This window comes from Micromonospora sp. WMMA1949, assembly GCF_027460145.1.
Classification (GTDB): Bacteria; Actinomycetota; Actinomycetes; order Mycobacteriales; family Micromonosporaceae; genus Micromonospora.
Genome location: NZ_JAPZBG010000001.1, coordinates 1,086,966 through 1,201,236 on the forward strand (window position 1 = coordinate 1,086,966; position 114,271 = coordinate 1,201,236).

General features: G+C 73.6%; 105 protein-coding genes, 2 pseudogenes and 1 riboswitch (2 of these 108 only partly in view). Of the genes and pseudogenes, 35 read left to right on the top strand and 72 right to left on the bottom strand.

Annotated features, from left to right (window positions below):
* Positions 1-1,018 carry the 3' portion of an NAD-dependent malic enzyme gene (locus O7607_RS04805; protein ID WP_262013573.1) on the top strand. 455 nt of this gene lie to the left of the window's left edge, so only the last 1,018 of its 1,473 coding nucleotides appear in the window; its start codon lies off the left edge, out of view; its stop codon occupies positions 1,016-1,018.
* A gap of 174 nt (positions 1,019-1,192) precedes the next feature.
* Here O7607_RS04805 and dapF read toward each other — a convergent pair whose 3' ends face one another.
* The 3 genes from dapF to O7607_RS04820 are packed head-to-tail and all read right to left on the bottom strand — an operon-like array spanning position 1,193 to position 3,676.
* Positions 1,193-2,047: a diaminopimelate epimerase gene (gene dapF / locus O7607_RS04810; protein ID WP_269701251.1), complete on the bottom strand. Its 855-nt coding sequence runs from the start codon at positions 2,045-2,047 to the stop codon at positions 1,193-1,195.
* 7 nt (positions 2,048-2,054) lie between these two features.
* Positions 2,055-3,074: a tRNA (adenosine(37)-N6)-dimethylallyltransferase MiaA gene (gene miaA / locus O7607_RS04815; RefSeq protein WP_269701252.1), complete on the bottom strand. Its 1,020-nt coding sequence runs from the start codon at positions 3,072-3,074 to the stop codon at positions 2,055-2,057.
* Positions 2,957-3,676, bottom strand: a complete 720-nt coding sequence (locus O7607_RS04820) for a hypothetical protein (RefSeq protein WP_269701253.1) — start codon at positions 3,674-3,676, stop codon at positions 2,957-2,959. Before O7607_RS04820 ends, miaA begins: the two co-directional genes overlap by 118 nt.
* Before the next feature lie 203 nt (positions 3,677-3,879).
* On the opposite strand from O7607_RS04820, the gene O7607_RS04825 reads away from it, so the two are divergent.
* Both O7607_RS04825 and O7607_RS04830 read left to right on the top strand, forming a co-directional pair.
* Positions 3,880-5,088: a DUF349 domain-containing protein gene (locus O7607_RS04825; RefSeq protein ID WP_269701254.1), complete on the top strand. Its 1,209-nt coding sequence runs from the start codon at positions 3,880-3,882 to the stop codon at positions 5,086-5,088.
* Between the two features lie 332 nt (positions 5,089-5,420).
* The gene (locus O7607_RS04830; protein ID WP_269701255.1) at positions 5,421-7,043 is read left to right on the top strand and encodes a cellulase family glycosylhydrolase; all 1,623 of its coding nucleotides are present in this window, start codon (positions 5,421-5,423) and stop codon (positions 7,041-7,043) included.
* A 90-nt stretch (positions 7,044-7,133) separates the two neighbouring features.
* Here O7607_RS04830 and miaB read toward each other — a convergent pair whose 3' ends face one another.
* Positions 7,134-8,633 carry a tRNA (N6-isopentenyl adenosine(37)-C2)-methylthiotransferase MiaB gene (miaB, locus tag O7607_RS04835; RefSeq protein ID WP_269701257.1) on the bottom strand — a complete coding sequence of 500 codons (1,500 nt, stop codon included), beginning with the start codon at positions 8,631-8,633 and terminating at the stop codon, positions 7,134-7,136.
* A gap of 52 nt (positions 8,634-8,685) precedes the next feature.
* Here miaB and O7607_RS04840 point away from each other — a divergent pair, with 52 nt between their 5' ends.
* A complete protein-coding gene (locus O7607_RS04840) occupies positions 8,686-8,913 on the top strand; it encodes a DUF2277 family protein (RefSeq protein WP_269701258.1) in 228 nt (75 codons plus the stop codon).
* A 78-nt stretch (positions 8,914-8,991) separates the two neighbouring features.
* Here the strand turns inward: O7607_RS04840 and O7607_RS04845 are convergent, their stop codons facing one another.
* On the bottom strand, positions 8,992-9,471 hold the full coding sequence (locus tag O7607_RS04845) for a hypothetical protein (RefSeq protein WP_269701260.1): 480 nt from the start codon (positions 9,469-9,471) through the stop codon (positions 8,992-8,994).
* Positions 9,472-9,683: 212 nt separating this feature from the next.
* Entirely contained in the window at positions 9,684-10,673 is a 990-nt protein-coding gene (selD, locus tag O7607_RS04850; protein WP_269701262.1) for a selenide, water dikinase SelD, read from the bottom strand.
* Between the two features lie 199 nt (positions 10,674-10,872).
* Between selD and O7607_RS04855 the strand changes: the two genes are divergently transcribed.
* From O7607_RS04855 to O7607_RS04870, 4 genes are all read left to right on the top strand, one after another.
* A complete protein-coding gene (locus O7607_RS04855; protein WP_269701264.1) occupies positions 10,873-11,628 on the top strand; it encodes an amino acid ABC transporter ATP-binding protein in 756 nt (251 codons plus the stop codon).
* 50 nt (positions 11,629-11,678) lie between these two features.
* The gene (locus O7607_RS04860) at positions 11,679-12,614 is read left to right on the top strand and encodes a glutamate ABC transporter substrate-binding protein (protein ID WP_269701266.1); all 936 of its coding nucleotides are present in this window, start codon (positions 11,679-11,681) and stop codon (positions 12,612-12,614) included.
* Positions 12,615-12,693: 79 nt separating this feature from the next.
* Positions 12,694-13,350, top strand: coding sequence for an amino acid ABC transporter permease (locus O7607_RS04865; RefSeq protein ID WP_194802967.1), 657 nt, complete (start codon positions 12,694-12,696; stop codon positions 13,348-13,350).
* The gene (locus O7607_RS04870) at positions 13,347-14,222 is read left to right on the top strand and encodes an amino acid ABC transporter permease (protein WP_269701268.1); all 876 of its coding nucleotides are present in this window, start codon (positions 13,347-13,349) and stop codon (positions 14,220-14,222) included. The genes O7607_RS04865 and O7607_RS04870 overlap by 4 nt, the downstream gene beginning before the upstream one ends.
* Positions 14,223-14,298: 76 nt before the next feature.
* Here O7607_RS04870 and rny read toward each other — a convergent pair whose 3' ends face one another.
* The 8 genes and pseudogenes from rny to O7607_RS04910 form a co-directional block, all read right to left on the bottom strand.
* Complete coding sequence (rny, locus tag O7607_RS04875) at positions 14,299-16,065, bottom strand: ribonuclease Y (protein ID WP_269701270.1); 1,767 nt, start codon at positions 16,063-16,065, stop codon at positions 14,299-14,301.
* Between the two features lie 791 nt (positions 16,066-16,856).
* Positions 16,857-17,561 carry a 3-keto-5-aminohexanoate cleavage protein gene (locus tag O7607_RS04880; protein ID WP_269701272.1) on the bottom strand — a complete coding sequence of 235 codons (705 nt, stop codon included), beginning with the start codon at positions 17,559-17,561 and terminating at the stop codon, positions 16,857-16,859.
* Between the two features lie 51 nt (positions 17,562-17,612).
* A complete protein-coding gene (locus O7607_RS04885; RefSeq protein ID WP_269701274.1) occupies positions 17,613-18,305 on the bottom strand; it encodes a regulatory protein RecX in 693 nt (230 codons plus the stop codon).
* Between the two features lie 11 nt (positions 18,306-18,316).
* On the bottom strand, positions 18,317-19,366 hold the full coding sequence (gene recA, locus O7607_RS04890) for a recombinase RecA (protein ID WP_013284729.1): 1,050 nt from the start codon (positions 19,364-19,366) through the stop codon (positions 18,317-18,319).
* 185 nt (positions 19,367-19,551) lie between these two features.
* Entirely contained in the window at positions 19,552-19,752 is a 201-nt protein-coding gene (locus O7607_RS04895; protein WP_030504158.1) for a DUF3046 domain-containing protein, read from the bottom strand.
* Positions 19,743-21,055, bottom strand: a pseudogene (locus tag O7607_RS04900) (MFS transporter). The gene O7607_RS04895 and the pseudogene O7607_RS04900 overlap by 10 nt, the downstream one beginning before the upstream one ends.
* A 68-nt stretch (positions 21,056-21,123) precedes the next feature.
* Positions 21,124-22,266, bottom strand: a complete 1,143-nt coding sequence (locus tag O7607_RS04905; RefSeq protein WP_269701279.1) for an acyl-CoA dehydrogenase family protein — start codon at positions 22,264-22,266, stop codon at positions 21,124-21,126.
* A gap of 20 nt (positions 22,267-22,286) precedes the next feature.
* Positions 22,287-22,847: a hypothetical protein gene (locus tag O7607_RS04910; RefSeq protein ID WP_269701281.1), complete on the bottom strand. Its 561-nt coding sequence runs from the start codon at positions 22,845-22,847 to the stop codon at positions 22,287-22,289.
* Positions 22,848-22,883: 36 nt separating this feature from the next.
* Here O7607_RS04910 and O7607_RS04915 point away from each other — a divergent pair, with 36 nt between their 5' ends.
* Complete coding sequence (locus tag O7607_RS04915) at positions 22,884-23,534, top strand: 4a-hydroxytetrahydrobiopterin dehydratase (RefSeq protein WP_269701283.1); 651 nt, start codon at positions 22,884-22,886, stop codon at positions 23,532-23,534.
* Between the two features lies 1 nt (position 23,535).
* Here the strand turns inward: O7607_RS04915 and O7607_RS04920 are convergent, their stop codons facing one another.
* Positions 23,536-24,234 (bottom strand): UdgX family uracil-DNA binding protein, encoded by a 699-nt coding sequence (locus tag O7607_RS04920; protein WP_269701284.1) that lies wholly within the window; start codon positions 24,232-24,234, stop codon positions 23,536-23,538.
* Between the two features lie 80 nt (positions 24,235-24,314).
* Positions 24,315-25,652 carry an aminotransferase class I/II-fold pyridoxal phosphate-dependent enzyme gene (locus O7607_RS04925; RefSeq protein WP_269701285.1) on the bottom strand — a complete coding sequence of 446 codons (1,338 nt, stop codon included), beginning with the start codon at positions 25,650-25,652 and terminating at the stop codon, positions 24,315-24,317.
* Between the two features lie 38 nt (positions 25,653-25,690).
* Between O7607_RS04925 and O7607_RS04930 the strand changes: the two genes are divergently transcribed.
* Positions 25,691-26,938, top strand: a complete 1,248-nt coding sequence (locus O7607_RS04930; protein WP_269701286.1) for a bifunctional pyridoxamine 5'-phosphate oxidase family protein/GNAT family N-acetyltransferase — start codon at positions 25,691-25,693, stop codon at positions 26,936-26,938.
* A complete protein-coding gene (gene leuE, locus O7607_RS04935) occupies positions 26,935-27,597 on the top strand; it encodes a leucine efflux protein LeuE (RefSeq protein ID WP_269701287.1) in 663 nt (220 codons plus the stop codon). Before O7607_RS04930 ends, leuE begins: the two co-directional genes overlap by 4 nt.
* A 75-nt stretch (positions 27,598-27,672) precedes the next feature.
* Here the strand turns inward: leuE and O7607_RS04940 are convergent, their stop codons facing one another.
* The 10 genes from O7607_RS04940 to O7607_RS04985 all read right to left on the bottom strand — a co-directional run bounded on the left by O7607_RS04940 (position 27,673) and on the right by O7607_RS04985 (position 38,001).
* Positions 27,673-28,602, bottom strand: a complete 930-nt coding sequence (locus tag O7607_RS04940; protein ID WP_269701288.1) for a sporulation protein — start codon at positions 28,600-28,602, stop codon at positions 27,673-27,675.
* 148 nt (positions 28,603-28,750) lie between these two features.
* Positions 28,751-29,815, bottom strand: a complete 1,065-nt coding sequence (locus tag O7607_RS04945) for a hemolysin family protein (protein ID WP_269701291.1) — start codon at positions 29,813-29,815, stop codon at positions 28,751-28,753.
* Positions 29,812-31,167 carry a hemolysin family protein gene (locus O7607_RS04950; protein ID WP_269701292.1) on the bottom strand — a complete coding sequence of 452 codons (1,356 nt, stop codon included), beginning with the start codon at positions 31,165-31,167 and terminating at the stop codon, positions 29,812-29,814. Before O7607_RS04950 ends, O7607_RS04945 begins: the two co-directional genes overlap by 4 nt.
* A gap of 163 nt (positions 31,168-31,330) precedes the next feature.
* Positions 31,331-31,666: a monovalent cation/H(+) antiporter subunit G gene (gene mnhG, locus O7607_RS04955; RefSeq protein WP_269701293.1), complete on the bottom strand. Its 336-nt coding sequence runs from the start codon at positions 31,664-31,666 to the stop codon at positions 31,331-31,333.
* Entirely contained in the window at positions 31,663-31,926 is a 264-nt protein-coding gene (locus O7607_RS04960) for a monovalent cation/H+ antiporter complex subunit F (protein ID WP_120571077.1), read from the bottom strand. Before O7607_RS04960 ends, mnhG begins: the two co-directional genes overlap by 4 nt.
* On the bottom strand, positions 31,923-32,573 hold the full coding sequence (locus tag O7607_RS04965) for a Na+/H+ antiporter subunit E (protein WP_269701295.1): 651 nt from the start codon (positions 32,571-32,573) through the stop codon (positions 31,923-31,925). Before O7607_RS04965 ends, O7607_RS04960 begins: the two co-directional genes overlap by 4 nt.
* Complete coding sequence (locus O7607_RS04970; RefSeq protein ID WP_269701297.1) at positions 32,570-34,075, bottom strand: Na+/H+ antiporter subunit D; 1,506 nt, start codon at positions 34,073-34,075, stop codon at positions 32,570-32,572. Before O7607_RS04970 ends, O7607_RS04965 begins: the two co-directional genes overlap by 4 nt.
* A 55-nt stretch (positions 34,076-34,130) precedes the next feature.
* Positions 34,131-34,613: a Na(+)/H(+) antiporter subunit C gene (locus O7607_RS04975; RefSeq protein WP_269701299.1), complete on the bottom strand. Its 483-nt coding sequence runs from the start codon at positions 34,611-34,613 to the stop codon at positions 34,131-34,133.
* Entirely contained in the window at positions 34,610-37,444 is a 2,835-nt protein-coding gene (locus tag O7607_RS04980) for a Na+/H+ antiporter subunit A (protein WP_269701300.1), read from the bottom strand. The genes O7607_RS04975 and O7607_RS04980 overlap by 4 nt, the downstream gene beginning before the upstream one ends.
* Before the next feature lie 233 nt (positions 37,445-37,677).
* Entirely contained in the window at positions 37,678-38,001 is a 324-nt protein-coding gene (locus tag O7607_RS04985; RefSeq protein WP_269701301.1) for a hypothetical protein, read from the bottom strand.
* A 190-nt stretch (positions 38,002-38,191) separates the two neighbouring features.
* Here O7607_RS04985 and O7607_RS04990 point away from each other — a divergent pair, with 190 nt between their 5' ends.
* From O7607_RS04990 to O7607_RS05000, 3 genes are read left to right on the top strand one after another with little or no spacing between them, the layout of a single operon-like run.
* Entirely contained in the window at positions 38,192-42,967 is a 4,776-nt protein-coding gene (locus tag O7607_RS04990; protein WP_442929518.1) for an Lhr family helicase, read from the top strand.
* Positions 42,968-43,007: 40 nt separating this feature from the next.
* Positions 43,008-43,511 (top strand): GNAT family N-acetyltransferase, encoded by a 504-nt coding sequence (locus tag O7607_RS04995; protein ID WP_269701302.1) that lies wholly within the window; start codon positions 43,008-43,010, stop codon positions 43,509-43,511.
* A complete protein-coding gene (locus tag O7607_RS05000) occupies positions 43,508-44,368 on the top strand; it encodes an SAM hydrolase/SAM-dependent halogenase family protein (protein ID WP_269701303.1) in 861 nt (286 codons plus the stop codon). Before O7607_RS04995 ends, O7607_RS05000 begins: the two co-directional genes overlap by 4 nt.
* A 152-nt stretch (positions 44,369-44,520) precedes the next feature.
* Here the strand turns inward: O7607_RS05000 and O7607_RS05005 are convergent, their stop codons facing one another.
* Entirely contained in the window at positions 44,521-45,768 is a 1,248-nt protein-coding gene (locus tag O7607_RS05005; protein WP_269701304.1) for a hypothetical protein, read from the bottom strand.
* A 108-nt stretch (positions 45,769-45,876) separates the two neighbouring features.
* Here O7607_RS05005 and O7607_RS05010 point away from each other — a divergent pair, with 108 nt between their 5' ends.
* Together O7607_RS05010 and O7607_RS05015 are read left to right on the top strand one after the other, a co-directional pair.
* A complete protein-coding gene (locus O7607_RS05010; protein WP_269701306.1) occupies positions 45,877-46,698 on the top strand; it encodes a DNA-formamidopyrimidine glycosylase family protein in 822 nt (273 codons plus the stop codon).
* A gap of 130 nt (positions 46,699-46,828) precedes the next feature.
* Entirely contained in the window at positions 46,829-50,476 is a 3,648-nt protein-coding gene (locus tag O7607_RS05015; protein ID WP_269701307.1) for a fibronectin type III domain-containing protein, read from the top strand.
* Between the two features lie 432 nt (positions 50,477-50,908).
* On the opposite strand, the gene pspM is transcribed toward O7607_RS05015, so the two are convergent.
* From pspM to O7607_RS05050, 7 genes are all read right to left on the bottom strand, one after another.
* Entirely contained in the window at positions 50,909-51,670 is a 762-nt protein-coding gene (pspM, locus tag O7607_RS05020; RefSeq protein ID WP_269701308.1) for a phage shock envelope stress response protein PspM, read from the bottom strand.
* A gap of 16 nt (positions 51,671-51,686) precedes the next feature.
* Positions 51,687-52,538, bottom strand: a complete 852-nt coding sequence (locus O7607_RS05025) for a PspA/IM30 family protein (protein ID WP_269701309.1) — start codon at positions 52,536-52,538, stop codon at positions 51,687-51,689.
* Between the two features lie 127 nt (positions 52,539-52,665).
* Positions 52,666-53,115, bottom strand: a complete 450-nt coding sequence (locus O7607_RS05030) for a helix-turn-helix domain-containing protein (RefSeq protein ID WP_269701311.1) — start codon at positions 53,113-53,115, stop codon at positions 52,666-52,668.
* 200 nt (positions 53,116-53,315) lie between these two features.
* Positions 53,316-53,861 carry a CinA family protein gene (locus tag O7607_RS05035; RefSeq protein ID WP_269701312.1) on the bottom strand — a complete coding sequence of 182 codons (546 nt, stop codon included), beginning with the start codon at positions 53,859-53,861 and terminating at the stop codon, positions 53,316-53,318.
* A 71-nt stretch (positions 53,862-53,932) separates the two neighbouring features.
* Positions 53,933-54,514, bottom strand: coding sequence for a CDP-diacylglycerol--glycerol-3-phosphate 3-phosphatidyltransferase (gene pgsA / locus O7607_RS05040; protein ID WP_269701314.1), 582 nt, complete (start codon positions 54,512-54,514; stop codon positions 53,933-53,935).
* Positions 54,515-54,561: 47 nt separating this feature from the next.
* A complete protein-coding gene (gene rimO, locus O7607_RS05045; RefSeq protein WP_269701316.1) occupies positions 54,562-56,064 on the bottom strand; it encodes a 30S ribosomal protein S12 methylthiotransferase RimO in 1,503 nt (500 codons plus the stop codon).
* A 49-nt stretch (positions 56,065-56,113) separates the two neighbouring features.
* Positions 56,114-57,037, bottom strand: coding sequence for an ornithine cyclodeaminase family protein (locus tag O7607_RS05050; RefSeq protein ID WP_269701318.1), 924 nt, complete (start codon positions 57,035-57,037; stop codon positions 56,114-56,116).
* Positions 57,038-57,133: 96 nt separating this feature from the next.
* Positions 57,134-57,199: riboswitch (guanidine-III (ykkC-III) riboswitch) on the top strand.
* Positions 57,200-57,258: 59 nt separating this feature from the next.
* Between O7607_RS05050 and O7607_RS05055 the strand changes: the two genes are divergently transcribed.
* Both O7607_RS05055 and O7607_RS05060 read left to right on the top strand, forming a co-directional pair.
* Positions 57,259-57,573, top strand: coding sequence for a DMT family transporter (locus O7607_RS05055; protein WP_091419776.1), 315 nt, complete (start codon positions 57,259-57,261; stop codon positions 57,571-57,573).
* 84 nt (positions 57,574-57,657) lie between these two features.
* Positions 57,658-57,900 (top strand): hypothetical protein, encoded by a 243-nt coding sequence (locus O7607_RS05060; protein ID WP_013474454.1) that lies wholly within the window; start codon positions 57,658-57,660, stop codon positions 57,898-57,900.
* 63 nt (positions 57,901-57,963) lie between these two features.
* Here the strand turns inward: O7607_RS05060 and O7607_RS05065 are convergent, their stop codons facing one another.
* Positions 57,964-60,420, bottom strand: a complete 2,457-nt coding sequence (locus tag O7607_RS05065; RefSeq protein ID WP_269701320.1) for an FtsK/SpoIIIE family DNA translocase — start codon at positions 60,418-60,420, stop codon at positions 57,964-57,966.
* Positions 60,421-60,533: 113 nt separating this feature from the next.
* Between O7607_RS05065 and O7607_RS05070 the strand changes: the two genes are divergently transcribed.
* Both O7607_RS05070 and O7607_RS05075 read left to right on the top strand, forming a co-directional pair.
* Positions 60,534-61,013, top strand: coding sequence for a YbjN domain-containing protein (locus O7607_RS05070; RefSeq protein ID WP_269701322.1), 480 nt, complete (start codon positions 60,534-60,536; stop codon positions 61,011-61,013).
* On the top strand, positions 61,010-62,653 hold the full coding sequence (locus O7607_RS05075; protein WP_269701324.1) for a YbjN domain-containing protein: 1,644 nt from the start codon (positions 61,010-61,012) through the stop codon (positions 62,651-62,653). Before O7607_RS05070 ends, O7607_RS05075 begins: the two co-directional genes overlap by 4 nt.
* A gap of 98 nt (positions 62,654-62,751) precedes the next feature.
* Here O7607_RS05075 and O7607_RS05080 read toward each other — a convergent pair whose 3' ends face one another.
* The 6 genes from O7607_RS05080 to O7607_RS05105 all read right to left on the bottom strand — a co-directional run bounded on the left by O7607_RS05080 (position 62,752) and on the right by O7607_RS05105 (position 69,902).
* Positions 62,752-64,302, bottom strand: a complete 1,551-nt coding sequence (locus O7607_RS05080; protein ID WP_269701326.1) for a S1 family peptidase — start codon at positions 64,300-64,302, stop codon at positions 62,752-62,754.
* 174 nt (positions 64,303-64,476) lie between these two features.
* Complete coding sequence (locus O7607_RS05085; protein WP_269701327.1) at positions 64,477-66,165, bottom strand: ribonuclease J; 1,689 nt, start codon at positions 66,163-66,165, stop codon at positions 64,477-64,479.
* 51 nt (positions 66,166-66,216) lie between these two features.
* Entirely contained in the window at positions 66,217-67,143 is a 927-nt protein-coding gene (dapA, locus tag O7607_RS05090) for a 4-hydroxy-tetrahydrodipicolinate synthase (protein WP_269701328.1), read from the bottom strand.
* A gap of 52 nt (positions 67,144-67,195) precedes the next feature.
* A complete protein-coding gene (gene thyX / locus O7607_RS05095; protein WP_026268015.1) occupies positions 67,196-67,933 on the bottom strand; it encodes an FAD-dependent thymidylate synthase in 738 nt (245 codons plus the stop codon).
* A 72-nt stretch (positions 67,934-68,005) separates the two neighbouring features.
* Complete coding sequence (locus O7607_RS05100; protein WP_269701330.1) at positions 68,006-68,689, bottom strand: DUF2752 domain-containing protein; 684 nt, start codon at positions 68,687-68,689, stop codon at positions 68,006-68,008.
* Positions 68,679-69,902: a winged helix-turn-helix domain-containing protein gene (locus tag O7607_RS05105; RefSeq protein WP_269701332.1), complete on the bottom strand. Its 1,224-nt coding sequence runs from the start codon at positions 69,900-69,902 to the stop codon at positions 68,679-68,681. The genes O7607_RS05100 and O7607_RS05105 overlap by 11 nt, the downstream gene beginning before the upstream one ends.
* A 79-nt stretch (positions 69,903-69,981) precedes the next feature.
* Here O7607_RS05105 and O7607_RS05110 point away from each other — a divergent pair, with 79 nt between their 5' ends.
* On the top strand, positions 69,982-70,527 hold the full coding sequence (locus tag O7607_RS05110; RefSeq protein WP_269701334.1) for a GNAT family N-acetyltransferase: 546 nt from the start codon (positions 69,982-69,984) through the stop codon (positions 70,525-70,527).
* Here the strand turns inward: O7607_RS05110 and O7607_RS05115 are convergent.
* Positions 70,432-71,736, bottom strand: coding sequence for a glycosyltransferase family 87 protein (locus O7607_RS05115; RefSeq protein WP_269701335.1), 1,305 nt, complete (start codon positions 71,734-71,736; stop codon positions 70,432-70,434). The two genes, O7607_RS05110 and O7607_RS05115, sit on opposite strands and share 96 nt — an antisense overlap.
* 35 nt (positions 71,737-71,771) lie before the next feature.
* Between O7607_RS05115 and O7607_RS05120 the strand changes: the two genes are divergently transcribed.
* Complete coding sequence (locus O7607_RS05120) at positions 71,772-72,365, top strand: GNAT family N-acetyltransferase (protein ID WP_269701337.1); 594 nt, start codon at positions 71,772-71,774, stop codon at positions 72,363-72,365.
* Positions 72,366-72,449: 84 nt separating this feature from the next.
* Here O7607_RS05120 and O7607_RS05125 read toward each other — a convergent pair whose 3' ends face one another.
* From O7607_RS05125 to truB, 7 genes are all read right to left on the bottom strand, one after another.
* On the bottom strand, positions 72,450-72,917 hold the full coding sequence (locus O7607_RS05125; RefSeq protein ID WP_269701340.1) for a GNAT family N-acetyltransferase: 468 nt from the start codon (positions 72,915-72,917) through the stop codon (positions 72,450-72,452).
* A 20-nt stretch (positions 72,918-72,937) separates the two neighbouring features.
* On the bottom strand, positions 72,938-73,699 hold the full coding sequence (gene dapB / locus O7607_RS05130; protein WP_269701343.1) for a 4-hydroxy-tetrahydrodipicolinate reductase: 762 nt from the start codon (positions 73,697-73,699) through the stop codon (positions 72,938-72,940).
* Between the two features lie 54 nt (positions 73,700-73,753).
* Positions 73,754-75,121 (bottom strand): M16 family metallopeptidase, encoded by a 1,368-nt coding sequence (locus O7607_RS05135; RefSeq protein WP_269701346.1) that lies wholly within the window; start codon positions 75,119-75,121, stop codon positions 73,754-73,756.
* Positions 75,122-75,241: 120 nt separating this feature from the next.
* The gene (locus O7607_RS05140; protein WP_269701349.1) at positions 75,242-77,596 is read right to left on the bottom strand and encodes a polyribonucleotide nucleotidyltransferase; all 2,355 of its coding nucleotides are present in this window, start codon (positions 77,594-77,596) and stop codon (positions 75,242-75,244) included.
* Positions 77,597-77,816: 220 nt separating this feature from the next.
* On the bottom strand, positions 77,817-78,086 hold the full coding sequence (gene rpsO, locus O7607_RS05145; protein ID WP_013284678.1) for a 30S ribosomal protein S15: 270 nt from the start codon (positions 78,084-78,086) through the stop codon (positions 77,817-77,819).
* 182 nt (positions 78,087-78,268) lie between these two features.
* Entirely contained in the window at positions 78,269-79,195 is a 927-nt protein-coding gene (locus O7607_RS05150; RefSeq protein ID WP_269701352.1) for a bifunctional riboflavin kinase/FAD synthetase, read from the bottom strand.
* Between the two features lie 32 nt (positions 79,196-79,227).
* The gene (gene truB, locus O7607_RS05155) at positions 79,228-80,112 is read right to left on the bottom strand and encodes a tRNA pseudouridine(55) synthase TruB (RefSeq protein ID WP_269701355.1); all 885 of its coding nucleotides are present in this window, start codon (positions 80,110-80,112) and stop codon (positions 79,228-79,230) included.
* Between the two features lie 108 nt (positions 80,113-80,220).
* On the opposite strand from truB, the gene O7607_RS05160 reads away from it, so the two are divergent.
* The 3 genes from O7607_RS05160 to O7607_RS05170 all read left to right on the top strand — a co-directional run bounded on the left by O7607_RS05160 (position 80,221) and on the right by O7607_RS05170 (position 82,577).
* Entirely contained in the window at positions 80,221-81,216 is a 996-nt protein-coding gene (locus O7607_RS05160; protein WP_269701356.1) for a hypothetical protein, read from the top strand.
* A 41-nt stretch (positions 81,217-81,257) separates the two neighbouring features.
* Entirely contained in the window at positions 81,258-81,551 is a 294-nt protein-coding gene (locus O7607_RS05165; RefSeq protein ID WP_269701357.1) for a hypothetical protein, read from the top strand.
* Between the two features lie 84 nt (positions 81,552-81,635).
* Positions 81,636-82,577, top strand: a complete 942-nt coding sequence (locus O7607_RS05170; RefSeq protein ID WP_269701359.1) for a hypothetical protein — start codon at positions 81,636-81,638, stop codon at positions 82,575-82,577.
* Between the two features lie 6 nt (positions 82,578-82,583).
* Here O7607_RS05170 and O7607_RS05175 read toward each other — a convergent pair whose 3' ends face one another.
* From O7607_RS05175 to rimP, 12 genes and pseudogenes are all read right to left on the bottom strand, one after another.
* A complete protein-coding gene (locus O7607_RS05175; protein ID WP_269701361.1) occupies positions 82,584-83,903 on the bottom strand; it encodes an MATE family efflux transporter in 1,320 nt (439 codons plus the stop codon).
* A gap of 47 nt (positions 83,904-83,950) precedes the next feature.
* Positions 83,951-84,460, bottom strand: a complete 510-nt coding sequence (locus tag O7607_RS05180) for an adenylate kinase (RefSeq protein ID WP_269701363.1) — start codon at positions 84,458-84,460, stop codon at positions 83,951-83,953.
* Between the two features lie 534 nt (positions 84,461-84,994).
* Complete coding sequence (locus O7607_RS05185; RefSeq protein ID WP_175438725.1) at positions 84,995-85,204, bottom strand: DUF6186 family protein; 210 nt, start codon at positions 85,202-85,204, stop codon at positions 84,995-84,997.
* The gene (locus O7607_RS05190) at positions 85,204-85,611 is read right to left on the bottom strand and encodes a hypothetical protein (protein WP_269701365.1); all 408 of its coding nucleotides are present in this window, start codon (positions 85,609-85,611) and stop codon (positions 85,204-85,206) included. The genes O7607_RS05185 and O7607_RS05190 overlap by 1 nt, the downstream gene beginning before the upstream one ends.
* 143 nt (positions 85,612-85,754) lie before the next feature.
* Positions 85,755-86,771: a DHH family phosphoesterase gene (locus O7607_RS05195; protein WP_269701366.1), complete on the bottom strand. Its 1,017-nt coding sequence runs from the start codon at positions 86,769-86,771 to the stop codon at positions 85,755-85,757.
* The gene (rbfA, locus tag O7607_RS05200; RefSeq protein ID WP_269701367.1) at positions 86,768-87,268 is read right to left on the bottom strand and encodes a 30S ribosome-binding factor RbfA; all 501 of its coding nucleotides are present in this window, start codon (positions 87,266-87,268) and stop codon (positions 86,768-86,770) included. Before rbfA ends, O7607_RS05195 begins: the two co-directional genes overlap by 4 nt.
* Positions 87,269-87,449: 181 nt before the next feature.
* Positions 87,450-87,743 (bottom strand): DUF503 domain-containing protein, encoded by a 294-nt coding sequence (locus O7607_RS05205; protein WP_013284668.1) that lies wholly within the window; start codon positions 87,741-87,743, stop codon positions 87,450-87,452.
* A 41-nt stretch (positions 87,744-87,784) separates the two neighbouring features.
* Positions 87,785-88,828, bottom strand: coding sequence for a TRM11 family SAM-dependent methyltransferase (locus tag O7607_RS05210; RefSeq protein WP_269701368.1), 1,044 nt, complete (start codon positions 88,826-88,828; stop codon positions 87,785-87,787).
* 82 nt (positions 88,829-88,910) lie between these two features.
* Complete coding sequence (infB, locus tag O7607_RS05215) at positions 88,911-91,925, bottom strand: translation initiation factor IF-2 (RefSeq protein WP_269701370.1); 3,015 nt, start codon at positions 91,923-91,925, stop codon at positions 88,911-88,913.
* Between the two features lie 93 nt (positions 91,926-92,018).
* A pseudogene (locus O7607_RS05220) lies at positions 92,019-92,355 on the bottom strand (YlxR family protein).
* Between the two features lie 15 nt (positions 92,356-92,370).
* Positions 92,371-93,414: a transcription termination factor NusA gene (gene nusA, locus O7607_RS05225; protein WP_269701372.1), complete on the bottom strand. Its 1,044-nt coding sequence runs from the start codon at positions 93,412-93,414 to the stop codon at positions 92,371-92,373.
* Positions 93,411-94,061 (bottom strand): ribosome maturation factor RimP, encoded by a 651-nt coding sequence (rimP, locus tag O7607_RS05230; RefSeq protein WP_269701374.1) that lies wholly within the window; start codon positions 94,059-94,061, stop codon positions 93,411-93,413. Before rimP ends, nusA begins: the two co-directional genes overlap by 4 nt.
* A gap of 263 nt (positions 94,062-94,324) precedes the next feature.
* On the opposite strand from rimP, the gene O7607_RS05235 reads away from it, so the two are divergent.
* The 6 genes from O7607_RS05235 to O7607_RS05260 all read left to right on the top strand — a co-directional run bounded on the left by O7607_RS05235 (position 94,325) and on the right by O7607_RS05260 (position 99,812).
* Complete coding sequence (locus O7607_RS05235) at positions 94,325-94,774, top strand: hypothetical protein (protein ID WP_269706897.1); 450 nt, start codon at positions 94,325-94,327, stop codon at positions 94,772-94,774.
* A complete protein-coding gene (locus O7607_RS05240) occupies positions 94,771-95,214 on the top strand; it encodes a ferritin-like domain-containing protein (protein WP_269701376.1) in 444 nt (147 codons plus the stop codon). The genes O7607_RS05235 and O7607_RS05240 overlap by 4 nt, the downstream gene beginning before the upstream one ends.
* Positions 95,215-95,283: 69 nt before the next feature.
* Positions 95,284-95,865: a PadR family transcriptional regulator gene (locus tag O7607_RS05245; RefSeq protein ID WP_013284661.1), complete on the top strand. Its 582-nt coding sequence runs from the start codon at positions 95,284-95,286 to the stop codon at positions 95,863-95,865.
* A gap of 19 nt (positions 95,866-95,884) precedes the next feature.
* Positions 95,885-96,616, top strand: a complete 732-nt coding sequence (locus tag O7607_RS05250; protein WP_269701378.1) for an ABC transporter ATP-binding protein — start codon at positions 95,885-95,887, stop codon at positions 96,614-96,616.
* Positions 96,613-99,294, top strand: coding sequence for an ABC transporter permease (locus O7607_RS05255; protein WP_269701379.1), 2,682 nt, complete (start codon positions 96,613-96,615; stop codon positions 99,292-99,294). The genes O7607_RS05250 and O7607_RS05255 overlap by 4 nt, the downstream gene beginning before the upstream one ends.
* Positions 99,295-99,344: 50 nt before the next feature.
* On the top strand, positions 99,345-99,812 hold the full coding sequence (locus O7607_RS05260; protein ID WP_269701380.1) for a nitroreductase/quinone reductase family protein: 468 nt from the start codon (positions 99,345-99,347) through the stop codon (positions 99,810-99,812).
* 8 nt (positions 99,813-99,820) lie between these two features.
* On the opposite strand, the gene O7607_RS05265 is transcribed toward O7607_RS05260, so the two are convergent.
* Together O7607_RS05265 and O7607_RS05270 are read right to left on the bottom strand one after the other, a co-directional pair.
* Positions 99,821-100,075 (bottom strand): hypothetical protein, encoded by a 255-nt coding sequence (locus O7607_RS05265; protein WP_013284657.1) that lies wholly within the window; start codon positions 100,073-100,075, stop codon positions 99,821-99,823.
* Complete coding sequence (locus O7607_RS05270; RefSeq protein ID WP_269701381.1) at positions 100,072-100,386, bottom strand: DivIVA domain-containing protein; 315 nt, start codon at positions 100,384-100,386, stop codon at positions 100,072-100,074. The genes O7607_RS05265 and O7607_RS05270 overlap by 4 nt, the downstream gene beginning before the upstream one ends.
* Before the next feature lie 214 nt (positions 100,387-100,600).
* Here O7607_RS05270 and O7607_RS05275 point away from each other — a divergent pair, with 214 nt between their 5' ends.
* Together O7607_RS05275 and O7607_RS05280 are read left to right on the top strand one after the other, a co-directional pair.
* Positions 100,601-101,815 carry a helix-turn-helix domain-containing protein gene (locus O7607_RS05275; protein WP_269701382.1) on the top strand — a complete coding sequence of 405 codons (1,215 nt, stop codon included), beginning with the start codon at positions 100,601-100,603 and terminating at the stop codon, positions 101,813-101,815.
* Positions 101,816-101,862: 47 nt separating this feature from the next.
* Positions 101,863-102,393 carry a GNAT family N-acetyltransferase gene (locus O7607_RS05280; protein WP_269701383.1) on the top strand — a complete coding sequence of 177 codons (531 nt, stop codon included), beginning with the start codon at positions 101,863-101,865 and terminating at the stop codon, positions 102,391-102,393.
* Positions 102,394-102,412: 19 nt separating this feature from the next.
* On the opposite strand, the gene O7607_RS05285 is transcribed toward O7607_RS05280, so the two are convergent.
* Positions 102,413-102,682 carry a type II toxin-antitoxin system prevent-host-death family antitoxin gene (locus O7607_RS05285; protein WP_269701385.1) on the bottom strand — a complete coding sequence of 90 codons (270 nt, stop codon included), beginning with the start codon at positions 102,680-102,682 and terminating at the stop codon, positions 102,413-102,415.
* A 117-nt stretch (positions 102,683-102,799) separates the two neighbouring features.
* Between O7607_RS05285 and O7607_RS05290 the strand changes: the two genes are divergently transcribed.
* Positions 102,800-103,477, top strand: coding sequence for a nucleotidyltransferase domain-containing protein (locus tag O7607_RS05290; protein WP_442929462.1), 678 nt, complete (start codon positions 102,800-102,802; stop codon positions 103,475-103,477).
* A gap of 19 nt (positions 103,478-103,496) precedes the next feature.
* Here the strand turns inward: O7607_RS05290 and O7607_RS05295 are convergent, their stop codons facing one another.
* Positions 103,497-104,213 (bottom strand): VIT1/CCC1 transporter family protein, encoded by a 717-nt coding sequence (locus O7607_RS05295; protein WP_194799779.1) that lies wholly within the window; start codon positions 104,211-104,213, stop codon positions 103,497-103,499.
* Positions 104,210-105,067: a type I methionyl aminopeptidase gene (gene map, locus O7607_RS05300; RefSeq protein ID WP_269701386.1), complete on the bottom strand. Its 858-nt coding sequence runs from the start codon at positions 105,065-105,067 to the stop codon at positions 104,210-104,212. The genes O7607_RS05295 and map overlap by 4 nt, the downstream gene beginning before the upstream one ends.
* Before the next feature lie 94 nt (positions 105,068-105,161).
* On the opposite strand from map, the gene O7607_RS05305 reads away from it, so the two are divergent.
* Positions 105,162-105,476, top strand: a complete 315-nt coding sequence (locus O7607_RS05305; protein WP_269701387.1) for an STAS domain-containing protein — start codon at positions 105,162-105,164, stop codon at positions 105,474-105,476.
* A 20-nt stretch (positions 105,477-105,496) separates the two neighbouring features.
* On the opposite strand, the gene O7607_RS05310 is transcribed toward O7607_RS05305, so the two are convergent.
* From O7607_RS05310 to O7607_RS05335, 6 genes are all read right to left on the bottom strand, one after another.
* Complete coding sequence (locus O7607_RS05310) at positions 105,497-106,744, bottom strand: FUSC family protein (protein ID WP_269701388.1); 1,248 nt, start codon at positions 106,742-106,744, stop codon at positions 105,497-105,499.
* A 54-nt stretch (positions 106,745-106,798) separates the two neighbouring features.
* Positions 106,799-110,467 (bottom strand): SpoIIE family protein phosphatase, encoded by a 3,669-nt coding sequence (locus O7607_RS05315; RefSeq protein ID WP_269701390.1) that lies wholly within the window; start codon positions 110,465-110,467, stop codon positions 106,799-106,801.
* Between the two features lie 206 nt (positions 110,468-110,673).
* Positions 110,674-111,393 (bottom strand): gamma-glutamyl-gamma-aminobutyrate hydrolase family protein, encoded by a 720-nt coding sequence (locus O7607_RS05320; RefSeq protein WP_269701392.1) that lies wholly within the window; start codon positions 111,391-111,393, stop codon positions 110,674-110,676.
* A gap of 11 nt (positions 111,394-111,404) precedes the next feature.
* Positions 111,405-112,172 carry a 3-oxoacyl-ACP reductase gene (locus tag O7607_RS05325; protein WP_216932547.1) on the bottom strand — a complete coding sequence of 256 codons (768 nt, stop codon included), beginning with the start codon at positions 112,170-112,172 and terminating at the stop codon, positions 111,405-111,407.
* Between the two features lie 5 nt (positions 112,173-112,177).
* The gene (locus O7607_RS05330) at positions 112,178-113,533 is read right to left on the bottom strand and encodes an aldehyde dehydrogenase family protein (protein ID WP_269701394.1); all 1,356 of its coding nucleotides are present in this window, start codon (positions 113,531-113,533) and stop codon (positions 112,178-112,180) included.
* Between the two features lie 201 nt (positions 113,534-113,734).
* A protein-coding gene (locus O7607_RS05335; RefSeq protein ID WP_269701396.1) for a glutamine synthetase family protein crosses the window boundary here: on the bottom strand, positions 113,735-114,271 show its end. It continues 828 nt past the right edge of the window; the window shows 537 of its 1,365 coding nt (coding positions 829-1,365); the start codon falls outside the window, past its right edge; it ends in the stop codon at positions 113,735-113,737.

Here is a 114,271-nt window from a genome sequence, read left to right on the forward strand (position 1 = left end):
GGTGCTCGGCCTGGGCAACCTCGGCCCGGCCGCGTCGCTGCCGGTGATGGAGGGCAAGGCCGCGCTGTTCAAGCGCTTCGGCGGGGTGGACGCCTGGCCGGTCGTGCTGGACACCCAGGACACCGACGAGATCGTGGCGATCGTCAAGGCGATCGCGCCCGCGTACGGCGGCATCAACCTGGAGGACATCGCCGCGCCGCGCTGCTTCGAGATCGAGGCCCGGCTGCGCGAGGCGCTGGACATCCCGGTCTTCCACGACGACCAGCACGGCACCGCGATCTGCGTGCTGGCCGCGCTGACGAACGCGCTGCGCGTCGTGGGCAAGCAGCTCGCGGACGTCCGGGTCGTGGTCTCCGGCGCCGGCGCGGCCGGCACCGCGATCATGAAGCTGCTGCTGCGCCAGGGCGTGGGCGACATCATCGCGTACGACCGCCAGGGCGCCCTGCACCGCGGCCTGCCGGACCTCAACCCGGCCTGGCAGTGGCTGGCCGAGAACACCAACAAGGAGAACTACTCCGGTGACCTGGCCGGGGCGGTACGCGGCGCGGACGTGTTCATCGGTGTGAGCGCGCCGAACCTGCTCACCGGCGAGGACGTCGCCCAGATGGCGAAGGACTCGATCGTCTTCGCGCTGGCGAACCCCGACCCGGAGGTGGACCCGCGGGAGGCGCGCAAGTACGCCGCCGTGGTCGCCACCGGACGCTCGGACCAGCCGAACCAGATCAACAACGTGCTCGCCTTCCCCGGCGTGTTCCGCGGCATGCTCGACGCGCACGCCGAGGAGTTCACCGAGGAGATGGCGCTCGCCGCCGCCCGGGCCATCGCGGACGTGGTGGGCGAGGACAAGATCAACCCGACGGTGATCGTGCCGAGCGTGTTCGACTCCCGCGTCGCACCGGCGGTGGCCGCCGCGGTGCGGGCCGCCGCCCAGAACCCGGCCGCCACGCCGGCGCCCGCGGCCGACCCGGGCCCGGCCGACCTGCCCGAGATCGCCGCCAACGCCAGCGCCACCCCCTGACCCGCTCCGCGCCGACCTCGCGCCGGGCCTCGCGCGCGAGATCTTGGAAGGATATGGCCCTCATAGGGGCCGAAATCTTCCAAGATCTCGTGCATGCCTTCGGCAAGCCGTTCGCGCCGTTGACCAAGGAGTTTGCGTCCCCTGGGGGCCAGAAATCCGCCGCAAACTCCTTGATCAACCGTGAAGGTCGCCCAGGGCGGACGGGGTCAGGGTGCCTGTGGCCACCAGGACGGCGGGGCCGGACAGCCAGCAGGAGTCGGCCGTCACGGTGACCGTCAGACGCCCGCCGGGCACGTCCACAGTCACCGTGCCGCTGTCCAGGCCGCCGTCGCGCAACGCCACCGCGGCCACCGCGCACGCGCCCGTGCCGCAGGAGAGCGTCTCGGCCGAGCCGCGCTCGTACACCCGCATCAGCACGTGCCCGTCGGTGCCGTCGACCGGCTCGCCCGGCGTGGTGAACTCGACGTTCACCCCGGCCGGGAAGATCCCGGCATCCACCCCGGGCGCGCGGGTGAGGTCGAGCGCGGTCAGCTCCAGCGCGGCGGGCAGCGCGCACACCAGGTGCGGGTTGCCGACGTCCACCGCGGTGCCGGGCAGCGTCAGCCCGCCGAGCGTGGCGGTCGCCGTGTCGTACAGCCGGGGGCGGCGCATCTCGACCGCCACGTCCGCGCCCTCGACCCGGGCGCGCACCAGGCCGGCGCGGGTCGCGATCGGCAGCGTCCCGCCCGACGGGGCGGCCAGCGACCGGTCCAGCAGGTAGCGCACGAACACCCGGGCCCCGTTGCCGCACATCTCGGCGAACGAGCCGTCGGAGTTCCAGTAGTCCATGAACCACTCGGCCTCACCCGCGAGGGCGACGCCCTCGGGGTGCTTAGCGGCCCGTACGACGCGCAGCACGCCGTCGCCGCCGAGCCCGCGTCGCCTGTCGCAGAGCGCGGCGACCAGGCCGGGTGTCAGGTCGAGGGTGCCGTCCGGGTCGGGCAGGATGACGAAGTCGTTGCCGGTGCCGTGACCCTTGGTGAACTCCACGCTCCCATCATGGCCGATGCTCGGCGACCACCCGCAGGGCAGTGTCGAGAAACGCGGGCGACGCCGAGTCCAGCCAGTGCACGCGCGGGTCACGCCGGAACCAGGAGCGCTGCCGGCGCACGAACCGGCGGGTGGCGCGGATCGTCTCCTCGTACGCTTCGACCTCGGTCAGCTCCCCGGCCAGGAACCGCAGCACCTGCTGGTAGCCGAGCGCCCGGCTCGCCGTCCGCCCCTCGGGCAGTCCTTCGCCGACCAGCGCCCGCACCTCGTCGACCAGGCCGTCGGCCCACATCCGGTCCACCCGCAGCGCGATCCGCTCGTCCAGCGCGGCGGTGTCCAGGTCCACGCCGAGCTGCACCGACGGGTAGTACGGCGTGGGCGACGGCAGCGACGCGGTGAACGGCGCGCCGGTCAGCTCGATCACCTCCAGCGCCCGCACGATCCGCCGCCCGTTCGTGGGCAGGATGCTCGCCGCCGCGCCCGGGTCGGCCTCGGCCAGCCGCGCGTGCAGCGGCAGGGGGCCGACCGCCGCGAGTTCCGCCTCCAGCCGCTCCCGCAGCGCCGGGTCGGTGCCGGGGAACTCGAACTGTTCCAGCACCGCCCGCACGTACAGCCCGGAGCCGCCGACGAGCAGCGGCACCCGTCCCCGGGCCAGGATGTCGTCGACCGCCGCGCGGGCCAGCGTCTGGTACTCGGCGACGCTGGCCGGCTCGGTCACCGGCCAGATGTCCAGCAGGTGATGCGGCACGCCCTCGCGTTCGGCCGGCGTGAGCTTGGCGGTGCCGATGTCCATGCCCCGGTAGAGCTGCATCGAGTCGGCGTTCACCACCTCGCCGCCGAGCGCGTGGGCCAGCGCGATGCTCAGCGCCGACTTCCCGGCCGCTGTCGGCCCGACCACGGCGACGACCCTCACGCCCGCTCCCAGTTCGCCACGAAGTAGGCAACGCCGTAGGGGGCGCGGTGGTAGCTCAGCTCGCCGCGCCAGTCGCCGCCCGCCGCGCCGACCGCGCCGGCCAGCACCTGCCACGGCGCCCGCCCGGCGACCCTCAGCTCCGCCGACAGCTCCGGGTCCAGGCCGAGCAGGGCGTCGGCGTCCGCACCGGCCAGGGCAACCGCAACCCCTTCGTCGTACGCCTCGGCGCGCGGGTCGTCGTACCCCGGCGCCTTGACGCCCCGGCAGGCGGACCCGTCACCGAGCACGAGCAGCGCGACCCGCGGGTCGTCGTCGAGGATCAGGCTCGCGCCGAACGCCTCGCACTGCGCCGGCGTGGCGTCGTGCGCCACCGACCGGGCCAGCCGGGGCAGCTCGGTGCCGGAGCGGTTCAGCAGCCACGCGCCGACGGTCAGGCTCAGCGGCAGGCGGTCCCCGCCCGCGCAGTTGACCTTCCAGAGCCGCACGCGCCGGTCCAGCCCGTACGGGCGAAGCGAACCGTGCTCGGCGGAGTTGAACCGGACGGTCTCCGGCCCTCCGCCGACGAGCAGGATCGCCTCGGGCTCGGCGGCGAGCAGCCGGGCGACAGCGGCGTCGGCGGCGGCGCGCAGGTCGTCCAGCTCGGGCGCGGCGGCGCCGGCCAGCTCGGGCACGATAAGCGGCGGGTGGGGGCAGACGGCGGCGGCAACCAGTGGCACGCCCCAAACCTATCGGGATCTCCCGGTGCGTCCCCGCGCCGATCCGGTCATCGAGGGCGTACAACACCGTATGGTCACGGTCGGCGACAGGCGCTCGACACGGACGGGGGCGGACCTGTGACAATGCCGGGAGAAAGTTTGCTGCGCCGTGGCGGCGAACGAGGGGGCTGTCCCCTCGGCGCCGGGAGAACGAGGATGGGCACATGAGCGACTGGACTGCCTTCGGACGGGTCGACGAGGACGGCACCGTCTACGTCAAGACCGCCGAGGGCGAGCGGGTGGTCGGATCCTGGCAGGCAGGGGCACCGGAGGAAGGGCTCGCCCACTTCGCCCGGCGCTACGCCGACCTGGTGACCGAGGTCGATCTGACCGAGGCCCGGCTCAACTCGGGCGCGGCTGACGCCGGCCACTCCCTGACCACGATCCGCCGGATCCGTGGGTCGCTGGCCGAGGCGCACGTCGTCGGCGACATCGACGCCCTTGCCGCCCGCCTGGACAAGCTGGCCACCGTCGCCGAGGAGAAGGCCGGCGAGGCCAAGGCGGCCCGCGAGGCCGCCCGGGGCGAGGCGCTGGCGCGCAAGACCGCCCTCGTCGAGGAGGCCGAGAAGCTGGCCGCCGAGTCGACCGGCTGGAAGACCGCCGGTGACCGCCTCAAGGAGATCCTCGACGAGTGGAAGACCATCCGCGGCGTCGACAAGAAGACCGACGGTGAGCTGTGGAAGCGGTTCGCCGCCGCGCGGGACGGCTTCACCCGCCGCCGGGGCGCCCACTTCGCCTCCCTCGACCAGCAGCGCAAGCAGGCGCAGACGGTCAAGGAGGAACTGGTCGCCGAGGCGGAGAAGCTCAAGGACTCCACCGACTGGGGCGTCACCGCCGGTCAGCTCAAGGACCTGATGGCCCAGTGGAAGGCCGCGCCGCGCGCCGCCAAGGAGGCCGAGCAGAAGCTCTGGGAACGGTTCCGCGCCGCGCAGGACGAGTTCTTCACCCGCCGCAGCGAGGTCTTCTCCGCGCGGGACAACGAGCAGCGCGCCAACCTGGAGCGCAAGCAGGCGCTGCTGGCCGAGGCCGAGGCGCTCGACGTCGACGGCGACCCGAAGGGCGCCCAGGCGAAGCTGCGGGAGATCCAGGCGCAGTGGCACGAGGCCGGCCGGGTCCCCCGCGAGGCCGCCGCCGGGCTGGAGCGCCGGCTGCGGGCCGTGGACGACAAGGTCCGCGAGGTGATGGACTCGGCGTGGCGGCGCACCACCAAGGAGGACAACCCGCTGCTGGCGCAGATGCGCGCCCAGGTCGCCGAGGCCGAGGACCGGCTGGCCCGGGCCCAGGCCGCCGGTGACGCCCGCCGGATCAAGGAGGCCGAGCAGGCGCTCGCCTCGAAGCGGCAGTTCCTCCAGCTCGCCGAGCAGGCCGGCTGACGCGGCAACCCCCGGCCGGGCAGGCCGGCGGACGGACACATCAGGTGAGCCCCCGGCCCTGTGGGCCGGGGGCTCACCTGCGTCCGGACCAGGGTTGACGCATCGAGGCAGGCTGATCAGAATGAGCGGCGGAGCCAGGTTCAGGCACCGGCACGAGGGCACCGACGGCTGATCTCGCCGTCGACGATCGCCGGTGCGACATCTCGCGGGTGGCCGTCCACACGACACGGCCCGGCGCGCGCTGCGCGCGTACTCGATGACGAGCGGGACGTGCCTCCTGGTCCTGCCGCCCGCGGCGCCCGTGCGGCGCGGGCATCCGAAGTGGAGCTTCCATGCACCGACGCACCGCCCTCGGCGGCGCCCTGACGGCGCTCGCCACCGCAGCGGCCGGCGTGCTCGTCGCCGCCGCCGTCTCCACCGCACCGGCCGCCGCGGCGGCCGGTGGCACCGGCACCGGTTACCTGCACACCAGCGGCAACAAGATCGTCGACAGTACGGGCGCGACCGTCCGGCTGACCGGCATCAACTGGTTCGGGATGGAGACCGACAACAAGACGTTCCACGGTCTCTGGTCGAGCAACCCGTGGCGCTCCCAGCTCGACACCATGGCCCGGCTGGGCTACAACACGCTGCGCATCCCGTACTCGAACGACGCCCTCAAGGCCGGCGCGACCGCCACCGGCATCAACGACTTCGTCAACCCGGACCTGATCGGGCTGTCCCCGCTGCAGATCCTCGACAAGGTCATCGACTACGCGGGCAGTAAGGGGATGCGGGTCATCCTGGATCGGCACCGGCCGACGTCGGCCGGTCAGTCGCCGCTCTGGTACACCTCGACGGTCTCCGAGGCGACCTGGATCAACGACTGGAAGATGCTGGCCCAGCGGTACGCCGGCAACACCACGGTGATCGGCGCGGACCTGCACAACGAGCCGCACGCCGAGGGCACCAACCCGGCCGCCACCGGCGCCTGCTGGGGCTGCGGCGACACCGCCCGGGACTGGCGGCTGGCCGCCGAGCGGGCCGGCAACGCGATCCTCGGCGTGCAGCCGAACTGGCTGATCTTCGTGGAGGGGGTGAGCTGCCCGAGCGGCGGCCTGTCGAACGTCTGGGACAACGACCCCAGCAACGACGAGGACTGCGGCTGGTGGGGCGGCAACCTGTCCAAGGCCGGGCAGTTCCCGGTGCGGCTGAACGTGGCGAACCGGCTGGTCTACTCGCCGCACGAGTACGCCACGTCGGTCTACCGGCAGGCCTGGTTCGACGACCCGTCGTACCCGGCGAACATGCCGGCCATCTGGGACAAGTACTGGGGCTACCTCTACAAGCAGAACATCGCGCCGATCATGATGGGCGAGTTCGGCACCACGCTCCAGGACTCCAAGGACAAGATCTGGCTGCAGAATCTGATGGCGTACACCGGCACCGGCGTGAACGGCATGTCGTTCACGTACTGGTCGTGGAACCCGAACTCGGGTGACACCGGCGGCATCGCCAACGACGACTGGACCACGATCAACCAGCCGAAGCAGGACATCCTCACGCCGTACCTGATCCCGCCGACCGGTGGTGGCGGCACCACCAGCCCGTCACCGACCGGCACGCCGAACACCTCGCCGGCGCCGACCACCCCGCCGCCCCCGGTCACCGGTGGCTGCACCGCCACCTACAAGCAGATCAACTCCTGGGCGGGTGGCTTCCAGGGCGAGCTGACCGTCAAGAACACCGGCACCGCCGCGGTGAACCCGTGGTCGGCCACCTGGACCTGGCCGTCCGGAGTGACCCTCGCCAGCGGCTGGAACGCCACCGTCACGCAGTCCGGCACCACTGTGACGGCGGCCGGGCCGGCCTGGGCGTCGTCGCTGGCGCCGGGCGCGTCGGTCACCGTCGGCTTCACCGCCAACGGCACCGCCGCCACCCCCGCCACGGTCAAGCTCAACGGCACCGCCTGCTGATGTAAGGAAGGGCCCCTTATTAACGCCTGCGGTAGAGGAAGGCCCCCTTTTAACACCGAGTGTTAAAAGGGGGCCCTTCCTTACGGGCGGTCAGTGGGCGGCGCAGCCGCCTACCGGGGCGGGTGCGGCAGCCGGTGCGCCGATCGTCGGCAGGCCGAGCAGCACCCCCGGGGTACGCGGAACCTGTCCCGCCTCGGCCGCGTCCCCGGCCCGGGTACGCCGGTGGGCCAGCGGCGCACCGTCGGCGTTGAGGTGGTGCGGGGCGGCGTACGTGACGACTGTGTGCACGATGTCGCCGGGGCGGATCTGCCCGGCCAGCTCACCTGTGGCGAAGTGCACGAGCCGGCCGTCGCGGGCCCGGCCCGACATCCGGCCGGTGCGCTCGTCCTTGCGGCCCTCGCCGACCGCCACCAGCACCTCGACGGTCTCGCCGACCAGCTTCTTGTTCTCCGCCCAGGTGATCTCCTCGACGCAGGCGATCAGCCGCTCGTAGCGCTCCTGCACGACCTGCTTGGGCAGCTGCCCGTCCATGGTCGCGGCCGGGGTGCCGGGGCGCTTGGAGTACTGGAAGGTGAACGCCGACGAGAATCGTGCCTCCCGGACCACGTCCAGCGTGCGGGCGAAGTCGGCCTCGGTCTCGCCGGGGAAGCCGACGATGATGTCGGTGGTGATCGCCGCGTCCGGCATGGCCGCCCGGACCTTTTCGATGATCCCCAGGTATCGCTCCGACCGGTACGAGCGGCGCATCGCCCGCAGTACGTCGTCCGAGCCGGACTGCAACGGCATGTGCAGCGAGTGGCAGACGTTCGGCGTCTCGGCCATCGCGGCGATCACGTCGTCGGTGAAGTCCTTCGGGTGCGGGCTGGTGAACCGCACCCGCTCCAGCCCGTCGATGTCGCCGCAGGCGCGCAGCAGCTTGCCGAACGCGTACCGGTCGCCGAACTCGACGCCGTAGGAGTTGACGTTCTGCCCGAGCAGCGTCACCTCCAGCACGCCGGAGTCGGCCAGCGCGCGGACCTCGGCGAGGATGTCGCCGGGGCGGCGGTCCTTCTCCTTGCCGCGCAGGGAGGGCACGATGCAGAACGTGCAGGTGTTGTTGCAGCCGACGGAGATCGAGACCCACCCGGCGTACGTCGACTCGCGCCGGGTCGGCAGCGTGGAGGGGAAGACCTCCAGCGACTCCAGGATCTCGACCTCGGCCGCGGCGTTGTGCCGCGCCCGGTCCAGCATCGCCGGCAGCGAACCGATGTTGTGCGTGCCGAAGACGACGTCCACCCAGGGCGCCTTGCGGACGATGTCGCCGCGGTCCTTCTGGGCCAGGCAGCCGCCGACAGCGATCTGCATGCCGGGATGCTTGGCCTTCACGGGGCGCAGATGACCCAGGTTGCCGTAGAGCCGGTTGTCGGCGTTCTCCCGGACCGCGCAGGTGTTGAACACCACCACGTCGGGCTGCTCGTCGGCCTCGGCGGCGCGCACGTAACCGGCGTCCTCGAGGAGGCCGGAGATGCGCTCGGAGTCGTGCACGTTCATCTGGCAGCCGTACGTACGCACCTGGTAGGTGCGCGGGCTGCCCGCGGCTGCGGTAGTCATGACCCGCACAGCGTATCCGGGTGGAGCCGGTCGTATCGAACGAGGAGGAGCCGTGTGCCGCAGCATCAAGACCCTGCGTGAGCCGTACGTCCCGGTGGTCACCGAGGAGGACATCCGCGCCGCCGCGTTGCAGTACGTCCGGAAGATCTCCGGATTCCGTACCCCGGCGGCGCACAACGCCGCCGCGTTCGACGCCGCGGTGGACGCCGTGGCCGCCGCCACCGCGACGCTGCTCGAGCAGCTCGTGGTGCGGGGGCAGCAGCCGGCGGCCCGGGGCTGAGCCCGGGGCCGCCACCGCTCGCCGCCGGTGGGGGCACGGCGGCGAGCACCGGTCACGGGCGCCCGCCGGCGCCCGCGCTCAGGCGGCGGCGAGCGCCGGGGCGACCGTGTCCGGCGCCCAGCGCGACCGGTGGCACTGCGACCAGCCCCGGCAGCGCGCGTCGGCGACCGTGCAGAGCCGGTGGTGGCTGAGCACCTCGCCGTCGTCGGTGTCGGCCACGTCGAAGTGCACCGGCCGGATCGTGCCGTCCGGCGCGACCAGCAGGTGCCGCCCGGCGTCCAGCGTGTCGTCGCGCATCAGGCAGTTGCGGCCCAGCAGCCGGGCCAGCGCCGCGAGGGCGGGCAGCTCGGGCAGGCCGTCGGGCACGCCGTAACAGTCGACCACCGTGCCGTACAGCCCGGGCGCCTCCCACACGTCGCAGACCACCGCGTACGCGGGGAGCCGCATCGGGTCGGCGACGGCCATGGGCATCACCACCCGGCCGAGTGCCTCGGCCAGTGCCGGGTAGACCTCTACCGGCGCGCCGCCGTCGATTCTCCAGTTCCACAGCTCGGTCATGCCGCCTCCTCGCTGCGCTCGTTCCACCGGCCTCCGGATCGGGCCTTAAAGACGATGGTGGGGTGCATTTGACCTCAGCCGGGCGCAAGTTACCGGTCTGTGACCATTCCGGGCAAAATTCCCTCGGGCGACGTTGCCCAGAGTAGCTGGAAGATGACAGTTTATCGGGTACGGTGCCGCGCCGGCGGCCCAGCCGCGCCGCGAATCGCAGCTCAGCGCACCCGGATCAGGTGCTCCGAAGCCGGCAGCAGCTCACCGATCACCGTGCCGCCCGGCACCTCACCGGCGACCAGCAGTCCGCCGGAGGTCTGCGCGTCGGCGAGCAGCAGCCGCTCCCCCTCGTCGGCGCCGCCGAAGTCGGTCCACGGGGTGACCCACTCCAGGTTGCGCCGGGTGCCACCGCTGACGTACCCGTCGCGCATCGCCTCCCGCGCACCGGGCAGGTACGGCACCGCCGCCGCGTCGATCGCCACCGTCAGGCGGCTCGCCCGGGCCAGCTTCGAGGCGTGCCCGAGCAGTCCGAAACCGGTCACGTCGGTGCCGCAGCGGATGCCCGCGGCCACCGCCGCGCGGGCCGCGTCCCGGTTGAGCCGGGCCATCGACTCGACCGCCTCGGGAAAGCGCTGCCCGGTCTGCTTGTGCCGGGTGTTGAGCACGCCCACGCCGAGCGGCTTGGTCAGCGACAGCGGCAGTCCGGCCCGCCCGGCGTCGAGCGTGATCAGCTCCTCCGGCCGGACCACACCGGTGACCGCCAGGCCGTACTTCGGGCCGTCGTCGTCCACGCTGTGCCCGCCGGCCAGGTGACAGTTCGCCTCCCGGGCCACGTCCAGACCGCCGCGCAGAACCTCGCGGGCCATCTCCGGCGGCAGCACACCGCGCGGCCAGCAGAGCAGGTTGAGCGCGACGAGCGGGGTGCCGCCCATCGCGTACACGTCGGAGAGCGCGTTGGCGGCGGCGATGCGCCCCCAGTCGTAGGCGTCGTCGACCACCGGGGTGAAGAAGTCGGCGGTGCTCACCAGACCCGTACGCTCGTCCAGCCGGACCACCGCGGCGTCGTCGCCGTTCTCCAGGCCGACCAGCAGGTCGGCCGAACCGCCGGTGGCGCCGAGCCCGGCGACCATCGCCTCCAGTTCGCCGGGCGGGATCTTGCAGGCGCAGCCGCCACCGCGGGCGTAGTCGGTCAGCCGGATCGCGTCGGTCATCGCCTCATGATCTCCGGCCTGCGGCTTCGGCGCCAGTCGGCCCACCCGGACGGTGACGAAATTCGGACGGGCCGGTACGCCGGTGACCGGTGTTACCGCTCCGTGACCAACTGAGTTGCGTTCCGCCATGTCACCCCGCCTACAGTTGCCCAACCGGGGGTCGACCGACCCCCGAATTCCGCCATGGACGACAGGGACGGTGGACGACGTGACGACGGGCGACCCGCTGATCGTGCTCGACGGGGTCAACAAGTGGTTCGGGCCGCTGCACGTGCTCGACGACGTGTCCCTCTCCGTCGGCCGGGGCGAGGTGGTCGTCGTGATCGGCCCGTCCGGCTCCGGCAAGTCGACGCTGTGCCGCACCATCAACCGGCTGGAGCCCATCGACAAGGGCACCATCACGTTCGACGGGCAGCCGCTGCCGGCCGAGGGCAAGCCCCTGGCCAAGCTGCGCAGCGAGGTCGGCATGGTGTTCCAGTCGTTCAACCTCTTCGCGCACAAGACCATCCTGGAGAACGTCACGCTGGGGCCGGTCAAGGTCCGCAGGGAGAAGCCGGCCGCCGCCCGTGAGCGTGGCCTGGCCCTGCTGGACCGTGTCGGCATCGCCAACCAGGCGGACAAGTACCCGGCGCAGCTCTCCGGCGGCCAGCAGCAGCGGGCGGCGATCGCCCGCGCGCTGGCCATGCAGCCCAAGGCGATGCTGTTCGACGAGCCGACGAGCGCGCTGGACCCGGAGATGGTCGGCGAGGTGCTCGACGTGATGACGTCGCTGGCCCGTGAGGGCATGACCATGGTCGTGGTCACCCACGAGATGGGCTTCGCCCGGCACGCGGCCAACCGGGTCATCTTCATGGCCGACGGCAAGCTGGTCGAGGACGCGCCGCCGGCCGAGTTCTTCGCGAACCCGCGCAGCGAGCGGGCCAAGGACTTCCTCTCCAAGATCCTCACCCACTGAGCGCCCGTAGTGGAGTCGTCCCGTCGACTCCGTCGAAGAAGGAGATGAATATGCGTTACAAGCGCGTGGCGGCGATGGCCATGATGGCCTCGCTCGCCCTGACCGCGGCCGCCTGTGGCAAGGAGGGGGACCCCGCCCCCAGCGGCGGCGGCAACGCCAGCGGTGGGGCGCAGGGCGACAGCTGCAGCAGCTCGGGCGTGACCTTCACCCCCAAGACGGACGCCAACGTCGCTGGCAGCCCGGCCTTCGAGAAGATCAAGTCGGCCGGCAAGGTCGTCATCGGCGTCAAGTTCGACCAGCCGAACCTCGGCTACAAGGACGCTCAGGGCAAGCGCTGCGGCTTCGACATCGAGATCGCTCAGTACGTCGCCAGCACGCTCGGCGTGGACCCGGCGAAGATCGAGTACAAGGAGATCGCGTCCGCCAACCGCGAGACCGCGATCAAGGGTGGCGAGATCGACTACTACGTCGGCACCTACTCGATCACGGACAAGCGCAAGAACGACGTCTCCTTCGCCGGCCCGTACTTCGTCGCCGGCCAGGACCTGCTGGTTCGCAAGGACGAGTCGTCGATCACCGGCAAGGACACGCTCAAGGGCAAGAAGGTCTGCTCGGCCACCGGCTCCACGCCGATCCAGAAGATCCGCGACGAGGGCCTGACCGAGGGCGAGAACATCGTCGAGTTCAAGACCTACTCCGAGTGCGTCTCGCAGCTGCTCGACAAGAAGGTCGACGCGGTGACCACCGACGACGCCATCCTCAAGGGCTACGCCGCGCAGAACCCGGACGAGCTCAAGGTCGTCGGCCAGCCGTTCAGCACCGAGAAGTACGGCATCGGCCTGCCCAAGGACGACAAGGCCCTGCGTGACTACGTGAACGACCAGATCGAGGCGTCGTTCACCGACGGCACCTGGAAGAAGATCTACGACGGCACGCTCGGCAAGTCCGGCTCGCCGGCCACCCCGCCGCAGCTCGAGCGGTACTGACGGTCCGCACCGACGTCGGACCGGGCGGGGAGGTCCTTCCTCCCCGCCCGGTCCCGTCTGGAGAGAGTGAGAGCGAGGTATGGGCGAGTTCTTCCGCGTCCTGACGGACAACGCGAGCCTGTTCCGCGAGGGGTTCTTCAACACCGTCAAGCTGTTCCTGATCGCCGGCGTCGGCAGTCTCGTCCTCGGCATGCTGCTCGGCGCGATGCGGGTGTCCCCGGTGCCCGCGCTGCGGGCGTTCGGCGCCACCTACGTCAACCTGGTACGCAACACTCCCCTGACGCTGGTGTTCGCGTTCCTCGTCTTCGCGGTGCCGAAGCTGGACGTCAACATCGACTACTTCAACAGCGCCTGCATCGCGCTGATCGCGTACACCTCGGCGTTCATCTGCGAGGTGGTCCGCTCCGGCGTGAACACCGTCGCCACCGGCCAGGCCGAGGCGGCCCGCGCGCTGGGCATGACGTTCGCCCAGGTGCTGACGCTGATCGTGCTGCCGCAGGCGCTGCGGGCCATGGTCCCGCCCATGATGAGCGTGCTCATCGCCATGTTGAAGAACACCACGATCGCTGCCGGCTTCTCCGTGCTGGAAGCAGGCGCCATCCCGGCGTACATGTCGGAACGGGGTGAGCCGCAGTTCATCGTGCTCACCTGGATCGTCATCGGCTTCCTGATCCTGATCATCCCGCTGGTGGTGCTCCAGCGGATCCTCGAGCGCAAGTGGGCGGTGGCCCGATGAGCAGCAGCAGCGTCCTCTACGACATCCCCGGCCCCAAGGCCCGGATGCGCAACCGGATCCTCGGCATCGTCTCGATCGCGGCGATCGTCGCGCTGATCGCGTTCGTGGTCTACAAGTTCAACCAGACCGGCCAGTTCGAGGCCCGCAAGTGGGAACAGTTCCAGTACGCGGCCGTGCAGCGGGAGCTGCTGAACGGCCTCTGGGCCACGCTGAAGGTCGCCGCCGTCGCCACCGTGCTGGCGCTGCTGTTCGGCGCGTTCTTCGCCAGCGCCCGGCTCAGCGACAAGGTGCTGTTCCGCGCTCCCGCCACATTCGTGGTGGAGCTGTTCCGCGCCATCCCGCTGCTGATCCTGATCTTCTTCGGCTACTACGTGCCGCTGCAGTACGGCTGGCCGATCGACAAGTTCTGGGCGCTGGTCATCGGGTTGACGCTGTACAACGGCTCGGTGCTGGCGGAGATCTTCCGCGCCGGCATCAACGCCGTGCCGTACGGGCAGTCCGAGGGCGCGTACGCGATCGGCATGCGCAAGAACCAGGTGCTCCGGCTGATCCTGCTGCCGCAGGCGTTCCGGTCGATGCTCCCGGCGATCGTGAGCCAGCTCGTCGTCCTGCTCAAGGACACCGCGCTCGGCTTCATCATCACGTACCCGGAGCTGCTCTTCGTGGGCAAGCAGATCGGCGGCCGGCTGGCGTTCGGCCTGCCGTACGTGCCGACGTACCTGATCGTCGCGGCCATCTACATCAGCATCTGCGGCCTGCTGTCGGTGCTGGCCTGGTGGTTGCAGAAGCGGCTGACCCGGCTGCCGCGCACCGCGGCCAAGCCGGTGGTGTCCACGCAGACCGACGGTGGCACCGGCGCCACGCCGCTGTGAGCTGACGGCGTCCGACGGACACGCAACGGGCGGGTGGGGAGATCCCCACCCGCCCGTTCTCCGTTGTCCGCGCCGGTCAGCGGGCGATCTCGGTGACCCGCGACTCGCGCACCACTGTGACCCGGATCTGACCCGGATAGGTCAGCTCCTCCTCGATCTGCTTGGCCACGTCCCGGGCCAGCACCGCCGCGCCGATGTCGTCCACGTCGTCCGGCTTGACCATCACCCGGATCTCCCGGCCCGCCTGCATGGCGAAGACCTTCTCCACGCCCAGCTTGCCGGCCGCGATCTCCTCGATCCGCTCCAACCGCTTGACGTACGCCTCGAGGCTCTCCCGCCGCGCGCCCGGCCGCCCGCCCGAGCAGGCGTCAGACGCCTGGGTGAGCACCGCCTCGATGGTCTGCGGCGGCACCTCGTTGTGGTGCGCCTCGATGGCGTGCACCACGTCCTCGCTCTCGCCGTACTTGCGGGCCACGTCCGCGCCGATGATCGCGTGACTGCCCTCCACCTCGTGGGTGAGCGCCTTGCCGATGTCGTGCAGGAACGCGCACCGCTTGATCGTCGGCACGTCCAGCCGCAGCTCGGCGGCCATCACCCCGGCGATGTGCGCGCTCTCCACCAGGTGCTTGAGGACGTTCTGCCCGTACGACGTGCGGTAGCGCAACCGGCCCAGCAGCGTGACCAGCTCCGGGTGGATCTCGGTGATGCCGACCTCGACCAGCGCGTCCTCCGCGGCCCGCAGGCACAGCTCCTCCACCTCCTGCCGGGCCAGGTCGTAGACCTCCTCGATCCGGTGCGGGTGGATCCGGCCGTCGAGCACCAGCTTCTCCAGCGTGACCCGGCCGACCTCGCGGCGTACCGGGTCGAAGCAGGACAGCAGCACCGCCTCGGGGGTGTCGTCGATGATCAGGTTGACGCCGGTGACCGACTCGAAGGCGCGGATGTTGCGCCCCTCCCGGCCGATGATGCGTCCCTTCATCTCGTCTCCGGGCAGGTGCAGCACGCTGACCACGCTCTCCGCGGTCTGCTCGCTGGCGACCCGCTGGATCGCGTCCACCACGATGTTGCGGGCGCGCTGCTCGGCGCTGCCCCGAGCGTCCGCCTCGATCTCCCGGACCAGCAGCGCGGCCTCCCGCTTGGCCTGCCCCTCGATCGACTCGACCAGCTCGGCACGGGCCGCGTCGGCGGTCAGCCCGGCCACCCGCTCCAGCTCCCGGCGGCGCTGCTCCTCCACCTCGGTCAGCTTCCGCTCGCGCTCGGCCAGGGCGGCCTCCCGGGCAGCCAGCGCCGCGGTGGCGGCGGTGAGCTGCCGCTCCCGCTCGGCCAGCCGCTCCACCTCCTCGGTGTGCAGCCGCTCCCGCTCGTCCATCCGGGCGGCGCGACGTTCCACCTCGGCCGCCTGCTCCCGGGTGGTGGCGGCCAGCACCGCCACCTCGCGCTCGCCGCTGCGCCGCGCGGCGGTACGCAGCTGCTCGGCGTCCGCCTCGGCCTGCTTGTGCGCGCGCTCCAGCACCGTGTCGGCCTCAGCGCGGGCGTCGTCGAGCACCCGCCGCGCCTCCGCCCGGGCGGACTTCGCCTCCGCCTTCGCGGCGGCCGCCTCGGCCCGGGCCGCGGAGGCGGCGGACTTCGCCACGTCGATGGTGCTGTTCACCTCGTCGGCGGCCGTCCGCAATGCCGCAAGGGACTGCTCCTGCCGGTCCTTCTCCGCGATGAACGCCGGGTCCTCCGGCGCGGGTGCCAGGCTGAGCCGCTTGAGGGTACGCACGCCGAACAGCACGGCGCCGACGACCACCACGACGAGCAGCAGCACGACCACGAGGAGGACGACGTCGAAGGCGCTCATCGAGCCGCTCCGCACCGGTACGCGGACGCGCTTGCCCGCCGCACTCCGGCGACCCGGCGGGCGTCGCCGTTCCGCCCCGCTCCGCCGGCCCGCCCCGCTCCGCCGTTCCGCCCGGCGGCGGCCCGTCGGGGCTTCGTCGCCGGGCTGTCGCCCACCGATGAGGGGTCGGGGCCGTGTGGCAGACCGCCGCTGAACCTGTGCCGCCCTGCCATGGCCGCCTCCCCGTGAACGTCGGCGCCGCAGGACACGCGCGAAGGACACGCGCCTGCGGCTTCTGGACGCCCGACCGGAGCGGCTGGCTGTGGGCAGCTTTCCGTCGGCAGTGTCCCGTGCGGGGCACCGCTGACGGCCGGTTGCAGTTGTCGGAGGCTCCGGTGGCTCCGGAGCGCCCGTCAAGGGCCGGTGTAGCTGGCCAAAGTGATGCTGTTCTGTTACGAGATCTATGTTGTGCGCTTAGCCTGCGCTGGTCGGGCAAAGTGAGCCTGTATGGCGAGGCTAGGTCGCGAGGGGCCGTTCGGTCAAGGAGTCATGATCAAACCACCCGGACGGAGAGAAGTTACGGCGTCACTCACTGGTGATCAGATGCCGGACAGGCCAGGACAAACCCCGCCCCTCGGTGCCGCTCCCGACCTGCTCACGCCCCCTCCCCCATCGACGCCGCCCGCCCTCTCCCCGCACGATCATGAGGTTGACGGGCTCGATCATGAAGTTGGCCTGGACAAACCGGATGGGAAATGCCGTCAACTTCATGGTCAACGGGGCTGGAGTGGGCGGGACCGGGGCCGGGTGGGTCAGGGGGTGGCGGCGGTTAGGGCTGTGGTTACCAGGGTGGCGTTATCGGGGGCCTGGGTGCCGTCGGGCAGCAGCAGCGTGTCCTCCAGGCCGATGCGGGTGTGCAGGCCCCGCCGGACCGCCTCGGCGTACACCGGCCAGGTGGCCGGCCCCTCCCCGTGCAGCAGCACCGGTGGGCACTCTCCGGGCAGCGCGGCGAGGATCGCCGCGGCGTCGGCGAGTGCCGTCGTGACCTGCTCGGCCATGCACTCGACGAGAACCCGCCCGGTGGGCGCGGACCAGCGGCGCCAGGCGTCGACAGCAGCCAGGGTCCACAGGCCCGCCTCGACCATCACGCCGCGCTCGTGCAGTGCGGCGGCGACCTCGGCCGCCCCCGGTTCGTGGGCGTTGACCGAGGCGAAGTCGGGCAGCACCGTCCAGGCGCGGACGGCGGCGATCCGCTCGGCCGGGTCGGGAACGATCCAGGCGCCGGTGCTCACGCCGACCGGCAGGCCGGGACGGGCGGCCCGGACGGCGGTGACCGCCGCGGCGATCACCGCCGGGTCGAGTGACTCGGCGCCGGTGTCGTCGCGCGGGTGCACGTGCACCGCCGCCACCCCGGCGGCCGCGCAGCGTACGGCGTCAGCCGCCAGTTCGGCCGCGGTGAGCGGCACCGCGGGGTGCTCGTCGCGGCGTCGTGTGCCGTTGAGACACGCCTTCAGCACGGTGGTGCGCCTCTCCTCGGGACGGCAGCCGCGACGAGCGCTGCCGGTCGGTCAGTCGAGCCGGCGGGAGTCGAGATCCTGCTCGGCGTCGGCCATCGCGTCGGCGTCGATGTGCTCGGCGAACTCGGCCGCCTCGGCGCTCTGCGCGGCCAGCGCGTCCTTCACCGCCCGGATCGCCACCCCGGCCGGGTAGCCCTTGCGTGCCAGCATGCCGACCAGTCGGCGGAACACCGCGTCCGGCTCGCCCCGCGCGCTGCGCAGTTTGCGCTCCACCAGGGCGCGGGCGGTCTCCGCCTCGGTCTCCTCGTCCAGCCCGTCCAGGGCCGCGCCGGCCACCTCGCCGTCGACGCCGCGCTGACGCAGCTCGTTGGCGAGCGCCCGCCGGGCCAGCCCACGGCCGTTGTGCCGGCTGCTCACCCAGGCGCGGGCGAAGGCCGCGTCGTCGACGATGCCCACCTCGTCGTAGCGGTCGAGGACCTGTTCGGCGACCTCCTCGGAGATGCCCCGGCGGGCCAGCGCACCGGCCAGCTCGGCCCGGGTGCGCGGGCGGACCGCGAGCTGCCGCAGGCAGATCTCCCGGGCCAGCTCGGCCTCGTCGCGCGGCGGAGCCGGAGCCTCCCCTGCATCGGGCTCCGCCGCGCGATCACGGCGCCCCCGGCGAGGCCGGGGCGTACCTGTGGCGTCGCCCGTACGGGGTGGACCGGCATCCCAGCCCCGGCCCGTACGGGCGCGTCGTCCTGCCACGGATCAGCGGATCAGAAGTCGACCGGCGGCAGTTCCGGGCCACCGGCTGCGTCGCCCGCACCACCGGTGCCGACGCCGAGCTTCTCCAGGATCTTCTTCTCGATCTCGGCCGCGACGTCCGGGTTCTCGCGGAGGAACTCGCGGGCCTTCTCCTTGCCCTGACCGAGCTGGTCGCCGTCGTAGGTGTACCAGGCGCCGGACTTGCGGATGATCGCCTGCTCCACGCCGACGTCGATCAGCGAGCCCTCGCGGGAGATGCCCTTGCCGTACATGATGTCGAACTCGGCCTGCTTGAACGGCGCGGCGACCTTGTTCTTCACGACCTTGACCCGGGTGCGGTTACCGACCACGTCGGTGCCGTCCTTGAGGCTCTCGATGCGGCGCACGTCGAGCCGGACCGAGGCGTAGAACTTCAGCGCCCGGCCACCGGTGGTGGTCTCCGGACTGCCGAACATCACGCCGATCTTCTCGCGGAGCTGGTTGATGAAGATCGCGGTCGTGCCGGTGTTGTTGAGCACGCCGGTGATCTTCCGCAGCGCCTGGCTCATCAGCCGGGCCTGGAGACCGACGTGGCTGTCGCCCATCTCGCCCTCGATCTCGGCGCGCGGCACCAGGGCCGCCACCGAGTCGATGACGATGATGTCGATCGCGCCGGAGCGGACCAGCATGTCGGCGATCTCCAGCGCCTGCTCGCCGGTGTCCGGCTGGGAGACCAGCAGGGCGTCGGTGTCGACGCCGAGTGCCCGCGCGTACTCCGGGTCGAGCGCGTGCTCCGCGTCGATGAACGCGGCGATGCCGCCGGCGCGCTGGGCGTTCGCGACCGCGTGCAGCGCGACGGTGGTCTTACCGCTGGACTCCGGACCGTAGATCTCGACCACCCGGCCGCGGGGCAGACCGCCCACGCCGAGCGCCACGTCGAGCGCGATGGAGCCGGTCGGGATGACAGCCGTCTGCACGACGGGCCGCTCCCCCAGCCGCATCACCGAACCCTTGCCGAATTGCTTGTCGATCTGAGCGAGAGCAAGGTCGAGCGCCTTCTCCCGGTCAGGCCCTGCTGCCATCGTTGCCACCCCTGCCTTCGCCGGCGTCTTTCCTGAGCTTCGCGTCACGCGGGACACGCTAGGCGCTGGGTCCGACAGAAAACCAGCCGACGGGCCGTGAGCTGTGGACGAGCACCCCGCTGTGGACAATAGCCGAACAGGTGTACGACTGGGCAAGCGACACGCGGGATCGATGAAAAGGCTGCTCAGCGTAGTCGGGCGGGCACCCGGTCCGGGTACGCGGCCACCACGGCACGCCACACCACGTGCGTTTGCTCACCGGCCGCAAGCGCCTGCTCGATGGTCCGCCCACCGAGCTGGGACAGCACCTGGTCCCTGGCGATGCTGGCCGCGTAGCCGGGCCCGAACGCCTCCTCCAGCCGCGTCCAGAAGTCGGTCAGCCGCACGTGTTCAGTCCTCCTCGTCGAGTGGCGCCGCGCCGGGACGGCGCAGCGCCAGCGCCACCAGCGGCACCACCGCGATCGCCGCCAGCAGGGTGAGCGTCGGGTACCCCACGGCCCGCATGACGAACCCGCTCGCCGCTGCCGCGCCCGCTCCGGCCAGCCCCATGAGCAGGTCGGACAGGCCCTGCACACCGGGCCGGTCGGCGGTCGGCACCGACTCCGACAGCAGCGTCGAGCCCGCCACCATCGTGCCCGACCAGCCCAGCCCGAGCAGCGTCAGCCCCACCGACAGCAGCGGTGTGCTGTGCCCTGCGGTGCCGGAGACCGCGCACGCGGCCAGCAGCAGGGCCACCCCGCCGAGGATCACCGGCCGCCGGCCGAACCGGTCGGTGAGCCAGCCCACCACCGGCGACAGCGCGTACATGCCGGCGATGTGCAGGCTCAGCACCAGGCCGACCACGGGAAGCACGTCCGCGTCGGAGTGCCACTCGCCGAGGTGCACCGGGGTCATCGACATGACAGCGACCATCACCAGGTGCCCCACCGCGACCGCGGCGATGCCGAGGCGGGCGGCCGGCCGCCCGCGTACCGTGCGCCACGCGGCGACCATGCCACCGCGGCGGGTGACCGCCGGTGCGGCGCCCGGTGCCGGCTCGGCCGCCGTCAGCCGGCGCGCGGTGAGCAGCGGATCCGGCCGGAGCAGGACCAGGAGTACGACGGCGGTGAGCGTGAACGCGACGGCGCTGAAGGCGAACGGGCCGGCCAGCGCCGGCAGGCCCCAGCCCCGGGTGGTGTCGTCGGCGAGCGCGGCGAAGTTCGGCGCGGCCACCGCGCCGATGGTGGTGGCCCACACGACCAGCGAGAGCTGCCGCCCCCGGCGCTGCGGCTCGGCCAGGTCCACCGCCGTGTAGCGGGCCTGGAGGTTGGCCGCCGTGCCGCCGCCGAACAGCAGCATGCCGACGAAGAGCAACGGCACCAGGCGCGTCGCGGTGGCGACCACCACCAGCACGCCGCCGACCGCGCCGACCGCGTACGCGAGGACCAGCCCCGGCCGCCGGCCACGCGCGGCCATGAGCCGGGTGACCGGGATGGCGAGCAGCGCGGCGCCGACCACCCCGGCGCTCTGCGCCAGCCCGGCCAGGGCGGTGCCGGCCACCCGGGCGGCGAGCAGCGCGCCGACCGAGATGCCGATGGTGACGCCGATGCCGCCGATGATCTGGGTGAGGAACAGCAGCCGGACGGTACGCCGCTGGATGCCGGCGACGTCGGGCCGAGGCGGGGCCGGCGCGGTCAGGTCGGTGGACATGCGCGCTCCTGGTGGGGACGGGTGCCCCATCCTCCCGCACCGGCCCGCCCGGTAGGCACCCGGTTTCGCTACAGGCCGAGGCCCCGGCCGATGATCTCCTTCATGATCTCGGTGGTGCCGCCGTAGATGGTCTGCACCCGGCTGTCCAGCCACGCCTTCGCCACCGGGTACTCCGCCATGAAGCCGTAGCCGCCGTGCAGCTGCACGCACCGGTCGGCGACCTTGGTCTGCAGCTCGGTGGTCCACCACTTGGCCTTCGCCGCGTCGGTCACCGAGAGGCGGCCCGCGTTGAACTCGGCGATGCAGTGGTTGACGAACGTCCGCGCGATGGTGACCTCGGTGTCCAGCTCGGCCAGCAGGAACCGGTTGTGCTGGAACCGGCCGATCGGCCGCCCGAACGCCTCGCGGGAGCGGGCGTACTCGATGGTGAGCGCGAGCAGCTTCTCGCAGGCCGCCACCGCGGCGACGGCGATGCTCAGCCGTTCCCGGGGCAGGTTGGCCATCAGGTGGTAGAAGCCGTGGTTCTCGGTGCCGATCAGGTTCTCCGCCGGCACCCGGCAGTCGTCGAAGAACAGCTCGGCGGTGTCGTTGGCCTTCAGGCCGACCTTGGCGAGCCGGCGGCCCCGGCTGAAGCCCGGCGTGCCGCTCTCCACCACGACCAGGCTCACCCCGTGGGCGCCCTGGTCCGGCGCGGTCTTGACCACCACGACCACGAGGTCGGCCATCTCACCGTTGGTGATGAACGTCTTCTGCCCGTTGAGGACCAGGCTGTCGCCGTCGCGCACCGCGCTGGTGCGGATGCCCGCCAGGTCGCTGCCCGCGCCTGGCTCGCTCATCGCGATCGCGGTGACCAGGTCGCCGGAGCAGAAGCCCGGCAACCACCGCTTGCGCTGGTCGCCGGTGGTCAGCTCGGTCAGGTACGGCGCGACCACGTCGTTGTGCAGGCCGAACCCGAGACCCGAGCACCCGGACGCGACGATCTCCTCGTCCAGCACCGCGTTGAACCGGAAGTCGTGCTGCCCGCCGCCGCCGTACTCCGGGTCCACGTCCGGGCCGAGCAGCCCGGCCGCGCCGGCAGCCCGCCAGACCTCCCGGTCGACGATCCCGTCGGCCTCCCAGCGTTCGTGGTGCGGCACCGCCTCCCGGGCGAGGAACCGGCGGCACAGGTCGCGGAACTCGTCGTGGACGGGCTCGTAGAGATGCTGCTCCATGGCGGCAAGTCTGGCACCGCTCAGCCGCCCCGGACAGGGGCGAGCGCCGCTCGCAGCCGGCGCTCCCGCCTCAGGGTGCGGACGGCGACGCCCAGCACCACGACCAGGACCACGCCGAATCCGATCGCGGCACCCCACCAGCCCGTTCGAACGGCGAGCACGGCCAGCCCTCCCAGCTCGACCGCACCCACGGCGGCACCGAGCAACGCTCCCCGACGCACCCCGGGCAGGTAGTCCGTGAGCGCCGCGCGCCCCGCCTCGTCGGCGGGCGGGTCGCCCTGACGCAGCGCGGCCTCGGTACGCCGCCAGGCGGCAGCCCGCTCCCGCTCGGCGGCTCGTGGCGCTCGGCCCCACCGGTTCAGCGTGAACAGGAGGAACACGCCCCAGATCACCCCGGAGATCCCCGCCTCGACCACCGCGCGCAGCCAGGACCCGCGCCACTCCTCCCAGATCCGCATCGGCAGCCAGCCCAGGGTGGCGCACACCATGGCGAGGACGTACGGCCCGGGCGCACCGAGCCGGACCGGAGTCGTGCGGCGCAGAGCGTTCGGCATGCCGGGCCGGTACCCCTGCTCGACCACCGTCAATCCCCTGTCGACCGGGCCTACGATGGCCGGATGAGCACACTCACGGGGAAACAGGTCGCCGAGGCCGGGCTGGACGGGTGGACGTACCTGCTGGGGGCGTTGCAGACGCGCATCCATACCCCCGATTTCGCGGCCGGGCTGGCGCTGGTGGCCGCGGTGGGCGCGGAGGCCGAGCGGGTCGATCATCATCCTGATCTTGACCTGCGCTACACCCATGTGGACGTCCGGCTGTGGTCGCACGACGCGGGCGGCGTCACCCAGCGTGACCTGCGGCTGGCCCGGTTCATCTCGGCGCTGGCCGCCGACGCCGGGCTGACCCTGTCGGCGGCCGGGCTGGCCCGCCTGGAACTCGCGCTGGACACCCCGGAGCACGCCGCGGTGCTGCCGTTCTGGCGGGCGGTCCTGGCCTGGCAGTCACCGGGCGGTCCGGACGACGACGAGGTACGCGACCCGGACGGCGTGCTGCCCACCGTCTGGTTCCAGCGCTCCGGGAGGGACGAGCCCCGGCAGCGGTGGCATCCGGACGTGTGGGTCGACCCGGCCGAGGTGGAGGCGCGCATCGCCGCCGCACTGGCGGCGGGCGGGACGCTCGTCAGCGACGCGGAGGCGCCGAGCTTCTGGGTGCTCGCCGACCCGGACGGCAACCGGGTCTGCCTCTGCACCTGGCAGCAGCGCTCCTGACTCAGCGCAGGGCCTTGGCGGCCACCTTCAGGTCGGCGACCAGGCCCTCGTACGCGACGTCCTGGTTGTCGGCGCGCAGCACCGCCGACGGGTGGATGGTGGCGAGCAGCCGGGCCGCCGGGGCGTCGGCGACCGCGCCCGTCCGGTCCACCGGCACGCGCTCGAAGTCCTCCGGGTGCTGTGCGGCGGCGGGCCAGGGCAGCAGCTCACCGCGCTGCTTCGTCACCCGGAAGCTCGGGCCGAGCAGTGCCTTGGCGGCTGTCGCGCCGAGCACCACCACGATCTCCGGACGCAGCCGGGCGAACTCGGCGACCAGCCAGGGCCGGCAGGCGGTGACGTGCACGCGGTCCGGGGTCTGGTGGATGCGCCGTTTGCCGCGCAGCTCGAACCGGAAGTGCTTCACCGCGTTGGTCAGGTAGATCTGGGCGGGGTCGAGCGCCGCGTCGTCGACGGCCTTGCGCAGCAGCCGCCCGGCCGGGCCGACGAACGGCAGTCCCTTCTGGTCCTCGATGTCGCCCGGCTGCTCGCCGACGAAGACCAAGCGGGCGTGTTCGTCACCGCGCCCGAAGACGGTCTGGGTGGCGTCCCGGTACAGCTCGCAGCCCCGGCAGCTGGTCGCCGCGGCGCACAGTTCGTCGATGGTGTCCGCCGACGGCGGGATGAACTCCTGCGCTCCGGGTGCGCTCTCGGTCTCGGCCATGCCGATCGTTCTACCCCGTCCGGCGGCGCGCACGCGAGCGGCCCGCCGCGCTGCCGTGAGGTGTTAAGAAGGGGCCCTTCCTATACCGAATGCGTTAACAGGGGGCCCTTCCTTCCAGCAGCCAGGGCGTCGGCGAGCGCGGGGATGTCCGCCTCGTCCAGCGCGCTCACCGAGACGCGCACGGCGGGTGCGGCGGCGATCCGGTACAGGCCGCCGGGGGCGAGCGACCACCCGGCGTCGCGCAGCGTCGTGATCGCCACCGTCTCGTCGGGCACCGGCACCCAGACGTTGATCCCGGTACGCCCGTGCGCGGTCGTCCCGCGCGCGGCGAGCGCGGCCACCAGCCCGTCGCGCCGCCGGTCGTAGCTGTCCGCCGCGCGCCCCACCAGCTCGGCGGTCGCCGGGTCACGCCAGAGCGACACGACCAGCCGTTGCAGCACTGTGGAGACCCAGCCGGCGCCGACCTGGGCCCGTCCGGCCACCCGCGCCACCGTGGCCTCGTCGCCGGCCAGCACCGCGAGCCGCAGGTCGGGCCCGTAGGGCTTGCTCACCGACCGGACGAAGGCCCACGCCGGTGTCGCCCCGGCGAGCGGGTGCAGGGGTACGCGGGCCAGCTCGGCGGCGTGGTCGTCCTCGATCAGCAGCAGGTCGGCCCGGCCGGCGAGCAGCGTCCGCAGCGCGTCGGCCCGGTCGGCGGAGACGGCCGCGCCGGTCGGGTTCTGCGCCCGGCTGGTCACCACCAGCGCTCGAACCCCGGCGGCGAGCGCCGCCCGGACTCCGCCGACGGTGGGGCCCTCGTCGTCCACCGGCACCCCGACGGTACGCAGCCCGAGCGCGGCGATCAGGTCGAGCAGGTTGGCCCAGCCCGGGTCCTCAACCGCCACCGCGTCGCCGGGGCGCAGGTGGGCGGCGAGCAGCCGTTCGATGCCGTCGAGCGCGCCGCCGGTGACGGTGAGCTCGCCGGCCGGCACCCCGTCCGCCGCGAGCCGCTCACGGGCCAGGGCGGCCAGGTCCGGCAGCACGGCGTCGGTCGCGTACCCGCCGGGGGGTCCGATCTCGGCGGCGACCGCGGCCAGGTGCGGCCCGAGCGGGGGCAGCAGCCGGGGGTCGGGCTGGCCGGTGGAGAGGTCGCGGCCACCGGCGAGCGCCGGGGGCAGCAGCGCGGCGCGGCGGGCGGCGACCGGCGGGCGGGGGCGGACCCGGGTGCCGTGCCGGCCGGCGGTGGCGACCAGGCCGCGTTGGCGCAGTTCCTGGTACGCCTTCGACACGGTGGCCGGGCTGACGCCCAGCTCGGCGGCGAGCGCGCGGACCGCGGGCAGGAGGTCACCCGGGGCGAGGTCACCGGTGCGGACGCCGGATTCGACGCTTGCCGAAATCGCCGCCGAGGTGGAGCCGGTGATCTGATAATGTGCTGCCACAGTTCGGAGATTGTACTAGAACGAAGGTGGGATGTCACGTGTACGCCCCGACCGAACGCACCACCGCCACCCGCACCCGCGACCGGATGAACTACGACCGGGCCACCGCCCACGCGCTGCTCGACGAGGCGTACCACTGCGCGCTGTCGTTCACCGTGAACGGCGAGCCGCGCGTCCTGCCGACCCTGCACGTCCGCATCGGCGAGACGCTCTACCTGCACGGGTCCACCGGCAGCCGGCCACTGCTGGCCGCCCGGGGCGAGGCCGGGCTGAGGGTCTGCGTCGCCGTCACCCACCTCGACGGGCTGGTCTACGCCCGCTCCCAGTTCCACCACAGCGCCAACTACCGGTCCGTGGTGGCCCACGGCACCGCCCGGCTGGTCGAGGATGCCGGCGAGAAGGCCGCGGTGATGACCGCGCTGGTGGAGAAGGTGGCCGCCGGCCGGTCCGCCGACAGCCGCCCGCCGAACCGGCGCGAACTGGCCGAGACGGCCGTGCTGGCGCTGCCGCTGCGGGAGGTGTCGGTACGGCTGCGCACCGGCGGCGTCAACGACGAGCCGGCCGACGAGACGCTGCCGTACTGGGCCGGTGTGGTGCCGCTGCGCCTCACGCCGGGCCGCCCCGAACCCGCTCCCGGGGTGAACGCGCCGGTGCCGGCGTACCTGCGGGCGGCCCGCTCGCCGTGGCACGAGCCGGCGGTGCTGCGCGGCGAGCACGTCGTCCTGGAACCGCTCGACCCCGCCCACGCCGACGAGCTGTACGCCGCGACCGCCGACCCGGAGGTGTGGCGGCACCTGGGCGGTACGCAGCCCGCCGACGCCGCCGAGATGCGCGACGTGGTCGCCACGTACCTGGACGCGCAGGAGCGCGGCGAACAGGTGTGCTGGGTGCAGCGCTGCGCCGTCACCGGCGCGGTGATCGGCACGACCTCCTACTACGAGATCGACCCGGTCCGCCGGTCGGTGGCGATCGGCTACACCTGGCTGGGCCGCCCGTGGTGGCGTACCGGCGTCAACACCGAGGCGAAGCTGCTGCTGCTGGGCCGGGCCTTCGACGACCTGGACGCGGTACGCGTCGTGTGGCACACCGACATCCGCAACGACCGCTCGCAGCGGGCGATCGAACGGCTCGGCGCGAGCCGGGAGGGCGTGCTGCGGCAGCACCGGCAGCGCGCCGACGGCTCCTGGCGGGACACCGTCCAGTACTCGATGCTCGCGCAGGAGTGGCCGAACGCACAGGTCAGCCTGCGGGAAAGGCTTCGCCCGGCGGCACCCGCGGCGTCATGATGTCCGGCGTGCTGGGGATCACCGACATCTGGACGTACGTGCTGGGCACCGTGGCGATCGTGCTGCTGCCCGGCCCGAACTCGATCTTCGTGCTGGCCACCGCCGCCCGCCGGGGCGTGGCCACCGGTTACCGGGCCGCCGCCGGGGTGTTCGTCGGCGACGCGGTGCTGATGGTGCTCTCCGCCGCCGGGGTGGCCTCGCTGCTCCAGGCGTATCCCCCGCTCTACCTGGTGATCAAGTACGCCGGCGCGGCGTACCTCGGGTATCTGGGGCTGGCCATGCTGCGCGGCGCGTGGCGGCGCTGGCGCGACCGCAACGACCCGGCCACGCCGCGCCTGATCGACGAGGTGGAGCCGGCGGACCAGCGGGAGCCGTTCCGGCGGGCGCTGGTGATCAGCCTGCTCAACCCGAAGGCGATCCTGTTCTTCGTCTCGTTCTTCATCCAGTTCGTCGACCCCGGGTACGCGTGGCCGGCGCTGTCGTTCCTGCTGCTCGGGTTGATCGCCCAGGTCGCCAGCGCGCTCTACCTGACCGTGCTGATCTTCACCGGCACGTACCTGGCGGCGCAGTTCCGGCAGCGCCGGCGGCTCGCCGCGAGCGGCACCACGGCGGTGGCGGTGCTGTTCCTCGGCTTCAGCCTCAAGCTCGCCGCCGGCTGAGCGGGTAAGGAAGGGCCCCTTCTTAACGCCTCCGGTAGAGGAGGGGCCCCTTCTTAACAACGCACACGCACGCGCTCACGTCCCGTCGCCGCCTCCGCCACCACCGCCGATGCCCGCGCCGCCGGCCGTACCCCCGAGCCCGTAACCGGGCGCGACCGGCCGGTCGGGCGGGCGGCTGACGTGTGCCGACTCGCGGATCGTGGCCGACCAGTCGGCGTGCGCGGCGGCGGCCGCGTGCCTGTCGATGGCGTGCCGCAGCCAGCCGTCCACGGTGGCCACCCAGTCCCGCTGGTCGGCCCCGGCGTGCCACACGCGGAACCGGCTGATGCTCTGGTGGGTGATCCCGGCCAGGGAGAGCCGCCGGTCCACCCAGAGCAGCACCTCCATGCCGGCCGAGTCGGTCAGCATGATCACTTCGAGTTCGGTCATCGGGCCGGCGTAGAGCGGCGCGGCCCAGAACCCGTACCACTGCTGGAACGGCAACGTCTGCTCCACCCCCGGCAGCCGTCCCTCGCGCAGCCCGGCCTGCCGGATCGCGAAGCCGAGCGTGTCCAGCGCGGCGAGCACGTGCTCCTGGGTGGGCAGCGGGTGAATCAGCACCGGCACCATCGCGCCCTGGTCCACCTCCGGGTCCACCGACACCTCGGTGCGCAGCCCGGTACGCAGGCTCAGCAACGGCACCCCGCCGTACGTGGTCACCGGTGACTCCCAGGGCAGCGGCACGGCGAAGTCGACGGCCCGCCGCCGTCCGGCCGGCACCACGAACCGTCCCGCGATCGTCCACGTCCGGAACTGCACCAGGCGGCGCGGCGCCTCCGGGTCCTCCGGCTCGACCTGGGTGACCAGCCCGAGCCGGATGTGCCGGACCGGGACGTCCGAGCCGCCGGCGGCGAGCGTCACCCGGCCCGGCAGACGCAGCCCCGGCCGGGTGCTCGGGTTGGGCACCGTGGTGCTCACCGACAGCCCGGTCCAGGCGGAGTCCCTGGACACGCCGGTCAACCGCATGCCGGGGCTTTCCCGCTGCCGGACCGGCCATGCCCGCCCGCACCGGTGGCCGGCCCACCGGACCGGACACCGGCACCGGCCGCCGGAAACGACGCCGGCCCGGCGCGGTGGGGACTCCACCTCGCCGGGCCGGCCGGGATCACGACGGTCAGCGCATCCGGCGGCCTCGCGGCACCGGGTCGGTCTCGTCGTCGAACTCGCCGATGACCTCCTCCAGGAGGTCCTCCAGCGCGACGAACCCGATCGGCCGGGTCGGCCCGCCACCGTTGCTCACCAGCGCCAGCTGCGCCTGCTGCGCCCGCATGGCGGCCACCGCCTCGGTCACCGACGCCTCGGCCGGCAGCGTGAAGGCGTTGGTCATCAGCTCCTCCGCGGTCGCCGGGCGGCCGGTGGTGACGGCACGCACCGCCTCGCGTACGTGCACCAGGCCGCACACCTCGCCGCCGGTGTCGACGACGGCGAGCCGGGACCGGCCGCTGTCGCGGGAGACGTACTCGATCCGCTCGGCGGTCTCGCCCCGGCCCACCGTGACGATCCGGTCGAACGGCTCCATCACCTGCGCGACGGTGGTGCCCTGCAGCTCCAGCATGCTGGTCAGCAGCTGGTGCTGCTCGGCACCGAGCAGCCCGTGTTCCCGGGACTGCTCCAGCAGGATGCGCAGCTCGTCCGGGCCGTGCACCTGGGCGAGCTGGTCCTGCTGCTGCACCCCGAACAGGCGCAGCATCGCGTTCGCCAGCCCGTTGAGCAGGGACAGCACCGGCCGGGCGATCCGGGCGAACGCCCGGAACGGCAGCGCCAGCAGCACCGCCGAACGCTCCGCGTCGGTGATCGCCCACGACTTCGGGGCCATCTCGCCGACCACCAGGTGCAGGAATGTCACCAGCGACAGCGCGAACACCAGCGCGATCACGTGACTGACCGCCGCCGGCAGGCCGACCGCGTGCAGCAGCGGGCTGAGCAGGTGCTCGATGGCCGGTTCGGCCAGCGCGCCCAGACCCAGGGTGCACAGCGTGATGCCGAGCTGTGCGCCGGCCAGCATCAGGCTCAGCTCGCGGACGCCGTCCAGCGCCGCGCGGGCCGCCCGGCCGCCACCGGCAGCCGCCTGTTCGAGGCGGTACCGCTTGGACGCGACGAGCGCGAACTCGGCGGCCACGAAGAACCCGTTGAGTGCCAGCAGCACCACGGAGAAGAACAACGCGAACCCGGGGCTCATGCGGAACCCTCCCCGGTCACGTCGGCGGTGGGCCGCAGCCGCACCGAGTCGGCCACGTGCCGGTCCACCGCCAGCACCTCGACCAGCACCCGCGGGCCGCCGGCCGGCTCGTCGCCGTCCGTGGCGACCGGGATCTCCAGCCGGTCACCGACCTCGGGCACCCGGCCCAGCTCCCGCATCACCAGACCGGAGAGCGTGTCGTACTCGGGCGCCTCGGGCAGCTCGATGCCGGTGCTGTCGGCGACCTCGTCGATGCGCCAGCGCGCCGGGACCACCCAGGAGCCGTCCTCCTGCCGGGCCGCGGCCCGGTCCGGTGGGTCGTCCTCGTCGCGGATCGGCCCGACCAGCTCCTCGGCGAGGTCCTCCAGCGTGATCACGCCGGCGAAGCCGCCGTACTCGTCGACCACGCAGGCGAGCTGCCGGTGCCCGGACCGCAGGCGGTCCAGCACCGTCGGCAGCGGCAACGTCTCGGGCACCAGCAACGGGGGTACGGCCACCGCGCCGACACGGGTCGTCGCGCGCTCCGCCGGGGGCACCCCGAGCACGTCGGCGATGCCGACCACACCGACCAGGTCGTCGACGCCCTCGGCGCCGCTCACCGGGAACCGGGAGTGGCCGGTGTCGAGCAGCTCGACGATCCGGCTGACCGGCTCGTCGGCCCGGATGGTGTGCACGTCGACGCGCGGCACCATCGCCTCCCCGGCGGTCAGCTCCCGGAAGTCCAGACCCCGGTCCAGCAGGTCGGACATCTCGGCGTCGAGGTGCCCCTCCTCCCGGGACTCGGCGATGATCTGTTCCAGGTCCTGCGGGGTGGCGCCGCTGGGCAGCTCCTCGATCGGCTCGATGCCGATGCGGCGGAGCAGCCGTACGGCGGCCCGGTCGAAGAGCGTGATCAGCGGACCGGCGATCTTCAGATACATCAGGGTGGACCGGGCCAGCGCCCGGGCGAGCGGTTCGGCCCGCGCGATGGCCAGGTTCTTCGGGGCCAGCTCACCCAGGACCATCTGCACGACGGTGGCGATGACCAGTGCGAGCGCCACCGACAGCGGCAGCGTGACCCCGCTGGACAGCCCGGCCAGGCCGAGCAGGTCGGCCAGCCCGGCGCCGAGGAACGGCTCGGCGACGTAACCGACGAGCAGGGCGGTCACGGTGATGCCGAGCTGGGCGCCGGACAGCATGAAGGAGAGCCGCCCGGTCACCTCCAGGGCCCGGGCCGCGGCACGGTCGCCACCGTCGGCGAGCTGCTTGAGCTTGCCACGGTCCACGGCGACGTAGCCGAACTCCTGGGCCACGAAGTAACCGGTGGCGGCGGTGAGGACGGTGATGAGAAGGAGACCGACGAGGATCAACACGGGAGGTTCAGTGCTCCCGGGGTCGTCGGGGAGGGAATTCGCCGGGTATTACCCGGCCGGCTACTGCTGCCCTCCGGGGCAGGAGAGTCGATCATGCGACCCATTTTATCGGTACCCGCTGGACGTTCGCTGAGGGTGCCGGGAAGCCTCCCGCACGTCCGGTTCAGCGTCCGGCCAGCTCGTCGACGTCCAGCAGCGTCCGGTCGACCCGCCCGGAACGGTACGCCGCCCGGCCGATCATCTGCGCGGCCACCGGCGCGGTGGAGAGCTGGAAGATCGCCACCAGAACCAGCATGCCCAGATCCGAGGGGGTACGCAGACGCAGCGCCAGCCCGGCCAGGAGCAGCAGGACGCCGAGCACCTGCGGCTTGGTGGCCGCGTGCATCCGGTCCAGCACGTCCGGGAAGCGCACCAGCCCGATGCCGGCCACCAGGGCCAGCACCGCACCGGCCAGCAGAAGAAATCCGCCCACCCAGTCCGCCAGGGCGGCCGCACTCATGACTCGGCCCGGACCGCGAAGCGCACCAGCGACACCGACCCGATGAAGCCGAGCAGGGAGAGCACCACCAGGACGGGCAGCGTGGTGGCGTGCCGGTTGACGGCGGCCTCCGCCCCAACCGCGGCGAGCATCGCCGACAGCAGCAGGTCGGCGCCGACGACCCGGTCGAGCAGGGACGGGCCGCGGTAGATCCGGGCCAGGGCGAGCAGCGCGGTGGCCGAGAGCAGCACGGTCAACGCGACGGCGAGCAGGACTGTCACGGGTGGTTCCTCCGTTCCACGGGGTCGAGGTCGAGCCGGCGTACCTCGTCGGGAGATCCGATGGCGCGCACGATGCGCCGTTCGACGGCGAGCACGCGCTCGCGGCTGTCGCTGATGTCCTCGGGACCGCGCACGTCGAGCAGGTGCACGTAGAGCACGCCCTCGGCCCGGTCGACGTCGAGGATCAGCGTGCCCGGCACCAGCGAGATCACCTCGGCGGTGAGCGCCAGGTTGAGGTCGGTGCGCACGCGCAGCGGCACCGCGATGATCGCGCCGCGCGGGCGGTAGCCGAAGCGCAGCGCCACCGCGGCCACGTGCACGCTGGCGCTGACCAGCTCCGCGACGAACGTGGCAGCGAAGACCAGCAGCGCGCGGGGGCGGACCCGGCCACCGAACGTGACCGGCGGCAGCGGGAAGAACAGCAGCACCGCCACGCCGACCAGCAGGCCGGCGAGCAGGTTGCCCCAGGACACGTCGCCCCACAGCAGCATCCAGGCCACGACGAGCCAGCCGAGCGCGACCGCCTGGTCCCGCCGCCGCCCGCCCCGGCCGACGGTCGGCGCGGGCGCGTCGACGGCGGGCGCCGCCCGGGGTACGCCCGCGGGCTCCCCGGTCGCGCCCCCGCCCGGGGGCAGGTCGTCGGTCACGGCACGTCCCGGGGCAGGACCGCCCGCACGTACGGGGTGCGCTCCCGCAGGTCGGTCGCCGCGTCCGCGGTGACCTGGAACAGCGGCCCGGCCAGCAGCGTGAACAGCACGCCCAGCGCCACCAGGGCGGTGGTCGCGCCGACCATCATCCCCGGCAGCCGGGCCGGCGGGGTGGCGGTGGCCAGCCGGGGCTCCCGCCAGAACGCGATGTTCCACACCCGGGAGGCCGCGTAGAGGGTGAGCAGGCTGGTGAGCGTGCCGGCCGCGACCAGCACGGCGGGCAGCGTGCCACCGGCCGCCACGCCCGCCTGGAGCAGGCCGAGCTTGCCGAGGAAGCCGGAGAACGGCGGAATGCCGGCGAGGTTCATCGCCGGGACGAAGAACAGCACGCCCAGCATCGGGGCGATCCGCGCCAGCCCGCCGATGCGGCGCAGGTCGGTGCTGCCCGCGCGTTCCTCGACCAGGCCGGCGACCAGGAACAGCGTGGTCTGGATGGTGATGTGGTGCACCACGTAGAAGATCGCCCCGGACAGGCCGGCGACACTGCTCAGCGCCACCCCGAAGATCATGTAGCCGATGTGGCTGACCAGCGTGAAGGAGAGCAGCCGCTTCAGGTCCGACTGGGCGACCGCGCCGAGGATGCCGATCACCATGGTCAGCCCGGCCACCACCATGAGCAGCGTGGCGACCTGACCGCCGGGGAACAGCAGCGTCTCGGTGCGGATGATCGCGTACACGCCGACCTTGGTGAGCAGGCCGGCGAAGACCGCCGTCACCGGTGCGGGCGCGGTCGGGTAGCTGTCCGGCAGCCACGCCGACAGCGGGAACACCGCCGCCTTGATCCCGAACGCGAGCAGCAGCGTCAGTTGCAGGGTCAGGCGTACGCCCGACGGCAGCGCGTCCAGCCGGCCGGCGAGCTGCGCCATGTTCAGCGTGCCGGTGGCCGCGTACACCAGCCCGACGGCGGACAGGAACAGCAGCGACGACAGGATGCTGACCACCACGTACGTCGAGCCGGTGCGCAACCGCACCTCGGTCCCGCCCAGCGTGATCAGCACGAAGCTCGCGGCCAGCAGGATCTCGAAGCCGACGAAGAGGTTGAACAGGTCCCCGGCCAGGAAGGCGTTCGTGACGCCGGCGGTCAGCACCAGGTACGTGGGGTGGAAAATGCTCACCGGCGCGGTCTCCCCGGTCTCCCCCCGGCCCTGGCCGATCGAGTAGAGCAGCACGCACAGCGTCACCGCCGAGGAGACCAGCACCATCAGCGCCGCCAGCTGGTCCGCCACCAGCACGATGCCCACCGGCGCCGGCCAGCCGCCCACCTGCACCACCACCGGCCCGGTCCGGTACGCCTCGATCAGCAGCACCGCCGCCACCACCAGGACGCTGGACAGGCACAGCACGCTCGTCGACCGCTGCAGGCGGGGGCGGCCGGACAGGAGAAGGGTGAGCGCCGCGCCGAGCAGCGGCACCACCACCGGCAGCGGCACGAGCGCGCTCACCGCAACGTCTCCGTTCGCGACTGCGGGGCTCGCAAACCCGGCTCACTCCTCGCACTCATTGGGCCCCACCGTCCCGGTGCAGCCGCCGACGAGCCGGCCCCGGATCCACCTGCTCCGGGTCGTCGTCCGGGCCCTCGCCGCCGAGGTCCGCCGTGGACACCTCGTTGCTCTCGGCGAGCCGGACGATCTGCCGGTCCTCCAGATCGTCCTGCACCTCGTCGTCGCCGCTGGTGTACCAGCTGCGGTAGGCGACGGCGAGCAGGAACGCGGTCAGCCCGAACGTGATCACCACGGCGGTGAGCACCATGGCCTGCGGCAACGCGTCGCTCATCTCGCCCTGCGACGTGGAGCCCACGAGCGGGGCGGCACCGGACCGCCCGCCCAGCAGGATGAGCAGGTTCACGCCGTTGCCGAGCAGGATGACGCCGAGCAGGATCCGGGTCAGGCTGCGTTCCAGCAACAGCGTGACACCGGCGGCGACGAGCACTCCGACCGCCAGCACCAGCACCATCGTCGGCGCCGCCGCACCCCTTGTCATGAAGGACTCTCCCGCTGGACGACCAGCCCTCGCCCAGCCTCGCCCGCGGCCTCCACGTGCCGGTCCACCTCCGCGCCCAGGCTGCGCAGGATGTCCAGCACCAGCCCGACCACCACCAGGTAGACGCCGATGTCGAAGAACAGCGACGTGACCAGGTAGAAGTCGCCGACCGCCGGCAGCCACAGATTGACCTTCACGCTCTGGAGCACCTCGCCGGTCAGCGCCAGGCCGACCACGCCGCTGCCCACCGAGATGCCCAGACCCGCGCCGAGCACCGTGCCGGCCCCGACCGGCGCCGCCTCGGCCAGCTCGTACCGGCCGCCGGCCAGGTACCGCAGGGCCAGCGCGAGGCCGGCGACCAGCCCGCCGGCGAAGCCGCCGCCGGGGGCGTTGTGCCCGGAGAAGAGGAGGAACAGCGAGAAGATCAGGACGGTGTGGAAGATCAGCCGGGTGACCACCTCGAACACGATCGAGCGCCGCCGCTCCGGCAGCGTCTGCCCGCCGCGCAGCCACACCGTGCGCCGGTCGCCGGCGCGCAGCGCGGCCGGTGGGGGACGGCGGGGACGCGGCCCGGTGCGGGAACGCTCGTAGATCAGGCTGGCCACGCCGGTCGCGGTGACCACGAGCACCGAGAGCTCCCCCATCGTGTCCCAGGCCCGGATGTCGACGAGCGTCACGTTCACGACGTTGCGGCCGTACCCCTCGAGCAAGGCCAGGTCCGGGAAGTCGGCGGAGATCGACGGCGCCCGCCGCGCCCCGGCCGCGACCAGTGCCAGACCGGCCATCACCACCCCGGCGGCGATCCCGATGCCGCGCCGCACCCAGCGGCTGCGGCGCAGCGGCCGCGCCGAGAAGCGCTCCGGCAGCCGCCGCAGCACCAGCACGAACACGGCGATCGTCGCGGTCTCCACCAGGAACTGGGTGAGCGCCACGTCCGGCGCGCCGTAGAGGACGAACATCATCGCGGTGCCGTAGCCGGTCACGCCGACCAGCAGCATCGCGGTGAGCCGCCGCCGTGCGCCGACCGCGAGCAGCGCGGCGACCGCGATCACCACGCAGACCACGAGCTGGGCCGGGTTGTCCCAGGGCGCCAGGTCGACCCGCCACGGCGCGGTCGCGATCATCGCCCCGCCGGGTACGAACACCAGCGCGAGCAGCACGGTGCCGAGGTACTGCGGCAGCGACCCGCGCTGGGTGGCGCCGGTGACCTCGATGGCGAGCCGGTCGAAGCCGTGCGTCACCCACTCGTACCCCTGGTTGCCGCTCACCGGCGAGCGCAGCCGGGCCAGCGCGGGGGCCAGCGGACCACGGACCAGGTGCAGCACCACACCGCCGGCCAGCACGAGGGCGGACAGGCCGAGCGCCGCCGTCGGCCCGTGCCAGAGCGCCAGGTGCTCCTCGACCGGCCCGAACAGCTCCGCGTACGGCTCGACCAGACCGCTCAGCCACCCGGCGGCCGGACCGGCGGCGAGCCCGGCCACGGCGAGCAGCGCCGGGGGTACGAGCATCGCGGCGGGCGGCCGGGCCATCTCCGTGTCCGGCACCCCGGGCCGGGTGACGAACGCGCCCCAGAGGAACCGGATGCTGTACGCGACGGTGAGCGCGCTGCCGGCCACCAGTACGACGAGGACCAGCGGATCGCCGGTGAACGCGGCGAGCGCCGCCTCCTTCCCGACGAATCCGAGCAGCGGCGGCACCCCGGCCATCGAGGCGGCGGCCAGCGTGGCGACGGTGGCCAGCACCGGCGCGGCCCGTCCCACCCCGGACAGTTCCCGCAGGTCACGGGTGCCGGCCTCGTGGTCGAGGATGCCGACGACCAGGAACAGCGCCGCCTTGAACAGGGCGTGCGCCGCCAGCATCGCCACACCGGCCAGCGCCGCCTTCGGTGTGCCCGCGCCGAACACCACGGTGAGCAGGCCGAGCTGGCTGACCGTCCCGTACGCCAGCAGCAGCTTCAGGTCGGTCTGGCGCAGCGCCGCCCACCCGCCGATGACGAGCGTGACCAGGCCGGCGACCACGGTGACCGGCCGCCATCCGCCGACCGGGGCGAGCACCGGGCCGAGCAGTCCGATGAGGAAGATGCCGGCCTTCACCATCGCCGCCGCGTGCAGGTACGCGCTCACCGGCGTCGGTGCGGCCATCGCCACCGGCAGCCAGGCGTTGAACGGGAACACCGCCGACTTCGCCAGGGCCCCGGCGAGGATGAGCAGCACCGCCACGGTCAGGTACCCGCCGCCGGGCAGCGGCGCCGCCGCCACCGCCGACCATCGGTAGCCCCCGGCGTGGTGGCCGAGCAGCAGGAACCCGACGAGCATGGCCAGCCCGCCCAGCGTGGTGACCGTCAGCGCCTGCGCGGCGGCCCACCGGCTGGACCGGCGCTCGGTGCTGTGCCCGATGAGCAGGTAGGAGAAGACGGTGGTCAGTTCCCAGAAGACGTAGAGCAGCAGCAGGTCGTCGGAGACGACGAGGCCGAGCATGGCTCCGGCGAAGGCGACCATGACGGCGGCGAACCGGGCCAGCCCGGCCGACCCGGGCGGGAAGTAGCGGGCGGAGTAGACGAGCACCAGCGCGCCGACGCCGCCGACGAGCAGCAGCATCAGCCAGGACAGCGTGGTGAGCCGCAGCGCCACGTCGAACTGGAGCTGCGGGATCCAGGGGTACGTCTCGACCACCGCGCCGCCGTCGCGTACCGCCCCGGTCTGCGCCGCCGCCCAGACCGCCGTGGCGGCCGGGGCGAGCGCGAGCAGCAGGCAGGCACGCGGGCCCCACCGGCGGACCAGCAGCGGGGCGAGCAGCGCCGCCACCAGGTGCACGATCAGCAGGACGAGCACGCGTACTCCCGGTCGAGGTGACAGCGCGCGAACACGCTGGTGTCACAACCGATCACACGCCACAGAGGCACCGAACCGGGCCGTTTTCCCCAAAACCCACCCTTACCTCCCCCCGCCCACCGACCCCGTCCCCGGTGATCAAGGAGTTCGCGTCCGGGAGCGCGCCGGATTCCGCCGCGAACCCCTTGATCACCGGGGTGGCGGGAGAGGGCGGAGCGGGTGGGAGGGGACGGTCAGGGGGCCGGGTTGGGGGTGGCCAGCTGGCGGGCGGCGCGGTCGACGGCACGCTGGGCGGCGGCCAGGGAGCGCAGCGGCAGCCGGGCGTCGCGGCTCTCGCGGCGCTGGACGAAGTAGTGCACAGCGGCCCGGACCCGGGCGCGGTCGGCGGCGCTGGACCGGGCGGTCGCCAGGATCATCTCGCGCAGCCGTGCGGCCAGTTCCTCGGCCAGCTCAAGGTCGGGACCGTGCAGCCCGGCGCGGAGCGCGGCCAGGCGACTGTCGACCTTGCGGATGAGCACGTCGGTTCCGGAGCCCAGACCTCGGTCCTCGACGGTCATCCACGCCTCCACCCCACGCCGCATCGCGAGTGAAGTTACTTTATGTTGCAGCCCACAAGCAAGCAGTTAAGTAAGACTTAACGGAATAATCGCCCATTCCATTCTTGGACTGCTGCGGGCGGGACGGAACGGTCCGGCGACGGGCCCGGATGTCACACCCGCGCGGCAGGATGGGTGCGTGGCGGACGAGGTGACCCCGTCCGTCCGGCCAGACGGGTCGGGCGGGTCGGGCAGGTCAGGCGGTGTCCTGGCGGAGTTCGGCGCGGCGACCCGGGAGTGGTTCACCGCGGCGTTCGCCGCACCCACCCCGGCCCAGGAGGGCGCCTGGCGCACGGTGGCCGCCGCCCGCAACGCGCTCGTCGTCGCGCCGACCGGCTCCGGCAAGACCCTCGCCGCGTTCCTCTGGTCGCTCGACCGACTCGCCAAGGAGCCGCCGTCGGCCGATCCCCGGCGCCGCTGCCGGGTGCTCTACGTCAGCCCGCTCAAGGCGCTCGCCGTCGACGTGGAACGCAACCTGCGCGCCCCGCTCACCGGCATCCGGCAGGCCGCCGCCCGGCTCGGCCTGGTCCCGCCGGACATCACCGTCGGGATGCGGACCGGCGACACCCCGGCCGACGAGCGCCGGGCCTTCGCCCGCACCCCGCCGGACATCCTCATCACCACGCCCGAGTCGCTGTTCCTGCTGCTCACCTCCGCCGCCCGCGACTCGCTGCGCGGCGTCGACACGGTGATCGTGGACGAGGTGCACGCGGTCGCCGGCACCAAGCGCGGCGCCCACCTGGCGCTGTCCCTGGAACGGCTGGACGCGCTGCTGGAGCGGCCCGCCCAGAGGATCGGGCTGTCCGCCACCGTCCGGCCGATCGACGTGTGCGCCCGCTTCCTCGGCGGCGCCCGCCCGGTCGACGTGGTGCAGCCACCGTCGAACAAGACCATCGAGGTCAGCGTCCAGGTTCCGGTGGAGGACATGACGCGCCTCGACGAGCAGGAGCCACCCGAGGACGACCTGGGCGGCCTCACACCCCGCCGCCCCTCGATCTGGCCGGCGGTCGAGGAACGCGTGTTGGCGCTGATCCGGGCGCACCGGTCCACGATCGTGTTCACCAACTCCCGGCGCAGCGCCGAACGGCTCTGCGCCCGCCTCAACGAGCTGGCCGCCGAGGAGATCGAGGTGGCGTCCTGCCCGGAGGGCGGTCGCGTGGCCCGGGGCGGGGAGCCGGTGCGCGTATCCGATCTGCTGCCCGGCGCCGACGGCCCGCCGGCCGGCGACGAGGCCGGGCTCGACGACGCCGACGGGTTCGGCCCGGTGGCCGGCGGCGGGCCGGCCGACGGCAGCCGGGCCCGGCGCGGGGCGGAGGCGTTCGGCGGGCCGGTGGGGCCGGTGCGCGCGCCTCGGCAGCCCGCGGAGGTGATGGCGCAGTCCGGCGCGGCGGCCGGGGCGCCGGCGGTGATCGCGCGGGCGCACCACGGCAGCGTCTCCCGGGAGGAGCGCAAGCAGATCGAGGAGGCGCTCAAGTCCGGCCGGCTGCCCGCCGTGGTCGCCACGTCCAGCCTGGAGCTGGGCATCGACATGGGCGCCGTCGACCTGGTGGTGCAGATCGAGGCGCCGCCGAGCGTGGCGGCCGGGCTGCAGCGGGTGGGTCGCGCCGGGCACCAGGTCGGCGCGGTCTCGCGCGGTGTCGTCTTCCCCAAGCACCGGGGCGACCTGCTCTCCTGCACGGTGGTGGCCGAGCGGATGGGAGCCGGGGCGATCGAGGAGCTGCACTACCCGCGCAACCCGCTCGACGTGCTGGCCCAGCAGATCGTCGCGATGGTGGCGCTGGAGCCGTGGCGGCTCGGCGACCTCGCCGTGCTGGTCCGCCGCGCGGCGCCGTTCGCGGAGCTGCCCGACTCGGCGCTGCACGCGGTGCTCGACATGCTCTCCGGCCGCTACCCGTCCACCGCGTTCGCCGAACTGCGGCCCCGTCTGGTCTGGGACCGCGCCACCGACGTCCTGACCGGCCGCCCCGGCGCTCAGCGGCTCGCCGTGACCAGCGGCGGCACCATCCCCGACCGGGGTCTGTTCGGCGTGTTCCTGGCCGGCGCGGAGCGGGCCGCGCGGGTCGGTGAGCTGGACGAGGAGATGGTCTACGAGTCCCGGGTGGGTGACGTGTTCCTGCTCGGCTCGTCGTCCTGGCGGATCGAGGAGATCACCCCCGACCGGGTGCTGGTCTCCCCCGCACCCGGGCAGGCGGCCCGGATGCCGTTCTGGAAGGGCGACCAGCTCGGCCGCCCGGTCGAGCTGGGGCGGGCGATCGGCGCCCGGGTCCGGGCGCTGCTGCGGCAGTCCGACACCGACGCGGTGGCGGCGCTGCGAGCCGGCGGGCTCGACGACTGGGCTGCCGGCAACCTGATGACCTACCTGCGCGAGCAGAAGGCGGCCACCCGGTCGCTGCCGGACGACCGGACGGTGGTGGTCGAGCGGTTCCGCGACGAGCTGGGTGACTGGCGGCTCGCCGTGCACTCTGTGCTCGGCGCCCGGGTCAACGGGCCGTGGGCGCTGGCCATCGGCCGCCGGCTGGCCGAGCGGTACGGCGTGGACGCGCAGGTCATGCCCTCCGACGACGGCATCGTGGTGCGCCTGCCGGACACCGCCGACACGCCGCCCGGCGCCGACGTGGTGGTCTTCGAGCCGGACGAAATCGCCCAGCTCGTCGAGGAGTCGGTGGGCACGTCCGCGCTGTTCGCGTCCCGGTTCCGGGAGTGCGCGGCCCGGTCGCTGCTGCTGCCCCGGCGTGACCCCAGGCGGCGGCAGCCGCTGTGGCAGCAACGCCAGCGCGCCGCACAGCTGCTCGACGTGGCCCGCGAATACGCCGACTTCCCGGTCACGCTGGAGGCCGCCCGCGAGTGCCTCCAGGACGTCTTCGACCAGCCCGCGCTGGCCGGGTTGATGCGCGACCTGGCCGCCCGCAAGGTACGCCTGGTCGAGGTGGAGTCCGAGCGCCCGTCGCCGTTCGCCAGGTCGCTGCTGTTCGGGTACGTCGGCGCGTTCCTCTACGAGGGCGACGCCCCGCTGGCCGAGCGGCGGGCCGCCGCGCTGGCGCTCGACTCCGGCCTGCTCGGCGAACTGCTCGGCCGGGTCGACCTGCGGGAACTGCTCGACCCGGAGGTGCTCGCCGAGACGGCACGCCAACTGCGCTGGCTCACCGATCAGCGGCGGCCCCGCGACCCGGAGGACGTGGTCGAGCTGCTGCGCGTGGTCGGTGACCTGAGCGGCGCCGAGCTGGCCGAGCGGGGCGTGCCGGAGTCCTGGGCCGACGAGCTGGCGGCGGCCCGGCGGGTCCTGCGGGTCCGCATCGCCGGCGAGGACCGCTGGGTGGTCGTCGAGGACGCCGCCCGGCTGCGCGACGCGCTCGGCGTGGCGCTGCCCGTCGGGGTCGCGGAGGCGTACCTCGCGCCGGTGGCCGATCCGCTCACCGACCTGGTCGCCCGGTACGCCCGCACGCACGGCCCGTTCGCGGCGGCCACCTGCGCGGCCCGGTTCGGGCTGGGCGTGTTCGTGGTCGAGCAGGCGCTGCGGCGGCTCGCCGCCACCGGGCGTGTGGTCTCCGGCGAGTTCGCGCCGGACAGCGTGGGCACCCAGTGGTGCGACGCCGAGGTGCTGCGCCTGCTGCGCCGCCGCTCGCTGGCGGCCCTGCGGCGCGAGATCGAGCCGGTGCCGCCGCGCGCGCTCGCCACGTTCCTGCCCCGCTGGCAGCACGTCGGCTCGTCGGCCCGGGGCGTCGAGGCCGTCGCCGCCGCCGTCGAGCAGTTGCAGGGCACGAGCGTGCCGGCGTCCGCGCTGGAACGCCTGGTGCTGCCCGCCCGGGTCGCCGACTACTCCCCCGCCCAGCTCGACGAGCTGTGCGCCAGCGGCGAGGTGGTGTGGGCCGGCGCGGGCGCGATCTCCGGCGGCGACGGGTGGGTGACCCTCGCGTACGCCGACGTCGCGCCGCTGCTGCTTCCGCCGCCGGACGAGGCACTGACGCTGACCCCGCTGCACGAGTCGGTGCTCGACGCGCTCGCGGACGGGCAGGCGCTGTTCTTCCGCTCGCTCTCCGACCGGGTCGGCGCCACCGACGACGCCGCCCTGTCGGGCGTGGTGTGGGACCTGGTGTGGGCCGGTCACCTCACCAACGACACGCTCGCCCCGCTGCGGGCCGCGCTCGGCGCGGGCGGGGCGCACCGGTCCCGGCCGTCGGCGCCGCGCACCCGCTACCGCCGTCCGGGCCGGGTGGCGCTGCCCAGCCGGGGTGGTCCGCCCACCATGGCCGGTCGCTGGTCGCGGTTGCCCGAACGCGACATCGACCCCACCCGCCGGGCCACCACCCTGGCCGACCTGCTGCTGGAACGGCACGGCGTGGTGACCCGGGGCGCGGTCGTGGCCGAGCAGGTCACCGGCGGGTTCGCCGGGGTCTACCCGGTGCTGTCCGCGATGGAGGAACGCGGGGCGGCCCGGCGCGGCTACTTCGTCGAAGGGCTCGGCGCGGCGCAGTTCGCGGTGCCGGGCGCGGTGGACCGCATCCGCGCGCTCGCTGACGAGTCCCAGGGCCGGGGCGGGCCGACGGTGGTGCTCGCGGCCACCGATCCGGCGAACCCGTACGGCGCCGCGCTGCCCTGGCCGGAACGCGTGGTCGACTCGGGCGACGGCGCGGCACCGGCCACCGGGCACCGGGCCGGGCGCAAGGCGGGCGCCCTGGTCGTGCTCGTCGGCGGCGACCTCGTGCTCTACGTCGAGCGGGGCGGCCGGACGATCCTGTCCTTCACCGACGACACCGACACGCTCGGCGCGGCCGGCAAGGCACTCGCCGACGCGGTGCACTCCGGTGCGCTCGGCGCGATCTCGGTGGAACGCGCCGACGGCGAGGCCGTGCACGCGTCCCCGCTGCGTGACGCGCTCACCGCCGCCGGGTTCCGCGCCACCCCGCGTGGCCTGCGCCTGCGCGGCTGACCGCCCGGAGTGCCGGGGAGCGGGAACGTAGGGTGTGCCGGTGGCCTCGATCCGGGTACGGCAGGCGCGCGACGACGACCGCGACGCGCTGACGGCGCTGCACGAACGGGAGTGGGGCGGCCCGATCGTGGTGGTCCACGACACCCGCTACGACCTGCGTGACCTGCCCGCGCTGGTGGCGGTCGACGACAGCGGCGGGTTCGCCGGGGCGCTGGGGTACCGGGTCGACGCCGACGGGCTGGAGGTGGTGAGCCTGGCCGCGTCGGCACCGGGCAACGGCGCGGGCACCGCCCTGCTGGCCGCCGCCGACGAGGCGGCCCGGGCGGCCGGGGCGGACCGGATCTGGCTGGTCACCACCAACGACAACCTGGGTGCGCTGCGCTTCTACCAGCGCCGAGGGCTGCGCATCGTCGCGGTGGACGCGGGCGCCGTGGACCGGGCCCGCGCGGTCAAGCCGACCATCCCGCAGGTCGGTGCGGACGGGATCCCGCTGCACGACGAGCTGCGCCTGGCCCGGCACCTGAGGGTGGCGGACCAGCGATGAGCGGCCCGGACGAACGCGCCCAGGCCGCCGCCGACCGGGGCCGCACGACACCGGACGGCACGCGGCCGGCGGCCGGCGGTCCGCCCTGTGTCTCGCTGACCACCGACTACGGGCTCTCCGACGGGTTCGTGGCGGCGTGCCACGGAGTGCTGGCCCGGCTCGCCCCGGCCGTCCGGGTGATCGACGTGACGCACCTGATCCCACCGGCCGACGTCCACCGGGGCGCGGCGGTGCTCGCGCAGACAGTGCCGTGCCTGCCGTGGGGCGTGCACGTGGCGGTGGTCGACCCGGGTGTCGGCACGACGCGGCGCGGGATCGCGCTCGCCGCGCCCGGCGGACTGCTCGTGGGGCCGGACAACGGGCTGCTGATCCCGGCCGCTGAGGCGCTCGGCGGGGTGACCGACGCGGTGGAGCTGACCAACCCGGACTGGCTCGGCCCGGTCGTCTCCCGCACGTTCCACGGGCGGGACGTGTTCGCGCCGGTGGCCGCCCGGCTGGCACTCGGCGCACCACTGGCCGAGGCGGGACCGGCGGTGGACCCGGGCATGCTGGTCCGGCTGCCGGAGCCGGTGGTACGCGCCGAGCCCGGCGGCCTCACCGCCGAGGTGCTGACCGTCGACCACTTCGGCAACGTCCAGCTCGCCGCGCCGGGCGCGCTGCTCGACGGCCTGCCGTCCCGGGTCCTGGTGAACGGGCACGAAGCGGTCCACGGCCGCACGTTCGGCGACGCCGAACCCGGCACCCTGGTGGTCTACGTCGACTCGGCCGGCCTGGTCGCCGTGGCGGTGAACACCGGCCGAGCAGCCGACACCCTACGCACCACCCCAGGCACCCTAATCACCCTCACCACCCCCTAACCCCCACCCCACCCCCGCCCCGCCCCGCCCCGCCCCGCCCCCGCGATCTTGCAGTTTCTGCCCCGACACAAGGGATAAATGCCTCACGGGAAGGGCCGAAACTGCAAGATCAACGGGGGCAGGGTCGGGGGTCGGCGCGGGAGGGCGAGGGGTCAGCAGCGGGGGACGGTGCCGCCGTAGATCGACGACAGGTACGCGTGGCTGACGTAGTTGCCGCCGACCAGGCGGTACCACCTCGTCGTGGTGCGGTACGTGCCGGCGATCCGCTGCCCGGTCACGTAGCACTGCACCGGCACGTGGGCGTACGTGGCGGCCAGCCCCCGGCTCGCGTACGAGGTGCCCGCCCCGGCGCGCAGGTTCAACGGCCCGGAGCCGACCACGGCCCGCGCCCCGCCACCGGTCCACAACAGTGTCACGTCCACCCACGCGTTGTCGGTGAGCCGCAGCCCGTCCCAGAACGTCCCGTCGGCCAGGTCCAGCCCGGCCGGGTTGCGCACGGTACGGCCGAACTGGTCGCGCCCGCCGTTGTAGCCGTTCTGGTACGCCGCCTGCGCCTCCGGCAAGCCGCGCGGCAGGTCCTTCCAGTTCTCCCTGACCGACGCCGGGTTCCACCAGTCGTCGCGGGTGTTCCACGGGCCGACGTCCCAGACCGGGGCGTACTCGCAGCGGCTGCCGCTCGTCGTGCAGACCTTGACCGTGTAGTCGCCGGTGTTGCGCGGCGACAGGCCGCGCCGGGTGGGCAGCGCCGCGAAGTGGTCCCGGGTACGCACCGTGTGCCCGTTGGCGGTGGTGCCGCCGACCAGGCCGATCCGGGTCGCGTACACCCGGTACGTGAGGGCGGCGGCCGGCTGGACCGCCGTGGTGGCGACCCGGTCGGCGGCCAGGGTCAGGCCGGTGACGGTGGCCTCCGAGGCGGCGTCGCTGGTGGTCAGCACGACGCGTGCCTGCACCCGGCTGACCGGTGCGTCGAAGACCGCCTCGGTGGCGTCACGCCACTCGGTCCAGCCGCGGCCACGCCAGCCGCGTACCTGGGCCACCGCCGTACCCCCGTCGCCGGTGCGAGCGGCGAACTGTGCGCGTACCCGGGTCGCGGGTCGGTCGAGGGTGCGCGGCGCGGAGAGCAGGATGCCCTCGGCGACCGGTCCGCCGACGGCGGCCGGGCGGGTGCGGGCGGTGGGACGGGGGTCGGCCAGGCGCAGGCGGCCGGACCGCCAGGCGACGTTGACGTCGTCGCCGCCGGCGACGGCGAGGTCGACGGACCAGCGTTCGGGGCCGGGCGCGGTGGCGCGGGACGGCACGGCGGGTGGGGGCGCGGCCGGCGCGGGCGTGCCGGGCAGTCCGGCGGCCACGGTGAGCAGGGCGGTCAGGGCGACGACGGTACGACGTCGTGTATGTGCCATTGGCATCTCCTCAGAACCCCCTGATCGTGGCGTTTCCGCAGATCAAGTGGAACCTCAGTACAAATAGCGACACATGCGAATTCTGCTCGGCCGGGGGACAATGGCCGGGTGCCCGAAGGCGACACCGTCTGGAACACCGCGCGCGTCCTGCAACGCGCGCTGGCCGGGGCCCGGCTCACCGGGTCCGACTTCCGCGTGCCGCAGCTCGCCACCACCGACCTGACCGGCTGGACCGTGCGCGAGTCGGCGAGCCGCGGCAAGCACCTGCTGCTGCGCCTGACCGGCACCGACGCCAGCCGGTGGACGCTGCACTCGCACCTGCGGATGGACGGCGCCTGGCGGGCGTACGCCCCGGGTGAGCGCTGGAGCGGACGGCCGGCGCACCTGATCCGGGTGGTGCTGCGCTCCCCTGCCGCGGTCGCTGTCGGCTACCACCTGCACGAGCTGGCGCTGGTGCCGACCGCCGAGGAGGATTCGCTCGTCGGCCACCTCGGCCCGGACCTGCTCGGCCCGGACTGGGACGCGGACGAGGCGGTCCGCCGGCTCGCCGCCGACCCGGAGCGCACGATCGGCGAGGCGTTGCTCGACCAGCGCAACCTGGCCGGGGTGGGCAACCTCTACAAGTGCGAGGTGCTGTTCCTGCGCGGCGTGTCGCCGTGGACGCCGGTCGGTGCGGTGCCGGACCTACCCGGCACCGTCGCGCTGGCCCAGCGGCTGCTCGCGGCCAACCGGGGCCGCTGGACGCAGAGCACCACGGGGGTGCTGCACCGGGGCGGGACGAGCTACGTCTACGGCCGCCGGGCCCAGCCGTGCCGCCGCTGCGGGACCGCCATCCGCAAGGAGGAACTGGGTGAACGGGTCACCTACTGGTGCCCCGCCTGCCAGCCCGGCGTGGAACTTCCACGAAACGCCCAAGATCGGCCGAGATAGGGACGATTGGGTACTTCCGCCTCACCCCTGTGACGTCGCATGCTGCGGTGGACCGCTCACGGATCGTCAGCAGCGCGTACGCCCGCCACGCCGGGGTGTCGGCCGGCGCGCCCCGACCCCGGGGAGAGCCATGGTGCTGTTCCGCCGCAGCCGGCCCGGACGCCCGGACCGCGCCGCAGTCGTCACCGTCGAGACCGCGCCCACCGGCGACCCGACGCCGGCCGGTTCCGTCGCGCCCGCCGTTCCGGCCGCCCGGGACGGCGACGACGAGCAAGGTCCGGCGCCTGCGAGCCTGGACCCGACCGCCGTCCCGCGCCTGTTCGGCCCGGTGCCGAACACCGCCGCCAGCCCGCTGCCCACGCTCGACCCGGACGGCCACCCGGTACCCGGCACCGGCATCCGCAAGTTCGTCGACCCGCTGCCGCTGCCCGGGCAGCCGGCCACCGCCGGGCTCGGCGCCCGCCTGCCGGTCGCCGTCCCGGACACCATCACCTGGCCGGGCTGCGACTACTACGAGATCGGCCTCCAGGAGTACGCGCAGCGCCTGCACCGCGACCTGCCCGCCACCCGGCTACGCGGCTACCGGCAGCTCAACCTGGGCACCGACGCCTCCGGCCACAACACGGTCAGCCCACCCGACCGCCCCTGGCACCTCGGCCCGATGATCGTGGCCCGGCGGGGCCGCCCGGTCCGGATCAAGTTCATCAACCAGCTCCCCACCGGGCGAGCGGGCGAGCTGTTCCTACCTGTCGACGAGACGGTCGACGGCGCGGGTGCCGGGCCGCTCGACGGCCCCGCGCCGTACCCGCAGAACCGGGCCGTGCCGCACCTGTCCGGCGCGCAGACCGGGTGGATCAGCGCCGGCAACCCGTGGCAGTGGATCACCCCGGCCGGGGAGATCACGCCGTACCCGGCGGGTGCCTGTGTGACGCCGGTACCGGACATGCCGCCGCCCGGCGCGGGCGCCACCACGCTGTACTTCCCGAACGACCAGAGCGGCCGCCTCATGTGGCTGCACGACAACACGCTCGGCCTGTCCCGGCTCACCGTCTACTCCGGCCAGATCGCGCTCTACCTGCTCACCGACCCGGCCGAGGAACGGCTCGTCGACGACGGCGTGCTGCCCGCCGACCAGTTCCCGCTGGTGATCGAGGACAAGACGTTCGTGCCCGACGACGCGCAGCTCGCCGCCCAGGACCCCACCTGGGACCGGGACCGCTGGGGCGCCAAGGGCAGCCTCTGGCACCCGCACGTCTACCAGCCCCGGCAGAACCCGTACCGGCTCACCGGCACCAACCCGACCGGTCGCTGGGACTACGGGCCGTGGACCCACGACCCGGACGGCGGCGCCAGCCCGTGGGTCGCCCCGGTGCCGAACCCGCACCACGACCCCGACACCGACCCGGACGAGCCGCCGCTGGTGCCGGGCGTGCCGCACCCGTCGGCGGTCCCCGACGCGTACGGCGACACCCCGCTCGTCAACGGCGTGGCCTACCCGTACCTCGAGGTCGCGCCGCGGGCGTACCGGTTCCGCATCCTCAACGCCTGCGCGGACCGGGCGCTCAACCTCCAGCTCTACCGGGCCGCCTCGGACGCGCCGATGTGGGCCGAGGACGGCAGTCCCGCCGACCCGGACGCCGGTGAGGTGCCGATGGTCGAGGCGGTCCGCGCGCCGGGACGGCCCGCGTACTGGCCGGCGGACGGACGCGACGGCGGCGTACCCGACCCGGCCGCCGCCGGGCCCGAGATGATCCAGATCGGCAACGAGGGCGGCCTGCTCCCCGCCCCCGTGGTGCTGACGAACCGGCCGGTCGACTACCGGTACGACAGGCAGGACCCGACCGTGCTCAACGTCGACGGGCACGCGCTGCTGCTCGCCCCCGGCGAACGGGCCGACGTGGTGGTGGACTTCTCCACGGTGCCGCCGGGCAGCACGCTCATCCTCTACAACGACTGCCCCGCGCCGCTGCCCCGGTTCGATCCGCGCCACGACCACCACACCGGCGCGCCCGACCGGACCGCCGCCGGTGGCCTGCCGCCGACCCGCCCCGGGTACGGCCCGAACACGCGCACGCTGCTCCAGATCCGGGTGACCGGCACCCCGGCCCAGCCGTACGACACGCGGCGGCTCGCCGAGCGGCTACCCGGGGCGTACGCCCGCAGCCAGCCGCCGCCGATCGTGCCGCACCCGGCGTACGACGCCGCGATCGGCACCTCCACCCCGCGCCCGACGCTCGTTCCCGCGCGGGCCACCTCGGTCACGTTCACCCCGGCGGGCGCGACCGCCCCGGTCACCTTGCCGCTGGCGGTCAAGTCCGTCGGGCAGGTGTTCGAGCCGCGGCACGGCCGCGCGGTGGGACGGCTCGGCGTCGGCCACCCGGTCAGCGCGCCGCTCACCCCGGCCACGCTGCCGCTGGGGCCGGCCGACCCGGCCACCGAGGTGCTGCACGCCACCGACCCGGCCGTGGCGGTCGGCGCCCCCGGCGACGGCACGCAGCTCTGGCGGATCGTCGGCGACGCCCCCCGTACCCACCCGGTGCACATCGAGGGCTGCGACGTGCAGCTGGTCAACCGGGTCGGCTGGGACGGCACGGTCCGCCCGCCGGACCCGGGCGAGTTGGGCTGGAAGGACACCGTCCGGGTCAACCCCCGGGAGGACGTCGTGGTGGCGCTGCGTCCCGTACCGCCCGCCCTGCCGTTCAAGATCGGCGACAGCGTACGGCTGCTCGACCCGACCCGCCCGGCCGGCGCGCGCCTGGACGCCGGCCCGGTCAGCCCCGTCGACGGCCGCCCCGCGGTCGTGGTGAACCAGCTGGTCAACCTCGGCTGGGAGTACCGCTGGCAGACCCGCTCGGCCGGACTGCGCGACCAGGGCATGAGCCGCCCGCTGGTGGTGCGCGTGGCACCCAAGGCGCCGACCGGGCTCACCGCCACCCCGGCGCCCGGCAGCGCCACCGCGCTCCCCGCCATCGCGCTGACCTGGACCGGCAACGGCAGCCGGCCCGTACCCACCAGCCACCGGCTGCAACGCGCCACCGACAGCACCTTCACCAACGGGCTGACCGAGATCACGGTGGCCGCCACCGCCACCCGGTACACCGACGCCACTGTCACCCCCGGCGTCACCTACCACTACCGGATCCGCGCCGAGAACGCGGTGAGCTGCTCGTCCTGGTCCAACGCCGTACCGGCGGCGGTGCACCTGGCCGCGCCGACCCGGGTGACAGCGGTGCTGCCGCCGACCGGGCCGCTGCGGGTGGCGCTGCGCTGGGCCAACCACTCCTTCGCCACCGGAGTGGACGTGCAGCGGGCCACCAACCCGACGTTCACCAGCGGGCCGGGCACCACGGCCATCGCCGTGGGCGAGTCCCACGTGGACCCGGCGGTCGCGCCGGACACCACGTACTACTACCGGGTACGCACGACGTACCTGGGCGCCGCCTCACCCTGGTCGACTGTGGCCACCGTGACCACCCCGGCCCGCCCGGTCGCACCGACCGGATTGAGCGTCACCGCCGGCGTGTCCGGGCCGGACACCGCCACCGTGACGGTGAGCTGGTCGGCGCCGACCCCGGCCGGGCCGGGTGCCGGGTTCGTCGTGCAGCGCGCCACCGACGCCGCCTTCACCCGCGAGCCGGCGACGTTCCACGTGACCGGCCGCGGCTTCACCAACACGGGCCTGGCTCGCGGTGTGACCTACCACTACCGGGTCAGAGCCACAAACGTCGTGGGCACCTCCCCCTGGACTCCCCCAGCCCAAAAAACCACCCCCACCTGACCGCCCTCGTCCGGGTCGATCATGAAGTTGACGGCAGATTCGAAGATCAACACCCCCGCCAACTTCATGACCACCGGGGCAAGGGCCGCCGGCCCTCGCCCGGGCCCTGGCCCTCGCCCTGGCGCGGCAGAGAGCGCACAGGGCGCAGATAGCGGAGAGACCGCGCGGGTGCGGGGCCCAGGGGCGCGCGAGGGCAGGACGCCGGGCGCCAGCGCCACCGCCCCGTGCGGGGAACCCCGTTGATCATGAGGTTGGCGGCAGAAATGGAGATCCAAAATGCCGTCAACCTCATGATCGTGCGTGTCAGGGGCCGGTCCGGGGCGCCCCGGGGCGGTGATCAAGGGGTTTGTGTCCGGATTTGGCCGGCGAGAGGACACTAACTCCTTGATCAACGGGAAACGGCCGGCGGGCGGGGAGCCGCCGAGGGGACTGTCAGGGGGCGCGGAGGGGGGTGCGGAGTTCGGCCAGGGCGGAGGCCACGCCGTGCAGCAGGTCGGTGGCCTCGGTCAGGCGCGCGGCGGACGGGTGCTCGGTGTTGGGGCGGGCGTCCTCGGCCACGTAGCCGGCGGCGGCCACCACCAGCCGCTCGTACGCGGCCACCCCGTCCTCCAACTGCGCCACCAGCGTCGCGTGCACCTCGTTCAGGGTGCTCTGCGGGGTCAGCTTCGCCGCACGTTCCACGCTCGCCACCCGGGTCGCCAGCTCCCGCAGGGACCGGTCGGCCTCGGCCGCCTCCCGGACCGCCGGCTCGGCCAGCCCGGTCAACCGTCCGGCCAGCCCGGCCAGGGTGAGCGCGGCCCGGTCCAGCCGGGCCCACGGCTCGGCCGCGGCGGTGCCGCGCAGCGCGAGGCGGGAGCGGACCCGGCGTACCTCGGCCACGACGCCCGGCCCGACGGGCAGCCGCTCGACGGCGGCGACCAGCCGGGCGCGGGAGCGGGCGGCGGCCTCGGCCGGGTCCAGCGCGGGCGGTGGCGGCACGGCGGCCAGCGCCCGGTGGTCGACCCAGCGCCAGGCGGCCACCGCGATCGCGCTGCCCGCGGCGCCGGCCCAGGCCGCGTCCGCCAGACCCAGTCCGGCGTACGGGGTGAGCACCGCGGCGGCGCCGCCGAGCCCTCCGGCCAGGACGCTCCAGCGCCGCGCCGAGTTACGCAGCCTGCGCAGCCTCCGGAAGTGCCGGGCCCGTTCGTCCGCCATCGTGTCCGCCCCTCCGTCAGCCGGTAGTGGTCTCCCCGGTGCCGCGCTCCCGGCTCATGCTGGCCCGGATCTCGTCGAGCCGGGCGGCGGCGGCCGGGTCGGCCGGCTGCCCCACGGCGGGGGTCTCGGACCGGCTGCCGAGCTGCTCGCCGGCCATGCTCGACCGGATCTGTTCCAGTCTCGCCGATCCGGCCGAGTCGAGCGTGGCCTTCTGGATCTCCAGCATCCGGCCCTCGACCGAGTTGCCGGCCAGCTCGGCCCGGCCCATGGCGGTGGCGTAGCGGCGTTCGATCCGGTCGCGTACCTCGTCCAGCGAGGGGGTGTTGGCGGGCGCGGTGAGCGACGACATCGACTCCAGCGAGCGGGCCACGCTCTCCTGCATCTTGGCCTGCTCCAGCTGGCTGAGCAGCTTGGTGCGCTCGGCCAGCTTCTGCTGGAGGATCATCGAGTTGTTCTCGACCGCCTTGCGGGCCTGTGCGGCCGCGCCGAGCGCCTGGTCGTGCAGTGTCTTGAGGTCTTCCAGCGCCTGCTCGGCGGAGACCAGCTGGGTGGCCAGCATCTGGGCGGTCTGCTCGTAGCGCCCGGCCTCGGCCTCGTCGCCCTTGCCCCGGGCCTGGTCGGCCACCGCGAGCGCCTGCCGCGCGTTGCCCTGGAGCTGTTCCACCTCGGTCATCTGCCGGGACAGCTTCATCTCCAGCTGGCGCTGATTGCCGATCACCGCGGCCGCCTGCTGCACCAACGCCTGGTGCTGGCGCTGTGCCTCCTCGACGGCCTGCTGGATCTGCACCTTCGGATCGGCGTGCTCGTCGATCTTCGCCCCGAAGAGCGCCATCAGGTACTTCCAACCCTTGACGAACGGGTTCGCCATCTCCGCCTCGTCCCCTCAGTAGCGTCGCGTCTACATCGTCCCAGCCGGACGCCACTCCGGCACCCGTACGCTCCTGATCAACAGTACGACGCGAACGCCAGCACCGCCCACGCCGCGACGGGCCGGGTCAGGCGGCGCAGACCACGTCCCGCTCGGCGGGGCGTACCCGGGTGCTGCGCAGCGTGGCCTTGAGCGGCGAGTCCTGCCGGACCTGGACGGCGACACCGCCGTCGGAGGTGACCTGCCGGACACCGCGGTTGGTGGCCTTGCGCACGGCGGCGGGGGCCACCGCGGCCGGCTCGACCCGCTCGTCGGCCACCGGAACCAGCACGCCGGGCATCTGCTCGGCCAGGGCGACGGTGTCGCTCACCTCGCGGAGCAGCTCGGACAGGCGGGCGCCGAGCGCGTCGCAGATCGCTGCCAGCAGTTCGCTCGAGGGTTCCTTCTGGCCGCGTTCGATCTCGGAGAGGTAGCCCAGGCTGACGTTGGCGGCGGAGGAGACCTCGCGGAGGGTGCGGTGCTGCCCTTGCCTGCGTGCTCGCAGCGCGTCACCGATCACCCGGCGTAGCAGGACCATCGCACCTCCCCCTGAACGGGAACACCATCCCCGGCCGATTTCGCGTCGCGCCGGACGCGGTGGACCGCTCCCGGCGCCGACGGCGACCGCCGGAGCCTTCCCGCAACCGTACCCGTTGGCCGCCACGACGACATCCCACCCCGCCTTTCGAAAATCCGGACGGAGCGACCGTCCGCCGGGCGTGTCGACGCCGGACCGGCTCACCGGCGGCCGGTCCCGGCCGCCTCGGCGGCGTCGGCGTCCTCGGGGAGCTGGATGCGGTCGGCGAGCAGGCGCAGCGCCTCGATCACCGCGGCCGCGCGGATGTGGTCGCGTCCGCCGCCGAGGTCGAGCCGGCGTACCTGCGTGCCGTCCGGTCCGGCGACCGCCACGTAGACCAGGCCGACCGGCTTGTCGTCCTGCGGCTCCGGCCCGGCCACGCCGGTGGTGGCGAGGCCCCAGTCGGCGCCGCAGCGCTCCCGTCCGCCCTCGGCCAGCGCCGCCGCCACGTCCGGGTCGACCGGGCCGCGGTCGGCCAGCAGATCCTCCGGTACGCCGGCGAGCGTCGCCTTGAGTTCGGTGGCGTAGACCACCATGCCGCCCCGGTAGATGGAGCTGACCCCGGCGATCTCCACGATCGCGGCGGCGAGCAGTCCGCCGGTCAGCGACTCGACGGTGGCCAGCGTCTCGCCGCACTCGTGCAGGCGGTGCACCACGGCAGCCGCCGGGCTGCCGGCGGGCCGCTGGTTTCTCGCGTCGGTGTCCATGCCCGCCCCCATTTCCCGCACCACGCCGGCTTACTCGTCGGCCGCCCGGATCGCCGGATCCGCCGACCGGCTCAACGGGCCGGGCGCCGCAGCCGCAACGCCTGGGCGATGTAGTCGAACCCGGTGACCACGGTGACCACCACGGCCGCCCCCATGATCCACGGCCCGATCGCGGCGAGCGCCGCCGGCATCGGCCAGAGGTACCAGGTGATCGCCAGGATCTGCAGCGCCGTCTTGACCTTGCCGCCCCGGCTGGCCGCGATCACGCCGTGCCGGATCACCCAGAAGCGCAGCGCGGTGATGCCCAGCTCACGGGCCAGGATGACCACCGTCACCCACCAGGGCAGCCGGTCGTAGACGGAGAGCAGCACCAGGGCGGCGCCGGTGAGCGCCTTGTCGGCGATCGGGTCGGCGACCTTGCCCAGCGAGGTGACCAGTTCGTACCGGCGGGCGATCCAGCCGTCGACCAGGTCGGTCGCGGAGGCCACCGCGAAGATCAGGCAGGCCGCCATCTGCCAGCCCGCGTGGCTCATGCCGGAGGCGATCACGGTGGCCGCGAAGACCGGCACCAGCATCAGGCGCGCGCCGGTGAGCACGTTCGCCGCGTTGAGCAGGGGTACGGGGGCAGCGGCCGTCGACTCCGCTCCCGTCATGTCCCGCATCGCCCCACGTGGCTTCCCCGCTCCATCAGGGCCCGCCGTCACCGTACCGCGCCGGGCGCCGCCGAGATCATCTCATCCGGTACGGCGACCAGGTCCACGCCCTCGGTCGCCGTCACCGTGGCCCGGACCAGGTCACCGGGGCGCAGCGCGGCCAGATCGACCCCGCCGCCGACGGGCGCGACGAGGGTGGTCGAGCCGTCGACCTCGGGCGCCTGATGGGCGGCCCGCCCCTCCACCACGCCGTCGGCGGTCGAGTCCACGAGCACCTCCACCGTCGCGCCGAGGCGCTCCTCGGCGCGCTGCGAGCAGAGTTCGTCGGCCAGCGCGCTGAGCTTGTCGTACCGCCGCTTGATCGTGGCGGCGGAGACCTTGCCGGTCAGGCCGGCGGCCTCGGTGCCGTCCTCGTCGCTGTAGTCGAACATGCCGATCGCGTCCAGCCGCGCCTCGGTCAGGAACCGGACCAGCTCGGCCACGTCCTGCTTCGTCTCGCCGGGGAATCCGACGATGAAGTTGCTGCGCGCGCCCGCCTCCGGCGCCAGCGCGCGGGCGGAGGCGAGCAGCTCCAGGAACCGGTCGGTGGAGCCGAAGCGGCGCATCCGGCGCAGCACCGGCTCGCTGGAGTGCTGGAACGACAGGTCGAAGTACGCGGCCACGCCCGGCGTGGTGGCGATCACCTCAACCAGGCCGGGCCGGGTCTCGGCGGGCTGGAGGTAGCTGGCGCGGACCCGCACGATCCCGTCGATCGCGGCGAGCTGCGGCAGCAGCTTCTCCAGCGCGCGCGGGTCGCCCAGGTCCTTGCCGTACGAGGTGGAGTTCTCGCTGACCAGCACCAGCTCCCGGACGCCGGTCTTGGCCAGCCACTCGGCCTCGGCGAGCAGCTCGTCCGGGGTACGCGAGACGAACGCCCCACGGAAGGCCGGGATGGCGCAGAACGCGCACCGCCGGTCGCAGCCGCTGGCGAGCTTGAGTGACGCCACCGGGCCGGTGTCGAGCCGGTGCCGCAGCACCTGCCGCAGGTGGGCCGGGGTGTGCGCGTCGGTCTCCGGTGCGACCCGGGCCGGGGTGCCGTGGCCAGGCAGCGACACCGCCGCGTCGCGGCGCTTCACCGGGGTCAGCGGCAGCAGCTCCCGCCGGTCGCGGGGGGTGTGCGCGCCGATCGCCTCGCCGGCCAGCACCGAGTCGAGGCGGGCGGCGATGTCCGGGTAGTCGTCGAAGCTCAGCACCGCCTGCGCCTCGGGGAGACTGTCGGCCAGCTCACGGCCGTACCGCTCGGCCATGCACCCGGCGGCGACGACCTTCGCGCCGGTGTCGGCGGCGGCGAGCAGCGTCTGGATCGAGTCCTGCTTGGCCTTCTCGACGAACCCACAGGTGTTCACCACCACCACGTCGGCGCCCTCGCCGTCGGTGGTGACCTGCCATCCGTCGGCGTGCAGCCGGGCGGCCAGTTCCTCCGAGTCGACCTCGTTACGGGCGCAGCCGAGGGTCAGCAGGGCGACGCGGCGCCCGTCGGATCGCGGGGTGGAGGAGGAGGCAGACACCATCCGAGGGTACCGGGCCGGTTCCGGAGCGCCGCGCACCCGTCCGGCCGGTTCAGCGGGCGGGAACGCCCACCCGGGCCAGCCGGTCGAGGAGGAGCACCTCCGTGCCGGCCAGGCCGGTGGAGCAGAAGACCGAGATCTGGTCCGCGGTGGTCCGGCCGGGGACCGCGCCGGCCAGCACCGCGCCCAGGTCGCGCAACCGCCCGGCGTACGGCTCGACGGCGGCCAGCATCGGCGGGACGTACGCGGTGGCCTGCCCGGGTGAGTCGGTGACCATCAGATCGGCGGCGTCGAGCAGGTCGGGGCCGAACTCGTGCCGGTCGACCTGCTTGAAGCCGACCGTGTTGACGTGGGTGCCGGGGGCAAGATCGGCGGCGTCGAGCACCGGGGTGGTGCTGGTGGTGGCGAGCACCACGACGTCGCGGTCGCGTACCGCGGCGGCGGCCGAGCCGACGGCGCGGGCCGGCACGTCCAGCTCGGCGCGGACCCGCGCGGCGAACGCCTCCCGCCGGGCCGGCGAGCGGCTGTACACGGTCACCTCGCGCAGCGGGCGGACCGCCGCGGCGGCCCAGACCTGGGTCCACGCCTGCCGGCCGGACCCCACCACGCCGACCGTGGCGGCGTCCGCGCGGGCCAGCGCGTCGACCGCCACGCCACCGAGTCCTCCGGTACGCCGGGAGCCGAGTTCCTCGCCCACGGCGATGGCGCGTACCGCGCCGGTGTTCGCGTCGTGCAGCACGACCAGTTGACCGCTCTCCGGGTGGCCGAACGTGTCGTACGAGCGGAAGCCGTACCACTGCCCGGTGAGGTGCCCGGCGGTGAGCACCATCCGGCCCCCGTCCAGCGGCGCGGAAGCCCGGGGCGGGGCGATGAGCCGCCCCGCGTACGCGGCCAGCAGCGCGTCGCGCATGGCAGCGACGGTGAGCGGGGCGTCCACGGCGGCCGCGACGTCGTCGTCGGAGAAGAGCAGGGTCATGCCTTCCATCGTGCAACCTGAAGTTGACGTCAACTCCACCCGAGGTGGGCTTTCTCACCTCGCCGACGGTCCGCCCCGCCCGGTGCTACCGTCGGCCACGACGGCCCGCGGGCCGTCCCGGACGAGTGGTGGGCGTACCCGGTCAGGCCAAGACGCCCCGCGTGACCCAACCGCCGCCCGGCCCGCTCCGCGCCGGGCCCGCCCGTCAGAGGTGATGTCCCATGGCCTGGATCGTGCTGGTGATCTCCGGACTCCTGGAGACCGCGTGGGCGATCGCGCTGGACCGCAGCGCCGGCTTCACCCGTCCGCTCCCCTCCGCCGTCTTCGCCGTCACCCTGGTGGCCAGCATGGCCGGCCTGGCGTACGCGCTGCGCGACATCCCGGTCGGCACCGGTTACGCGGTGTGGGTCGGCATCGGCGCGGTGGGTACCGCGCTGGTCGGGATGCTCGCGCTGGGCGAACCGGTCAATCTGCCGCGCGTGGCCTGCCTGCTGCTGGTGGTGGCCGGTGTGATCGGACTGAAGCTGTTCGCCTGATCGCCCGCATCCGGTTTGGACGATGCGCCGCCCGGGGTACCCGGTCTCCCGTTGACCGACAGAGCGATCATCACGGAGGACCCCATGGCCGACATGCACGCCAGCGCCCGTCCGCGCAGCAACGCCGCCCGGATCTGCACGATCGTCGCGTTCGTCTTCGCGGCTCTCGCGATCTTCCTGTCCCCGCTGATCTTCGGCGTCCTCGGCCTGATCCTCGGCATCGTCGGCGCCGTCCTCGGTGACAAGCCGCTGGGCTGGTACGCCGCCGCCGCGAGCGTGGTCGGCGCGATCATCGGCGCCGTGCTCGTCGCCGCCCTGCTCAACTGACCCGGACCGCCGACGGCGGCTCCCACCTGACGGTGGGGGCCGCCGTCGTCCGTTGCGGGGCCGTCAGTCCTCGCCGCCGCGCAGGCCGGCCAGGACCTCCTCCAGCTCGTCCGGCTTGACCAGCACGTCGCGGGCCTTCGAGCCCTCGGACGGGCCGACCACGCCCCGGGTCTCCATCAGGTCCATCAGGCGGCCCGCCTTGGCGAAGCCGACCCGCAGCTTGCGCTGCAGCATCGAGGTCGACCCGAACTGCGAGGTGACCACCAGCTCGACCGCCTGCACGAGCAGGTCCAGGTCGTCGCCGATGTCCTCGTCGATCTTCTTCTTGCTGTCCTGCGCCGGGGCGAGCACGTCCGGACGGAACTCCGGCTCGCGCTGGTCCTTGCAGAACTTCACCACGTCGGCGATCTCGCGCTCGGTGACCCAGGCGCCCTGGATGCGCTGCGGCTTCGACGCGCCCATCGGCAGGAACAGGCCGTCGCCGCGGCCGAGCAGCTTCTCCGCGCCCGGCTGGTCCAGGATGACCCGGGAGTCGGCGAGCGAGGAGGTGGCGAACGCGAGCCGGGACGGCACGTTCGCCTTGATCAGGCCGGTGACCACGTCCACCGAGGGCCGCTGGGTGGCGAGCACCAGGTGGATGCCGGCGGCCCGGGCGAGCTGGGTGATCCGGACGATGGAGTCCTCCACGTCGCGCGGCGCGACCATCATCAGGTCGGCCAGCTCGTCAACGATCACCAGCAGGTACGGGTACGGCCGCATCTCCCGCTCGCTGCCCGGCGGCGCCTTGATCTCGCCGTTGCGCACCTTGCGGTTGAAGTCGTCGATGTGCCGGACCCCGTTGGCGGCGAGGTCGTCGTAGCGCATGTCCATCTCGCGGACGACCCACTCCAGCGAGTCGGCCGCCTTCTTCGGGTTGGTCACGATCGGTGTGACCAGGTGCGGGATGCCCTCGTAGCCGGTCATCTCGACGCGCTTCGGGTCGATCAGCAGCAGCCGCACCTCGTCCGGCGTGGCCCTGGTCAGGATGGAAACCAGCAGCGAGTTGAGGCAGGAGGACTTGCCCGCGCCGGTGGCGCCCGCGATCAGGATGTGCGGCATCTTCGCGAGGTTCGCGACCACGTAGCCGCCCTCGATGTCCTTGCCGAGCGCCACCACCATCGGGTGGTGGTCGCTGGTCGCCTCGCGGGAGCGCAGCACGTCGCCGAGCGACACGTTCTCCGGGTCGGTGTTCGGGATCTCCACACCCACAGCGCTCTTGCCCGGGATCGGGCTGAGGATGCGGACGTCCGGCGACTTCACCGCGTACGCGATGTTGCGGGACAGCTGGGTGATCCGCTCGACCTTGACGCCCGGGCCCAGCTCCACCTCGTACCGGGTGACTGTCGGGCCGCGGGTGAAGCCGGTGACGGCGGCGTCCACGTCGAACTGCTCGAAGACGCCGGTGAGCGCGGCGATCACCTCGTCGTTGGCCTTGCTGCGGCTCTTCGGCTTGGCGCCGCTGCCGAGCAGGTTCGCCGGCGGCAGCGTGTAGTCGCCGGCCAGCCCGGTCAGCGCGAGCTGCTCGGCGCGGGTGGGCAGCGGCGAGTGCTCCGGCGGCTCGACCGGCTTGCGGTTCGCCGGCACCTTCGGCGGCTTGCGCGGCAGCACCAGGGTTTCCTGCAGATCGACGCCGGCCAGCTCGTCGTCCGGGTCCAGCGGCTCCAGCGGCGGCGGCATCCGCTTCGCCGGCCGCTTGCGGGCGGGCTTCGCCGGCGCCTCGTCCTCGGCGAACTCCTCGTCGGCGTCCGGCCCGGCCGGGTCGGCGCGCAGGCCGAGCCGCTCCGGGATCTTGTTGATCGGCGTCGCGGTGACCACGAGCAGGCCGAACACCAGCAGCAGGAGCAGCAGCGGCATGGCCACCCAGGCGGTCACCGCCGACTTCAGCAGGTCACCCACGCCCGCGCCGATCAGGCCACCGGCGAAGTCACGCTGGACCTCGTCGACCGGGTTCTGCCCGATGTGCAGCATCGCGGCGGTGGCCAGCATCATCGAGCCCCAGCCGACCAGGCCGCGACCGCGGTGCTCGGGATCGGCCGGGGTCCGCATCAGCCGCCACGCGCCGACCATGAACAGCACCGGAAGGATTATCGAGATGGCGCCGATGAACAGCCGTACGGTGTCGGCCAGGTGCCGGCCCACCGGCCCGGCGCCGCCGCCCCAGATGCCCACCGCACTGAGGATGGCCAGGCCGAACAGCAGCAGCCCGGCGCCGTCGCGGCGGTGCTCCGGATCCAGCTCCCGGGTGGACGCGGCCTGCCGCCCGGCCGCCCGGAACGTCCAGCCGACCGTGTGCGCCAGTCCCATCCAGACAGCGCCGACCGCCCGGCCGACGAACGCGGCCGGGCTCGGCCCGGGAGCCGGTCGCCGCCGCGCCGGCTTCCGCGCCGCCGCCTTCTTCGCCGGTTGCCGGGCGCGGTTGTTCGTGGTGCCACGCGGCGACGCGCCGCGCCGCCGGCTCGCCTGAGAGGTACGGCCCGCCATAGAGTCACGGTAACGGCGGCACCCGGTGGATCGCCGCTTTTCCGGGTCGTGTCCGCGCGTCGCAGCACGGGTCGGACCGTCGTTTGTGTTATTCGCCTCAGAAGGGATGCCCGATGGCGTCGCCGGAGATCGAGGACGGTCCGGACGGTCCGCTGGCCGGACACCCGCAGGAACTGCGCCCGCTGACCGGCGAGCTGATCGCCGCCGTGCTCGGCCACCGGGGGTACGCGGTGGTCAAGGAACCCGACGGCGCGCTGGTCGGCCGCTGGGAGCGGAACCTGATCTGGTTCCACCGCCGGGGCGCGGCCGGTGAGCTGCTCCAGGTGCGCACCGTCGTCGCGCACCACTTCGGCATCGAGCGCGTGCCCGAGCTGCACGCCTTCTGCAACATGTGGAACCACGACCGGCTCTGGCCGAAGGCGTACGTGCACGTCGCCGACGACGGGTCGGCCCAGGTGTGTGGCGAGGTCACCACCGACCTGGAACGCGGGGTGACGCCGCACCAGCTCGACCGGCTCGTCGACTGTGGCGTGACCACCGGGTGCCAACTCGCCGCCGCCGTCGACGAGCTGGCCGGCGGGACGCTCCGGTGACCACGGCACGCGACCGGGGGCTGGCCGCCGCGCTCGCCGACGCCCGGGACCGGCCCGACGGCGCGGAGCGCTGCGCCGAGCTGGAGCGGATCGCGTCGCGGGCGGACGCCACCGGCGACCCGCGTACCGCCCTGTCGGCGCGGTTCGCACTGGTCGAGGCGTACCTGCACCGGGGCGAGCGGTGGCGTGCGGTGGAGCCGGTCCGGCGGATGCGGGCCACGTTGGACGGGAACGCCGGGCTGCTGGACGCTCGCCCCGACGAGTTGACCCGCTTGCGCCGGCACCAGCGGCAGGCGGTGGAGGCGTCGTTCGGCACGCCCCGGGTGGGCCTTGATCAGGCGCGGTCCCTGTTGGACACGCTCGCCGGTGAGCTGGGCGAGGACGCGGCGCCGGTGGCGGAGCTGCGCTGCCGGCTCGCCGACCACCTCGGCGACGAACCGGCGGCCCGGCGCGCGTACGAGCGCTGGTCGGCGGCGGACGCGAACGACCCGGTCGGCGGGTGTACCGGGTGCGCCCCGGCGCGGCGGGCCGACCTGCTGGCCGGCTGGGGCGAGCCGGACGCGGCACTGGCGGCGCTCGCGCCCGCGCTGGCCGGCTGGGTCGAGCCGCAGGCGCCACCGACCCGGCGGGGCGAACGGCAGGCGGCGGCCGGGACGACGGCCTGCACCGACCAGCCGGAACGGGCGCTCGCCGTGGGGCTGCTGCCGTGGCTGCGTACCGGCGCGGTGACGCGGGCCGCCCGGGCGCACGTGTACGCGTACCGCCGGCACCGCGGCGAGAAGACCGCGTTCCCGCTGCTCGCCGCGCACCTGCGCTTCTGCGCGCTGGGCGGCTACCTGCATCGTGGGCTGGAGATCCTCACCGAGCAACTGCCCGAACTGGACCGCCCGGCCGACGACCTGTCCGCGATGGAGTTCGCCGCGGCGGGCGCGCTGCTGTGCGGGCTGGCCACCGAGGCCGGGCTGGGCGGGCGGCGGATCCACCGTCCCGGGCACGGCGCCCGGCCGGCGGCCGAGGTGGACGTGGCGACGCTCGGTACGCAGTTGCAGGCGCTGGCGACGGCGCTCGCCGGCAGCTTCGACGCCCGCAACGGCACCGGGCACCAGTCCGGCCGGATCGCCTCCTGGCTGGCCGAGCGGCCGCTCGCCGCGCCGGTGTCACTCGCTGCCGAGAGCGAGTTCGACGAGGAGCCGGACGCCGACCCGGCCGAGCCCGGGCCGCCCGGACCGGAGGAACCGGCCCCACTGGACGCGGCGCTGCTCGCCGCCGCGCTCGACGCCCGGGGCGAGCCGTACACGACGGAGCCGGACGGCACGCTCGCCGGGCGGTGGGGCGACGCCACGATCCAGTTCCGCATCCTCGGCCGGCAGGGCGACGTGCTGCACGCCCGGGTGGTGGCGGAACGGCGGCTGCCGGCCGGGCGGCGCGCCGAGGCGTACGCGTTCTGCAACGCCTGGAACCACGACCGGCTGCTGCCCGCCGCGTACGTGCACGAGCCCGGCGACGGGACGCTGGTGCTGGCCGCGGGCGTCTCCACCGACCTGTCCTGCGGGGTGGCACCGGCGCAGCTCGCGGTGCTGGTGGCCGCCGCGGTCCGCACCGGTACCGCGTACGCCGAGGCGGTCGCCGCGCTGCCCTGAGCCGCCGCCCCGGCGTGCCGAGGGAACGTGCCGCCGACGCGGCGCGTTCCCCGACCACCGGGCGGTGGTGGTCGAGGGCCGCGGTCTGGGTGCGGCGGTCAGCGGGCGGAGAACGCCAGCGTGTACTCGCCGGAGCCGGACAACCCGACGACGCGGTACCGGTAGGCGCCGGCCGGCGTCTCGGCGGTCAGGCGGGCCGCGCCGTCGATGGAGGTCGCGCGGGCCACGGTGCGGAACGCGCCGCCGGTGAAGCGTTGCAGCTCCAGCGCCACCCGGGCGCCGTCCGGCGCGGACAGGCACGCCTCCTGGGTGCCGTCGGGCACCCGGTAGAAGCGCCCGTCCGGCTGGATCTGGGTCCGTCCGGCGGCGATCCGGCCGGTCCGGCTCACCTGCCCGGTGCACTCGGTGTCGCCGGCCGGCGGGGTGGGCTCGGCGGTCGCGGGCGGGGTGGTCTCGCCGCCGCCCGTCGGCGGCTGCGTGGGCGCGGGCTGGTCGCCGGCGGTGACGAGCGTCAGGTTGTTGCGCTCGAGGATCTCGTTCACCGGCTGGAAGAACGTGGTGCCGCCCCGGGTGCAGTCGCCGGAGCCGCCCGAGGTGACGCCCTGCGCCTGGTCGCCGGAGAGCCACGCGCCGCCGGAGTCGCCCGGCTCGGCGCAGACGTTCGTACGGGTCAGCCCGGTGACCGTGCCCTCCGGGTAGTTGACTGTGGCGTTCTTCGCCTGGATCAGGCCGCACCGGGTGCCGGTGGTGGAGCCGGACCGGCAGATCGACGCGCCCACCGGCGCCTCGGTGGAGCCGTTCACCGCCACCGTGCCGCCGTCGTTGAAGTCGGTCACCACGCCCTGCGGCGTCCAGTCGGCGTTCACCCGCACGAACGCCCAGTCGTCACCCGGGAACGAGGACGCGGCAAACGTGCCCTGGGCGACCCGGTTCGATCCGGTGGTGCGGTCCCCCGGCCGGCCGCAGTGCCCGGCGGTGACGAACCCGCCGACCACGGAGAAGCCCACCGAGCAGCGGCCGGCGTTGTTGATCAGGTAGGCGTCGCCTCCCCGCACGTCGAACAGCGGACGCGGGGCCTCGTCGGCGGTACGCACCCGGACCGTCGCGGCCTTCGAACCGGCGGCGGCGGCGAACCGGCGGCCGTCGGCCTCCGCGCCCGGCCGCGCGATCACGACCACCGCGTTGTCTGCCACGTCGACGTACCAGCCGGCCACGTCCGGGCTGGCGTCGGCGCCCGCCGCGTCCAGCCGGGACTTCACCGCGTCCAGCTCGGCGACGCCCCGCGCGACCCGCTTCGGGACCGCGCCCGCCGCGCGTACCCGGGCCTCACCGGCCGGGTCGGCCACCGCCACGGTGAGCGTGGCGCCGTCCGCGCTGAGCCAGCTGCCCCCGTAGCCGGCGCCGAGTTCGCCGCGCAGCCGGGTGACGGTGCCGGCCGCCCACCGCTCCGTCCGCAACCGCTTCACCGCCTGGTCGCGGGTCAGCGAGAGGTCGCGGCCCATCGCGTCCAGGACCTCCGGCGCGACGCCGTCGGCCGCCGGCGCGGCCCGCCGGGGTTCCTCACCGGCGAACGACGGTACGGTCACCGCCGCCGTCAACCCGGCCGCCGCCACCAGTACGCCGATGGCTGTCATCCGTCTGCGGTCCATCCGCCACGCTCCTCCCGACCGGCGCAGGGGCACGCCGGCCGTCGGGAGGTACGGAGACGGACGCCGATCGGATGAGGGTGAGCGAAGGGTTTCGACGCGGCGTGTCGGGGCGTACCCGGAAAGCGACGGCGCCGGCCCACCGCGGACGGTGGACCGGCGCGCGGCGCGGTCGGGTCAGACCTCGACGACGGTCGGGACGATCATGGGCCGACGGCGGTACGCGTCGTTGACCCAGCGGCCCACCGTGCGGCGGACGATCTGCTGGAGCTGGTGCGGGTCCGTGATGCCGTCCGCGGCGGCCCGGTTCAGCGCCTCGGTGACCAGCGGGACCACCGGGTTGAACGCCTCCGGGTCCTCGGAGAAGCCCTTGGCCGAGACGGTCGGCCCGGCGACCACCTTGCCGGTGACCGAGTCGACCACCACTGTCGCGGCGATGAACCCGCCGTCGCCGAGGATCCGGCGCTCGGTGAGCAGCGACTCGCTCACGTCACCGACGGCGAGACCGTCGACGTAGACGTACCGGCTCTTGACCCGCCCGACCAGGCTGGCGCGGCCCTCGACCAGGTCGACCACGTCGCCGTCCTCGCAGAGCACGACCCGGTCCGGCGCGACGCCGGACTCGATGCCGAGCCGGGCGTGCGCCCGCAGGTGCCGCCACTCGCCGTGCACCGGCATCAGGTTGCTCGGGCGGACGACGTTGAGCAGGTAGAGCAGCTCGCCGGCCGGGGCGTGGCCGGAGACGTGCACCTTGGCGACGTCCTTGTGGACCACCACGGCGCCGGCCCGGGCCAGCCGGTTGATCACCCGGTAGACCGAGGTCTCGTTGCCGGGCACCAGCGAGGACGCCAGCACCACCGTGTCGCCGGGCGCGATGGTGATGTGCCGGTGGTCGCCGCTGGCCATCCGGCCCAGCGCGCTCATCGGCTCGCCCTGCGAACCGGTGGACATCAGCACGATCTGCTCGGGCGGCAGGTTCGTGGCCTCCTCGATCCCGACCACCAGGCCGGGCGGGATGTTCAGCAGGCCCAGGTCACGGGCGATGCCCATGTTGCGGACCATGGACCGGCCGATCAGCGCCACCTTGCGGCCGTGCTCGGATGCCGAGTCGAAGACCTGCTGCACCCGGTGCACGTGCGAGGCGAACGAGGCGACGATGATCCGCCCCTTGGCCTTTCCGAAGATCGAGTCGAGGACCGGGCCGATCTCCCGCTCCGGCGTGACGAAGCCGGGGATCTCCGCGTTCGTCGAGTCGGACAGCAGCAGGTCGACGCCCTCGGCGCCGAGCCGGGCGAACCCGGCCAGGTCGGTGATCCGCCCGTCCAGGGGAAGCTGGTCCATCTTGAAGTCGCCGGTGTGCAGCACCAGGCCGGCCGGGGTACGGATGGCCACCGCGAGCGCGTCCGGGATCGAGTGGTTCACCGCGAAGAACTCGCACTCGAACGGGCCCAGCCGTTCCCGGCCACCCTCCCGCACGGTCAGCGTGTACGGCTGGATCCGCCGCTCGGCCAGCTTCGCCTCGACGAGCGCGAGCGTGAACTGGGAACCGACGAGCGGAATGTCCGGCTTGTGCGCGAGCAGGTACGGCACCGCGCCGATGTGGTCCTCGTGGCCGTGCGTGAGCACGATCGCCTGCACGTCGGCCAGCCGGTCCAGAATCGGAGCGAAGTCGGGCAGGATCAGGTCCACGCCCGGCTGCTCGACGTCGGGGAACAGCACCCCGCAGTCGACGATGAGCAGCTTGCCGTCGTACTCGAAGACGGTCATGTTCCGGCCGATGGCGCCGAGTCCGCCGAGCGGGATGATCCGCAGGCCGCCCTCGGGCAGCGGCGGGGGCAGTTCACCCTCGATGTGCGCCTCGGTCACGCGTCACCTCATTCTGCGACGCCGTCGCGCGGCGTCCGTCGTGTCGTTGATTTATTCGGGCAGGGGCAGGCCCGCCGCGGCGCAGTCGGCGCGCAGCTGGGCCAGTTCGTCACCGGTGGCGTCGACGAGCGGCGGCCGCACCGGACCGGCCGAGCGACCCTGCACCCCGAGGCCGGCCTTGACCAGGATCGTGCCCTGGGTGCGGAAGATGCCGGTGTAGAGCGGCAGCAACTGCCGGTGCAGGGCGAGCGCCCGGGCGTTGTCGCCCGCCTCGAACGCCTCGATCATCTGCTGGGTCAGCGCGCCGGTGAAGTGGGTGGAGGTGCCGACCACGCCGACCGCGCCGATCGACAGCATCGGCAGGGTCAGCGCGTCCTCGCCGCTGTAGTAGGCCAGGTCGGTGCGGCTGAGCACCTCCGCGGTGGCGAGCAGGTCGCTCTTGGCGTCCTTCACCGCGACGATCCGGCCGTGCTCGGCCAGCTTCACGAGCGTCTCGGTGGCGATCGCCACGCCCGTGCGGTGCGGGATGTCGTAGAGCATGACCGGCAGGCCGGTGGCGTCCGCGACGGTGGTGAAGTGACGCAGCAGACCGGCCTGCGGCGGCTTGTTGTAGTACGGCGTGACCACCAGCAGGCCGTGCGCACCGGCCTTCTCGGCCTGCGTGGCCAGCTCGACGGTGTGCCGGGTGTCGTTGGTGCCCACCCCGGCGACGATGCGGGCCCGGTCGCCGACCGCCTCGACCACGGCACGGATCAGCGACTCCTTCTCCGCCTCCGTGGTGGTCGGGGACTCGCCGGTGGTGCCGTTGAGGACCAGCGCGTCGTTGCCCTGCTGGTCGACGAGGTATTCGGCGAGCCGGGCGGCGCCGTCGAGGTCCAGGCCGCCGTCCGGCGTGAACGGGGTCACCATGGCCGTCATCACTCGCCCGAACGGGCGCGACGCGCCCCGGCTGGGGGCGGCGGAGTGGTCGTGCGTCATGCTCACAACCTAGCGGACGGCCGCCGGTGACCCGGCGGCGAAGGGCGACGAGTCACTCGGCGTGCGGCGACGCTGCCACCTCGGTGCCGTCGGGCAGCGTGGAGATCTCGAAGTCGGCGAAGACGTTCGGCGCGACACCCTTGAGCTGGCGCAGGCACTCCACGGCCAGCTCGCGGATCTCCACGTCGGCGTGCTCGGTGGCGCGCATCTTCACGAAGTGGCGCCAGGCCCGGTAGTTGCCGGTCACCACGATCCGCGTCTCGGTGGCGTTGGGCAGCACCGCCCGGGCCGCCTGGCGGGCCTGCTTGCGGCGCAGCGTCGGGTTGGGCTCGTCGGTGAAGCGGGCCTCCAGCCCCTCCAGCAACTCGGTGTACGCCCGTACCGCCGCGTCGGTGGCCTCGACGAACTTCTTGTGCAGCTCCGGGTCGTCGGCGATCACCGACGGCTCGACCATCGCCGCGTCCCGCTCGGGCACGTAGCGCTGGGACAGCTGCGAGTAGGAGAAGTGCCGGTGCCGGATCAGCTCGTGCGTGAACGAGCGCGAGACGCCGCTGAAGTAGAAGCTCACGGAGCCGTGCTCCAGCACGCTCAGGTGGCCGACCTCCAGGATGTGCGCCAGGTAACCGGCGTTCGTCGCGGTGGCCGGGTTCGGCTTCTTCCAGCTCTGGTAGCAGGCCCGGCCGGCGAACTCGGCGAGCGCCTGCCCGCCGTCGGCGTCGGTGGACCAGGGCACCTCTTCGGGTGCCTGGAACTGGGTCCACGCGATCAACTTGACCTGGGGCTGCACCATCTCCGGCATTCCTGCGACTGTAGTGGCCGCGCCGTCGCCGTGGAAATCGGGCACGCGGCCGTCCGGAACCGGTCAGACGTAGAGCGAGGTGAAGGGAGCCCAGGGCAGGTTGCGGACCACCGAGAAGACCCCCCAGGCGGCCAGGAACACGCCGATCACCTTCGGGCTGAACCGCGCCTCCGGCAGCTTCCAGCCGAACGCCCGGTTACCCGCCCAGGCCACGAAGAGCCAGGCCAGGAACGGCAGCGCGAACACGAAGAGGAAGTGGTGGCGGGCCGCGGCGGGCAGGTCGGCGTGCAGCACGTACCAGAGCGCGCGGGTGCCGCCGCAGCCCGGGCAGTCGAGCCCGGTGGTCAGCTTGAGCAGGCAGGTCGGTGCGGCGTCCGGGTCGCTCCGGGTCGGGTCACTGACCAGCGCGTACGCGATGCCGACGCCGACGCAGCCGAGCGCCGCGAGCGGCACCGCCCAGCGCGGGGCGCGGGCGTGCAGGCGCATCACCATCCGGGTGAACCGGTCGGCCTCGACCGGCTGGTACGCCGGCGGGTAACCCCCCGGCCACGGTGCTCCGGGCGCTCCGGCGGGAGCGTGCGGACCGGCGTGCGCGTGCGTCTCGGCGTGCGAGGGCTGCCCGGCGTACGCGTAGGCGTGCGCCTCGCCCTGCGGCCCGGACTCCGGCTGCGCGTGCCCGTGCGGCTCGGGGTGCGGGTCGGGCGCGGTGGCAGGCCGGTCAACGCTCGTCACGCGCTCACCGTACACCGGCCACGCCCACCAGCGCGGCGGCCAGCGGCCCCGCCAGGTCGCCCGCGGCGGGCGGGGCGACCGCGTCCAGACCGAGCCAGCCGGCCAGCCGGTACAGCTCGGCGGCGAGCGCCACGGCGGTCTCCCCCGGATCGGCGCCCGGCTCGACCCAGGCGGCGGGCACCAGCAGCACCCCGGCCTTCCGGTCGGCCTTCAGGTCGACCCGGGCGGTGAAGCGCTCGCCCTGGCGGAACGGCAGCACGTAGTAGCCGTAGACCCGCTGCGGCGCCGGCACGTAGATCTCGATCCGGTAGGTGAAGCCGAACAGCCGCTCGGTGCGCCCTCGCTCCCAGACCAGCGGGTCGAACGGGCTGACCAGTGTGTTGCCGCGCACCCAGCGGGGCAGCCGGGCATCGGCGTGCAGGTAGGCGGGGTGCCGCCAGCCCTGCACGGTGACCGGGGTCAGCTCGCCCGCCTCGACCAGCTCGGCCACCGCCTGCCGCGCCCCGGCGACCGGGAGCCGGAAGTAGTCGCGCAGCTCCGGCTCGGCGGCCACACCCAGCGAGCGGGCGGCGATCGAGACGAGCGACCGGTACGCCTCGGCGTCGCTCGGGGTGGGCGCGTCCAGCACGGCGGCCGGGAGCACCCGCTCGGGCAGGTCGTAGCGGCGGGCAAACGAGTTGGTGCGGTCGGCGGCGGTGACCTCGCCGGCCCAGAACAGGAACTCCAGTGCCCGCTTCACGACGGACCAGTTCCAGCCCCAGTTGCCGGTCTCGCGAGGCGCGTCGTGCTCGATCTCGGCTGCGGTCAGCGGGCCCCGGGCGGCCACCTCGTCGCGGACCCAGGCGATCAGCCCGGGCTGCTCCTCGGCGATCCGGCGCATGCCGCCCCACGCCTCGTCGCGGGCCTTCGCCATCCGCCAGCGCAACGCCGGGTGCAGGCCCACCGGCACCAGCGACGCCTCGTGCGCCCAGTATTCGAACAGCTCACGCGGGCGGCGGTAGGCGGCGGTGTCGAGCAGGGCGGTCGGGTAGGGCCCGAGCCGGCTGTAGAGCGGCAGGTAGTGCGCCCGCTGGAGCACGTTCACCGAATCCATCTGGATCAGCCCGACCCGGTCGAGCACCCGGCGCAGATGCCGCCGGGTGGGCACGCCGGTGGGCGCCGGGTCGGCGAAGCCCTGGGCGGCCAGGGTGATCCGGCGGGCCTGGGCGAGGGAGAGCGATTCGGCCATCGTCGGCGACCCTAATCCAGCGGTACGACACCGGGAGCGGCGGCTGGACCGATCGCCCGCCGGGGCATAGAACGGACAGGTGCTCACCATTCGCCGGGAGGAACCGGACGACGCCGAAGCGATCGCCCGGGTGCACGTCCACGGCTGGCAGGCCGGTTACGCCGGGATCATGCCCGCGGAGGTGCTGACCCGGCTGAACCCGCGCGCCTGGGCGCAGCGCCGCCGCGACCTCGGCACCGCCGACCCGGAGCACCCGTTCACCACGCTCGTCGCCGAGGACGACGGCACAATCGTCGGGTTCACCACGTTCGGGCCGTACCGGAACAACCAGGACCGCGGCGACCTCGACCCGGCGCACGGCGAGCTGGTGGCGATCTACGTGGAGCCGGCGCACTGGGGCTCGGGCACCGCGCGGACGCTGCTCGCGGCGGCCCGCGACGGCCTGGCCGAGCGGGGCTGGACGGAATACCGGCTCTGGGTGCTCGCCGACAACGCCCGCGCCCGCCGCTTCTACGAGCGGGCCGGGCACTCACCGGACGGCGAGGAGTCCACCTACGCGGTGCCGCTGTCCGGCGGCCTCGCCCCGATCCTGCTCCGCGAGCTGCGGTACACCACCGGAGGCTGACCCGGCCGGGAGATCGTCGCCGCGCCGCTCGCCGTCGATGGGTGTGAGCCAGCGGCGGATCGGTAGCCCGAGCAGCAACGCCAGGCTGATCCACACGTACGTGTTGCTGCCGAGGAAGCCGTCCACGCCGGTGAAGTCCTTCTCCCAGGACCAGACGATCCGGCTGCACAGCAGCGCGTACCCGATCACCGCGGCGGCCAGCAACAGACGGCGCCGGCGGCTGCGCGCGGGCGCCGCCATGCCGTTGTCGACGAGCAGGATCAGCCCGGGCAGCAGCCAGACCAGGTGGTGCACCCAGGTCACCGGGCTGACCAGGCACATCACCGCGCCGGTCAGGGCCAGGCCGGTGGCCTCGTCGCCGGCGGCCACCGCCGCCCGCGACCGCCACCCCCAGATCACGAGCGTCACGAGTACGAGCAGCAGCCACGCGATCGTGCTGGGGTGCTGCGGGTCGAGCCGGGCCACCACCCCGCGCAGCGACTGGTTGGAGACGAACGCCAGCTCGCCGACCCGGTCGGTGTTCCACAGCGCCTCGGTCCAGAACTCCCGGGAGGCGTCAGGGAAGAGGCCGGCGGCCACCAGCGTGGCGACCGCGGCGGTGCCGACAGTGGTCAGGGCGGCCCGCCAGCGGCCGGTGACCAGCAGGTAGACGATGAAGATGCCGGGCGTCAGCTTGATCGCGGTGGCCAGGCCGATGCCCACGCCCGCCCAGCGGCTGCGCGCCGGCAGCAGCCACAGCAGGTCCACCGCCACCAGGAACAGCAGCAGCATGTTGACCTGGCCGAAGTTGACCGTCTCCCGCATCGGCTCGTACGCGGCGGCCAGGCAGAGCGCGACCGCGAGCGCGAACCAGCGGGTCCAGCCGGAGCGGCGGGCCACCGGGTCCAGCAGCCGCCAGACCACCACGGCGCTCGTCACCACCGTCAGGGTCACGCTCACCACGATCGCCGCGTTCCACGGCAGGTACGCCATCGGCAGCATCACCAGCGCGGCGAACGGCGGGTAGGTGAAGCCGTACTGCGTGCCGGAGCGCAGGAAGTCGTAGATCTCCCCGCCGTCACGCGCCCAGTAGGTCAGCGCGCCGTAGTAGACCTGCAGGTCGAAGAAGCCGTGCCGGACCGCCGCCACGGAGAGGAACACGGTGACTGCCGCGGCGAGCGCCACCACGGCGACGACCTGCGCGACCGTGCGCGCGGCACCCTGCGCCACCGTCACCCTCCTCGCCCTGCGTAGGCTCACGTGCCATGGCTGCAGGCTACGTCCGGCCCGCGCGTCCTGAGGACGCCGGCGAGATCGCACGCATCCAGCTCGCGACCTGGCGGGTCGCGTACCGCCGGATCCTGCCACGGCACGTGCTCGACAACCTCGACGAGGCGTACCTCGCGCGGCGGTGGAGTGCGGCGGTGCAGGAGCCGCCCTCGGGCGCGCACCGGGTGCTGGTCGCCGTCGAACAGGCGGCGCAATCCTATCTGGTGGGGTTCGTCGCCTCCGGTCCGGCCGACGCGGACGCGCTCGCTCCCGGCGAGCCGGCCGAGGCGCTCGGCTCGGACGTCGCGGCGGTGACGGACCTGCTGGTCGAGCCCCGGTGGGGGCGGCGCGGGCACGGCAGCCGGCTGCTCGCCGCGGCTGTCGAGCACTGGCGCGGCGACGGGCTGACCCGGGCGGTCGCGTGGGCGTTCGACGCCGACGCGGCGACCCGGAAGTTCCTCGGCTCGACCGGCTGGGAGCCGGACGGGGCGACCCGCGCGCTGGACGTGGACGACATGCTGGTCCCCCAGCTCCGCTTCCACGTGGCGACCCCGGAGTCCGCTGACGAAAACCTCTCAGCCGACCGATGAGTTCCCGTCCGGCCGCCGGTCCACCCTCACGTGGGTGGGCCGGCGGTCCCGGCACGGGGCAGGACCGCCACCCCACCCCGCCGGTCAGGCGGGGCGGAGTTCGGCCACCAACTCGTCGTCCTCCATGGCGCCGGTGGGGTGGAAGCCCAGCGCGGTGTAGAGGGCGGCGGCGGGCTTGTTGTCGGGGTGGTAGCTCAGGCGGATCGGCTCGCCCGCCTCGGCGAGCCGGTCCGCGAGCGTCCGCACCGTGGCGCGGCCCAGGCCCCGGCCCTGCTCGGCGGCGTCGATCACCATGCCGCCGATCCAGCGCGACCCGTCGTCGTCCACGCCCCACATGACGTGGCCGACGACCGTCTCGTCGGCGTACACCGCGAGCGAGTTCCAGACCTCCGAGCGCTCGGTGAGGAGCAGGTAGCGGGCGGCCAGCGCGGCCACGAAGGCACGCTGGTCGTCGTGCGGCGCGACGTCCGCGACGGCCCGCCAGTTGTCGTCGTCCACCGGCCGCAGCGTCACCCGGCGGCCGGCGCGGTCGGAATGCCCGGAATCGATCATGAGCAGAGGGTACGCCCAGGTCAGTCGAGCAGGGCGTCCAGACCGACTGTGAGACCGGGCCGGCGACCCACCTCCCGGACCGCGAGCAGCACGCCGGGCATGAACGACACCCGGTCGTACGAGTCGTGCCGGATGGTCAGCGTCTCGCCAGTGGTGCCGAACAGCACCTCCTGGTGGGCGACCAGGCCGGTGGCGCGTACCGCGTGCACGCGTACCCCGTCGATGTCGGCACCGCGGGCGCCGGCCACCTCGTCGCGGGTGGCGTCCGGCGCGGGCCCCAGGCCGGCGTCGGCGCGGGCCGCGGCGATCAGCCGGGCGGTGTGGGTGGCGGTCCCGCTCGGCGCGTCCAGCTTGCGCGGGTGGTGCTGCTCGACGATCTCGACCGACTCGAAGTGGCGGGCGGCGCGCGCCGCGAACTGCATCATCAGCACCGCGCCGATGCCGAAGTTGGGGGCGATCACCACGCCCAGCCCGGGCCGGTCGTCGAGCCAGCCCCGCACCTGCGCGAGCCGCTGCTCGGTGAATCCGGTGGTGCCGACCACCGCGTGCACGCCGTTCTCGACGCACCAGCGCAGGTTGTCCATGACCGCGTCGGGGGTGGTGAAGTCGACGACCACCCCGGCGCCCGCCTGCGCCACCGCGTCCAGGTCGTCGCCCTGGTCGACGGCCGCTACCAGCTCCAGGTCGGCGGCGGAGTCGACCGCCTTGCAGACCTCCATGCCCATCCGGCCCCGCGCGCCCAGCACACCGACCCGGGCCGCCGTCTTCTGCTGCTCAGTCACGGGCCACAACCTATCCCAGCGCCCGGCGTGCGGTCCGGCGGACCGGCGGGCCGCTCAGCCCGTGACCGTGAAGCTGCCGGAGTCGAACGGGCCGACCACCGCCAGGGACATCGGCCGTCCGAGCAGGTCGGCGGCGAGCGCGTTCACGTCGTCGAGCGTCACCGCGTCCACCCGGGACAGCAGGTCGTCCACCGGCATCAGGTTGCCGTAGAGCAGCTCGCCCTTGGCGAGCCGGCTCATCCGCGAGCCGGTGTCCTCCAGCCCGAGCACGAACGAGCCCTTGCTCATCCCCTTGCCGCGGGCCAGTTCCGCCTCGGTGATCCCCTCGGCGGCCACCCGCGCCAGCCCCGCACGGGTCAGGTCCAGCACCTCGTCCACCTTGCCCGGCGCGCAACCGGCGTAGACGGCGAACACGCCGCTGTCGGCGTACTGGCTGGCGTAGGAGTAGACCGAGTACGCCAGGCCCCGCTGCTCCCGGATCTCCTGGAACAGCCGGCTGGACATGCCGCCCCCGAGCACGTTGTTCAGCACACCGAGGGCGAACCGCCGGTCGTCGGTGCGGTCGATCCCCGGGCAGCCGAGGATGACGTGCGCCTGCTCGGTCTCCTTCGGCTCGACGAGCGTGGTGGCCGGCTTCGTGCGTACCGCCGGGGTGGCCGACCGGTGCGGCGCGGGCGACGCCGGGTCGGTGTCCAGGGGGGTGCCGCGCAGCGCCTGCCGGACCAGCTTGACCACGGCGGCGTGGTCGAGGTTGCCGGCGGCGGCGATCACGATCTGCGGCGCGGTGTAGCGGCGGCGGTAGAAGCTCTGGATCTGCCGCCGGGTCATCGGCGTGACCGTCTCCTCCGTGCCGGAGATGAGCCGGCCCAGCGGGTGGTCGCCGTAGACGGCGCGGGCGAACAGGTCGTGCACCTCGTCGCCGGGCTCGTCGTCGTGCATGGCGATCTCTTCGAGGATGACGCCGCGTTCGGTCTCCACGTCCGCGGGGGCCAGCACCGAGTCGGCGACCAGGTCGCACATGACGTCGATGGCCAGCGGCAGGTCCTCGTCCAGCACCCGCGCGTAGTAGCAGGTGTATTCCTTCGTGGTGAAGGCGTTCGTCTCGCCGCCCACGGCCTCGATCTGCGCCGAGATCTCCAGCGCGCTGCGCTTGTTGGTGCCCTTGAACAGCAGGTGCTCCAGGAAGTGCGCGGCACCGGCCTGCGTGCCGTTCTCGTCGCGCGAGCCGACCGCCACCCAGATGCCGAACGACACGCTGCGCATCGCCGGGATCGCCTCGGTGAGCACCCGCAGCCCGCTGGGCAGCACGGTACGGCGGACGGTGCCGCCGAGCGGGTCGTCGCTGAGCGTACGGGTGACCGCGCGGGCCGCCGAGCCGATCGGCGCCACCCCCCGTCCCGTCGAGGCGCCTGACGAACTCACGAGAACCTGCTCTCCGGATGACGAGGAACGGCGGACGTACGACGGCTCCAGCTCGCGCGGGCGACCTGGAGCCGTGGGCCGGCCCGGGTGACGCGGACGTCACCCGGGCCGGTCGGTGAATCAGCTGTGCCGGGTCCGGCGGCGCGGACGGGACTCGCCGCCGCCCTCGCCACCCTCGGAGCGGCGCTCGCCACGGTCACCACGGTCGCCCCGGTCACGCGGGCCACGGTCGCCGCCGCGGTCCCGGCCCGACGGACGGTCGCCGCCACCGGCCGCGCCCTCGGCCGGCGCCTCGGCGCCCTCCGGGCGGATCTTGTCCAGGTAGATCTTGCCGCGGGCGTCGATGTCCGCGATCTCCACCTCGACCTTGTCGCCGACGTTGAGGTAGTCCTCGACCTTCTCGACCCGCTTGCCGTCGCCCACCTTGGAGATGTGCAGCAGGCCGTCGCGGCCCGGCAGCAGCGAGATGAAGGCGCCGAACGCGGCGGTCTTCACCACGGTGCCGAGGAACCGCTCGCCGACCTTGGGCAGCGTCGGGTTGGCGATCCCGTTGATCCGGTCCACAGCGGCCTGGGCCGCCGGCCCGTTGGTCGCGCCGACGTAGATCGTGCCGTCGTCCTCGATGGAGATCTCGGCGCCGGTCTCGTCCTGGATCGCGTTGATGGTCTGGCCCTTCGGGCCGATCACCATGCCGATCTTGTCGACCGGGATCTTCACGGTGGTGACCCGCGGCGCGTAGTCCGACATCTCGGCCGGCGCCTCGATGGCACGCTGCATCACGTCGAGGATGGTCTGCCGGGCCTCGTGCGCCTGCTGCAGCGCGGCGGCCAGGACGTCCGACGGGATGCCGTCCAGCTTGGTGTCGAGCTGCAGCGCGGTGACGAAGTCACGGGTGCCGGCGACCTTGAAGTCCATGTCGCCGAACGCGTCTTCGGCGCCGAGGATGTCGGTCAGCGTCACGTACTGGGTCTTGCCGTCGACCTCGTCGGAGATGAGGCCCATGGCGATGCCGGCGACCGGCGCCTTCAGCGGCACACCGGCCGAGAGCAGGCCCAGCGTCGAGGCGCAGACCGAACCCATCGAGGTGGAGCCGTTGGAGCCGAGCGCCTCGGAGACCTGCCGGATGGCGTACGGGAACTCCTCGCGCGAGGGCAGCACCGGGAGCAGCGCCCGCTCGGCGAGCGCGCCGTGGCCGATCTCGCGCCGCTTCGGCGAGCCGACCCGGCCGGTTTCACCGGTCGAGTACGGCGGGAAGTTGTAGTTGTGCATGTAGCGCTTGCGGTTCTCCGGGGACAGCGTGTCCACCATCTGCTCCATGCGCAGCATGTTCAGCGTGGTGACGCCCAGGATCTGGGTCTCGCCGCGCTCGAACAGCGCCGAGCCGTGCACCCGCGGCAGCACGCCGACCTCGGCGGACAGCGGACGGATGTCACGCGGGCCGCGGCCGTCGATGCGGACCTGCTCGCGCAGCACCCGGTTGCGGACCTCGGACTTGGTCAGCGACCGGAACGCGGCGGACAGCTCCTTCTCGCGGCCCTCGAACCGGCCGGTCAGCTCCTCGGCGACCTTGGCCTTGATCCGGTCCAGGGCCTCCTCGCGGTCGGCCTTGCCGGCGATCTTCAGCGCCTCGGCGACCTCGGCGCGGGCCACCTCGGCCACCGCGTCGTACGCGTCGTCGGAGTAGTCCAGGAAGACCGGGAACTCGGCGACCGGCTTGGCGGCCACCTCGGCCAGCTCGCTCTGCGCACGGCACAGCTCGCGGATGGCCGGCTTGGCGGCCTCCAGGCCGCTGGCCACGATCTCCTCGGTCGGCGCGGTCGCGCCACCCGAGATCAGGGTCACGGCGTTCGGGGTGGCCTCGGCCTCGACCATCATGATCGCGACCTCGCCGTCCGGCAGGGTGCGGCCGGCCACGACCATGTCGAAGGTGGCCCGCTCGAGCTCCTCCAGCGTCGGGAAGGCGACCCACTGGCCGTCGACGTGCGCGACCCGGGTCGCGCCGATCGGGCCGGAGAACGGCAGGCCGGAGAGCTTGGTCGACATCGAGGCAGCGTTGATCGCCACCACGTCGTACGGGTGCTGCGGGTCGAGCGCCAGCACCGTCTCGACGACCTGGACCTCGTTGCGCAGGCCCTTGACGAACGACGGGCGCAGCGGCCGGTCGATCAGCCGGCAGGTGAGGATGGCGTCCTCGCTGGGCCGGCCCTCGCGGCGGAAGAACGAGCCGGGGATGCGGCCCGCGGCGTACATCCGCTCCTCGACGTCCACGGTCAGCGGGAAGAAGTCGAACGACTCGCGCGGCTGCTTGCCGGCCGTGGTGGCGGAGAGGACGACCGTCTCGCCGAGCTGGGCGACGACGGAGCCGGCGGCCTGGCGGGCCAGACGGCCGGTGGAGAAAGTGATCTCACGGGTGCCGAAGGACCCGTTGTCGATCACCGCGGTGCGGGATTCGGTGCCGAGGTTGGTCTCGGTCATGTGCTGTGGTGCTCCTTCGCGTCGTCGGCCGACGACACGGGAACTGCTCAGGCGGCCGGTCTTCGATCGAAGCGCCCGGGGAGGCCGGCGTCGTGCCGGGGTTCCCGGGGGCCACTACCGGAGACCGGTGCTGACCGGCTCCCTCTTCGGGTGTCGCGCGGCCGGGTTCTTCGGTGGTACTGCAACGGGGGAGCAGCCAGGCGGCCACTCCCCCGTCAGGTCATCGGCGCAGGCCGAGCCGCTCGATGAGCGACCGGTAGCGGTTGATGTCCTTCTTCTGGACGTAGTTGAGCAGCCGGCGGCGCCGGCCGACCAGCAGCAGCAGCCCACGGCGGCTGTGGTGGTCGTGCTTGTGCACCTTCAGGTGCTCGGTGAGCTCCGCGATCCGCTTGGTCAGGACCGCGACCTGCACCTCGGGCGAGCCGGTGTCGCCCTCGGCGGTCGCGTACTCCTGGCGGATCTTGGCCTTGGCTTCCTGGTCGAGCGCCATGTTCTCCCTGTTTCGTGGGTCATTCGATGAGGTCCGGAGCGGTCGTGGTGACCGGTGCAACGGACCGGTTCCTCGCACCCGCGGCGTCGTGCAGGCACGCGAGGCCCCCGTCGGTCAGCCGACGTCTCCGTCAGCCTACCAGCCCTCGGGACGGACGGCCGGTCAAGGTCGCTCCGCGCGGGTCAGAGCACCGCCCGGCGGGTGCGCTCCACGTCCTCGGCGATCTGGGCCACCAGCGGTTCGACCGCGTCGTATGTCCGCTGCTCACGCAGGTGCGCCACGAAGTCCAGGGCCAGCCGCTCACCGTACAGGTCGCCGGTGAAGTCCAGCGCGTACGCCTCCACCCGCCGCTCCCGGCCGGAGAACGTCGGGTTGGTGCCGATCGACACCGCCGCCGCCAGCGGTTCCCCGTCGCGGCGCACCAGGCGGGCCGCGTACACGCCGTCGGCGGGCACCGCCGCGTACCTGTGGGTCAGCAGGTTGGCGGTGGGGTAACCCAGCTCACGTCCGCGCTGGTCGCCGCGGACCACCACGCCCTCGACCCGGTGCGGGCGGCCGAGCGCCGCCGCCGCCGCGCCCACGTCGCCCGCGTCGACGCAGGACCTGATGTACGTGGAGGAGAAGACCGTCCCCGCCTCGGCGACCAGCGGGGCCCCCTCGACGGCGAACCCGAAGGTGCGGCCCAGACGTTCCAGCAGCGGCACGTCCCCGGCCGCCCGGTGCCCGAACCGGAAGTTGTCCCCGACCACCACGAGCGCGGCGTGCAGGTGCTCGACCAGGACGTCGTGCACGAACGCCTCGGGTGGCAGCCGGGAGAACTCGACGGTGAACGGCACCACGCAGAGCACGTCCACGCCGAGCGCCTCGATCAGCTCGGCCTTGCGCGCCGGCTCGGTGAGCACCGCCGGGTGCGAGCCGGGGCGCACCACCTCGGCCGGGTGCGGGTCGAACGTCACCACCACCGACTTGACGCCCAGCTCCCGGGCGCGCGCCACGGCGTGCCCGATGGTGGCCTGGTGCCCCCGGTGCACGCCGTCGAAGACGCCGATGGTGATCACCGAGCGTCCCCATCCGCCGGGCGCAGCCTCGTATCCCCGCCACCGCTGCATGCCGTCTCCTCCCCTGTCCGCCCGCGCGCCGTTCAGGCCGGGGCCAGCACGATCTCCGCGCGGGCCCGACCGTCCCGCTCGCTGACGATAGCGATCAGCCCGCCCGCCGGGCCGAAGACGGCGTACGGCCCGGTGAGCCCGGCCGGCGCCAGCGGCCCGCCGTGGGACAGCACCCGGGCCTCGTCGGCGGTGGCGTCCCGGCGCGGGAAGAACCGCTCGGCGGCGGCGTCCAGCGGCAGGTTCACCACGTCCGGCGCGCGCTCCTCGAGCTGGTCGAGCGTGGCCGCCTCGGCGAGCGTGAACCCGCCCACAGCGGTCCGGCGCAGCGCGGTGAGGTGACCGCCGACACCGAGCGCCGCGCCCGCGTCGCGGGCCAGCGCCCTGATGTACGTCCCGGACGAGCAGGTCACGTCGACGTCGACGTCCACCACGTCCGGGACGTCCCGGCGGATCTCCACCACGTCCAGCCGCGACACGGTGACCCGGCGGGCGGGCAGCTCGACCGCCTCGCCGTCGCGGACCCGCTTGTACGCCCGCTGTCCATTGATCTTGATGGCGCTGACCGCGCTCGGCACCTGGTCGATCTCGCCGGTGAGCGCGGTGAGCGCGGCGCGTACCCCGTCGTCGGTGACCGCGCCGGCCGGGGTGGTGGCGACCACCTCGCCCTCGGCGTCGTCGGTGACCGTGGCCTGCCCCAGCCGGATCGTCGCGGCGTAGCTCTTGCCGGCGCCGATCACGTACGTGAGCAGCCGGGTCGCCCGGCCCACCCCGATCACCAGCACGCCGGTGGCCATCGGGTCCAGCGTGCCGCCGTGACCGACGCGGCGGGTACGGGCCAGCCGCCGGATGCGGGCCACGACGTCGTGCGACGTCATGCCGCCGGGCTTGTCGACCACGATCAGACCGTCTGTGCTCACGACCGCCAAGCCTGCCAGACGGCGCCGCTCCTCCCTGCGGGGGATACCGCCCTGCTTCGGCCGGGTGTCAAGATCGTGCGCCAGCGCCCCGTCTGCCCGGGAAGTCCGATGACCGATCACCGCTCCGCCTCCGATCCGTACGCCACCGATCGTCCGACGGAGGACGACCTGGGACGGGTGCCCGAGTGGCTGCGCCGGCCCGCGCCGGAGGTCGAGCCGGGCCGCGGCGACCGCCTGCGGATCGCGCTCGGCGGGCACTCCGGCAAGCTGCTCGGCGGCGTGGTCGTGCTGGCGCTGCTCGCCTTCTTCGGGCTCGTCGGGGGCGTCGGCTACCAGGGCTTCCAGCGCTGGCGCGAGCCGGCCGCCGAACACCCCACGGTCAGCCTGCCGGTCGGTGAGCAGGCCTCCTCGTCGGCCTCGCCGCCACCGGCCGCCGGTCCGTTCGACGGCACCCCCGCGTCCGCCTTCCCGGAGGGTACGGCGGGGATCGCGCTGCCCCGGGCCAAGCGGACCGGCGCGTTCAGCGAGAAGCAGGTGGCCGACGCGCTGACCAAGGTTCGCAAGGCCCTGGTGACCGCCCGGCTGGACCGCACGTTCTTCACCGCGAAGAACCCGGAGCGGCTGGTCCGCCAGTTCGCCCCGGACGCGCGGGCCGGCGTGCGCGACGACTTCCCCACCGGCGAGGCGAGCACCTACGCGACCCGGCTCGCCCCCGGCGCCCGGCTTACCGCCGACCAGCCCCGGGTCAAGGGCCGGATCAGCTACCGGGCGACGAAGGACCGGGACGGCATCCGCATCCTCGAGGTGACCACGAACTTCGTCTGGGCGTACGCCTTCTCCACCGCCCGCCCCGCCCCGGGGGCCGGCGTGGTGGTGGTCCACGACACGGTGAAGTGGAGCACCCCGCACCCGGCCGACGTGACCACCGGCTCCGTCGGTCTGTGGATCGAGCGGGCCGACTCGTACGCCTCCAACATCGACTGCGTCGCGCTGGACAAGGGGCTGCTCGCGCTCGGCAAGCCCTCGCTCGGCGGGCCGGCCGACCCGGACCCGGACGCCGTCTTCGACCCGGACAAGACAGTCGACCTGCCGGACACCTGCTGACCCGCCCGTCTCACCGCACCACCCTCGATGGGAGCCTTTCGATGAGCGACGCCCCGCCACCGCACCGTGCCCGGGTCGACCTGCCGGACTGGATGCGCAATCCGGAGCCGCCCCGCCGTACCCTCGGCCGCCGCCTGTCCGACCTGGTCGACGGCGTACCGGCGCTGGCGGCGGCGCGCCGCCGGATCTGGGCCTGGCAGGGCCGGACCCGATTCGGCGAGCGGCATCCCACGATGGCCGCGATCGGGTCGTTCGTGTTCGTCCTGGTGACCGCGACGCTGCTGGTCGTCGGCATGCTCTACCTCGCGTGGGCGATCCGGCAGGGCCGGATCTGACCGGCACGGAACGGGACAGCGGGATCGGCGGCCGGGTGCAATGATCATGCGCCCCCTGCCCCTGCACCCCCTCTGGAACGCCGCATGAGCACCGAAGACGGGACCACCCCACCCGAGCCGGATCCCTACGCCGTCGCCTCCCGGGGCGAGGAGATCCGGTTACCGAGCTGGATGACCGGCGCGGACACGCACGTCCCGCTGACCCGCGCCGAGCGCTTCCGCATGGTCTGGTCCCGGCAGCGCGGCAAGCGCCACGTCGCCTTCGTGGTGGTGCTCGCCCTGGTGCTGATCGGCGGCACGGCCGTGATCGGCCGGGTCACCGTCGATCGCGTACGGTCCGGCACCGCCGCCGCGGCCTCGGCCTCGGCCAGCCCGTCTCCGGTTCCGCTCAGCCGGGTGGGCGAGCCGCGCGACCTCTTCGCCGGCACACTCGGCGCGGACTTCGCGATCGGCGCGGCCGGGATCGTCCTGCCGCAGGCCACGGCGCGACCGCCGTTCACCGCCGGCCAGGTGGCCACGGCACTCGGCCAGGTCCGGGCCGCGCTGATCCAGGCCCGGCTCGACCTGTCCATGATCCTCGGCGACACGGAGCCGTTCCTGGCGCTGCTGGCGCCTGCCTCGCGCGCGCAGACGCGTACCGACTTCGAGGACTCGTCGTTCCTCAACTACGCCACCCGGATCGGCTCGCAGGACCGCGCCGACGAGATCCGGGTCCGGGGTGAGATGCGCTACCGGGCCGTCACCGGCGACGACGGCCGGCCGATCCTGCGGATCACCACCGAGTACGTCTGGATGTACGCGTTCGACGTGCCGCGTACGACGCCGGGCCGGGCCGGAATCGCCACCATCCGCGACCGGGTCGTCTGGGAGGTCCCCCACCCCGACGGGCTGCCGGCGGCGAAGCGCGGCCTCTGGCTCGTCTCCGCTCAGGCGAGCACGAGCAACGTCGACTGCGCGCGGCTGGGCGCGGGCTTCTTCGTGGTCGAGCCGTGGATGGGCGGTCCCGGTTCGTTCCAGCCCTGCTGACCGGCGTCAGCGCACCGCGCCGGTCACCGCCCACGCGCCCGAACGCACCCGCAGCAGCAGGCCGGCCAGCCGCAGCACCACGAACAGCATCAGCCCGGCCCAGATCCCGCCCAGCCCGAGCTCGAACGCGTAGGCCAGCCAGATCGCCGGCAGGAACCCGCCGAACGCGCACACGATGGTGAGGTTCCGCAGATAGCGCACGTCGCCCGCGCCGATCAGCACCCCGTCGAGCGCGAACACCACGCCGCCGATCGGCTGGAGCGCGACGAACCAGGGCCAGGCCGTCATGGCCTGCTCGCGTACCTGCGGATCGGAGCTGAACCACGACGGCACCACGCCGGCGCCCGCAGCGATGAGCACCGCGAAGGCCACGCCGCACAGCCCGCCGAGCAGCGCGACGCGGCGGGCCAGGAACCGCGCGCCGGCCGCGTCGCCGGCGCCGAGCGCGGCGCCGACGAGCGACTGCGCGGCGATGGCCAGGGCGTCGAGCACCAGCACCGTGAAGAACCACAGTTGCAGGGCGATCTGGTGCGCGCCGACCGCGGCGGCGCCGAACCGGGCCGCGACCGCTGTCGCGGACAGGAAGCTGGCCTGGAACGCGACACCACGCACGAGCAGGTCCCGGCTCAGCACGAGCTGCTGGCCGATCACCCGGGGCCGGGGCCGCAGCGAGACCCGCTCGCGCACCAGTGCGCCCGCGAACAGGACGCCGGAGAGCGTCTGCGCGATCGCGTTCGCCACCGCCGAGCCGACCAGGCCGAGCCCGGCCGGATAGACCAGCAGCGGGCAGAGCACCGCGGAGAGCAGGTTCGGGCCGAGCACGAACAGCAGCGGCCGGCGGGTGTCCTGGATGCCGCGCAGCCAGCCGTTGCCGGCGGCGGCGAGCAGCAGGCCGGGCGCGCCGAGCGCCGCGACCCGCAGCCATCCGGCGGCGGCGTCGGCCACCTCGCCGGGGCCGCCGACGAGGGTACGCGCCAGCGCGCCCCCGCCGATGCCGATGGCGACCGCCACCAGCACTCCGGTGGCCAGCGCGAGCCAGGACGCCTGCACGCCCTCGGCCACCGCGGCGGCCCGGTCCCCCGCTCCGAAGCGGCGGGCCGAGCGGCCCGTGGTGCCGTACGCGACCACGGTGCCGACCCAGGCGGTGAGCGTCATGACCGTGCCGCCGACTGCGAGCGCGGCCAGCGGCACCCGGCCCAGGTGACCGACCACGGCGGTGTCGACGAGGACGTACAGCGGCTCGGCGGCCAGCACCACGAGGGCGGGCAGCGCGAGTGCGGCGATCCGCCGCGGCGAGGCGGTGACGGGGGTGGCGGTGGTGCTCATCGCCGCCGATCCTGGCACGCGCCCAGTAAGGTCCGCAAGGCAAGCGACTACTTACCCACACCGGCCAGGAAGCGGGCCGCGTCACGCCGCCCGCGCAGGCGGCGCACCGGCAGTGCCGGGGCGTGCTCGGCGAGCGCGGCGAAGACCCGGGGCCGAGAGTCACGGGGGTAGCGCCAGACGTAGCGCAGGAAGCCCAGATCGAGGCGTTCCGGGCAGTCCTCGGGCAGGTCGGGCCGGGGCAGCCTTCGGTGCGCCCACCGGCGGCGGACGATCCGGACCAGGCAACGCGGCCGGGAGGTGTCGCAGAGCACCAGCAGGTCGGCGCGGGGCAGCCGCAGGTCGAGGGTGCTCGCGTAGTTGCCGTCCATGACCCAGGCCGGGCGGGCGGCGAGCGCTGCCACCTCGGCGCGGAAGTCAGCCGGGGCGGACGCGGTCCAGCCGGGGCGCCAGTAGTGCCGGTCCAGGTGGATCAGGGGAAGGCCGAGTCGCCGGGCCAGTTCACCGGCGAGCGTGCTCTTGCCGGCGCCGGAGCTGCCGACCACGAGGATGCGTCGCACCGGGCGACGGTAGCGCGGAAGCGGGTTCCCGCGCGGCGGTGACGCCGGCGCCGGGCTGCGGGTGCGGCCCGGCCGGCGTCACCGCCGGACGGCGTACGTCACTGACGGGTGTCCATCGAGGTCTGCAGCGCGCGGCGCATCTGCTCGCGCGCCTCGTCGGTGGTGGTCTCGGTCTGCGGCTTGCGCTTGCTGGGCATGTGAGGTCCTTCCAGGGTGCGGACCACCGGGACGTGGCGGTCCTACGGGCGCCCGGCGCTCCGGATCGGCGCGACGACTGATCGCGCCGCGACCGGAAGTCGTCGGCGGCTGAGCGCCCGGCAGCGGTCCGGGATCACCGGAGCGGCTCGCCTGGCAGCGGGAGCCCGGGTCGGTCCGACCCTGGAGGGAGGCGAGGCCGGGTGCGGCACCACCGCCCGTGACCAGCGCCGCGAAGCGCCGGTCCCGCACCCAAATTAACGTTCACTTTCCAGATACTGCCCCCAGTTCCCGAAATGCGGAAAGATCAACCTCGTCGTCCCGCTCCGGCGAGGGCGGTCAGCGGGCCAGGAAGTGCCAGCCCAGCCACCACCAGAAACCGAACAGCCCAATCCGGCCGACCGGCACCGGGCCCACCTCGTACCGCATCACGAACGCGCAGACGTCGGCCAGCGACGGGATCCGCGAGCCCTCCCGGCGCGCGGCCCACTCGACGACGGCGAACAGCACGATCGAGACTCCGAACCCGCCGATCGCCAGTGCCCGCATCATCGGCGCACCAGTCCCCAGAACGCGGACAGCCACGCGAACCAGGCCGCCGAACGGACCAGGTGGTCCTCCAGCAGCGGATCGGCCAGCCGGGAGAGGGTGGGGAAGTCGTCGCCCGCCGCCGCCACGAACGTCGCCCCCTCGAAGACCCCGAAGACGGTCACCGGGACCAGCCACCAGAGCGCGACCGACGGCAGCCGGCGCGGCGCCGGACGCCGGGGCACCCGGTTGCTCAGGCCGACCCAGATCAACCCCCCGCCGGTGGTGAGGATGTAGAGGTTCGCCGCGGTCGAGAAGGACGGCATCTGGCCCCCGACCAGGGACAGGCAGATCAGCACCGGCACGGAGACGACCGGCCGGTCCCAGGCCCGGGGCGCCTCGACGGTGAGCTCACGGGGATGATCCATCACCCGATTGTCCCCAGCGTCACGGACGGCGGAAAGCCCGGCACGCGTCGTGATCCCTGGAAATGCCGCCGATCGGCTCACACTTCAGATCGCCGCCGCACCTCGGCGCGGCAGAAATATCGGGGCAATTCCAGCCCTAAGGGCTAGAGCGTGCCGGTGGCCAACTCCCCGCGGATCCGCCCGACCACCTCGTCGAGGGATCCCCGCCCGGTGAAGCCGGCCGCGAACCGGTGCCCGCCGCCGCCGAGCGCCACCGCCACCCGGCTCACGTCCACAGCGCCCTTGCTGCGCAGCGACACCGCCCACTCGGCCTCGCCGGCCTGCTTCACCACACAGCTCACGTCCGCCTCGGCGGTGCAGCGCACCGAGTCGATGAGCGCCTCCAGCACGTACGCGGGCTGCTCGTGGCGGACCAGGTCGTCGCGGGTCGCGTACGTCCAGACGAGGCCGTTCCCGGCGGCGGCCGCCGGTTCCAGCGTGGCCCGGCCGAGCACCTCGCCGAAGAGGCGGACGGCGCCGAACGGGCGGGTGTCGAAGATCCGCCGGGAGATGTCCCCGGGCCGGATGCCGGTGGCCACCAGGCGCGCTGCCGTCTCGTGCACGGCCGGGGTGGTCGCCTCGAAGCGGAACGAGCCGGTGTCCGTGGTGAGCGCGACGTACAGCCCGGTCGCCATCTCCGCGTCCAGCGTCACGCCGAGCCGGTCCAGCAGTTCCAACGCGACCACTGAGGTCGCGGCGGCGTGCGGGTCGACCAGATTGATCCGGCCGAACCCGCTGTTCGAGGCGTGGTGGTCGAGCACGAGCGACGTGCCCGCCGTGTCCAGCCGGTCGACCAGGTCGCCCAGCCGGGACTCACTCGCCGCGTCGAAGCAGATCACCAGGTCCGGAGCCGGGTACGCGTCGTCCTGCGGCACCAGCATGTCCGTGCCGGGCATCCACCGGAACGGCTCGGGCACCTCCGGCGGGCCGGGGAAGGTGGCCTGGAGATCGCGGACACCGAGCCGGCGCAGGCCCAGCCCGAAGCCGAGCATGCTGCCCAGCGCGTCCCCGTCCGGGTTCACGTGGCAGATCAGCAGCACCCGCGCGTCGGCGGGGAGGTCGCGTACCGCCGCGACGGCGGACGCCCACGCGGTCTCGGTGGGCCCGGCCGCCTCGGTCACCGGCGGTCGCCGGCGCGCGGCTCGTCGTCGTCCTCGTCCTCGTCCTCGTCCTCGTTCTCGGCGGAGGCGGCGTCCTCGTCGTCCTCGACCCGGTACGGCTGGGCCTCGCCCGCGTACGAGGCCTTCGCGGCCAGCCGCTGCACCTCGGCGTCGGCGGTACGCGCGGCAGCCAGCAGGTCGTCGATGTGCTTGACCTGGTCCTGCACGTCGTCGAGGACGAAGGTGAGCGTCGGCGAGTGCCGCAGCCCGAGCGCCTTGCCGACGGTGCTGCGCAGCATGCCCTTGGCGCTCTCCAGCGCGGCGGCGGTGCTCGCCTGGGCCGCCGCGTCTCCGAGCACCGTGTAGAAGACGGTGGCGTCGCGCAGGTCGGCGGTGATCCGGGCGTCGGTGATCGTGATCATGCCGAGCCGGGGGTCCTTGATCTGGCTGCGCACCACCGACGCGACGAGTTCCCGGATGCGCTCCGCGTGCCGGCGAACCTTTGCCTGATCCGTCATGTCCCCCACCTCCGGGATCACCTGTACCCATGACGACGCCGGATCATCATGCGACCCGGGCCGTCGGCCGGAGACGGCGGGCGCGTGGGCGCCGCCGGGTCCGACCGCCCAACGCTGAAGAACACTACCCGCGCCCGGCCGGGCGTCGCGCGGCACGGCCGGAGTGCGGCGCGACGCGCCGTCAGTCGTCCGCGCCGTGCAGGCGACGGCGTACCGACAGCAGCTCGGTCTCCGGACGGGCGGCGACCAGCCGCTCACAGGAGTCGAGCACCTCGCGGACGTGAGCCGGCTCGGCGGCCACCACCGCCACCCCGATCTCGGCCCGGCCGTGCAGGTCCAGCGCCCCCACCTCGGCGGCGGAGACCTCGAACTTGCGCAGCGCGGCGACGATCGGCCGGACGTAGGACCGCTTGGCCTTCAGGGACCGGGAGTCACCCGGGAGCAACAGGTCGAACAGTGCGGTTCCGGTATACACGGCGAGCAACGGTACGCCGGGCGGCCCGGACCGGCACGCGATTAAGGCGCGACCGCCACCAGCACGTCCCGCTCGATCGCCTGGTCGACCCGGTGCGCGAAGTCGCCGAAGCCGGGACCGTCGAGCACCCGCAGCCCCGCGTCGGTCAGCACCGCCTCCGCCTGCGCCCGCGGCGCGACGTGCGTGTTCCAGGACAGCCCGATCGCGCCACCCGGGCGCAGCAGCTCCCGCCACACCGGCACGGCGGCGGTGAGCAGCTCCAGCGGGCTGCGGGACAACCCCTGGCCGGTACGGCTGCCGTGCGCCACCCCGTACGGCGCGTCGGTGACGATCACGTCCGCGCAGCGGGCGCGCAACGCCTCGCGGGCCCGGGTGGTGTCGGTGTTGAGCACGGTGACGCGCTGGGTGGCCCCGGCCCGGTGCTCGTCCCGCGACGGTGCGACGACGGCCTCGAAGCGGCGGGCGACGAGCTTGCGGTCCCGGCGCACCGACGTCGACTCGGCGGTGTGCTTGAGGCGCTTGCGGCGCAGCCAGGTACGCAGGAACGCCGCGTACGCCTCCACGTCCTGACTGTCACGCTCGATGCCGATGCCGTCGTAGCCGTACATCAGCGCCTGGTTGAGCGTGGTGCCCCGGCCGCAGAGCGGGTCCAGCACCACCACCGGCCCGTCCAGCATCCGCGGCGCGGCGGCGGAGGCGAGCACCGTGACGTTGAGCAGCAGCCGGGTGAACTGCTCGTTGGTCTTGCCGGCGTACTTCGGGATGGTGATCAGGTCGGAGTCGTACCGGGCCAACGGGCGCAGCGGCACCGGCCGCAGCAGGTCGTCGCCGACCCGTTCGAACAACGCGTACGCCGCCGACAGGTTCGCCAGGTGGGCCAGGTCCCGCTCGCCCAGCCCGGGCTCGGCGGTGGTGAACGTCAGGTACTCCACCCCGCCGATCCTCGTCACCTCCGCGTCGCCCGGTGCCACGCCTAGTACGCCGGAACCGGCGAACACGGCCAGTTCGGCACGCGCGAGACGGGCCGCGGCGTCGGCGTAGACGCGGTTGGCGGAGGGGGCGAGGAGCAGCGCGTACCGGATCACGCCGGAAATTGTCGCAGCCTGCGGAAACGGCGACGGCCGGGGCCCGAAGGCCCCGGCCGTCGACCGGTCGTACGCGTGGTTGTCAGGCGCGCGGCTTCTCGCGCATCTCGAACGTCTCGATGACGTCGCCGACCTGGACGTTGTTGTAGCCGCCCAGCGTCAGACCACACTCGAAGCCCTCGCGGACCTCGGTCGCGTCGTCCTTGAACCGCTTCAAGGAGCTGATCGTGAGGTTGTCCGCCACGACCGCCCCGTCCCGCAGCAGCCGCGCCTTGGCGTTGCGGCGGATGAGGCCGGACCGGACGATACAGCCGGAGATGTTGCCGATCTTGGAGGAGCGGAAGACGTCGCGGATCTCCGCGGTGCCCAGCTCGACCTCCTCGTACTCCGGCTTGAGCAGACCCTTGAGCGCGGCGTCGATCTCCTCGATGGCCTGGTAGATGACGGTGTAGTACCGGATCTCCACGCCCTCGCGGTCGGCCATCTCGCGGACCTTGTTCGAGGCCCGCACGTTGAAGCCGATGATCGTGACCGCCTCGGACGAGGCGCTCGCGAGCATGACGTCGCTCTCGGTGATCGCGCCCACGCCCCGGTGGATGATCCGAAGCTGGACCTCCTCCGGGATGTCGAGGTTGAACAGCGCGTCCTCGAGCGCCTCCACGGAACCGGAGACGTCGCCCTTGAGCACCAGGTTGAGCGAGGTCTTCTCGCCCTCCTTGAGCTGCTCCATGAGCGTCTCGAGAGTGGCCCGGCCACGGGAGTTGGCGAACGACGCCGCCCGCCTCCGCGCCTGACGCTGCTCGGCGATCTGCCGCACGGTGCGGTCGTCCTCGGCGGCCAGGAAGGTGTCACCCGCACCCGGCACCGTGGTCAGACCCAGCACCATGACCGGACGCGCCGGACCGGCCGAGTCGACCGGCTTGCCGTTCTCGTCCAGCATGGCCCGCACGCGGCCGTGCGCCCCACCGGCGACGATCGAGTCACCGGCACGCAAGGTGCCCTTCTGCACCAGCACGGTCGCCACCGCGCCACGGCCCTTGTCCAGGTGCGCCTCGATCGCGACACCCTGCGCCGGCCCGTCGATCGGAGCGGTCAGCTCCAGCGACGCGTCGGCGGTCAGCAGCACGGCCTCGAGCAGCTCCTCGATGCCGATGCCGGGCTTGGCCGCCACGTTGACGAACATGGTGTCGCCGCCGTACTCCTCGGCGACCAGGCCGTACTCGGTCAGCTGCTGGCGGACCTTGTCCGGGTTCGCCTCGGGCTTGTCGACCTTGTTGACCGCGACCACGATCGGCACGTCCGCCGCCTTGGCGTGGTTGAGCGCCTCGATGGTCTGCGGCATGACGCCGTCGTCGGCCGCGACCACCAGGATCACGATGTCCGTGACCTGGGCACCACGGGCACGCATGGCGGTGAACGCCTCGTGACCCGGGGTGTCGATGAACGTCACCGCGCGGTCCTCGCCCTCGTGCGGGACGTGGACCTGGTAGGCGCCGATGTGCTGGGTGATGCCACCCGCCTCGCCGGCCACCACGTTCGCCTTACGGATCGCGTCGAGCAGCTTGGTCTTACCGTGGTCGACGTGACCCATGACGGTCACGACCGGCGCACGGCTGACCAGGCGGTCCTCCGCGACCTCGGCGTCGAGGTCGATGTTGAACTGCGCGAGCAGCTCGCGGTCCTCGTCCTCCGGGCTGACGATCTGCACGTCGAAGCCGAGGTGCTCACCCAGCAGCTGCAGGGTCTCGTCGGAGCACGACTGGGTCGCCGTCACCATCTCGCCCAGGTTGAACATCTCCTGGACCAGCGAACCCGGGTTGGCGTTGATCTTGTCGGCGAAGTCCGACAGCGAGGCGCCACGGGACAACCGGACGACCTGACCCTGACCGCGGGGCGCGCCCGAGGACATGGTCGGGGCCGACAGGTTGTCGAACTCCTGTCTGCGCTGCTTCTTGGACTTGCGACCGCGGGTCGGCCGGCCGCCGGGACGCCCGAAGGCACCCGCCGCGCCACCGCCACGGCCACGGCCACCGCCGCCGGGACGGCCACCGCCGCCGACCGGGCCACCCGGACGGAAACCACCGCCGGGAGCACCGCCACCGCCGCCGGGACCGCCGCGGTAGCCACCGCCACCGCCGCCACCACCGGGACCGCCGCGGTAGCCACCGCCACCGCCGCCACCACCGGGTCCACCGCGGTAGCCACCGCCACCGCCGCCGGGACCGCCCGGACGACCGGCGCCTCCGCCGGGTCCGCCACGACCGCCACCGGGGCCGCCGGGGCGGCCGGTGGTCGGGCGCTGGCTCGGCATCGAGGCCGGGCTCGGCCGCGGCGGCATCGACGCCGGGCTGGGCCGCGGCGGCATGCCGGCCGGGCTGGGACGGGGACCGCCCGCACCGGCGGCCGGGGGCCGCTGCTGCTGGCCGCCCTGGATACCGAACGGGTTGTTACCGGCGCCGCGCGCCGGCGGACGACCGCCGGGCCGGGCACCGGGGCCCTGACCCTGACCCGGACCGCCGGGACGACCGGCGGCCGGGGAACCCGGACGCGGCGGCATGGCGTTCGGGCCGGGACGCGGACCCGGGCGAGCGCCGCCCTCGGCCGGGGGCTCCCGGCGTACGGTCTCGCGCTGCTGCTGACGGGCGGCCTGGGCGGCCTTGACCGCGGCCTCCTGCTCAGCCTTGAGCGCGGCGGCACGCGCCTCGGCGGCCGCCACTTCGATGTCGTGCGCGCTCGCCGGCTTGGCGACCGGAGTCGCCGGCTGCGGCGGGCCGGGGACCGGGCCCTTGGGCTTCGGTCCAGGGGTCGGCGCGGCCGGACGCCGGGGCGGCATCGGCTTGGCCGAGACCCGGGGGGCACCCGGGGTCGGGGTGGGCGTCGGGGTCGGCGCCGGGCCACTGGGCGCGGCAGCCGGCGGGCCGGCAGGCGCCGACGAACCGGCTACGAACGCGCTACGCAGCCGCCGGGCGACAGGCGCCTCGACGGTGCTGGACGCGGACTTCACGAACTCGCCCATCTCCTTGAGCTTGGCGAGAACGGTCTTGCTTTCGACCCCGAGCTCCTTGGCAAGCTCGTGTACGCGGGCCTTTCCTGCCACTGCACTCCTCACTCCGAGGTCGTGCGGGCAGCACCCGCAGCGACCTCACTCCTGCACTTGAAGCCTGGTCATTTCAGGGACTTCATCGTGTGCTCATGTCGGTCGTCCTACCTTGCTAGCGACCCTCGACCGGTCGGGCTTGACCGGTCGTCGGGGGTTGCGCGTCGACGTGCTCCGCAAGCGCACCGTGGTCGGGGACCCCGGTGAGGCGCAGTGCCCGCCCGAAGGCGCGGCGACGCACCGCCTGCGCGAAGCAGGCCGGATCAGGGTGCATGTTCGCTCCCCGACCCGGCAGTCTGCGGGCCGGATCGGGCCGGAGACTGGTGTGACCAGCCTCGTCACCGATCGCGACGACCCGCAACAACTCGCTGGCCGGCGCTCGTTTCCGGCAGCCCACACAGGTGCGCTCCGGAATCGCGCGTCGTGCCACTGAGTAAGTCTACCCCTAGCCGCCGGAGATCGCGCCGCCCGGCTCCGGGACGTGATCAGCTCCGCCCCGGCTCTGCGGGGCCGCGGTCTCCGCGTCGGACCGGATGTCGATGCGCCAACCGGTCAGACGGGCCGCGAGGCGGGCGTTCTGCCCTTCCCGGCCGATCGCGAGCGAGAGCTGGAAGTCCGGCACGGTCACCCGGGCGGTACGGGAGGCCAGGTCGACCACCTCGACCCGCAGCGCCTTGGCCGGCGACAACGCGTTGCCGACGAAGGTGGCCGGGTCGTCCGACCAGTCGATGATGTCGATCTTTTCGCCGTGCAACTCGCTCATCACGGCCCGGACCCGCTGGCCCATCGGGCCGATGCAGGCGCCCTTGGCGTTGACGCCGGAGGTCGTCGAACGTACGGCGATCTTCGTACGGTGACCTGCCTCACGCGCGATCGCGCCGATCTCCACGGTGCCGTCGGCGATCTCCGGCACCTCCAGCGCGAACAGCTTCTTCACCAGCGCTGGATGCGAGCGGGACAGCGTGATCTGCGGGCCGCGCATGCCCTTCGCGACGTGCACGACCACGCAGCGGATCCGCTCGCCGTGCTCGTACCGCTCGCCGGGGACCTGCTCGGACTGCGGCAGGACGCCCTCCAGCTTGCCGAGGTCGACGCTGACGATGCCCTTCTCGCGGCGGGTCTCGTGCGCCTGCACCACGCCGGTGACCAGGTCACCGTCGCGGCCGACGTACTCGCCGAAGTGCACCTCGTCGGTGGCCTCCCGCAGCCGCTGGAGGATCACCTGCTTGGCGGTCATGGCGGCGATCCGCCCGAAGTCGTGCGGAGTGTCGTCCCACTCCCGGGTCACCGTGCCGTCGGCGTCCAGCTCCTGCGCGTAGACCGAGGCGGCCCCGCTCTTGCGGTCGATCTCCACCCGGGCGTGCGCCTCGGCGCCGTCGGTGTGCCGGTAGGCGGTCAGCAGCGCGGTCTCGATCGCCGCGAGGATCGTGTCGAACGGGATCTCCCGCTCGCGCTCCAGGGCGCGCAGCGCCGCGAGGTCGATGTTCACCTCTCCTCGTCCTCCAGATCTTCGTCGTCGTCGGTGTCGTCACCGAAGTCCTCGTCGGCCAGGTCGTCCAGGCGGTTGAACTCCACCTGGACCCGGCCGGGACCGAGTTCGGCGTACGGGTGTTCAGCGGGGCCGGCGTCGGTCTCCAGCACCACACGTTCGTCGTCGGCGGCCGTGATCCGGCCGGTGAGCTGGCGGTCCCCCGCGTCGCCGCGGACGGTGACCTTGACCAGCCGCCCGGCGTTGCGCCGCCAGTGCCGGGGCAGGGTGAGCGGGCGGTCCACGCCGGGCGAGCTGACCTCCAGCTGGTACTCGCCGGCCACGATGTCGCCGCCGGCCTCCTCGGCCGCGTCCAGCGCCGCCGAGACCGCGCGGGAGACGTCCGCCACGGCGTCCAGGTTGATCCCGCCGTCGGCGTCCACGATCACCCGGACCACGTGCCGCCGGCCGGCGCGGGAGACGGAGAGGTCCTCCAGGTCGTAACCGGCCGCGGTGACGACCGGTTCGATCACCTCGCGCAGCCGGTTGCGGCGGGCGGCGAGATCGCCGCGAGGTGCGCCGCTCCGGTCCGTGCCGCGGGGCCCGTCGGACCGGCGGGGCCGCCCGGTGGGCCCCGTCGACCGGGTGGCACGGCCACGCTGCGTCATTGCGCGCACCTCTCCTGCTGTTGCCACGACCCGCGGGTCGTGTTGTCCCGGGCCGGTGCGGGCGATCGGCCCGCCATACCGGCGCGCCACCGGGGCGTCCGCGCCCGGTGGTTGCGCAGAGCGTAACGCTTGTGGCCGCCGACGGACCCGGCGGCGCACCGAGACCCTGCCCCACGAGGCGGCGCGGATGGTGTTGACTCTGTCAGGTGGGGATCGGCAGAACACCATCCGACCAGGTCAGAGCGGGGCATTCCCGGCGCTGGCTGCTGCGCACCGGCGGGCTCGTGGCGCTCGGCGGCGCCACGGTGCCGCTGACCGGTTGTGATCTTTTCGACCGTGACAAGGAGCCACCGGCGCCGGACGCCCTGGAGCCGCTCGCCGCCGAGGCGCTCGCGCTGGAGGCCCGCTACCGGGCCGCCGCCACCGCCGCTCCGGCGCTGGCCGGCCGGCTCACCCCGATCGCCGACGCGCACCGGGCGCACGCCGAGGAGCTACGCCGCGTGATCGGCCGGCCGGCACCCTCCGGCGCACCGGCTGCTGCCGGCTCGGCGAGCGCGCCCGCGCCCGACGCCGTGCTCACCGAGCTGCGCCGGGCCGAGCAGGAGGGCCGGACGAACGCGGCCAAGGCGTGCGCCGCCGCGCCGGCCGAGCGGGCCGCGCTGCTCGGCTCGATCGCCGCCGCGCGGGCCACACACGTGGAGGCGCTCAAATGACCAGCCCGACGACCGGCCCGGCCGCGGCCCTCGCCGACGCGCTCGCCGCCGAGTACGCGGCGGTCTGGGCGTACGGGGTGATCGGCGTGCACCTGACCGAGGCGGCGCGCACCGCGGCCCGTGCCGCCGAGGCGGCTCACCGGTCCCGCCGCGACGCGCTGCTGCTGCAACTGGCCGAGGGCTCCGGGCAGGTGCCCGCCGACCGGGCCGGATACGCGCTGCCCTACCCGGTGACGGACCGGGCGAGCGCGTTGCGCCTCGCGGTGGAGGTGGAGGAGCGCACGGCCGGGCACTGGCGGGCCGCGCTGCCGCACACCACCGGCGCGGACCGGAACACGGCGCTCGCCGCGCTCACCGACTGCGCGTTGCGCGCCACCCGCTGGCGTCGTACGGCGGGGGTGACGCCGGTCACGGTTCCGTTCCCGGGCCGACCGGCCTGAGCGCGACGCCGGTCACCCGGCGGAACCCTCCGGTTGCGTTGCGCATACCAGGTATGCATACTCGCGGTCATGTCCATCCGTCACGGCCTGCTCGCCCTGCTCGAACGTGGCCAGATGTACGGCTACCAGCTCCGTGCCGCGTTCGAGGAGTCGACCGGGTCGACCTGGCCGCTGAACATCGGACAGGTCTACACGACGCTGGCCCGGCTGGAACGCGACGGACTGGTGCGCCCGCTGCCGGAGAACGAGAGCGGGCAGCGGCCGTACGAGATCACCGACGCCGGACGGGCGGACCTGGCGCTGTGGTTCGCCACGCCGATCAGCCGCGCCGACCGGCCCCGCGACGAGCTGTCGATCAAGCTGGCGCTGGCGCTGACCACCCCCGGCGTCGACGTGCGGTCGGTGGTGCAGACCCAGCGCACCGCCACCATGCGCGCGCTTCAGGAGTTCACCCGGTTGAAGTACACGAGCGACAAGCCGGAGGATCTACCCTGGCGGCTGGTGCTGGACGCGATGATCTTCCAGACCGAGGCCGAGGTGCGGTGGCTCGACCACTGCGAGACGAGCCTGGTCCGGCACCGTCCGGCACCGATCCGGGCGGTCGACCACCCCGAGGCGGTGGACCGGGCCGGCGACGAAGCCCGCCGGTGACCCGGCACGGGAGGCGCTGATGGACCCGATCGACGGGGTGCTGGAACTGCGGGACGTCCGCCGGACCCACGGCGCCGGCGAGGCCGCCGTGCACGCGTTGCGCGGCGTGAGCCTGACCGTGCGGGCCGGTGAGCTGGTGGCCGTGATGGGCCCCTCCGGGTCCGGCAAGTCCACGCTGCTGGCGCTCGCGGGCGGCCTCGACCGGCCCACCGGCGGCGAGGTGGTGGTCGAGGGCGAGGCGCTCGTCGGGCTCTCCGCCCGCGAGCTGGCCCGGCTGCGGCGCCGCCGGATCGGGTACGTCTTCCAGGACCTGAACCTGCTCGGCAGCCTGACCGCCGTGGAGAACGTGGCGCTCCCCCTGGAACTGGACGGCACCGGCGTGCGGGCGGCCCGCCAGTCGGCCCTCGACGCGCTGCGCGAGGTCGACCTGGAGGATCTGGCCGACCGTTTCCCGGACCAGATGTCCGGCGGCCAGCAGCAGCGGGTGGCGATCGCCCGGGCCCTCGTCGGGGAACGCCGCCTGGTCCTCGCCGACGAGCCGACCGGCGCGCTGGACTCGCAGACCGGTGAGGCGGTGCTGCACCTGCTGCGCCGCCGGGTGGACGCCGGAGCAGCAGGGGTGCTGGTCACCCACGAGGCCCGGCACGCCGGCTGGGCGGACCGGGTGGTCTTCCTGCGCGACGGGGTGATGGTCGACTCGACCGCACCGCTGATCGGCGTCGACCACCTGCTCAGCGGCAGCATCCGGTGACCGACGGCCGCCTCGCCGCCGTACGCGGGTCGTGGCGGACCGCGTTGCGGATCGCCCGCCGGGAGGCCCGGCGGTCCCGGCGGCGCACGCTGCTGGTGCTGGTGATGATCGCGCTGCCGGTGCTCGGCCTCAGCTTCGCCGCGGTCAGCTACGACATGTCGGACCTGACCCGCGCCGAGCGCATCGAGCGGCAGCTCGGCGGCGCCGACGTCGCACTGCGCTGGGACAGCCTGGTGCCGGTGACGCAGGACGCCTGGGGCGAGTCGGCCTGGCCGGTCCAGGGCGAATGGGTCGGCCGGACCCGTCCGGCGACCGCCGAGGAGGTGCGCGCGCTGCTGCCCGAGGGCAGCCGGCTGGCTCGCGCCCGCTGGTGGATGACGTTCTCGACGCGGGTCGGCCGGCACGTCGAATCCATCGAGGCGCGCGCCGTGGACCTGACCGACCCGCTCACCCGGCCACTGGCGCGGGTAGGCGACGGCCGTCCACCGGTGCGCCCCGACGAGATCGCGGTCAGCCCGACGGCGCTGCGCCGGCTGGAGACCCGCATCGGCGACCCGGTACGCACCGTCGACGGCACCACCTACCGGGTGGTCGGGGTGGTGGAGTACCCGGACAACCTCCGGGACGTGATCACGCTGCCCGGGGTGTCCCCGGAGGGCGCGGCCGGCAGCGACACCTGGCTGGTGGACCTGCCCGGCCCGCTGGACCCGGGACTGGTCGACCGGCTGAACGCGCAGGGCGTCCAGGTCGTCGCCCGCGACCGCCTGCCCGGACGGGACGAGTTCTCCCGCGGCATGCGCGTACCGGACGCCGACGAGGCCGGCGTCGTCGGAGTGGTCGGCGGGCTGGGCCTGCTCGAGGTGGTGCTGCTGGTCGGCCCGGCCTTCGCGGTGAGCGTCCGGCGCCGGCGGCGCGACCTCGCGCTCGTCGCGGTGGCCGGTGGCGACGCCTCCCACCTGCGCCGGATCGTGCTCGCCGACGGGGTGGTGCTCGGCGCCGGCGGGGCTGCTCTCGGCCTGCTGCTCGGCATCGGCGCGGCGTTCGCCGGTCGGCCGATCGTCGAGCAGTACGTGCTCGGGGAGCGCCTCGGGGCGTACCGGATCTTCCCGACCGCGCTGCTGGCGATCGCCGCGACGGCGGTGCTGGCCGGCGTGCTGGCGGCGATGGCCCCGGCCTGGACGGCGGCCCGGCAGGACGTGGCGACCGGCCTGGCCGGCCGGCGCGACGCGAGCCGGCCCCGCCGCCGCTGGCTGCTGATCGGGCTGGCGCTCACCGTCGCCGGAACCGCGATCGCCGCGTTCGCCGCCGGCCGGACCTCGCAGACCGGTGTGCTGGCTGGCGTCGCCCTGGGCGAGCTGGGGCTGGTGTTCTGCACGCCGACGCTCGTCGGCGTCCTGGGCCGGGCCGGCCGGCTGCTGCCGCTGACGCCCCGGCTCGCGTTGCGCGACGCCAGCCGCAACCGGTCGTCGGCCGCGCCCGCCATCTCCGCGGTGATGGCGGCGGTCGCCGGAAGCGTGGCGATCGGCGTCTACGTGGCGAGTGACGAGACCCGCTCCCGGGAACTCTGGCAGCCGGGCCTGCCGCCGGGGAACGTGCTGCTCACCCACTCCGGCGACATCCCGGCGGACCCGCCGTCGGCCGACGCCGTCGCCACCCGGGTCCGCACGGTCCTGCCCGACGCCACGGTGACGCCCGTCGCGATCCCCGGCTGCGCCGGCAGCGTCCGGGAGAAGGACGACTGCGCCGTGTACGCGTTCGTTCCGCCGGAGCAGCGCTGCCCGTACACCTCTTCCGAACCGGTCCCCGACTCGGCCCGGCGCGATCCGCGCTGCGTGAGCCCCTTCCAGGAGCCGGTCGACGTCTACCTGCCGGCGCTCGTGGACGACGGCGCCGCGCTGGCCCCGCTCACCGGCGCGCCCGCCGACGAGCTGGCCGCCGCGCGCCGGACGCTCGCCGCCGGCGGCGTCGTGGTCACCGACGCCCGGCGGGTGGTGGACGGGCAGGTCCGGGTGGAGGTCAACTACAACTCCGGCGGCCCGCCCACCGGGCGTCTCCTGCCCGGGTACGCGCTGCGCGGCGGTCTCACCGTCGACCGGCTCGTGCTCTCCCCCGCCGCCGCCGACGCGCTCGGCCTGTCCGCCGTACCGCTGGGCTACCTGCTGGACACCGCCGGCTCGCCCGCCGACGACCGGCAGATGGAGATGCTGACCGACGAGCTGTTCGACATCGGGCCCATGTCGGCGCAGGTGGCGACCGCCGACCCGCCGTCGGACCAGCGCCCGATGCTGCTCCTGCTGGCGGTGGCCTCCGGGGTGATCACGCTCGGCGCGGCCGCGGTCGCCACCGGCCTCGCCGCGGCCGAGGGCCGCCGGGACCTGTCCACGCTCGCGGCGGTCGGCGCCGATCCCCGGGTACGCCGCCTGCTGTCGCTCTGCCAGGCCGGGGTCATCGCGGTCCTCGGCTCCGCGCTGGGCATCGTCGCCGGGCTCGGCTCCGCAGTGGTCGTCCTCGCCGCGCTCAACCAGCGGTACGCGGACTCCTGGCCGGTGCAGCCGCCGTACCCGGTGACGGTGCCCGGCGTGACGCTCGCCGCGCTGGTCGTGGTGCCGCTGGTGGCGATGGGCGGCGCCGCGCTGTTCACCCGGTCCCGCCTGCCGATCGAACGCCGGCTCGACTGACTGACCGTCCGAGGGATGACGAGGCCCGGTGCGGGCGGCACACTTGTCGGATGTCCGCCCTGGGAACCCTCACCCGCCGTCTCGGTCACCAGCGTTGGTTCGGCGCCACCATGCGCCTGCTCGTCCCGGCCGACCGGCTGGTTGGCCGGATGACGAAAGGTCGCGTGGTCGCCTTCGGGCTCGTGCCCACCCTGGTGCTCACCTCCACCGGCCGCCGCTCCGGCAAGCCCCGCAGCAACCCCCTGGTGTACGTCCCCGACGGCGACGCCTACGTGGTGATCGGCTCGAACTGGGGGCAACAGCACCAGCCGTCCTGGACGTTCAACCTGATGGCTGATCCGGCCGCCGAGGTGGACGTCAAGGGACGCCGGATCCCCGTCACCGCCGAGCAGGTCACCGGCGAGGAACGGGAACGGCTCTTCCAGCGGCTGGTGCAGGAGTGGCCCGCGTACCGCACGTACGTCGAGCGCGCCGGTAACCGCGAGATCCGCGTGTTCCGGCTGGTCCCGAACGCCTGATCGACGGCTCACCGTGGCCGGAATCGCGGCGAGCAGTCGCCGTCGTGATCGGGCCGTAGCAGGCAGCGTCGTCCCTCGGACAGGTTGCGGTCGCAGAAGACCCAGTGTCGTACGTTCTGGTCGTCCTCGGGCGAGACGCTGGTGCCACCGGGTTCGGTCTGCGGGAGGACGTGGCTCCAATGTGCCACCACCCGGGCAAGGCGCTGCGCGGACACGAGGTCGTTGACGACCATCGGCAGATGGATGACCCACCGTTCGGTCATCGTTCCTGCTCCCGCTCGGCCCGGGCACGCGCCTGCTCCGACTGCCAGCGCCGCAGGGCGTCCTTCACCCGGTCGGTCTCCCGGCGGCTCTCGGCCAACGCGTCATAGACCGTCGCGAGATCGCCCGCCACCAGGTCCAGGAACTCCCGGACCTGTTCGGGATCGAGCCCGCGTCGGCCCAGCGGTGCGGAGCTGAACGTTCGTTCCCGTACCTGCCACGGTCGCAGCGGCCGGTAGACCGCGGAGCGATAGCACGTCGCGCGGCGCTCGGGCCGGCGGTTGTGCAGGCGTCGGAAAGGGATGATCCTCATCGAACCTGTCCTCTGTCGGTGCCATCCGCCCGGTGGGGGCGGGCCGATACGGCCCGCCCCCGGCACCTGCCGTCGCAGCGTGATCGCGGTACGCCGACAGGGCTCACACGGGCCGCGCCGAATTGGTCGGCCTCGGTAGCATCCCGATTACGGAGCGCAGGCGGCAGCGGTGAGCAGTGGGCCCACACGCCGGCCCACGACCTGAGAGGGTGGCATGGACCATTTCGGGGACATACTCAGGCGGCATCGGGTTGCCGCCGGTTGGTCGCTGCGGAAGTTCGCCGAACTCATCAGGTACGACTTCGGCTACCTCGGGCAGATCGAGCGTGGCGCCCGCCCCGTCAACCCCGCCGTCGTGGCCGCCTACGACCGGGCACTGTCGGCCGACGGCTCGATCAAGAAGGCATACGACAGCAGGCGCGCCAACGACATCGACATGCCGAGAAGGTCGGTGCTCCAAGCCATGACTTCGCTTGCTGCGCTCCCGGCCGTCGACCGTATGGTCGGCTGGGAGGCGCTGCGACACGGCCTCGACGCCGCCGTCGACGTCGAGACCGACGCGTGGGCAGAGATCGTCTCCTCCTACGGCACGGCCTACTATCGCCAGCCGCACGAACAGCTGATGACACAACTCGGCCGGGATCTGACGGTCCTACAGCATCAACTCGCCGCAAGCGATGATCGGCGTCGCCCACAGCTGCTACGCGTCGCCGCAGCGCTGTCGGTGATCGTCGCGCTCAGCCTCGTGGCGTCAGGCCACGCTCTGCTGTCGAGGAGATGGTGGGCCAGCGCCCAGAGAGCCGCCGACGAGTCCGGTGACCCCGACACGCGAGTCCTGACCCGCGCCTGGGACGTCGTCAACGGCTGCTACGACGGTCGACGGCCCATGACCGTCGTAGCGATCTCTGACGAGGTGCTTCCGCTCGCCGGTAGGCCGTCGGCTGCCACCTGTGGTCTGCTGGCGGGCCGGGCGCAGGCACTCGCCCTCGCCGGGCGGCACGACGAGGCAGTCGCGACCGTGCGTCATCTGAGCGAGCAGATCGAGAAACTCCCGGCCGCCGTCGTCGGGGACGTCGAATCGCTGTGGGGCTGGCCGGAGCATCGCCTGGGACACACGGAGTCCTGGGTCCACACCCATTCCGGTGACCGGAGGGCGGCTGCGGCAGCGCAGGCCCGGGCCTTGGAGTTGTATCCCGCTTCCCAGATCCGGCTGCGTACGCAGGTACAACTGCATCAGGCAGCGGCCACGGTCCGGGCCGGTGACATCACCGACGGTCTGACGGCGGCGGCCGATCTGTTGGACCGCCTGCCCCGGGAACAACACAACGAACTCGTGCGCGCGGTCACTCTGCAGGTCACGGCGGCGGTACCCGACGGAGAGCGGCACCGGCCGCTCTACACGGAACTGATGGACCGAGTCCAGCGGTGACGCCTCCGCCGTCCGTCACCTTCGACCGGTGCCATCCCGACAAGCTGATGTCTGTCGTCGACGCTCTCGCCGACTTGTACGCGCTGGTCTACGCCGAACCGCCTTACCTCGAAGGCCCGGCACAGGTCGCCCGGTTCCGGGCCGGGCTGCCCGACGAGGCGGCACGGCCCGGATTCCGCCTCGTCCTGGCGAGAGAGGGCGAAGAACTGATCGGAGCGGCGTACGGGTGGACCATGGCCGCCGGCACCTGGTGGTCGCGTGCGGAGGAGGAACCCCCGGCCGAGGTGCGGGATCGCGACAAGTTCGCCGTACTGGAATGGGTCGTCCACCCGCGGCATCGGTCTCACGGCATCGGCGCGGAGTTGATGCGTCGGCTTCTTCAGGGGCGTCCGGAGAGCTGGGCGACGCTCGCCTCCGATCCGCGCAGCCTGGCGAACGGCATCTACCGGCGCAACGGCTGGCGGGTTGCCGGGCACGCCGAGCTGCCGTGGGGTCCTTCGATGGAACTGCTGGTACGCGATCTGCGGACCGCCGAGGAGGCGCGGACTGGAACGCGCCGGTCACCTCAGCAGCAATGAGCGGCTGGCGGCCAGCTTCTCAGAGGCCCACCTCTTTGCGCAGGTCGGTGAGGGAAACCGGCGCTTCGCCCGCATCCAGACGGGCCAGGGCGGCCCGGGCAGCCTCGACGTCGATCGCGTCCTCGGCGCGTTCGATCGCCTCGGCGAGGTCCGCCGGGACAATGGCAGCCAGCCGCTGCCCACGACGAGTGACGTAGGTGATGCGACCGGCGTAGTGAGCGCGTGAGACGACATCCGCGAGATTCTCGCGAGCATCGGAGATCGGAAGCTCGGCAGCGGGCTCGGTCATACCTGAAGCGTACGGTCGTACAAGTCGTACAAGTCGAACTGACGACGTTGCGGATTGGCGGTGGCCTTGGCCGGCGAGCGAGATGCCGAGCGGCGTCTGGACGATCCACGGTGGCAGGTGGCCGAGCGGGTCGGTGACGCCGTCCTGCGGCGGTTCCCGGCCGACGTGCTGGCGGTCGCCGTACACGGTCCGCTCGCGCACGGCGACGACGACGGCGGCGGGGACCGCGAGGTCGGCCTGCTGGTCGTCACCTACCGGCCCGGCGCCGGGCCGCCGCCCGCCACCCGGCGGGTGGACGGGGTGCTCGTCGACCTCACGGTGGCCGGGGCGGGCGACTACCTGCGCCGGGCGACGACGATCACGTCCCGCTGGCCGCTGGCCGCGGACCGGTACGTGACGACCCGCGCCCTGCACGATCCGACCGGCTGGCTGCGAAAGCTGCGCGACGAGCACCTGGCGCGGCTGGCACGCGCCCGGCCGGCGGAGTTCACGAGCGCGGCGCGGCAGGCGTGGTACCGGGGCAGCGCGGCGCACGCCCGCGCGTTGCGGCTGGCCGAATGGTACGAGACGGACCAGGCGCTGCTCATGCTCGGCGAGGCGCGGCTGGCCGCCGCCACCGTGCAGGGACTGTTCAGCCGCACCTACTTCCGCGATCCCGGGGACGCGGTGCGGCGTACCGGGCTGGCCGGGGCGGACATGACCGAGGTGGGCGCGGCGCTGACCCGCCAGGCCGAGGAACTGGCCGCCCGGGGGCGGCCGGTCGACGGCACGATCGACGACCTGCTGTCCGGTTGACGGCCGGGGTGGCTCAGCCTCAGCCGATACCGCCGCTGACGCCGATCAGCGCGCCGATCAGGTAGGTCGCGCCGGCCGCCAGCCCGCCGAGCAGCAACTGCCGCAGACCGGCACGCCACCATGCGCGGTTGGTGAACCGGGCCACGATCGCACCGGCGACGAAGAGGCCGACGCCGCCGACGCCGAGCGCCAGCCAGAGGCTGGTGAAGCCGAGCAGGTACGGCAACAGCGGCACCAGCGCGCCGATCGAGAAGCAGACGAACGACGAGATCGCCGCGGCCCACGGGCTGGGCTGGTCGTCGGGGTCGACGCCCAGTTCCTCCCGTACGTGCACCCGCAGCGCCTCCTCCGGGTTGGCGCGTACCGCCTCGGCGACCTGCGTCGCCAGCTCGCGGGACAGTCCACGGGCGACCCAGGCGTCTGCGAGTTCCCGGGCCTCGGCCTCCGGGTGGCGTTCCAGCTCGCGCCGCTCCTTGGCCACCTCGGCGGCGACCTGCTCGTTCGCGGACCGGACGCTCGTGTACTCGCCGAGGCCCATCGAGATGGCACCGGCCACCAGGCCGGCCGTGCCGGTGAGCACCACGCTGCGCGGCGACACCCCGCCTCCGCCCACACCGGCGATCAGCGCGATGTTGGTGACCAGCCCGTCCATCGCGCCGAAGACGGCCGGACGCAGCCAGCCGCCGGACACGTCCGCGTGGTGCGCCTCGCGCAGTGCCGCAGGGGTGTCGGTCACGGCAGCGTCAGGATCTCGTAGCCGTCGTCGGTCACGACGATCGTGTGCTCGAACTGGGCCGTCCACCGGCGGTCCTTGGTGACCACGGTCCAGCCGTCGTCCCACATGTCGTACTGGTAGGTGCCGAGCGTGATCATCGGCTCGACGGTGAACGTCATGCCGGGCTCCATCACGTCGGTGGGGCGCGGGCTGTCGTAGTGCGGCACGTAGAGGCCACTGTGGAACGCCTCGCCGATGCCGTGCCCGGTGAAGTCGCGGACCACGCCGTAGCCGAAGCGCTTCGCGTACGACTCGATGACCCGGCCGATGACGTTGATCTGCCGCCCCGGCGCGATGGCCTTGATGCCGCGCATCATCGCCGTGTGGGTCCGCTCGACCAGCAGGCGGGCCTCCTCGCTCACCTCACCCACGCAGAACGTGGCGTCGGTGTCGCCGTGCACGCCGTTCAGGTACGCGGTGACGTCGACGTTGATGATGTCGCCGTCCTCGAGCACGGTGGTGTCCGGGATGCCGTGGCAGATCACCTCGTTGAGGCTGGTGCAGCACGACTTGGGAAAGCCCCGGTAGCCGAGCGTCGACGGGTAGGCGCCGTGGTCGCAGAGGAACTCGTGCACCACCCTGTCGATCTCGTCGGTGGTCACGCCGGGCTTGCAGTGCTCACCGGCGAGCTGGGTGGCCTGGGCGGCGAGACGCCCCGCCACGCGCATCTTCTCGATGGTCTCCGGCGTCTGCACGTGCGAGCCGCGCCACTCCTGGGGGCGCTTCTTACCCACGTACTCCGGGCGCGGGATGTGGGCGGGGACCGCTCGCCACGGGGAGAGCGTGCCGGGGGTCAGCGGCGCACGGACGGTCATGGCCCAAGCCTATCGCCGGGGGTGGTGTGCCCCCCGCCACAGGCCCGCCGGGCAGGTTGTTGCCGTGCCGCAAACGCTGTGCCATTGTTGCTCCGTGGATCAAGGGGGCGCGGCGCCCGTCTTCTCCGTGACGGCGCAGGTCGACGGCGACCAACTGCGCGTCCAGGTGACCGGCGAGGTCGACATGGCGACCGCCGACACCATGTTCCAGACCGCGCTCCGCGAGCCCGCCAAGCAGCTCACGCTCGACCTGCGGGCGGTCACCTTCTTCGACTCGGCCGCCATCCACGCGGTGGTCCGGCTCGCGCAGCGGTTCCCGGCCGCGCTCACCGTGCTGCCGTCCCCGCAGGTCCGGCGCGTGCTGGACATCTCCGGCCTGGGCGACCAGGACTGGCTCGCCCGCACCTGACCGACTCGGGCGCCCTCCGGCTAGGAGGCCTCTCCCATCCCGGGCGACAGGCCCGGCCCCGGTTCCGGCCGCCCCGGACCCGACGCGGGGTGCCGCTCTCCCGTCTCCCCCGCGGTGTCCGGGGCGAGATCACGACGCAGCGACTCGGCGTCGCGCTTGCGCACCCCGCTCGCCCGGATCGTGTTCACCGCGATGATGGTGAGTTCGTTCGCCACGTTGATGCCGCTGACGCGCAGGCCGCTGCGCAACGCCTCCTGAGCGAGGCGGAGGGCCGACATCGCGGCCCGCTGGGATCGGGAGGGCCGGTCGGTGGACGGGGACCAGCCCGCAGCGACGGTGCGCGCGGCCTCGGCCAGGCACCGCACGGCCTCGGCGAGCGACGGCGGAACGGGCTCGTCGTCACGGATCGCGCGTTCGAGGTTGAGCGCGACGTCGCGGCTGTGCAGCAGGGACCGGATCATGAGGATGGCGCCGTGCCGCCACCCCTGCAGCGCGCTCTGGTTGTGCCACCGTAGCGGCGAGAGGCGGACGACCTCGTCGGCGCCTGACATCGCGGTCTCCACGTCCGAGGTGTCGAGCCGGCGCAGCGTGTCGAGGACCTGACGGGCCAGCTCGGCGTCCCGGGCCAGGGCCGCGTCGGCCAGGCGGTCCAGCCCGGCGGCCATCTGGTTGAGCAGGGGCCGGCCGGCCCGCCGGATCCGGTAGATCGGGTTCAGGGGCAGCACCACGACCGCGACCAGGATGCCGACCGCCCCACCGACGACGCCGTCGAGGAAGCGGGGCAGCGCGATGTCGGTCCGGGCCGGGAACAGCACGGCGATCACCATCGCGCTGCCGCCGACCTGGGTGACGAACGCGCCCTCGTCGCTGAGCAGGACGGCGACGAGGATCGCGGCGGCGACGATGACGCCGATCTGGACGTATCCCTGCCCGACCCAGGAGACCAGCAGGTCGCCCAGCATGATGCCCACCGCCACGCCGGCGACCAGCAGCAGCGTACGGCGGAAGCGCTGGCTCACCGAACTGGCGATGGTGCCGACCGCGACGGCGGGCGCGAACAGCGGTTGCGGGTTGTGGATCAGGTCCTTCGCGACCCACCACGCGACTGCGGCGGCCACCCCGCACTGCACCGCCACGAGCAGGCTCAACCGCACCCGCCGCAGCCGATCCCGCACAGTGTCCCGGCCGGTACGGCGAATCGCCGTCCACGCCGCACCTACCGGGTCGTTCCCGCTGCCGTGGGAAGGACGGAACGGCTCACGCCCCATGAGGCGATCCTAGGGACTTCGCCGCATTTGATCCGCTTTACGCGGCAAACAGGCTCAGTCCCGGTCGGTCAGCCGGCGGCGCAGCGTCAACTCGGTGCCCGCCTCGGTACGCGTCACGTCCATCTCCCCCAGCGCCTGGATCAGCGCCAGCCCGCGTCCCCGGAAACTCGACCCGCTCGACTCCCGCCAGCGTCCGCTGTCCCGGACGGTCGCGATGACCGTCCGGTCGGCGATCGTCACCTCGACCTCGATCGTCGGATCCACCGGGTCGACCGGGTGCTCGATCGCGTTCGCCGCCGCCTCGGAGACCGCCACGGTCAGGTCGAACAGGTCGGTCTCGCCGACCTGGTGGGCGACGAGGAAGTCCTCCAGCCGCTTGCGCAGCACGCTGAGCCGGGTCGGGTCGGCGGGCAGGCGCAACGCGAAGCGGTTCAACTCGGCCGCTTCCAGCGCGAGCACCGCCACGTCGTCGTGCCGGGACCGCTCGGCCACCCGCGCCATGACCGCGTCGACCAGGTCCGCAACGTGCGCGGCGCGCGCCGTCGCGTCCGCCCGCAACTGGCCCAGCCCGGCGTCGATGCCCGCGGACCGGTCCTCGATCAGGCCGTCGGTGTAGAGCAGGAGCCGGTTGCCCGGGGCGAGCTCGCCTTCGGCGGCCGGGTAGACGGCGCCGGGAATCGCCCCGATCGGCGGTCCGAGGGCCCGATCGTGCAGGAACGCCACGTCGTCTCCTCGGATCAGCAGGGGTGAGGGATGACCCGCGCTGGCGTACCGGATGCGGCCGGTGCGCGGGGAGAAGCCGAGGCAGACCACTGTGGCGAAGGAGCCGCTGCCGGCGGAGTGGACCAGCCGGTTGAGCCGGGTCAGCGCCTCGCCCGGGTCGTAGCCCTCCATGACGTACGCCCGCAGCGCGTTGCGGAGCTGGCCCATCGCCGCGGCGGCCCGCACGCCCTTGCCCACCACGTCGCCGATGACCAGCACCAGGTCGTCGTCGGCGGTGGCCATCACGTCGTACCAGTCGCCGCCGACCTCCACGTCGGCGCTGCCGGGCAGGTAGCGGCTGGCCACCACCGCGCCGGGCAACTGCGGCAGCGTACGCGGCAGCAGGCTGTGCTGAAGCGTGGTCGCGATGTGGTGTTCGGCCTCGTAGAGCTGGGCGTTCTCCAGCCGTACGCCGATCAGCCGGGCCAGTTGGGCCAGCGCCGCCTCCTCGGTGCCGCCACCCTCGCGGCGCCACACCCGCAGCTCGCCGAGCTGCTCGCCGGACGTGCCGGTGAGCGGCAGCACCACTGTCGGCTCGGCGGGCAGGTCACCACCGGCGTCCTCCTCGTGGCGGGCCCCGGTGGCGGAGACCCGGACCCGTCCGGCCTCGGCCAGGCGCAGCGCGTGCCGGGCCGCCACCCGCACCACCTCGGCGGTGGACCGGGCGGTGTTGATCTCCACGGCCGCGTCGGCGAGCGCCCGCAGCCGGCGGATGATCTGCCCGCGCAACTGGCCCAGTTCGACGTTGGCCCGCACCCGCGCCACCAGCTCCTGGCTGGAGAAGGGCTTGGTCAGGTAGTCGTCCGCGCCGGTGGACAGGCCGGCGACCTCCTCGGCGGCACCGGCCCGCGCCGAGAGCAGCACGATCGGCACGTGCCGGGTGGCCGGTTCGGCACGCAGCGCGGCGACCAGCCCGAAGCCGTCCAGCCGGGGCATCATCACGTCGGTCAGCACCAGGTCGAACGGGGTCTCGACGGCCAGCCGCAGCGCCTCCACGCCGTCCGGCACGGCCACCACCTCGTACGCCGGGGAGAGCAGCCGGACGACGTGCTCGCGCAGGTCGGGGTTGTCGTCGGCGAACAGGATGCGGCCGGAACCGCCGGGCGAGCCGGACGGCTCCGGCAGCCCGGTCGGACGGGCCACCTCGTCGGTCCAGAGCGCCGTCTCGGCGACGTAGAGGCGGGCCTGCTCCGATTCGCTCAGCGGCACCGGGGACAGGGCGGCCACCCGGTCGGCGGGCAGGTGCGCGTACCCGAAGGGCATGGTCACGGTGAACGTGGTGCCCCGGTCGACGACGCTGTGCGCGGTCACCGTGCCGCCGTGCATCTCGACCAGCTCGCGGACCAGGGCGAGCCCGATCCCGGTGCCCTCGTGGGTCCGCGAGCGGGCACCGGCGACCCGGTGGAACCGCTCGAAGACCTGCGGCAGCTCCTCCGGCGCGATGCCGACGCCGGTGTCCGTCACCTCCAGGACGGCGGCGCCGTCGGCCGCGCGGACCCGGACCCGGATCTCGCCGTCGAAGGTGAACTTGACCGCGTTGGACACCAGGTTGAGGACGATCTTCTCCCACATGTCCCGGTCGACGTAGACCGGCGCGGGCAGCGGCGGGCAGTCCACCACCAGGCGCAGCCCGGCCCGCTCGGTGGCCGAGCGGAACGTGCTGGCCAGCCGGGAGGTGTAGTCGGACAGGTCGGTGGGCTGGTAGCGGGCGGCCAGCCGGCCGGACTCCAGCCGGGAGAAGTCGAGCACCGTGTTGACCAGCTTGAGCAGGCGCAGCCCGTTGCGGTGCATGACGGTGAGCCGGTCGAGGTACCGCTCGGGCAGTTCCCGGTCGGCGAGCATCTCCTCCAGCGGCCCGAGGACCAGCGTGAGCGGGGTACGGAACTCGTGGCTGACGTTGGCGAAGAAGCTGGTCTTGGCGCGGTCCAGCGCGGCCAGCTCGGCGGCGCGGGCGCGTTCCTGCTCGTACGCCCGCTGCTTGCCCACCGCCCGGGACACCTGCGCGGCGACCAGGTCGACGAAGTCGCGGTAGTCGGCGGCGAACGGCAGCCGCCGGGACACTCCGAGCAGCAGCACGCCGGCCGGCTCGTTCGTGGCGGTCAGCGGCAGCAGGAGCGCCTGGTCGGCGGCGTCCGGCGGCACCGCGCCGGGCAGGTCGGCGGTGGCGATCCAGCGCGGCGCGGTCAGCGGCTCGTCGTCGGGCAGCCCGGGCGGCGGGCCAGCGACGGTGTCCGGCTCCACGCCCGAACAGCCGGCCGGCACCAGCGACCCGGTCTCGTCGGAGAACCAGACCGCGCTGAACGGCACGTCGGCGCGGTGGGCGTCGAGCACCCGGGTGACGGCCCGGCCCAGTTCGAGCATGCCGGGTACGTCGCCCAGCTCGTTGCCCAGCTCGGCGAGGACACGCAGCCGGCGTTCGCCGAGCACCCGGCCGGTGGTCTCGTTGACGAAGCAGAAGATCCCGCTGACGGTGCCGTCGGCGTCGCGGATCGGGTCGTACGAGACGTCGAAGTAGACGTCCTCCAGGAACCCGTGCCGGTTGATCACGAAGGGGTGGTTCTCACCCCGGTACGGCACGCCGGTGCGGCGCACGGCGTCGAGCAGCGGGCCGAGCACGTCCCAGGTCTCGGCCCAGTGCCGGCGTGCGGCCTGGCCGATCACGGCCGGATGTTTGTCGCCGATGGTCGGCCGGTAGGCGTCGTTGTAGAAGGCCAGATGGTCCTCGCCCCAGAACACCACCATCTGCGCCCGGGACGACAGCATCGTGCTCACCGCGTGGCAGAGCGCCGCGGGCCAGCGGTCCGGGCTGCCGAGCGGGGTGGTGGACCAGTCGAAGCCGCGCAGCCGCTCGCCCATCTCGCCGCCGGCTGCGAACGCCGCGGCGAGCAGCGGCGACAGTGACGCCTCGCCGGCCGCCGGGGACGAACGACTGTCGCCCCCGCCCCCCTGGGCCGAGCCCATGCAGCCTCCCGCTCCGGCCATGATCACGACGGTCGGCGCTGTCACGCCGACCGTCCCCGCCTACTACCCCGACGGACGAGCAACGTAACGCACCCGCACCGTTCGACGCTGGTTACCTCCTCCTCATCCTGGCGTAACCGACGGTCAGGGGCGACTCGGGCGGTCCTCGCTGGTCGGCGGGACCACCGATTCGGCCTCTCCCCCACCTACGAAACGCGGGTGTGTGATCTAGCCGACATCGCGGCCCGGACCAGCGCGGCCACCGGCCGCGGGTCGGTCTCGTTCTCCGGATGCCACTGCACGCCGAGCACGAAGCGCCGCGCCGGATCCTCCACCGCCTCGATCACCCCGTCGTCGGCCCAGCCGGTGACCGCGAGGCCGCCGGGGTCGGCCACCGCCTGATGGTGGTACGAGTTGACCCGGTCCACCCCGGCCATCACCTCGGCGGCCCGGCTACCGGCGGCGAAGCGCACCGGATGCGAGCCGTACACGCCCGGCGCGGGACGGTGCCCGTCGTGCCCGACCACGTCCGGCAGGTGCTGGTGCAGCAGCCCGCCGTACGCCACGGCGAGCAGTTGCATCCCCCGGCACACGCCCAGCACCGGCAGGTCGGCGGCGAGCGCGGCGGCCAGCAGCGTCGCCTCCCCGGCGTCGCGCTCCGGCCGGCTCTCGGTACGCGGGTCCGGCGGCTCGCCGTACCGCTCCGGGCCGACGTCCGCGCCGCCGGCCAGCAGCAGCCCGTCCAGCAGCCCCAGCACGTCCGCGTCGGCGTCGTCCGGGGGCAGCACCACGGCCCGGCCGCCCGCCGCGGTGACCGAACGGACGTACGCGTGCGGCACAAGCGTCGCCGGCACGTCCCGCCACACCGCCCAGCCGGCCGGCTCGACGTACGCGGTGATGCCGATGACCGGCCTTCTCGCGCTCACGGTGCCCGCGCTCACAGGGGTGTCACGTAGGCACCGGTGATGCCGCCGTCGACGACGAACTGCGCGGCGGTCATGAACGACGCGTCGTCGCTGGCGAGGAACGCCACCGCGGCGGCGATCTCGGTGGGGTCGCCGAACCGGCCCATCGGCACGTGCACCAGCCGCCGGGCAGCCCGCTCCGGGTCCTTGGCGAACAACTCCAGCAGCAGCGGCGTCGCCACCGGTCCCGGGCACAGCGCGTTCACCCGGATGCCCTCGCGGGCGAACTGCACGCCCAGCTCCCGGGTCATCGCCAGCACCCCGCCCTTGCTCGCCGTGTACGCGATCTGCGACGTCGCCGCGCCCATCAGCGCCACGAACGAGGCGGTGTTGATGATCGAGCCCTTGCCCTGCCGGCGCATGTGCGGGATGACGTACTTGCAGCACAGGTAGACGCTCGTGGTGTTCACCCGCAGCACCCGTTCCCAGGCGTCCAGGCCGGTCTCCAGGATGGAGTCGTCGTCCGGCGGGGAGATGCCGGCGTTGTGGAACGACACGTCCACCCGGCCGTGCCGCCGCACCACCCCGTCGAACAGGTCGCGTACGGCCGTCTCGTCCGCCACGTCGGCGGCCACGAACTCGCCGTCCACCTCCTGCGCGGCCCGGGTGCCGGCGTCGGCGTCGATGTCCACGCACACCACGCGGGCACCCTCGGCGGCGAAGCGGCGTACGGTGGCCAGCCCGATGCCGCTGCCGGCGCCGGTCACGACCGCCACCCGGTCGGAAAGCCGTCCCTGCACTGTGATCACTCCTCGGTGCCGATGAACACGTTCTTGACGTCGGTGAAGGCGTGCAGCGCGTCCGGACCCAGCTCCCGGCCCAGGCCGGAGCGTTTCATCCCGCCGAACGGTGTCCAGTAGCGCACCGAGGAGTGCGAGTTGACGCTGAGGTTGCCGGCCTCGACAGCGCGCGCCACCCGCACCGCGCGGCCCACGTCCCGGGTCCAGATCGAGCCGGAGAGGCCGTACTCGGTGTCGTTGGCGAGCCGGATCGCGTCCGCCTCGTCGTCGAACGGCAGCACCGAGACGACGGGGCCGAAGACCTCCTCCCGCCAGTGCCGATCCGCCGGGGAGCCGGCGAGCAGCACCGTCGGGGCGTACCAGAAGCCGGGGCCGTCGGGGCACGAGCCGGTGAACGCGACGTCCGCGCCGTCGACGTACCCGGCGACCCGGTCCCGGTGCGCGGCGGAGATCAGCGGGCCCATCTCGGCCGTGTCCCGGGCCGGGTCCTCCACCCGCACCGCCCGTACGGCCGGTTCGAACAGTTCCAGGAAGCGGTCGTACACCCGGCGCTGGACCAGGATCCGGGAGCGGGCGCAGCAGTCCTGGCCGGCGTTGTCGAAGACCGCGTACGGCGCGGTGGCCGCCGCCTTCTCCAGGTCCGCGTCGGCGAAGACGATGTTCGCCGACTTGCCGCCCAGCTCCAGCGTCACCCGTTTCACCTGGGCCGCACAGCCGGCCATGATCCGGGTGCCGACCTCGGTCGAGCCGGTGAAGCAGATCTTGCGGACCGCCGGGTGGGTGACGAACCGTTCGCCGACCACGCTGCCCTGGCCGGGCAGCACGGTGAAGACACCCTCGGGCAGGCCGGCGTCGCGGGCCAGTTCGGCCAGGCGCAACGCGGTCAGCGGGGTCAACTCGGCCGGCTTCAGCACCACCGTGTTGCCGGCGGCCAGCGCCGGGGCGAACCCCCAGCCGGCGATCGGCATGGGGAAGTTCCACGGCACGATCACGCCGACCACGCCCAGCGGCTCGTGGAACGTGACGTCGAGCCCGCCGGGCACCGGGATCTGGTGGCCGGTCAGCCGTTCCGGCGCGCCCGCGTAGTAGTCGAGCACGTCGCGGACGTTGCTCGCCTCCCAGCGCGCGTTGCCGATGGTGTGCCCGGCGTTGCGTACCTCGAGGAGCGCCAGCTCCTCCAGGTGCGCGTCGACCTGGGCCGCGAACCGCCGCAGCAGCCGCCCCCGATCCCCCGGCGCCACCCGACGCCACCGTTCGTACGCCGTCGCGGCCCGCCCGATCGCCGCGTCCACGTCCGCCACGGACGCGGACGCCACCTCACCCAGCGTCTCCCCGTCAACCGGCGAGATCACCTCGCCCACGCCCGCCCCCACTCTCCACGTGCCGGTCTGCTGGTCGGATCGGCCTTTCCCGGCGTGTCGCGACCCGAGAGACAAGCTCCTGTGAAGCGATATACCTGAGAGTCATAATTATGACTCTCAGGTATATCGCTCCGACCTGACTGTTCCTTTGCCGCCGTTACGCACCGCAACCAGCGGTGCGGCCCGAACCGGCCCGCGGAGTCAGAGGCGTTCGAAGCCACGTACCAGCTCCCAGTCGGTCACCGCGGCGTCGAAGGCGCTCAGCTCTACCTTCGCCTGGTTGGCGTAGTGGTCGGCCACCTCGTCGCCGAACGCCGTCCGGGCCACCTCGGAGCGCTGCCACAACTCCAGCGCGTCACGCAGCGTGGTGGGCACCCGCTCGGCGTCCGGGTCGTCGTACGCGTTGCCGGTGCACTCGTCCGCCAGCTCCAGTTCGTTCTCGATCCCGTGCACCGCCCCGGCCACCAACGCGGCGATCGCCAGGTACGGGTTGACGTCGGCCCCCGGCACCCGGTTCTCCACCCGCATCCCCTGCCCGTGCCCGACCAGCCGCAGCGCACAGGTGCGGTTGTCGGTGCCCCAGCGCAACGCGGTCGGCGCGAACGAGCCGGGCTGGTAGCGCTTGTAGGAGTTGATGTTCGGCGCGAAGAACAGGCTGAACTCGCGCATCGTGGCGAGCAACCCGGCCAGCACCCGCTGCCCGGTGACGCTCAGATGCGCCGGCCCGTCCCCCAGCAT

Excerpts from the sequence above, each read along its gene's own strand:
- O7607_RS04825 (WP_269701254.1), top strand. The coding sequence starts at position 3,880 with ATGAGCGACTGGACTGCCTTCGGACGGGTCGACGAGGACGGCACCGTC.
- O7607_RS04830 (WP_269701255.1), top strand. The coding sequence starts at position 5,421 with ATGCACCGACGCACCGCCCTCGGCGGCGCCCTGACGGCGCTCGCCACC.
- miaB (WP_269701257.1), bottom strand. The coding sequence starts at position 8,633 with ATGACTACCGCAGCCGCGGGCAGCCCGCGCACCTACCAGGTGCGTACG.
- O7607_RS04845 (WP_269701260.1), bottom strand. The coding sequence starts at position 9,471 with ATGACCGAGCTGTGGAACTGGAGAATCGACGGCGGCGCGCCGGTAGAG.
- selD (WP_269701262.1), bottom strand. The coding sequence starts at position 10,673 with ATGACCGACGCGATCCGGCTGACCGACTACGCCCGCGGTGGCGGCTGC.
- O7607_RS04860 (WP_269701266.1), top strand. The coding sequence starts at position 11,679 with ATGCGTTACAAGCGCGTGGCGGCGATGGCCATGATGGCCTCGCTCGCC.
- O7607_RS04865 (WP_194802967.1), top strand. The coding sequence starts at position 12,694 with ATGGGCGAGTTCTTCCGCGTCCTGACGGACAACGCGAGCCTGTTCCGC.
- O7607_RS04870 (WP_269701268.1), top strand. The coding sequence starts at position 13,347 with ATGAGCAGCAGCAGCGTCCTCTACGACATCCCCGGCCCCAAGGCCCGG.
- rny (WP_269701270.1), bottom strand. The coding sequence starts at position 16,065 with ATGAGCGCCTTCGACGTCGTCCTCCTCGTGGTCGTGCTGCTGCTCGTC.
- recA (WP_013284729.1), bottom strand. The coding sequence starts at position 19,366 with ATGGCAGCAGGGCCTGACCGGGAGAAGGCGCTCGACCTTGCTCTCGCT.
- O7607_RS04905 (WP_269701279.1), bottom strand. The coding sequence starts at position 22,266 with ATGGAGCAGCATCTCTACGAGCCCGTCCACGACGAGTTCCGCGACCTG.
- O7607_RS04915 (WP_269701283.1), top strand. The coding sequence starts at position 22,884 with ATGAGCACACTCACGGGGAAACAGGTCGCCGAGGCCGGGCTGGACGGG.
- O7607_RS04920 (WP_269701284.1), bottom strand. The coding sequence starts at position 24,234 with ATGGCCGAGACCGAGAGCGCACCCGGAGCGCAGGAGTTCATCCCGCCG.
- leuE (WP_269701287.1), top strand. The coding sequence starts at position 26,935 with ATGATGTCCGGCGTGCTGGGGATCACCGACATCTGGACGTACGTGCTG.
- O7607_RS04940 (WP_269701288.1), bottom strand. The coding sequence starts at position 28,602 with ATGCGGTTGACCGGCGTGTCCAGGGACTCCGCCTGGACCGGGCTGTCG.
- O7607_RS04945 (WP_269701291.1), bottom strand. The coding sequence starts at position 29,815 with ATGAGCCCCGGGTTCGCGTTGTTCTTCTCCGTGGTGCTGCTGGCACTC.
- mnhG (WP_269701293.1), bottom strand. The coding sequence starts at position 31,666 with ATGAGTGCGGCCGCCCTGGCGGACTGGGTGGGCGGATTTCTTCTGCTG.
- O7607_RS04975 (WP_269701299.1), bottom strand. The coding sequence starts at position 34,613 with ATGACAAGGGGTGCGGCGGCGCCGACGATGGTGCTGGTGCTGGCGGTC.
- O7607_RS04985 (WP_269701301.1), bottom strand. The coding sequence starts at position 38,001 with ATGACCGTCGAGGACCGAGGTCTGGGCTCCGGAACCGACGTGCTCATC.
- O7607_RS05000 (WP_269701303.1), top strand. The coding sequence starts at position 43,508 with ATGAGCGGCCCGGACGAACGCGCCCAGGCCGCCGCCGACCGGGGCCGC.
- O7607_RS05005 (WP_269701304.1), bottom strand. The coding sequence starts at position 45,768 with ATGGCACATACACGACGTCGTACCGTCGTCGCCCTGACCGCCCTGCTC.
- O7607_RS05015 (WP_269701307.1), top strand. The coding sequence starts at position 46,829 with ATGGTGCTGTTCCGCCGCAGCCGGCCCGGACGCCCGGACCGCGCCGCA.
- pspM (WP_269701308.1), bottom strand. The coding sequence starts at position 51,670 with ATGGCGGACGAACGGGCCCGGCACTTCCGGAGGCTGCGCAGGCTGCGT.
- O7607_RS05025 (WP_269701309.1), bottom strand. The coding sequence starts at position 52,538 with ATGGCGAACCCGTTCGTCAAGGGTTGGAAGTACCTGATGGCGCTCTTC.
- O7607_RS05030 (WP_269701311.1), bottom strand. The coding sequence starts at position 53,115 with ATGGTCCTGCTACGCCGGGTGATCGGTGACGCGCTGCGAGCACGCAGG.
- O7607_RS05035 (WP_269701312.1), bottom strand. The coding sequence starts at position 53,861 with ATGGACACCGACGCGAGAAACCAGCGGCCCGCCGGCAGCCCGGCGGCT.
- pgsA (WP_269701314.1), bottom strand. The coding sequence starts at position 54,514 with ATGACGGGAGCGGAGTCGACGGCCGCTGCCCCCGTACCCCTGCTCAAC.
- rimO (WP_269701316.1), bottom strand. The coding sequence starts at position 56,064 with ATGGTGTCTGCCTCCTCCTCCACCCCGCGATCCGACGGGCGCCGCGTC.
- O7607_RS05050 (WP_269701318.1), bottom strand. The coding sequence starts at position 57,037 with ATGACCCTGCTCTTCTCCGACGACGACGTCGCGGCCGCCGTGGACGCC.
- O7607_RS05055 (WP_091419776.1), top strand. The coding sequence starts at position 57,259 with ATGGCCTGGATCGTGCTGGTGATCTCCGGACTCCTGGAGACCGCGTGG.
- O7607_RS05060 (WP_013474454.1), top strand. The coding sequence starts at position 57,658 with ATGGCCGACATGCACGCCAGCGCCCGTCCGCGCAGCAACGCCGCCCGG.
- O7607_RS05065 (WP_269701320.1), bottom strand. The coding sequence starts at position 60,420 with ATGGCGGGCCGTACCTCTCAGGCGAGCCGGCGGCGCGGCGCGTCGCCG.
- O7607_RS05070 (WP_269701322.1), top strand. The coding sequence starts at position 60,534 with ATGGCGTCGCCGGAGATCGAGGACGGTCCGGACGGTCCGCTGGCCGGA.
- O7607_RS05080 (WP_269701326.1), bottom strand. The coding sequence starts at position 64,302 with ATGGACCGCAGACGGATGACAGCCATCGGCGTACTGGTGGCGGCGGCC.
- dapA (WP_269701328.1), bottom strand. The coding sequence starts at position 67,143 with ATGACGCACGACCACTCCGCCGCCCCCAGCCGGGGCGCGTCGCGCCCG.
- thyX (WP_026268015.1), bottom strand. The coding sequence starts at position 67,933 with ATGGTGCAGCCCCAGGTCAAGTTGATCGCGTGGACCCAGTTCCAGGCA.
- O7607_RS05105 (WP_269701332.1), bottom strand. The coding sequence starts at position 69,902 with ATGGCCGAATCGCTCTCCCTCGCCCAGGCCCGCCGGATCACCCTGGCC.
- O7607_RS05120 (WP_269701337.1), top strand. The coding sequence starts at position 71,772 with ATGGCTGCAGGCTACGTCCGGCCCGCGCGTCCTGAGGACGCCGGCGAG.
- O7607_RS05125 (WP_269701340.1), bottom strand. The coding sequence starts at position 72,917 with ATGATCGATTCCGGGCATTCCGACCGCGCCGGCCGCCGGGTGACGCTG.
- O7607_RS05140 (WP_269701349.1), bottom strand. The coding sequence starts at position 77,596 with ATGACCGAGACCAACCTCGGCACCGAATCCCGCACCGCGGTGATCGAC.
- rpsO (WP_013284678.1), bottom strand. The coding sequence starts at position 78,086 with ATGGCGCTCGACCAGGAAGCCAAGGCCAAGATCCGCCAGGAGTACGCG.
- O7607_RS05150 (WP_269701352.1), bottom strand. The coding sequence starts at position 79,195 with ATGCAGCGGTGGCGGGGATACGAGGCTGCGCCCGGCGGATGGGGACGC.
- O7607_RS05160 (WP_269701356.1), top strand. The coding sequence starts at position 80,221 with ATGACCGATCACCGCTCCGCCTCCGATCCGTACGCCACCGATCGTCCG.
- O7607_RS05165 (WP_269701357.1), top strand. The coding sequence starts at position 81,258 with ATGAGCGACGCCCCGCCACCGCACCGTGCCCGGGTCGACCTGCCGGAC.
- O7607_RS05170 (WP_269701359.1), top strand. The coding sequence starts at position 81,636 with ATGAGCACCGAAGACGGGACCACCCCACCCGAGCCGGATCCCTACGCC.
- O7607_RS05175 (WP_269701361.1), bottom strand. The coding sequence starts at position 83,903 with ATGAGCACCACCGCCACCCCCGTCACCGCCTCGCCGCGGCGGATCGCC.
- O7607_RS05185 (WP_175438725.1), bottom strand. The coding sequence starts at position 85,204 with ATGCGGGCACTGGCGATCGGCGGGTTCGGAGTCTCGATCGTGCTGTTC.
- O7607_RS05190 (WP_269701365.1), bottom strand. The coding sequence starts at position 85,611 with ATGGATCATCCCCGTGAGCTCACCGTCGAGGCGCCCCGGGCCTGGGAC.
- rbfA (WP_269701367.1), bottom strand. The coding sequence starts at position 87,268 with ATGACGGATCAGGCAAAGGTTCGCCGGCACGCGGAGCGCATCCGGGAA.
- rimP (WP_269701374.1), bottom strand. The coding sequence starts at position 94,061 with ATGACGCAGCGTGGCCGTGCCACCCGGTCGACGGGGCCCACCGGGCGG.
- O7607_RS05240 (WP_269701376.1), top strand. The coding sequence starts at position 94,771 with ATGACCAGCCCGACGACCGGCCCGGCCGCGGCCCTCGCCGACGCGCTC.
- O7607_RS05245 (WP_013284661.1), top strand. The coding sequence starts at position 95,284 with ATGTCCATCCGTCACGGCCTGCTCGCCCTGCTCGAACGTGGCCAGATG.
- O7607_RS05250 (WP_269701378.1), top strand. The coding sequence starts at position 95,885 with ATGGACCCGATCGACGGGGTGCTGGAACTGCGGGACGTCCGCCGGACC.
- O7607_RS05260 (WP_269701380.1), top strand. The coding sequence starts at position 99,345 with ATGTCCGCCCTGGGAACCCTCACCCGCCGTCTCGGTCACCAGCGTTGG.
- O7607_RS05265 (WP_013284657.1), bottom strand. The coding sequence starts at position 100,075 with ATGACCGAACGGTGGGTCATCCATCTGCCGATGGTCGTCAACGACCTC.
- O7607_RS05270 (WP_269701381.1), bottom strand. The coding sequence starts at position 100,386 with ATGAGGATCATCCCTTTCCGACGCCTGCACAACCGCCGGCCCGAGCGC.
- O7607_RS05275 (WP_269701382.1), top strand. The coding sequence starts at position 100,601 with ATGGACCATTTCGGGGACATACTCAGGCGGCATCGGGTTGCCGCCGGT.
- O7607_RS05280 (WP_269701383.1), top strand. The coding sequence starts at position 101,863 with ATGTCTGTCGTCGACGCTCTCGCCGACTTGTACGCGCTGGTCTACGCC.
- O7607_RS05285 (WP_269701385.1), bottom strand. The coding sequence starts at position 102,682 with ATGACCGAGCCCGCTGCCGAGCTTCCGATCTCCGATGCTCGCGAGAAT.
- map (WP_269701386.1), bottom strand. The coding sequence starts at position 105,067 with ATGACCGTCCGTGCGCCGCTGACCCCCGGCACGCTCTCCCCGTGGCGA.
- O7607_RS05310 (WP_269701388.1), bottom strand. The coding sequence starts at position 106,744 with ATGGGGCGTGAGCCGTTCCGTCCTTCCCACGGCAGCGGGAACGACCCG.
- O7607_RS05315 (WP_269701390.1), bottom strand. The coding sequence starts at position 110,467 with ATGGGCTCGGCCCAGGGGGGCGGGGGCGACAGTCGTTCGTCCCCGGCG.